Here is a 113819-nt window from a genome sequence, read left to right on the forward strand (position 1 = left end):
CCTCAGGTCGACAGCGGTGTGCTCATGACGCTCAGCGACGCGGTCCACGCCCGTGAGGTACTGCGCTTCGACTACACCCCGGCCTTCCCGCCCGAAACCGTGGCACAGGACCCGGCGGGGCCCCCGCCCCGCCGGACGGAGCCGCACCACCTGGTCACCCGGGGCGGACGCTGGTACCTCGTCGCCTGGGACCTGGACCGCGAGGACTGGCGCACCTTCCGGGCGGACCGGATCACCCCACGCACCCCGACGGGCCCTCGCTTCACCCCACGCGAACTGCCCGGAGGCGAGGTGTCCCGCTTCGTCGCCGCCAGGTTCCGGGGCTCCGACGGCTCGGGGGAGTGGCCCTGCCGCGGTGAGGTGATCCTCGATCTGCCCGCCGCCGAGGTGTCCCGCTACGCCCGGGACGGAGTCGTCGAGGAACTCGGCCCGGACCGTTGCCGGCTCACCCTGGGCGCGTGGTCATGGCCGGGTCTCGCCGCCACCGTCGGCCTCTTCGACGCCGGCATCGAGGTCGTCGGCCCGCCCGAACTCAAGGCGGCCTTCGCCCACTTGGGCCGCCGATACACAACCGCCGCCGCGACTGCCGCCCCCGCGACCCCCGCACCGCACGGCGGACCCACCACCCCCCGAAATCCGATGGACAACCCTCCGGTATTCGGTGAACGTTGACAGCATGGAGCAGCGGGACATCTGGGACGCCGACGCCGCACAACGCTACGACACGCCCGGGACCGGCATGTTCGCGCCCGAGATCCTGGGACCGGCCGTGGACCGGCTCGCCCGGCTCGCCGGGGGCGGAGCGGCGCTCGAGTTCGCCATCGGGACCGGCAGGGTGGCGGTGCCCCTCGCCGAGCGAGGTGTTCCCGTCACCGGCATCGAACTGTCGAGCCCGATGCTGGAGCGACTGCGCACCAAGGTGGACGAGGCGACGGTACCGGTGGTCATCGGTGACATGGCGACCACCGTCGCGCCGGGGGAGTACCACCTCGTCTACCTCGTCTACAACACGATCGCCAACCTGCTCACCCAGGCCGATCAGGTCGAGTGCTTCCGCAACGCGGCCCGGCACCTCGTCCCCGGCGGCCGGTTCGTGATCGAACTCTGGGTACCGGAGCTGCGCAGGCTCCCACCGGGCCAGGCGGCCACGGTCATGCGGTCCGAACCCGGCTACATCCTCCTGGACACCTACGACGTGCTGCACCAGCAGGTGGTGTCGCACCACTTCCGGTTCGACGGGACCCGGACGGCGCGGCTGGACCGCACCCCGCACCGCTACATCTGGCCGGCCGAACTCGACCTCATGGCTCAGCTGGCCGGCTTCGACCTGGAGACCAGGCACGCGGACTGGACCGGCGCCCCCTTCACGGCCGAGTCGCGCTCCCACGTCTCGGTCTACCGCATGCGGCCCGTGCCCGTGTACCCGGCCGAGCCCCCGACCGCGCCCGGGAGATAGTCCCGCGCGGCGACATCACGGTGGAACGGCCGGAGCCGCCGCCGAACGGCGGCCTCGTCCGCCTGCGGTCCCCCGTTCGCAGAGATACGGCGGGAAGCGGCCGGGACGACCACGAGGGCCAGGACGTGCTGGACCGGCGATACGTGGCCGTCATGGCCAAGCCGTTCGTCTCCGACCGCCATGGCGATCGCCCTCAACGCCGTGCGCGCCCACGGTGGTTACGGCTGCTCGACCCAGTTCGGCGTCGAACGCCACTTCCGCGACGCCCCCTGGAATTCGCCGATCATGGGGGAGGGAGCCAACGAGATCCGGCGCAATGTGATCGCCGGCCGGCCCGTCGAGCGCGGCGGTTTCGACGCCTGGGAGTGCGAGCGGCCGGACCGGCGCCGGTCCGGCCGCGGAGGAGCCGGCCCGGCGACTGGTCCGGTCGGTGTCAGACCCCGACGCCGAAGTCGGCGGCGATTCCGGCGAGCCCGGAGGCGTACCCCTGGCCGACGGCGCGGAACTTCCACTCGGCGCCGTTGCGGTAGAGCTCGCCGAAGACCATGGCGGTCTCGGTGGAGGCGTCCTCGGAGAGGTCGTAGCGGGCGATCTCCTGGTTGTTCGCCTGGTTGACGACCCGGATGAAGGCGTTGCGGACCTGGCCGAAGCTCTGGCCGCGGTTCTCCGCGTCATGGATCGAGACCGGGAAGACGATCTTGTCGACGTCGGCGGGCACACCGGCGAGGTTCACCTTGACGGACTCGTCGTCGCCCTCGCCCTCACCGGTGAGGTTGTCCCCGGTGTGCTCCACCGAACCGTCCGGGCTCTTCAGGTTGTTGTAGAAGACGAAGTGCTGGTCGGACGGCACCCTGCCGGAGGTGTTGAGCAGCAGGGCGGAGGCGTCGAGGTCGTAGTCGGTGCCGGTGGTGGTGCGTACGTCCCAGCCGAGGCCGATCACGACCGCGGTCAGGCCCGGGGCCTCCTTGCTGAGAGAGACGTTGCCGCCCTTGGAAAGGGAAACTCCCACTTCGTACTCCTTCTCGGTCGTTCTCGGTGGTTGTTGAACGTTTGCGATGCTCAGGACGTTCCAGGCCGGGTGCTCAGTTGCGTGAGTTGCCGAAGAGGACGCGGTAGGCGATGAGCAGGACGAGCGCGCCCACGATCGCCGAGCCCCAGGTGGCGGCGTCGAAGAACTCCCGCTGCACCGGCCGGTCCAGGAACTGCGACGACAGCCAGCCGCCCAGGAAGGCCCCCGCGACGCCGATGACCGTCGTACCGATGAGCCCGCCCGGGTCGCGCCCGGGCAGGATGGCCTTGGCCACCGCCCCTGCGAGCAGTCCCAGCACCAGCCATGCGATGACGCCCATGACGCCCCTCCCAGTCGTGTCGCCGTGCCGCGCCCGCTGTGCCGACGGTGCGGCGCAGCGGGCGTCCGTGCAGGGCAAGCCTAACCTCTACAATTCTGTAGAAGCTGAGGGGTGGGGGTGCCGTACGACGAGAAGTCCCGGAAGGCACCCGCCGGTGCCCATGGCCACGGCGGACGAGGTGGGGCGGGCCGAGTGCAGGCCGAGTGCAGGGCGTGCCCGGCCCGCTCCTGCGCGGTCAGCCTTCGTCCTCCGCCTCTTCCTCTTCGCCTTCGAAGAAGTCCCCGACCTCGTCGACGACTTCGGCCGCGACCATACCGCCGACGACCCCCACGGCCAGTCCGGCCGCGCCCGCCGCGACGACCGTCCCCATGCCGGGGCCGGAGCGCTGCCCGTCATGGTGGTGCTCGTCGTACCCGTGATGACCGGTGTACCCGTGATCGCCGTGCGTGCCGTACGAGGCCCGGTGCTCCACGAGCCGGCCCAGCCACTCGTCGACGATCGCGTTCCAGTCCTGGTGCTCGACACCGTCGTGGGAGACCGTGAACCGGTTCACCGCGTCGTGGCCGGAGGAGAGGAGCCCGCCGCGCTTGTCCGCCTCCAGCACGACCTCCATGCCGCCGGGACCGGCGAGGAACGTCACCTCGATCTCGGTGATCCGGTGGGCGTACCGCGCCCCCGGGGTCAGCTCGATCTCCTGGTAGAAGGGCAGCTGCTGGCCGGTTCCGCCGATACGGCCGTACTCGAGATCGGCGGACCGGAAGGCGAACCCGAGCCCGCCGAACGCCTCGAGGATCGCTTCCTGCGCCGGCAGCGGCCCGACGTTCAGCCGGTCCAGGTCGCCCTTGTCCTTGGCGCCCGCCACGGCGAGCTCGGTCCGCACGCCCAGGACGATGCCCAGACCCTGACCGTGGAGCTCGGTGACGGGGGTCTCCCAGGGCAGCACCACGGTGAACGGAACGCTCAGCGGTTCGCCGGCGCCGAGCCGGAAGCCGCCGCCCACGGTGAACCGTTCGAAGGCGATGACGCCCTCGCTCTCCCCCTCCTCGTACTCGGCCTCGATTCGGGCCACCAGCTCCAGCGTGATGTGCTCGATGTCGAAGTCGGCGTCACCGCCCTTGAGGTGGACCTGTCCGGTCAGTGCGGCTCCGGGCCGGGCCGCACCGGGGTCGAGGACCGTGTCGACCGTGGGGCCGCCCACGCCGAGCGAGCCGAGCAGTCGTTTGAACACCATCGCGGCGTCCACTCCTTCACGTGCGAGTGTTCCGTAAGAGCAGTGCCGCACATCCCCGCGGACGCACGGCACAGGCCTTCTACAGGCATGTAGAAGCATAGATCGGCGATGTCAGGGCAAGCGTGCACTCGGTGTCGACCCGGCGGGAATGGCCGAAAGTGGGCGCCCGCGCCGTCGGCGGGCACGGGACCTCCCGCACCGCCACCGCACACGATCGCGAGGGTCACCCGTCCACGGGTTCGGGTTTACCCGGACGTCGGCCGCGGCTACGGTTTCACAGATCGTTGCTCTCGTGTCACTTACGCAACTTCCGTAAGAGGTGTTCTGCTCTGTCTGGGTTCCCGAAGGAAGGAATCGTGAACGAAACGCTGCCTTCGCGCAGCCCCGGGGAGACGGACGGGCCGTCGCCGAGACCGAACCAGGAGAAGACCCGCACCGGTACCGCACCGGACGACGACAGGGCCGGTGGGGAGACCCGGTCGGCGAAGCCGCGGGACGCGCTCTTCGACAACGCCAAGTACCTGGCCATCGTGCTGGTGGCGGTCGGCCACGCGTGGGAACCACTGCGCAGCGAGAGCCGCACCGTCACGGCCCTCTACACACTGGTCTACGCCTTCCACATGCCGGCGTTCATCATCATCTCCGGCTACTTCTCGCGCAGCTTCGACTGGAGCCCGGGGAAGATCAAGCGCCTGATCACCGGCGTCGCCGTGCCGTACGTCGTCTTCGAGGTGGCGTACACCCTCTTCACCCGGTGGAGCGACAGTGAACCGGACCGCCCGATCAGCCTGCTGGACCCCCTGTACCTGACGTGGTTCCTGGCCGCTCTGTTCATCTGGCGGCTGACCACCCCGATCTGGCGGGCCCTGCGGTGGCCGTTGCCCATCGCGCTGGCCATCGCGGCACTGGCCACCCTCGCCCCGTCCATCGGCAAGGACCTCGACCTCCACCGCACCCTGCAGTTCCTGCCGTACTTCGTGCTCGGTCTCTCACTGAAGAAGAAGCACTTCGAGAGGGTGCGCCGTCGGGAGGTGCGCATCCTGGCCGTGCCGGTGTTCGCGGGCGCGCTGATCGTGGCCCACTGGGCCGTGACACGGATGAACTACGCCTGGTTCTTCCACAAGTCCAGTGCCGAGGATCTCGCGGCGCCCGCCTGGTACGGGCCGGTCATGACACTGGCGGTCTTCGGCTGTTCGACGGTCCTCGTCGCCGCCTTCGTGGCCCTCGTCCCGCGCCGCCGTACGTGGTTCACCGCGCTGGGCGCCGGCACGCTGTACGGGTACCTGCTGCACGGCTTCTTCATCCAGGCCGCCGGCCACTGGAACTGGTCCCACAACGACTGGTTCCACACCCCGCTCGGCAAGATCGCCGTCACCGTGATCGCGGCGGTGGTCGTGACCGCCCTGTGCACCGCACCGGTGCGGCGGATCTTCCGCGCCGCGTTCGAGCCGAGGATGGACTGGGCCTTCCGACGGCAGGCGCAGGCACCGGCGCAGGCACAGGCGCCTGCGTCGGTAGCGGCGTCGAAATAGGCGCGGGTACCGACACCTGCCCCGCATGAGTCCCGCCAACGCCCGAGGGGCGTACGAACCCCGCTTTCGCGGGTTCGTACGCCCCTCCCGGGTACTCCGCTGATGACCGCGGGATCGAACTGGGCCGTCAGAAGACGACGACCGGCTTGATCGTCGGCCCGTCGGCCCGTCGGCCCGTCGGCCCGTCGGCCCGTCGGCCCGTCGGCCCGTCGGCCCGTCGGCCCGTCGGCCTGTCGGCCGAGTCGGCGAAGGCCTCGTTGATCGCTCCGACCTCATAGGTCTTCACGAGCTCGTCGAGAGGCCGTAGACCCCGATGACCGTGGGAACGCAGAAGGCGGAGCAGGGCGGACAGCCTGGCCCGTCCGCCCTGCTCCGCCCACCTGTTGTGTCCGACTGCCCGCCCTGCCTGCCCGCCCGGTCGGGTCCGCCCGGCGCACCGCCGTCAGAGTGCGGGATGTGAGCTGATGTCCGTTTCGGGGTTGGGTCTGGGTGAGGAGCCCTGGTCGGCGGGGCGAGTGGACGGTCAGGGACGGGGCTGAGCGAACAGGCCGGGCTCGGGTTCGGTGAGAATGCCCCGTGTGACCAGGCGTTTCAGCTTGGACCGGATGCCTTCGGTGTTCTTCGGGACGATGGGCAGGTCGAGGGCCTGGCAGAGGTCGCGGGCTCGCAGCGGCTTTCCGGTGTCGGCGAAGGCGGTGAGGATCTGCTGGTAGGCCGGGTGGTCCGGGACGTCGGGTCGGGCCGGTTCGTCGGCGGGGGCCGGTGCGGGGATGTCGAGGAGGGTCTTGCGGGTGATGCGCAAGTTCTCGCTCTCCGCGTCGAGTTCGCCCAGCCGGGCGGTGAGGTCCTCAATGCGGGAGCGAATCTCTCCAGCCTGCTCGCCGAGTTCGGCCTCACGGGCCTCGACGTACTCCAGGACGGCCCTGATCTGCGGGTTGTCGCTCACGCTGTCCTCCGGGAGGCGAGGGTGGATCCGGTGAGGCGGCGGGCCATGACGGAGGTCATCGCCCAGAACACCCGGGAGCGGGAGCTGGCGGGCCGGTGCTCGTAGTCGCGCACGAGACGGCGGTAGAACATCAAGATCCCGTTGGTCTGCTCGATGATCCACCGCTTGGCCTGCGGGACGAAGCCGGTGTCGGCCGGGTTGCGCTCGACTATCTCCACGTCGATGCCGTACCGCTTGCCGTGATCGACCACGGTCTTCTTGAACCCCTGGTCGACCAGGGCTTTTTCGACCCTGTCGGTCTGTGCGGCCACGCCGTCCAGCAAGGCGGTGCCCGCGGCGTTGTCGTGCGCGGACGCCGGCAGCACGACGGCCTCGACGACCAGGCCCAAAGTGTCCACGGCCAGGCATCTCTTCCTGCCCGGCACCCGTTTCGCGGCATCCCTGCCGGTCGTGGTGGCCGGCACCCCGACGGAGACGTGGATGCTCTGGGTGTCCATGACGATCAGGCTCGGGTCGGCTAATCGCTTCTTCTTCTCCCGCAGATGCCACCGCAGCAGGTCGTGCACGGTCTGGTCGGTGCCGTCGTCGCGCCAGAGGTAGAAGTAGTACTTCACCGCGCCGGGCGGAGGCATGTCGTGGGGCAGGAACTCCCACTGGCAGCCGGTGCGGTTCTGGTACAGGATCGCGTTCACGATCTCCCGCATCGCGTATTTGCCCTGGTGACCGCTGACCGAGGGGTGCTGGGCCTTCCATGCCGTGATCACCGGCTCGGCCAACGCCCACTGCTCGTCGGTGAGATCACTCGGATACGGCTTGCGCATGTCCATGCCGCAACCCAAGCGAACCTCGAACGTCCGACCGGCAGCGATGCCCCAACGTCACACCATCGAGCGATGACAAGCCGGACGGAAGGTCACATCCCGCACTCTCATACCGCCTGCCGGGACCTCGGCTGCGAGCCGGTGACGCGTGTGCGGCGGGCACGGGCGCGCAGCACGGTCTTGAGCACCTCGCCGGTCCACAGGATCGTCGAGCCGACGGCAGCGCACACCAGCCACTGACCGGGGGTGAGGTCGATGGTGGTGAAGAAGCCGTGCAGCGCGTCGGTCTCGACGATGACGACGAGCAGGGCGATCACGGCCGCCGTGGCGACGAACGCGGAGGTGTTCTGCAGCGTTTCACGGCTGAACACGCTGCGGGTGTCGTGCCGCACGTTGAGCAGGTTGAAGACCTGGAAGAACACGAAGGTGACGAAGGCCATCGTGCCCGCGACGGTCGCCTCTCCCAGTTCCGCCTCCGGGCCCGGAGCCCAGACCAGCACCGCCAGCGTGCCTGCCGCCATCACCGCGCTCGCCAGCAGGATCCGGGTGAGACGCTGCCTGCTGAGGATGTGTTCGCCGGCGGCACGCGGCGGGCGCTTCATCGCGTCCGGGTCGACCGGGTCGACGCCCAGGGACATGGCCGGCGGGCCGTCCATGACCAGGTTGACGAACAGGATCTGCAGAGCGGTGAACGGCGCCCCGCCGGCCAGACCGGTCAGTGAGGCGATGAGGAAGGTGGCCACGAAACCCAGGGCGGTGGAGACCTGGAACCGGGTGAACTTCACGATGTTGCCGTAGATGCCACGGCCTTCACGGACCGCGGACACGATGGTGGCGAAGTTGTCGTCGGTCAGCACCATCGTGCCGGCCTCCTTGGTGACCTCCGTCCCGGTGACACCCATCGCCACCCCGATGTCGGCCTTGCGCAGCGCGGGGGCGTCGTTGACACCGTCACCGGTCATCGCGACGACATCCCCGCGGTCCTGCAGCGCCCGGACGATACGGATCTTGTGCTCGGGGGACACGCGGGCGACGACGCCCACCTCGTCCAGCCGGTCGGCCAGGGCGGTGTCGTCGTCGATACGGTCCAGCTCGGTGCCCGTCACGGCGGCTCCGGGGATACCGAGCTCACGGGCGATGGCGCCGGCGGTCACCGCGTGGTCACCGGTGATCATGCGGACCCGGATTCCGGCGTCGATGCACTCGGCGATCGCCGTGCGCGCCTCCGGACGGGGCGGATCGACGATGCCCACCATGGCCGTCAGCACGATCCGGTCGAGGAGATCCTTGGGGTCCTCGGGAACTTCGAAGCCGTCGGCGGGGAAGTCCTCCGTGCCCAGCGCCATCACCCGCATGCCCTGCTCGGCCAGCGAGGCGTTGCCCTCCTCGAAGCGACGGCGGGCCGCGTCGTCGAACGGCACGGTTCCCTCATCGCCGGCGAGGCGGTCCGCGCGGTCCGCGAGGACGTCGGGGGCGCCCTTGACGAAGCACCGGATCACCGCGCGCCCGGAGTCGTCCGTCCAGTCGTGGAAGGTGGCCATGAACTTGTAGTCGGAGTCGAAGGGGATCTCCAGCCGCCGCGGCCGTTCCTGCCGCAGCCCGGTCACATCGATGCCGCCCTTCTCGGCCAGGACGACCAGGGCGCCCTCGGTCGGGTCACCCACGACCTCACCGTCGCGGATCACGGCATCGGTGCACAGGGCCGCAGCGGTCAGCGCGTGGTCCAGGATCTGCGGCAGAGGCTGTCCGTCGGTGGTGCGGATCCGCCCCTCGGAGGAGTAGCCCTCGCCGGAGAGCGTGAGCCGGCGGCCGGCCAGCAGCATCTCCCGCGCCGTCATCTGGTTCAGCGTCAGCGTGCCGGTCTTGTCCGTGCAGATCTGGGTGGTGCTGCCGAGAGTCTCGACCGACGCCAGCTTCTTGACGATCGCCCCCTTCTTGGCCATCCGGCCCGTGCCCATCGCGAGGGTGAACGCGACCACCGCGGGCAGACCCTCGGGGATGGCCGCCACCGCCAGTGACACGGCACTGATGAACAGGTCGTCGAAGTCCTGCCCGCGCACCAGGCCCAGGACGAACACCAGGGCGATGACCAGCCCGGCGATCAGGGCGAGAGTACGGCTGAGCGTGTCGATCTGACGCTGCAGCGGCGTCGGCCCGGGCTTGGCCGAGTGCAGCATGTCGGCGATGCGGCCGGTCTCGGTGCTCATACCGGTGGCGGTGACCGTGACCTCGCCACGGCCGCGCGTGACGGCGGTGTTCATGAACACCGCCGTCACCCGGTCGGCCAGCGGGGCGTCCACCGCGACCTCGGCATCCGCGTCCTTGGAGACGGCCTGTGCCTCACCGGTCAGGACGGACTCCTGCACCTCCAGGGAAGCCGACGTCAGCAGCCGTCCGTCCGCGGGCACCCGGTCGCCCGGTGCCAGGGTGACCACGTCCCCGGGGACCAGTTCACTGGCGGCCAGTTCCCTCAGGCGGCCGTCGCGGCGGACCGTGGCATGAGTGACCGTCATCTCCCGCAGGGCGTCCAGTGCCGCCTCGGCGCGGGACTCCTGCACAAACCCGATCGTCGCGTTGAGCAGCACCACCACCGCGATCGCGATCGGGGTCTCCCACTCCTGGGACACCACCAGGCTGACCACTGCGGCCACCAACAGAATGATGATCAGCAGATCCTGGAACTGCCGGAGGAAGGCCCGCCACCGGGGCTCACGCGGAGCCTCGTCCAACTGGTTCGGCCCGTGCTCCGCCAGCCGCCGGGCGGCTTCGTCCGACGAAAGCCCCGCACCGGGGTCGACGTCGAGCCGGCCCGTCGCGTCAGCTGCGGGCAGCGCATGCCAGGGCGGTGGTGCGGCGGAATCATCGGAAGGCAACATTGCTCCATTCTGCACGCGGTGACGTGACCGGGCATGCGCGTGCAGGAGGAATCCGGAGGCCGGCCCGAGGACAGGGAAGTTGCCCGGCCCGGCCCCCGACCGGCCCGTCCGGTGTGTTCGTTCCCCGTACCGGACGACGAAGCGGAGCCGGTCGCCGAAGCCACCGCCACGCTGCGCCGCCCGCGCCACTCGGCAGCCTCACCCACTCCACGGACCGGGAGAACACCCCGGCCATGCCCTGGATCAGAGGCGTGTGCGGGAATCGGGCCGGTTCCAGGGCCGGAGTTCGTCCGGGCCGAGAGTGACCCACACCCGTACGACGTGACGGCCGGAGACGTCGAGGCCGATGACGGTGGCGACCTCCCCGCAGTGGCGCACCACGAGGCCGATCCGTCCGTCGACGGCGTGGGCGTGCACGACGGTTCGCGGACGCGGAGCCGGCAGGGCCGGCAGACTGCGAACGACCCGCCGGTCGCCGTGCACCGGATCACCCGGAGCACGGACCTCGCCGCCGTCGAGGAACACCGTGGCACCGGACGTCAGCAACGACGTCAGAAGTGGGTGGTGCCGGGCAGCCCGAGGCATTCGCGCGCAAGCCGCGCGGGGTCCTCGACCACGCCGGCTGACGTCCCGTCGGCCCGGCTCAGGGGGTGCCCAGGTACGTAGTGGCCTCGACCTCGTTGAGGTGGATGAGGATGTCGTGCGCCTCACCGAGGGCGATCTTGTACTCCACGGGGTCGGGCCATCCGGCGCCGATGCTGTAGGTGACGCGCGGCTGATCCAGCCAGTCGCGCACGGAACGGGGCGCGGTGCGTATGTCGAGGATGTAGTCGCGTGGGCGGGCCCGGTCCAGGGTGTGTTCGTTGGATCCCGGCCGCGCGGCACCGACGCGGTAGGTTCGCATCATGTTGTCGTCGGTACCGAACGCTTTGAAGGCGCCCTTGTAGAAACTGAAACCGATGCTGACGTATCGCTTGCCGAACGCGTCGCGGAGGAAAGCCCCTTGCGTCTTGGGGTACCGCACGTCGAACGAGTCGTACGACACATGCGTGTTGTGCGCCGACACCAGGATCCGGTCGCCGGTGTGCCGGCGCCACCAGGCCACGTTCTCGGCCATCACCCCGTCACGGAATTTCATCATCTTTGCGATCTGGGCGTCGTCGGTGATGTCGAAGGCGTAGCCCTCGGCCATCTGATGGATGGCCCTGGCGTGCTGCACGGCCCACAGGTGGTCCTGTTCGTCGGCACCACGGCCCGGAGGCTGCTTCCGCAGCAGTTCGAGGACCTTGCCGCTCCGCTCCGCCCGCTCCTTGCGCTCGGACAGCGGCAGTTCGAGGTACTCCTGGCTGTAGGTGCCGGCGTCGGTGGTCGGCGGCAGTCCGCGGTAGAGCCCGGCGACGCGTTCCCGCAGCCGCGGGTGACGGCGGGTCACATGGTCGGTCACCCGCTCGTACAGCTCCGGCCCGGCGTAGCCCATGTCGTTGCCGGTGAAATACACGGGGTCGTGCGGGTGCCGGCGGTTGTGGTCGCGCATCCACTCGATGAGATCGAGGTAGTCCTGGTTGTGCCAGGCGCGGTACGAACCCCGGAACTCCTCACGCGCGATGTCTTCCAGGCTGCCCTCGCCGTTCACCACATAGTCGTTGATCCGCACACCACTGCTCCAGGGCAGCTCGAGAGAGATGGCCCGGAAGCCCTTCTCCTCGACCAGGTAACGGAAAAGCCGGTGTTTCATGCGGAAGAAGTCCCGCGACCCATGGGTGGCCTCGCCCAGACCCACCACGTCGGCCCCCTCGACCATGCGGCCCAGCGCGTCGAGGTCCCGCAGGCCGCCTTCGGGCTCGACGCTGCGGAGCGTGTGCGCGCTGCGCTCGATGGCCTGGACCACCGTCTCTCCGCGCTGCCCGGGCCCGGTGGCCTGCGGCACCGAAACCGAAGCCCCTGTCTTTGTCACCTCCTCCCCGACGGCCGGGGTGGCCACGGCGACGGCACCGAGGGAGAGAAGGACCGAGGGAATGATTACTGCGCGGCGTCGTGTCATGCCCCTAGATTTCCGTGCGCGCAGTGGGCCTCACCAGCCCACATGCTGCCCACCTCAAAGTAGCGCAGGCACCACCACCGGGCACCCCGGCCGGCCCGGCGATCCGCCGCGCCCCGAACCCCGCACCGTCGTACGAGCGCTCCGGCACAGGGCTGAAGGTCTCCCTCCACCCGGCGCGGTCCGTCCGCAGCGCCCCGCCCGCCGGGCGCCCGCTTCCTTCGCACCGGCGGCCCCACGGGATCGACGGCTGCTCGCCCGAGAAACCCGCCTGCGCAGCGGCTGTCACCGCACGCCGTGCGGAGAGCGGTGTGCGTGCGGAAGGCGGGAGGGTGGGTCACGATGTTCTCGGACGCGTGACATCGTCACCACGCCCAGCGTGCGAAGAGAGGTGGGACACGGTGGCCCGGGACGACGGCCGGTGGCGCCCGGAGTTTCCGCGCCCCGGCGAGGAGAAGCACCTGGACCGCGTCACTGAGCAGAGGGACCACCTGGTCAGAGCGCAGCAGCGCATGCGGGGCCTGCTGAGCGCGGTTCTCTCCATCAGCCGGGAACTCGAGCTGCCCGTGGTGCTGCGGCGGATCGTGAGTACCGCGATGGAACTCGTCGACGCCCGCTACGGGGCTCTCGGCGTGCTGAACGACGACGGTACGGCCCTGGAGGAGTTCATCCCCCTGGGCCTGAGCGCCGAGGAGTACGAGGACCTGGCCGGATCCGAATTCCCGCACGGCCGGGGCCTGCTGGGACATCTGATCCACCATCCCGAGCCGCTGCGCGTGAAGGACCTGCCGCGCCACCCGGAATCCGTCGGCTTTCCCCCGGGGCACCCGCCGATGCGTACCCTGCTCGGGGTGGCGATCAGTGTGCGCGGCCGGATCTACGGCAACCTCTATCTGTGCGACCGGCGTGACGGCAAGCCGTTCGACGGCCAGGACGAGGACGTGGTGACGGCGCTGGCCGGTGCGGCGGGCATCGCCATCGAGAACGCTCGCCTCTTCGACCGGACCCGTGCTTCCGCGGAGTACTTCCAACGGATGCTGCTGCCGACACTGCCCGACCTCGCGCCCTTCGCCGCGGCCGCCGTCTACCGGCCCGCCACCGCCCCCGGCCACCGCCTGGGAGGCGACTGGTACGACGCACTGCGGCTCTCGGACGGCAGCTGCGCGGCCATCATCGGGGACGTGCTCGGCCACGACCTGGCTGCCGCCGCGGCCATGGCGCAGATCCGCAACATGCTGCGCGCCCTGCTCTACGACCGTCGCACCCCGCCCAGTCTGGTCCTGAACCACCTCGACCACATCCTGCACGCCATCACCGAAGTCCCGGTCACCACCGCCTGCCTCGCCCGCGTCGAAGCAGAGGGGAACGGCTGGCGCCTGCACTGGTCGACCGCCGGTCATCTCCCGCCCCTGGTCATCACTGCCGACGGGCGCACCCGCTACCTGGATGCCGAACCCGGCCTGCCCCTCGGTGTGGACGACGCGCTGCCGCGCCCCGACCACATCCACCGGCTGTCGGCCGGCGACACGGTCCTGATGTTCACCGACGGCCTGGTCGAACACCCTCAGCGGTCCCTGGACGAAGGCCTGGCCGCGCTCGCCGCCATCGCCTCGGCCCACAGCGGGCTGCCGCTCGACGCGCTCTGCCGGGTCCTGGCCGACCGGCACCCGAGCGACGGACACGACGACCTCGCTGTCCTCGCGCTGCGCCCGCCGCCCACGCGTTGACGCCGCGCAGGACATCGAGCAGGCGCAGGGGAGCGGCGGTCTCCGCAGGGGCGCACGCCAGGCCCGTACGGCCCAGATCTCCAGGGGACGGGGTGGGATGCCGACCGCCTCGGTGTACGGGAGGCGGGCCGGCGGTGGACTCCGTGACGGCGTGGCTCGGCGGCCGAACCCGGCCCGCCTGGCGGAGGTGGCGGCGCGGGAGGCGGCCCAGGCGACGGAACGGCCGGTGAAGGTCCAGGTCAGGGAGGCGTTCTTGGTGGAGCTGGTGTATGACTTCCCGCCGAGGTGACGGGAGGAGGACCGGGTGCTCCAGGCGCCGGACTTCTTGGCGGATCTCTCCTGGAGGATGACCGGGGTGCCGGTGACCGAGGCGGTGGCGGTGTTGCCGGCCCGGTCGTAGGCCTTCAGCGACCATGTGGCAGCCGCTCTCCTCCCGGAGAGGCGACTCCGAAAGAGCTCAGTCTCCGCGCCAGGCTTGTGGGGGCGATGTCCGGGCATACGGGCTTCACCCTTTGGAGAGGAGCCTGTTCATGCTTGGCGCAGTGGCTGCGGTGCTGTTCTTCCTCGCGTTTTTGATCAACGCGGCGGACATCGGTACCAACGATGTGTTCTCTTCGGTGAATGTGATGTTGCTGGGGCTGACCGCCCTGGCTCTGCATGTGGCGGGAATCGGTGCCGGCTGGACTTCCAGGAGCCGGCGCTGACCCGGATCCCACGCCCGCTGCCCCGGTGACGGGGTGCTCGGGGCCGAGCCGTCCCCCTGAGCACCCCGTCACCGGGGCAGCTGTTCTTCTTCACACCAAGCTCAACCATCCTTGGAGGAGGATTGGTTACGCCCCTCCGCCTGATGCCGCAGACCAGTGGTGAATCGTCCGTCGGATGGTCTTGCGCAGCCGACCGCGCCGCGCGAACCTGCCGCACCTCAGGGCTGTCCCGTAATCCCTGGCGGGCGCGCGACGCCGGCTACGGCACCTCGCCGCGTTGTCGGAACGTCCACATACATCCAGTATGCGGACGCCCCTCCGTCTTGCGACGCACCGCATCCGACGCCGCGCGCTGGTCCACCACGGATCACGGGACAGCCCTTCGGCTCGACCTGGCGCGGCTCGATACCCGGACCGGGCGTGGTGCGCACGTCCTTGGTCATCACCGGCCCGTCCACCTGGCAGGACCCAGTCGCGGGCGTAACAGCGGCAACCTGTTCCCATAGCCGGCGCAGCGCTTTCTCCGCCGCCGGTTCCACGCGCTCCGCGAGGAGCTCATGCGGGGCTACGGCGCCTATCGTGCCGTGCCGAAGTTCTGGGTCCAGTAGTCATCGGGCTGCGCGAGACCGACACCGATCTCCTTGAACGCGCAGTTGAGTATGTTCTCCTTGTGGCCGGGGCTGGCCATCCAGCCGGCCATCACCTGCTCGGGAGTGGAGTAGCCGTAGGCGACGTTCTCGCCGTAGGTGCTCCAGCTGTAGCCGGCACGTGTGATGCGGTCGTCGGGCGAGGATCCGTCCGAGCCGGTGTGCGACATGTTGCCGCTCGCCGCCATGTCCTCGCTGTGCTTCTGCGCGGCCTCGGTCAGAGTGGTGTTCACCTCCACCGGGGAGCAACCAGCCTTGCCGCGCTCGGCGTTGACGATTTCCACGACCCTGGCGACGGCTCCGGAAGCCTCGGGGGCGCCCGTCGCGGCGGGACTCGAGGCACTGGGGGTGGGCTCGGGGCCGGCCGTAGTGGGCTTCGGCGCCGCGGTGGTGGGTTCTGGAGCGGCCGTGGTGGGCTTCGGGGCCGTGGTGGCGGGCTTGGAGGCGGATGCCGGGGCGGCCGTCTTCTTCGGCTTGTGCGACGGCTTGTGCGACGGCTTGGCGTTGCTGTGCTTCGGCGTCCCGGTCTTCGAAGGGCCGGCCGTGGCGGTCGGTGTGCTCGACGGTGCCGCTGCGGGCTCGTTGTACGGACGGTTGTTCCGCTGGTGGTGCCGGTCGGTGTCGTCCCACCTGTCCGCGACCGCGGTCGCGGCGGCGGCGTCCTGGTGCTGCCGTTGTCCGTTGCCGGGCCAGTCGGCACAGGCCATGGCGACCGAGGGTATGCCTATGGCGCTCATGGCGACCGCCGTGACGACCGTCCGCCGGTACCGCTTCTGATGACGATGCTTTCCCATGTGACCTCACCCCTGCTGTCCGGAGGCTCGTCATTCTTGGGACGGCCCGGCACCGGGCGCAAAGGGCCTTCGCACTACTGCGCTTCGTAGGTCTGCGGGGCCCTTGCGGCGATCGGGAGAGCGTGCCGACCTGCTGGCGGCGGACCTCCGGGACGCCTGCCGCTTCGTCAGAACCCCTCGCCCGGCGGAGGAACCGCGGCGCTCGGTTCCCCAGCCGATCACCCCCCGCCTCGGCCCGCCTCACGGTCATGGCAAGACCGACAAATCCTTTATGTCGCCGGAGCGGGTTCTACTAAGCGGGCCGGATAGATCGGGACGTGGCGTGACAGATGTCACGGAATCATGCATTCCGGAATGGGGTCGGAGGCCGAGGGGCGCGCTCGCGGGCCGCAGGGCGGAGTCGCCGGTCCTCACCGGGCGCGATCCATGGACACCTGTAGGTCGGGGAACTGATCACGCGGGCAGTGCCCGGCGCCCTCGGTCGTCTCGAGGCGACCGAGGCCGGAGGGCAGGGCGTCGACGATCGCCGAACCCTCGGCGTACGGGTCGGCCCGGTCGGGGGTGAACGTACCCACCACGACCAGGACGGATCACCGCGCAGGAGCAGCCGCACGACGACTGCATCGCGGTTGGCCACTGCACCGGCCGCGCTGCGTGCCGAGCAGCCGCGGGGTGCTGAAGCTCGCCCTCGGGGCGGTATCCGTCGAACGGCCGCGCACGCCGGTCATGGCTGAGGTGGGCTCCTGTCCCCGTCCGCTAGGCGCCGCGGGCCGGACGGCGGCGTCTGGGCTTCCCGTGGCAGCGACGCCCTGGGCGCAGTGCCGCCATCGCCGGATCGGGCCGGTGGCGAGTCAGGCGGAGGCGTCCGCCCCCGGGGCGTCGTCATGCGCCGAACGGGCTGTGCTTCCGCGGGGGCGGGCTGCCGTGACGGCCTCACGGATCCACCACACGGCGATGTGAAGGGCCAGGGCACCGATCAGACCTGCACCCGCGCCTTTGGCCGCGTCGGACAGTATTCCTTCGATCACGACGTTCAGGGGCAGCCCGGTTGTCGCCGCCTCCGGGCCGGTGAGCCGCCACCAGACATGGGTGACGGCACCGGCGGCCGTGAGCAGAGCCATCGCGAGGAGGGTGCGGTGCCGCGTCGCGTTCCCGGGTCCGGTGCGGCCCTTGCCGCCGAGGAGGCGGGCTCGTCCGCGCCACACGTACACCGCGACGGCGGCCAGGCCGCCGATCGTGCTCGCGTGCTGCAGCGTCCGCTCCCAGGTGAGGCTGCCCACCGCAGTGGAGGTGAGCCAGGGCGTATGGGCGACCATGAAGCCGGCGTGGTGGGTGAAGGAGTCCCAGACCAGGTGCGTGGCGATGCCGATCAGGACGGACAGGGCGATCCATCCGGCTCGCCGTACCGGCGTGCCGGCCGTCCGGGGTCGCGACGGGACGGCGGCCGGCGGCAGCAGGGTCGCCAACGGGCGACGGCCGGCTCGTGCCAGGCCCCACAGCGTGAGGGCGTACGGCAGGGTGACGGTGGCAGCGCCGAGGGCGGTGTGCGTGGTCGTGGCGTTGACGAAGGGCTCGTACCAGGACTGCGCGTTGACGGGCAGCCCCGTGGTGGCGACGAAGTAGGGCATGTCCGGTGCGACGGCCCCGGCGACCAGTGCGGCCCGGCTGAAGGGCCGCCGCATCAACGGCAGTACGGCCGCGGGGTGGGACAGGGTGAAGGGCATGGTTGTCCTCTCGCACGGACCCGATAGTCCGTCGAACGGAATGCTACGTCAAACGGACTGTCGGGCGGTGAGGGACGCCGCTGCCCGGCCGGACGCTCGGCGGAGGGCACGAGGCCGTTCAGAGGAGGGCGCGTCCGGTCCGCCCCGGACGACCGGCCAGACGAGCGATCACCGCGATGGCCGGCACCATGACCGCCAGGAACACGACAGCAGTCGCCTCACCCCACGCTGTCGTGTAGGCATGGGCGAGCAGTGGCGGGGACGCCATGGCCATCGCTCCCAGCTCACGGCCGCCCCGTGATCCGCTGTGCCAGGCCAGTACGACACCGGCCGCGGCGAGGACCAGCAGAGGCCAGCACCCGTAATCGGTGCTGACCCACGGCACCGCGTGCGCGTCGATGGCGGCCCGTGGTACGACCACGAGCGCGATCACGGCACCGGCCGGACCCGCCTGCCCCGCCGACGTTTTCTCCAGGCGCCGGTCCGGCGGGCATGCGAGTACCACGGCCGCCGTCAGGACCATCGCGGCCGGGGTGACGACCGGGTCACCGAACGCCGGCCCGCTGACCACCGCGGCCACCGCGAAGGAGAGCAGCCCGGCCACCGTGCAGGGCACCCCCGTACGCCACCGGCCGGCCAGCGCCGACGCCGCACCCGCGAACACGATCAGCGACGAGACGAGCAGCACACCCCACGTCCCCTGCAGGTCGGTGCGGAGCTGCACCCACAACGGGGTGGGTGAGGCGACCAGCCCGGCGTACCAGCGCAGAAGGTACAGGCCGCAAGCGGCGGCGGAGGCGGCCAGGGCGAAGGGATACGCCTGCGCGAGAACCCGCGCGACACGAGTGGCCGACCCCAGCCCCATACGCATCCGCACCGCGTGCGCCGCCAGGCCCGCACCTTCTCGCAGTCGCGAACTCAGCGGCTCGCCCGCGGTCATTTCGCGATAGGTCGCAGCGAGCTCCCCGCCATGGGCCCGCCGGTAGGCGGCGGGATACAGCCGCAGCACACGCTCGATCATGTGGCAGCCGCTGACGGCCGTGTGACGGACAGGCGGCGGGCGGCCTCCCGCGCCGTCACGGCCAGCCGCTCGGCCTCCGCCGCCAGCCGCTCCCGCCCCGACGACGACAAGGTGAAGATCCGCCGGGCCCGGCCGTCGACGACCTCCTCGCGCTCGACGTCGATGAGGCCCTCGGCCAGCAGGCGGTCCAGGGCCCCGTAAAGAGCACCCGTACGCAGCACGACACGGCCACCGGTCATCGCCTTGACCTCCTGCGAGATGGCATATCCGTGCCGGGGCGCGTCCGCGAGGGCTGTCAGCACCAGCAACGTGGGCTCCTGCATCGCACGCTCACTCATCCCACGATGATAGTCACTCCGCCGGACTGTCTCGACGCGGTCGACCACGCCACCGCCACCCGGCACGCCGGCGTCCCGGCCGAGGCGTTCGACGGATGATGTGCCCGCCATGGCCGATCCCGCCGTTCCTCGGGATGCTCGTGGTCGTGCCGGCCCTGGTGGTCGGGGCCGCCGTGTTTTCCATCGTCCACGCGGTTTCCGGGGCGCTGCTCACCGACCTGTTCCCGGCAGGGCAGCGCCGCACAGGCGTGGTGCTGCCCTGCAACCCCGCCGACGCACTCACTGCCTTCCCGCAGTTCCGGGTGAGGCACATCCCGCCCGGAACGGCAGGTGACTGTTCGTATGACGTTTACTCACAAGCTCATGGCCTGCCCGCGGCCGGGCCGAAGAGGCCCTCCGGGTCGGTCGTACGCGGCACGGGTGCGCTCGAGCCGCTCCTCGTGCGAACCGAAGACCGCGCCGCGCAGCTCGCTCGCGTCCTCGCCGAGCCCGGCGAAGTTGACGTACACCCCGCCGCTCGAGAACGGCTTCATCGCGTCCCACGCCGAGCGCGCCCATCCGATCGCGATCTCGTCCAGCGCCGGGTCCCGCCGGCCCGCGTCGATGCTCACGTTGTAGCGCGCGGACCGGTGCGCGAACGCGCTGTCGTCGGGGCCGACACGCGCCACGGCGCCGCCCAGGGTGCGCACGACGATCAGGCTCTCCGGAGTCGGCCTCCGGGAGTACCACTCCATCAGGGTCCCGATGGCTTCGTCGCTCAGTTCGTCCATGAAGTGCGACTTCATGAAGCAGCGTTCACCGTCGGGGAACCGCCAGGTAGTCGCGCTCTGCAGCGCGACATAGGGAACGGTTCCGCTCAGGTCCATGAGCGGCGGGCCCAGTTCGCGTTGCGGCGCCGGCGCGGCGGTGGCGCGGCGGTGGCAGCGTTATGCAGGTCTTCGCCGGCGAGTGCACACCGTAGAGGCCCCGAAGGACAGCGGTGGGCCACGGAGCGGGACGAGGCCGGACCCAACTCGTGATCGTCAGCCCCTGTCCTGCTCCGGCCAGGGGCGGCAGAATCGGGAACAGGACCGACCGGTGGGCAGTCACCCACACGGGGCGCTCTCCTTCGGACCTCGCCCGGGCAGGAACCGCGGGAGAGGGCCCTGGGACGAACAGGAGCTCTCGTGACGTACGACGTCGAAACCATTCGCGCGCAGTTCCCCGCGCTGGCCGCCGGGACAGCCCACTTCGACGGCCCTGGTGGCACCCAGACCCCCCGGCCCGTCATCGAGGCCGTCTCGGACGCGCTGAGCAGCCCGCTGTCGAACCGGGGACACGGGACGATCGGGGAGCGCAACGCCGAGAGCATCGTCACCGGGTGCCGGCAGGCGCTGGCCGACCTCCTGGGAGCGGACCCGGCCGGGATCGTGTTCGGGCGCAGCGCCACCCAGCTCGCCTACGACTTCTCGCGCACCCTTGCCAAGACGTGGTCGCCGGGGGACGAGGTGGTCGTGACCCGGTTGGATCACGACTCGAACATCCGTCCCTGGGTCCAGGCCGCAGCCCGGGCCGGAGCCACCGTACGCTGGGCCGACTTCGATCCGGCCACCGGGGAACTGACCGCCGACGACATCCGGGCGGTGCTCTCGGAACGCACCCGGCTGGTCGCTGTGACCGCCGCCTCCAACCTGATCGGCACGCGTCCCCGGATCGCCGAGATCTCCCGCCCGGTGCACGAGGCGGGCGCGCTGATGTACGTCGACGGGGTGCACCACACCGCCCATTCCCTGGTCGACGTCGAGCAGTTGGGCGCGGATTTCTTCACCTGCTCCCCGTACAAGTTCCTCGGTCCGCACCACGGAGTGCTCGCCGCGCGGCCCGAGTTGCTGGAGACACTGCGTCCCGACAAGCTGCTGCCCTCCACCGACGCCGTCCCAGAGCGCTTCGAACTCGGCACGCTGCCCTACGAGTTCCTCGCGGGCACGCGTGCCGCCGTCGACTTCCTCGCCGGACTCGACGCAAGCGCATCGGGTACCCGGCGTCAGCGACTGGCCACGGCGTTCGCGGCGCTCGAGGGACACGAGGAAAACCTGCGGGCCCGGATCGACAAGGGACTGAGCACCCTCGACGGCGTCACGGTCCATTCCAACGCCGCCGACCGCACGCCCACCCTGTTGCTGACCGTCGACGGTCGCAGCACGGCGGACGCCAGTCGTTTCCTCGCGGAACGCGGCGTCCACGCGCCGTCCGGGGCCTTCTACGCGATCGAGGCCTCCCGCAGGCTCGGCCTCTCGGACACCGGAGGGCTTCGTGTGGGCCTAGCCCCCTACAACAACACGGAAGATGTGGAGCGGCTGTTGACCGGCCTGTCCGATTTCCTGGCCGGGCGTTCCTGACGCCCGGTTCCCGGATCCTGCATGCCCGGACGGCCGAACTGCGGCTCACGGGCCGCACATGACGTGGACCGAACGGAGGACCGGCCCGGCGTCCGGTACGGGCGACGGGCCGTCGAGAGCCACCAGCGGCATCGCGGTGCTGCGGGAGACGCACTCATGGCTTTGTGCGGGACGCCTGGAGCAGGCCGTCCGGTGCGCCGCCGAAGGAACCGCGGGGCGCGTCCCACGAAGTCATCGGTACGTTCAGGACACCGAACCACGTGCGAACGAGGCCGTATCAGTGGTCGCGGTACACCTCCGCGACCGGATGGACAGGCCAACGGGCTCCTGCATGGTCGGCGGTGAGACGTCGAGGACTCCGCCAGGGCTCGCCCCCGCCTCCGGTGACAAAGAAGACGCGGATCTCCCCGAAAGGGCTCGTGCCGGTCATGGAGAGCGTCGGCCCCACCGTCGCCCGCAGCGTCCGCATCTCCCGCGGCTCTCTCCTGGAGTCGGGTCGGGCCCCATGGAGGGGCAGCCGCCCTGACGTGGATCGTCCGGCACGTTCTGCCTCGGACCGTTCCCATGCCCCCGTCGGGGCGACGCCTCACTCTTTTTGGGACAGCCAGGTGAGATTCCAGAGCCGGGCGGAGGACGGGAAGGAGGCTGTCGATGGGTTCGGTGGCGCCTCCGCGTCATCGGGCGGGAGCCGGACCTGCTTCTTTCCGACCCGGGCAGAACGGCCGTGAAGACAGTCCCGGCCGCTGCCCGGCCGGCCCGGCGCACGGAGCGCGTGCCGCTGCGGCCCGGTCCGGGCCCGGCCGTGGATCGTCACCCGTCGGCGAACCGGTCCACCGCCGCGGCCGCCAGCGCACCGATCGCGGGCCGCAGGGCGCTCCCGATGTGCGGGGCGAAGAACGGGGAATGATTCGGGGCCGGCGTGGCCTCGGGACCGCCCGCCACCGCCCGGTGCCACTCCCGCGCGCCCACCACCCCCAGCATCCAGTAGACCAAGGGGACTCCGTGCAGGCCGTGGACGGGGGTGCCGGCGTCCCCGAACAGCGGGAAGTCCTCGGTGGCCATCGAGCCGGGCCAGTCCAGCACCCGTCCGGCGCCCAGGAGCGCGGCGTGGGCCCGCCGTACGCAGGCGGTGAGCTGTGGGTCGCACAGCAGGGCCGCCGAACGGGAGGCGACCGTCACCTCCGGCTCGCGCGGCGCCCCCGCGGCGGCGCTCTCCGCGAGGACGACGCGGCGCACCGCGGACAGCGCCCGCTCCAGGCACGCCTCGTTCGCCGCACGCAGCGCGATCCCCAGCCGGGCCTCGTCGGGGATGACGTTGGCGGCGGTCCCGGCCCGCAGGGTGCCCACCGTCAGGGTCACCTGGTCGGCGGGCGCGGTCTCGCGGGCCACGACACCCTGGAGCCGGGTCACCACCGAGGCCGCTGCCACCACCGGGTCCACCGCCAGGTGCGGGGTGGCGACGTGGCCGCCCCGTCCGTGGAGCAGGACGTCGAGCACCGCGCCGGCCGCCGCCATCGGCACCCGCTCCGGCGCGTGCGCGACCGTACCCGCGGGCAGCGGTGCGGCGTGCTGGGCCAGCACGACATCGGGCCGGCCGAACCGGTCGTACAGCCCGTCACCCAGCATGGCCCCGGCCCCGCTCAGCGTCTCCTCGGCGGGCTGCCCCACCACCACCAGGGTGCCCCGCCACCGGTCGGCCAGGCCGGCCAGCAGAGCGGCCGCGCCAGTGGCCGCGGCCATGTGCAGATCGTGGCCGCAGGCGTGCATGGCGCCGTTACGGCCGGCGTACGGCAGTCCGGTCCGCTCCTCGACCGGGAGCGCGTCGAGTTCGGCCCGCAGCCACACCCGGGGACCGTCCCCGTTGCGCAGGACGCCGACCACGCCGTGGCCGCCCACCCGCCGGGTCACCGCGCAGCCGGCCGCCTCCAGCGACCGGGCGAAACGGTCGGCGGTCCGCTCCTCCCGCCCGGATGTCTCCGGATGCGCGTGCAGGTCCAGGTACAGGTCGAGGGCGGGCCGGAGCACCTCCCCGGCGCGGGCGAGGAGACCTTCCGGGGCCGGGGAGTCGGATGACGGGGGAGGGGGAGAGAGACGGGACGGCGGGTTCATCGGCCAACTCCGCGAGGACGGCCGGGTCCCCGCCGCGCCGCGGCGGGGACCCGGAAGAGGACGGACGGATTCAGGGGAAGGGATGCGGGGCCCGCACGACGTCCGCGTCGGTCAGGTCACGGTCCCGGTGTCCGCCGCGGCGCAGCGCCGTCCGCAGCCGGGGCATGAGCAGGGCCCGCTGCCGGTTCCAGCCGAAGTCGATCGGCAGCAGCCCCGGCACCACCGTGGCGACCGTGCGCAGCCCCGCCCGCTCCTGCTCCGGCGAGGTCTGGTCGACGACGATCACGTCGTGGCCCGCCGCGACCAGTTCGTCCCGCACCACCGCGACGTCGTCCCGCAGGTCGCCGGTGCGGGGCCGGCCGTGGCGCTCCCAGTCCCCGTACACCTCGTCGAAGGGAAGGGCCGGGGACGGTTCCAGATAGGTCCGCGCGTACGCGGACATCCGGGGCAGCCCGTACAACTGGGGGTGGTCCTTCAGATGGCGCACCAGGAAGAAGTCGTCCGCCATCGCCTCCAGCTCGTTCCGGCGTTCGGCGGTCTGCCGGGACAGGTGCGGGATGTAGCTCAGCACCTCCGACAGGGCCCCCTCGACCGCGGACCTCGGGTCCAGGGAGGCCGCCGCGGCGAAGGACAGGGTGCCCGGTCCGCGGTCCCGGCGGACGCCGACCACGGTGACGGCCGGAATCGCCAGGTCGATCCGGTTGTCGAAGACATGGACGTCGTAGCCCTGCAGGGCGGCCCGCTCGGCCATCGCGACGGCCGTGGGACTGCCCACCGTGGCCAGGTCGACACGGGGCAGCCGGGCCGCGCCGTACCAGCCGTTCAGGAAGGAGTCCCGCTCGACGAGTTCGAGCAGACCGCCCAGGACGGCCTCCTCCAGACAGCCGCCGATGGCGCAGCCGTTGGAGCACTCGAAGACGAAGTTGTCCCCGGCCAGCGGCGCGCTGTAGTAGACCAGCCGCGACGGCACCAGCACCGGACGGTCGTCCCGCAGCGACCAGCCCCACTCCCAGGGGATGGCCCGGCCCGGGTCGAAGGGGTCGGTCAGCGGGTCGTCCCGGTAGGTCTGAGGGCTGTACAGCCCGCACACCTCGGGGTCGACCGCGTCGGCCCGCAACTCCTCGTAGGAGCCGACGACCGGCGCGCGGCCCCCGCGCCGGTGGGTGCCCGCGTACCGTTCCAGGCCCTCCAGGAACGCCAGGCGGCGGCTGGTGGCGAAGGAGTTCTCCTGCCCGCTCCAGGTGACGTCGTGCAGTCCCGCGTAGCCCCGGACGAAGGCACTGCCGGCCACCGGGGCGGTGGTCGACGAGGTGACGTCGGTCCAGGTGCCGGCCCCCAGGGCGCCGCAGACCGGGTTGGCCAGGGCGTCGGTGGGCAGCGGGTAGGAGAAGGCCGAGCGCAGCCGGTAGGTGTCCGGGTCCGGCTTGGGGCGCGGGGCGAGGGTGAGCGGCTCGGCGCCGGCCGTCGCCGGGACGTGGTGGCCGCAGTCCGGGCAGAGCGGGTCGGCGAGCAGCGGGTACGTCCGGATCGTCAGGTTCGCCAGGTCCAGCCGGGTCACCTGCGGCAGGGCGCGGTCCGCCGGATGCTCCGCCGGAGGCGCCGGAAGCGGCCCGCGCAGCAGTGCCTCGCACAGCGCGGTCACGGTGTCCCGGACATGGCCGGTGAGCACCGGCCAGGCCCCGGCCGGGCGGGGCCCGTCGGGACCGGCGGTCTCCAGGGCGTTGCGTTCGCTGCGGCTGCGCAGCCGCTGCCAGCGCAGGGCCAGGCAGCGGCCGCAGGCGGGAGCGGTCCCGTCGCCGCCCCACGGGCCGAACAGCACCGCCGAGGCGGTGACGTGGACCAGCGCGGTGGGCCGGTCCGTGGCCCAGAGATCCCGCTTCCGGGCCTGGGGGCCGCCCGCGCCGACGGCGCCCACCGGGACCACCCGGGGGGCGCCGTCGGCGCCGAAGTGGTCGTCCAGGGCTGCCTGCAGGGCATCGCGGGCCCGTGCCATCGGGTGCGCGAGCGGCAGGGTCGCGGTGCTCATGAGGACTTCGTCCAGCGGAAGGTGCGGGCCGCGACGGCACCGAAGACCACGGCGAACGCGACGAGCCCGAGAGCGCCCCAGCCGATGTCCGCCAGATCGCCGCGGCCGGTCAGCGCCACCGACACCCCGTCGTTGAGATAGCGCAGCGGCAGGACCATCGATACCTTCTGCAGCCAGTCCGGCATGGCGTCCAGCGGGAAGAACGAACCGGACAGGAACGCCATGGGCAGCATCAGGAAGTTGGCGATGCCGGCCACCGACTCCGGAGTGTCGGCGACGCTGCCGATGATCACGCCGAGCAGCAGGAACGTGGTGATGCCGAGGATCAGGACGGGGATCAGCAGCGGCCACCGGGAGTCGGGCACCAGGTCGAAGCCCGGAAGCATCGCCACCCCGACGAACAGCACCGACTGCACCAGGCCCACGCCCAGGGCGAGCACGTACCGGGAACCGATGACGGCGGTCAGCGGGGCGGGGGACAGCCGGATCATGCGCAGGATGTCGTCCGAGCGCCACTGCATCAGCGTGAACCCGATGCTGAAGACCGCGGCGTTGGCGACACCCCAGGAGAGCACCCCGGCGGCCGTGTAGGACAGGTAGGAGAAACCGCTCTCCTCGACGCTGCGACCGCGGAAGACGAGACCGAAGACGACGAGGAAGATCAGTGGGAAGGCGAAGGTGAAGAAGACGGTCGTCTTGTCCCGGACCTGGGCGCGGTAGCCCGCCGCGGTCAGCGCGGAGTAGGCGCTCATGACTGCTCCTGGTTGTTCGATGCGAGGGGGGACTTCGGCCGGGCGGTGAGCTCGAGGTAGACGTCCTCGAGGCTGGGAGTGCGGGTCTGCACGCCGTCCAGGCCGGTGAGGGGGTCGAGGGCGGCGAGGACCCGGCCGGTGGCGCGGGTCTGCAGGACGAGGTGCCCGCCCTGTACGGAGACGCCCTCCACGCCCGGCAGCCCGGCGGCCTGCTCCTCGTCGATCCGGCCGAGCGGGACCAGCAGCCGGCTGGTGGCGCCGAAGTTCCCGATCAGGCTCTGCGGTTCGTCGGTGACGACGAGCCGGCCGTCCACCAGGATGCCCACCCGGTCGCAGAGCGCTTCCGCCTCGTCCATGTGGTGGGTGGTGTACACGATGGTCCGGCCCGCCGCCTTCAGTCCCCGCAGCACCTCCCACAGATCGCGGCGGCCCTCCGTGTCCAGCGCTGCGGTCGGCTCGTCGAGGAAGATCAGTTCGGGGCCGTGAACCAGCGCGGAGGCGATGGCGAGCCGCTGCCGCTGGCCCCCGGAGAGGTCGTCGACCCGGACGTCGTGCTGATCGCCCAGGCCCACGGCCTCCAGGGTGCGGTCGACGGCCGCGCGGTCCGTGCCGAACAGGGCCGCGACGGTGCGCAGGTGCTCGTGCACGGTCTGCCGTACGAAGAAGGCCGAGGACTGGGTCTGCACGCCCATGCGCGGCAGCAGGCCGGTGTTGCGCGGCCAGGTCGGCTCGCCGAACACCGTGACCGAGCCGGAGTCGGCCCGGCGCAGCCCTTCCATGATCTCCACCAGGGTGGACTTGCCCGCCCCGTTGGGGCCCAGCAGCCCGAAGAACTCACCGCGCCGGATGTCCAGAGAGACCCCGTCGACCGCCCGCCGGCTGCCGTAGTTCTTGGTCACGTCGTCGACCACGACGGCCGGTCGGGCTCCGTGATCCGTGGTGGGGGAGGGGGAGCTCATACGGGTACCTCATTCATGAGTCGCGTGTTCTTTCGGGCTCGGAGCGTCATCGGAGGAACAGCCACACGACGGCGGCGCAGGTGCCGGCCGCCGCGACGAGCACCAGGGCGGCCGCGGTGACGGCGTAGGAGGCGTACAGGCGGCGGGCGCGCGGCGGGTAGGCGGCGACGGCGTCCCGCCCGCGGCGGCGCAGGGTCAGGTACGCGCCGGTCTCCGGGGCGAGGTTGGCGGCGCCCAGCAGGTGGCCGAGCATGCGGTAGCCGTCCAGCGGGGGCAGCGGGACCAGATTGCTCAGTGCCTGCACGATGCCGACGAAGAGCATCCCGGTCAGCACCGGGCGGGCGGGGTCGGCCGGGCCCAGGAGCGCCCACCACAGGGCGAAGGGCAGCAGGAGCGTCAGGTTGACGTAGGCGCCCGCGGCGGCGACCACCAGTTTCGCCCGCAGGCCGGGCAGGAACAGGTAGTTGTCGACCGCGCAGTACATCATCATGGCCGGGAACCGCCAGCGCAGCCCGATCTCGGACACCACGCCGCCGTAGTGCCGGGCGGCGACGCCGTGGGCGAGTTCGTGCAGGCAGATGCTGAACCAGAGGAAGACCGCGAACGGGACGAGCGCCAGGGGGCTGGTGAGCAGCTTCCACGTCCCGTCGAGGAACGCCCCCGCGTCCCACAGGACGGCGACGGTCATCACCACGACGGCCGCGGCCGGCGGCAGTTGCGCCCAGGGGCGCAGCACCGGCCGCAGCAGCCGGTGCAGGCGCCCCGTCGTCGCGTGGGCGTCGGCGACGGTCCGCCGGGTGCCCGCCCAGAACGTGCCGGTACGGGCCGGGCCGGCCTCCGGTGGCGCGGGCTCCGGGGAACCGTCGAGCAGCCCCCGGGTGCCCAGCAGACCCAGGAGTCGCGTCCACTGCTCCTCCGGCAGTCTGCGCCGGAAGCGCTGCGCGTACGCGGCCACCACGTCGTCGACGTTCCGGGTCCCGTCGAGCAGACCGATGACGAAGTGCTCGCGCGGGCCCACCTCGAACGCGGCGCCGCTGACCGGGTGCTTGATCAGGTGGACGGTGCGCGGGCCGCGCAGCAGCGCGGGACTGATCAGCACACCCTGCCGCAGAGCGGGCCGGTAGGCCCGGGCGGCGGCGGCCCGGTCCGCGGCCGGGCCCTCGCCGGAGGCCCGGCCGGCGGCAGCGCCGGCATGGTCGGTGGTGCTCATGAGGCCGCCTGCCGTCCCTCGGCCGGTTCGCGCAGCACCCGGCCCAGGGCGAAGGCCAGGTACGCCTCGTCCCGGATGGTCACGTGCAGCCGGTTGTTCGTCATGTGCATGTACGGCGAGAGAAGACGGGGCAGCACCGCCGGGGCATGCGTGACCGTCACCAGCGGGGCCGCGCCGGGGTCCTCGGCGCGCTCCTGGCCGGTGTCCTCGCGGGCCGGGCCGTCCCAGGCAGGGAAGGCGAGTTCGCCGCGCGCGGTGAGCTCCACCACCCGCTCGCGCAGTTCCAGACAGTGCTCGGCCCAGCGGCGCAGGAACGCCGGCAGCCGGGACAGGTCACCGCTCGCCAGCGTCTGCCGCACCTGGGCGAAACGTGCACCGAGGGCGGGTGCCTCCCGTTCGTAGGTGCGCTCGTACTCGCTGGACCCGATGAAACCGGTGCCGGGGAACAGCCGGTGCCAGAAGTCGTAGTAGGAGTCGAGGTAGTCCGCGAGCCGCTCCTCCTCGGGCAGGAAGCAGCCGGCCATCACCATCATCAGCTGCGCCGAGGTGCCCAGCAGCACCGTCCGCAGGTGCAGGTTCATGCTCCGGTACGCCTCCAGCACGAGGTCGCTGGAGTGCCGGAAGTGCCACTCGGCGAGCTCCACGCCGGCCGGGCCGCCGTACTTGGCGTACTCGGGGGCGTAAGCCTCGTAGGAGAACGAGTTGTTCGGTCTGAGGTTCATCCGGCCGTCCGGGCCCATGTACGCGGCGCGGTCCTCACCGGGGAACTCGATGTCGAACAGGGAGTTGTAGAAGTCCTTCAGGAAGCCCGAGTCGACCTCGTACAGGGCGGGGCGGGTCTTCAGGAAGCCGCTGATCGCCTCCTCGGCGCGGCGGCGCACCTCGGCCTCGGTCTCCGGACCGCTCGGCCGCAGCCGCAGCCGCACATGCGGGCCCTCCAGCCAGTAGGTGATGAAGAAGTAGCCCGACAGCAGCCCCTCCTCGGTGAGCCGGTCCACCAGCGGACGGACGCACTTCACCAGCAACGGCTGGGGATTGGCGGCGTAGAAGACGTGCAGCGCCAGCCACGGCGAGGGGGCGGCGCCCGGAGCGGGCCGGAAGGCCGCGGGTTCGGTCAGTTCGGACATGACGGTGCGACCTCCTGGTCGGACTGCGGCAGCCGGCGGGTGGTGAAGGTCTCCACGGCGAGTTCGGCGACGTGCCGGCCGCGCCGGGAAGTGAGATGGAGGCCGTCCTCGGCGGGAAGCATCTCCCGGAAGGCCACCCGGGTACCGGGCTTCCGCTCCACCAGGGCGTCGAACGTGGCCAGGCACAGCGGGCTGTCGAAGTCGACGTGGACGGGCTTGGCCCCGATGGGGCCCTGGCCGGGGTGAGAGACCGTGGCGAAGCAGCGGTCCGGCAGGCCGTGGGCGCGCTGCCAGCGCCGGTACTCCAGGTAGTGCTCCTCCTCGCCCGAGCCCTGGGCGCGGACCGGCAGGACCTCGGCGTCCGCGGTCCAGGTGCGCCGGCCGACCACCACGTCCCCGTGCGTGACCCGGGGCCTGCGGGTGACCCCGCCGACCGACCCGCCCTCGGGCACCCCCGACCAGACGTCGAAGGGCGCCATGGTGCTGGGGGAGAGGAGCAGCAGGCTGCGCGGGATCTCCGGAAGCGCGATCGGCACGAGGTAGCCGAGGTACACCGGCACGACCTCGCGGCCGAGGCGGCGGGAGCGGAGCACCAGACGGCCGGCCGCCTCGTCGTGGACGACGTAGAGGTCGTCCAGGTGGATGCGGTCCTCCTCGGGCACGGTGCTGGTCTCGCCGGGGCACACTATCTGATAGCCGGTCAGCCGTCCGTGCAGGTTGAGGTTGCTGGTGACCGGACCGCCGGTGACCTCCGCCAGCACGGCGCCGTCCGGGCAACGCGCCGCCATCTCCGCGCGCAGCGCGTCGCAGAATCCGGGGGCGGCCGGGTCGCCGTCCGGGGCGGTGCCGTCGTAGAGATGGGTGAACCGGCTGAAGGGGAAGGCCAGTCCGCCGTACGACTTGTTGAGCACCACCAGGGGCCGGCCGCCCTCGGGCCGGGACAGCTGCAGGTGGTGGCTCTGCGGGGTGAAGTGGCCGGTGATCCCGTCGAGTTCGCCCGCGGTCTCGGACAGCAGCGCGGCGGGCAGCTCGATCTCCTCGGCGTCGCGTTCCGCGTCGTCCCGCCACAGGGAGCACATCCCCGCGTGGAAGTGGCGGCGGGCCCGGTCGAGCGACTTCATCTCGCCCTGCCCGAGCCAGTTCTCCTCGGGCACATAGGCACCCTGGTCGTCGAACGAGACCCGCTTGGAGGTGAAGGAGATGTACTGGTCGAAGAAGTCCTCGTGGAAGTCGTGGACCAGGCCGAGCAGATCGTCGCACCGGCCGCCGCGCCCGTAACGGGCGATGAAGAAGCCCATGAGAGTGATGCGCTGCGGCAGCGTCAGGTCGAACAGCGGCAGGACGCCCTCGACGGCGCGCAGGGCCCGGCCGGTGTCCCCGCCGAGCACGGCGGACGCGCACTCCGACACGTCACCGGTGTCCACGTCCTCGTACACCAGGGTCTGCGGGAGCGCCGGTTCGGCCGCCCCCAGTTCCCGCTGGGCGTCGAGGAGCCCCGTCCGCAGGGCGCCCAACAGGGCACGGCGTTCGTCGACACCGGCCCCGGGGTAGCGGGCGAGGCAGTCGGCCGGGCCGTCCAGCAGGCCGGCCAGCCGGTCGGCCCAGGCGGCGCCCAGCGAGCGCAGGGCCTCCTGGTAGGAGCGCAGCGGATCGCGGTCGTGCACGTCCGCGCGGAGCACCGGCACCTGCACCATGCCGAGGTCCAGCAGGGCCGACGCGTACCGCTCGCACGCCTCGCGTCCCGCGTCGTGCTCGCTCTCCAGCCAGGCCACCAGGTCCCGGTGGCGCACCGGGTCCGGGCGTCCGCCGAGCCACTCCAGCAGCCGCTCCAGGGTTCCGCTGCTGCGCAGGAAGAACAGCCGGTCGCGGACCGCGTCGAACGTGACCGCGGCGCTGTCGTCGCCCGCGGCCAGCACATGGCGCACATAGCGGATGCGGTCGGCGTCGCGTCCCCATCCCGGCGAGAGGACCACCGGCAGGTCCTGGCGGCGTCCCGGGTCGGACCTGATCAGTTCGGTGAGCCGGGCCAGGGCCACCACGTTGAGCCGTACGTGGCTCACCCAGTCCTCGCCGGTGTACAGCGCCGCCCCGTCGTCCGCGGGGCCGTCGGTGAAGGTGCCCAGGCCGATGCCGGTGAAGGTGCTGAACGGGCTGGTCTTGCAGGCCGTGCGGTACAGGTAGGTCAGCGCGGACCGCTCGATCTTGCGCAGGCGGTTGCCCGGCCGCGGGCTCGTGTCGCGCAGGTAGGTGTCCAGCCGCCCGTCGAGGGCGGGTGAGGCGAGGAGCAGACCGAGGCGCAGCCGGTCGTCGGCCAGCACCTCGCGCAACGCGCGGCGGTTCTCCCGCAGTTCACCGGCGAGCAGGTCGGCGCCGCCGGCCCGGAGCACCTCCAGGCGGGCACGGTCGCGCAGCCACTCCTCGGTGAGCCGGCCGGTCTCCGGGTCCCGTTCCGCCACCAGGCGGACGGCGGCCGTGGGGTCGGCCGGCAGCCGGTTGTTGAAGATCTGCCGCCGCAGGTTGATCAGACTGCGGCGGGCGGCCGCATCACCCGGGTCCTCCTCGGGGCCGGTGGTCGACTTGACCAGGGTGTGCAGCAGATCGCTCAGCGCCGCACCGGCGGCAGTCAGGCGTTCCTCCTCGTCCAGCACGCTGTCGGCCCAGCGGCGGGTGCCGGGGCAACGCAGGCCGTGCACGGCCTCGACGGGAAGACCGGCGGCGCGCAGTACGAAGCGCCGGCCGAGTTCCCAGTGGGCGTCGGTGGCGGGCTCCGGGAGGGTGTCCGGGGAACCGGAATCTATCGGGATCATGAACATTCCTTCGCGGCCGTCAGGCGATCTCGTGGCGGAAGTCGGCGGACCCGGGCCGTTCGTGACCGAGGGCCATGATGAGCAGGGGGGCCTCGTCCCCGTCCGCCAGGCCGAGCCGCTCGACGAAGGAGACGTTGTCGAAACCGAGCGCCACACCGGCGCCCAGGCTCAGGGCGGACGCCGCCAGGTAGAAGCTCTGCGCGACGGCGCCGGCGGTGCCGACGGCCAGCCGGTAGCCGCGGTCGCCGACGGCGTCCAGCACGGCGGTGGTCCGCACGGTGGGCACGAGCACCACCCCGGCCTGCTCCAGGTTGTAGTTGGCCAGAAAGTAGTTCTCCTGCAGGAAGGAGCCCTGCGGGCCGGCGGCCACCGGCCGCAGGTCGCCGCGTTCGGCGTCGTAGACGTACGCTCCCTGCTCCACCCCCTCGACGTGGTTGACGAAGGCGTACATCCGGGCGAGGCGGACCTCACCGGCCGGGTCGGTGTCGCCCGCCAGCCGGGTCCCGGAGCAGGCCGCCAGCACCGCCGACAGATGCTCCCCGGACACCCGGCGCCGGGCGTCGAACCGGCCGAAGCTGGAGCGCCGGTCGCGCAGGGTCCGGCGCAGACCGGTGCCGGGGAAGGCCGGAGCGGGCAGCTCCACCCGGTCGCCGCCGGCGTCGGCGGGCAGGGCCGCGGCGGCCGCCAGCGCCCCGGGAGCGGGCCGGTCGGCGGCGCCGGCCAGGGTCGCGGAGTGCATCTCGCGCAGCGCGGTGAAGTCCAGCAGGGTGCGGGAGCGTTCGACGTCCCGGTGGTGGACGGAGGGCCGGTGGGCCGGGTCGGTGCGCGGGGCGTCGTCGAGGGCCGGGGCCCGTGAGGACGCCGGCGCGTCCCAGTGCAGCGGCACGACCGCGAACACGGTCTCCTCCTCGCCCTTCACCCCGAGCAGTTCGTTGAGCCGGGACTCGTCGAACCACATCACGGGGGCGAGGCGCAGTCCCCGGGCGGCGGCCCAGATCCGCCAGGTGTGCACCAGGGTGCCGACGTCGGTGGAGACCACGTGGAAGGAGAAGCTGTTGTACTTGAAGGAGTTCTGCCAGTACTTGACGCCGAGGATCAGGTACTGGTCGGTGTCGAGGGCCTCGGCGGGCGCGTCCGGGCCCAGTGCCCGGCGGACCCGGTCGGTGACGTCGCCGGCCAGCAGCCGCTGCAGGGCGTGCCGGTGGATGTCGTAGTAGTGCAGGCCCGGGGTGAGGGGACCGGAGGCACCGGACGCCCAGTGGATGCTCACCGGGTACAGGCCCCCGCCGCCCGCGGTGCCGCGCGACCAGTTGGCGTGCGTGTAGAACGGCAGACCGGGCAGGTCGGTGTTGGCCTGGATGCCCAGACGGCGCCCGGTCAGCCCGTAGGAGTCCTGGAGCATCGCCGACAGCAGCGGCAGACTGAAGCCGCGGGCGGCGTCGCCGTCCCGCACCGGGACCGTGCCGGGCAGCAGCCCCGGTGCGATCGGGACCTCGGCGAGGTCCTCGGTGGCGGGCAGGGCGAACGCCTCGGCGTGCGGATAGTACTTGCCCTTGCGCGGGCCGTCGTCCCAGTTCACGACGTGGTCGGTGGGCTCCATCGGGACGCGCCCGCGGTGCAGGACGGCGTGCGCGTATTCATGGGCGTACCCCACGGGATCCCCCTTTCCTCGGTTCTTCCTCGGTTCGTCGGCGTTCACGGTTCACGCGCCGGGGCGGTCGGTCGCTCATGGGAACGGATGCGGGCCGGGGTTGAGACCGGCCTCGGTCAGGTCGTCCGCACGCAGCCCCGCCTCACGCAGTGCGGTGCGCATGCGCGGCATGTGCCGGGCCCGCTGCCTGCTCCAGCCGAAGTCGAGCGGCAGCAGCCCCGGCACCAGCACCTTCACGGTGTACAGCCCGAGGGCGTGCTGCTCGGGCGTGGTCTGGTCGACGACGACGACGTCGAACCCGGCGGACGTCACGGACTCCACGGCGGCGAGCAGGTCGTCCCGCACATCCGGGCCGGAGCCGTCGGCGCGGCTCCAGGCCAGGTCGGCCACGCTCATGGGCCGCGCGGGAGCGGACTGCCGCAGCAGGAAGTCGGCGTGGCGGCCCATCTCCGGCACCGCGTACACCAGCGGGTGGTCGTGCAGGCTGGTGATCTTCTCGTGGTCGGCGGCCATGGCGAGGTACCCGTCCGCGTTGCGCTCGAAGCGGTGCAGCAACTGCACCGAGTCGGTGGCGATCTCGCACAGAGCGGCGGCGAGCGCGGCCTCCGGGTCGAGGGAGGCCCCGGCCCCGAAGCACATCCGGGCGGGCCCCCCGTCGAACCGCTCGGCGACCCCGGTGACCACGGGTACCGGGAAGGTGATCCGGGTGTCGAAGAAGCGGGCCCGGTACCCGTACATGGCCATGCGGTCGACCATGAAGCGGGTGCGTGGGTCGGCGCTGGTCGACGGATCGATCTCGCGCAGCGGCTGCATCCCGTGCCAGGCGAGCAGGAAGGCGTCCCGTTCCAGGACCTCCATCAGTCCACTGAGCACGGCCTCCTCCAGACTGCCCCCGGAGGCACAGCCGTTGGAGCTCTCCTGCACGAAGCGGTGCTCGATGCCCGGCTTGTGGTAGAAGGCCAGGATCTCCGGCACGGGGCGCGGCCGCCCGTCCCGCAGCGACCAGCCCCACACCCAGGGGATGGCCCGGTCCGGTGTGAACGGAGGCACCCAGGGGTTCGCCCGGTGGAAGCCGTCCGTGTACAGGCCGGTCTCGCGTGGGTCGACGGCGCCCGGCCCGAGGTCGTCCAGGGCGGCGGTCAGGGTGACGGCGCGGCCCCGGGCACGCATCCCGGCGAAGCGTTCCAGGCCCTCCAGCACGCCGATGCGGGTGCTGTCGTGGTACGTGTCGGCGTGCCCGCCCCAGAACGTCTCCCGCAGGTAGTCGCCGGAGCGGCTGGAGAAGCAGCCCACCGTGGCCGAGGTGGTCGGCGAGGTGACGTCGCACACCACCGACGGGCCGATCGCTCCCCAGTGCGGGTTGGCGAACGCGTCCACCCGCAGGCCGTAGTCGTCCAGCGGGCGGACCCGGCCGACGCCCGGCCGGTACTTCGGCGCGGGTCGCAGGCTCAGGGCCGCCGACTCGGCCGTCACCGGCTCGGGGGTGCCGCAGCGGGGGCAGTCCGGCTCCGGCACCAGCGGGTGGTGACGAACCGTCAGGTCCTCCAGGTCCATCAGCCACACGTCGGGGAACGGCGCGTCCCGGTCCGGGCCGGCCGCGGCGAGCCGGGCGATCAGCGTGGCGACCGCCTGCGCGGCGAACGGCACCAGATAGGGCCAGGTGCCCGCCTCCCGGGTGCCGCCGCGCAGTTCCAGGCCCTCCCGCAGACCGACCGAGCGCACGCCCTGCCAGCGGCGCCGCAGGCACACGGCGCAGCCAGCCCGCCCCTCGACGGGCCAGGGACCGATCACCGCCTGCCGGCCGTACAGATGCACGGGCAGGACGGTGTCCGGGGCATCCCCGAGGTCGGTGAAGGCGTCCCGCACCCCGAGCGCTCCGACACCGATGCCGGGGACCGGGCGTCCGGGTACGGCGGGCAGGTCGTACAGGGCCCGGCGGAGGTCCTCGGCGAAGCGGCGGCACGCGTCCCGGCGCGGCTGGGCGGCGGCCTCGGTCAGGTCAACGGTCATCGCCGGCCGCCCCGGTGAGCAGAACGCGGACGGTGTGGATCCCGGCGGCCGGCAGGTCGGCCGCGTGCGTGGGCACGACGAGGGCGTCCCGGCCGGCCGAGGCCAGCCGCTCCAGGACGTCCGCCCATGTCACCGGAGGCCGGTCGGCGGCCGGCTCCTCCTCGGCCACGCCGGCGGTGACCGGGATCAGGGCCGCGTCCAGATCGGCCAGCAGCGGATCTCCCAGGTCGGGCGTGCCCAGCACCCCCTCGGCGGTGAGCTGCACCGTACCGATCAGGTCGCGGAGGGCGTCACCGGCCGCCGCCGCCCGGTCCAGGGCGGCGCCGACGGCCCACCGCACCGGCTCGCCCGGCTCCGCGGGACGGGTACGGGCCAGCACCACGGACACCCCGGTGCGGTCCGCCTCCCCGAGGTCGAGGAGTTCGGTCTCCAGGCCCAGATGCCCGGCGGAACGCAGCAGGAAGGTTCCCTCGGGGTCGCCGGCGAGCAGCGCGGGGGAGAGCGCCGTGGTCCGTCCGGTGCCGCGCACGGCCCGCTGCAGCGCGTCGTGCGCGAGCGCCGACAGCAGTCCGGCCGCCGCGGCGGCGGGCAGCCCGTCGCCCGCACCGGCCCCGGCGCGCGACGGCTCGAACCGGCGGTCCTGGTTGTCCGGCCCGAACGGCCGCACGGCACCGGCCGGCACCAGGATCCGCTCCTTGGTCAGCAGGGAGATGGCCGGGGTCCAGGTGGCGACCGGATCGCCCCCGGCGCCGGTCGCCGTGGAGAGCGTCTGAGGCCGCACCCGCGCGGCCTCCGAGTTGTCCGCGAGGTACGCGCCGCCCGGCGCGGGGAAGGCGGGCACCACGTGCTCCGCGTAGACCTCGGCGGCGGCGTCGAGAGCCCGCAGGCGGGCGCCCGCGGTGTGCTGGACGTCGAACGCGACTACGGTCCGGGTCCCGGCCGCGCCCAGTCCGACCTGCACCGCGCCGACCTTCAGCGGGGTCTGGGTGACCGGCTCGTCCGCGTACCGGGTGAAGACCCCGACGGACGGCCGGATCGCGAGCGACCGGCGGTCCAGCTCGGCCAGCGGCCCCTCGGTCGCGCCGGCGTCCGGGGCGGCGGCGACGACCGGCTCGAAGACGGGCCGCGAGGGGGCCGCGGTCAGGTCGACGGGCTCGGGCGGGACGGGCCGGGCCCGGCAGTACGGGCAGTGCGGGTGGGGGAGCAGCCGCTCCGCGAGGACGTCGAAGGAGGCCATGTCCTGAAGCAGCACCTGGCCCCGGGTCTCGGCCGGCAGGGCCTCGGTGACCAGCCGGAACACCTCGTAGCCGAGCAGGTTGCCGAGCATCGCCGCGAGCGGTCCGCGCGGCCCGGGAGCCGGAGCGGTTCCCAGGGCCAGTTGGCTCCACAGGCCGGCCGCGACCGCCGGGTCCCCGGTCGCGCCGAGCCGCAGCGCCGCGCAGGCGAGACAGCCGTCGGTGCCGGGGGCACTGACCGGCCCGACCACCGCCCGGCCGCCGAACGTCCAGGCGGGCAGCAGCGTGCGGCCGTCGGGCACACCCTGGCCGAGCAGGGCGACCGCGGTCCGGAACGCGTCGCGCCCTGCGGCGGCGACCACCACGTCGTACCCCTCGTACGCGTCCCAGCCGGCCGGGCCGGCCGCGGGCAGCACCGTCACCCCGGCCGGGGCCCCCAGCGCGGTGAGTTCGGCCGCCTCCTCCCGGAGCCGACCGAACTCCGCGGCGGTGGCGGGGCCTTCGGCCAGGGCGGCCTCCACGGCGACGTGCGCGCAGCCGTTGCGTATCAGGGACAACGCGCACCAGCGCGCGACCGGGCCGTCACCGAGCACCGCGACACGGGTGCCGCGGAACGCGGCGAACCTGTCCCCGGCATCGTCGGCGTAGTGGTCGAGGTAGGCGATCTGCTGCGCGAAGTGTGCGGTGACCGCCGCGTCCGGGGACGTGCCGGGTCGGTGTCCGGTATCCGGCACGGACCGGGCGAAGCGGCGGGCGTAGAGCGCCTTGACCAGGCCGCCGACCATCGCCTTCTGGGGATCCGGGAAACCCGCGCAGATCTCCGCCACGGTCCGGCTCCCGTCCAGGTGCGGGACGAGGAGTGTGGCGAACCGGTAGGCGGACGGGGAGCTGAGCTGGAAGCCACCGTCGGCGTTGTGGAAGATCACGCCGTCGGGCGTCTCGGTGAACAGCACGTCGCGGCGCACCCTGGGCCGGGTGTCCGCGGTCTCCTCGTAGGGCGTCGTGGGCATGCGGGGGTCGCACCTCCGGGTCGGGGCCTGTCGGCCGCGGTGGATCTGAAGGAGTGGGTGGAAGCGGGGCGTCGGGGCACGGACCGGCCGGGCCGGACGCGTCCCGTCGTGGTGGCGCCGGGCCGTCAGGTGGCTCCGGACGGCAGCGCGAGCCGGGCCGGGGCGACAACGGCCTGAGGGAGGTCGCCCGTCCGGGCCGTCCGGTGCAGCGCGTGCACCCGGAACAGGCTGTTCATGCGCAGAGTTCCAGGCTGTTCCTCGTCGAGGAGCCCGGTGTCGAGGAGCCGCTCGAGCAGTTCCTCGGCGTGGGTCTCGGGCATGCGGAGCGCGGTGGCCGCGTCCGGTGCGGTGAACTGCCCGCTGAGCCGGGCCAGCCGCAGGTGGGCGTCGGCCAGTGGCCCGGGCAACCGGTCCAGGGCTCCGTCGAGTGTCAGGGGCACCGACATCCGGGGGTCGTCGGGCAGCGCCAGCCGGGCCGGCAGGTCCCGGCGCAGCCACGCGGCGTAGTCGGCCAGGCGCAGCTTGGGCCGGGTCAGCAGCCGGGCGGCGGCGATCCGCAGTGCGAGCGGGACGTGCCCGCACAGGTCCGTGAGGGCACGTGCGTGAGCGGCCTCCGCCGCGACCCGCTCCCGCCCCAGGACGGTGGTGAGCAGGGCCATCGACTCCTGCGGTGTCAGCGCGCCCAGTTGCAGTACCGCCGGGCCGTGCGTGGCGACCAGGGCGGCCAGCCGCATGCGGCTCGTGACGACGAGGGCGCCGCAGCCGGGTACGTCGAGCAGGTCCCGTACCTGGTCCGGGTGCACGACGTCGTCGAGCACCACCAGGCACGACCCGCGGGGGATGCCGGCGGGGAGCACGGCACGCAGTTCGGCCGCCGCCTCGACGGCGGGCCGCGGGGTACCGTCGGGCCGGGCCAGCGGCAGCAGTACGCCGCCCGCCGGGTAGCGGTCGGCCACCAGTCGCGCGGTGTGCAGGGCCAGCGCGGTCTTGCCCATCCCGGGCCCTCCGGAGATGACCGCTATCACCGGGGTGGAGTCGGTCCGCCCGTCGCGCCGGCCACCGTCGTTCAGGTGGTCCACGAGGCCGGCGGTCTCGCGGGAGCGTCCGGTGAAGCCGGGGACACGGGGCAGCCGGGGGCGCGGCGAGGGGTCCGGTCCCGGGCGGCCGCCGCCGTACGGGGCCGCTCCGGCCGCGGCGCCGTGCCCGTCGCGCTCCGCGAGTGCCGCGCCGGGGAATTCCTCGCCGCGCAGAATGGCCAGTTCCAGGTTCTGCAGTGCCGCGCCCGGGTCGACGCCGAGTTCGTCCCGAAGGTGGGCCCTGATCCTCCGGTACTCGGCGAGCGCCTCGTTCTGCCGTCCCGCCCCGTAGAGCGCCCGCATCAACTGGGCGGAGAGTCCTTCGTGCTGGGGATGGGTCCGGGTGGCCTCCCACAGGTCCACCAGGACCTCGCGACACCGTCCGTGGGCCAGTTGTATCTCGCAGACGCGTTCCAGGACGCGCAGGTGTTCCTCGACCAGTCGGGGCACCTCGTCGCGGTGCAGGAGGTCGGAGGGGACGTTGGCCAGAAGCGGTCCTTGCCACAGGCCGAGTGCCGTGCGCAGCAAGGGGAGTTCGGACTCTCCGGCGCCGACTGCCTCCGACACCAGGCGGCGGAAGTGCAGCAGGTCCAGGGTGTCGCCGTCGGCCGGAAGGCGGTAGCCCCCGGCGACCGCGACCACCGACTGCTCCTCGATGTCGTACTTGGCGAAGAGACGGCGCAGCCGCAGGACACAGCTCTGCAGGGCCGCCTTCGCCGTCGCAGGCTGCCTCTCCCCCCAGACGGCCTGGCGCAGCCGCTCCGTGGGGACCACCTCGCCGGGCCGGACCAGCAGCGCCGCCAGCAGCGACGTCGGTTTGGCCGGTGGCAGGACGACCACCTCACGTCCGTCGGTGATGCTGAGCGGGCCGAGCAACTGAAAACGCACTTGGTCCCCCCGTTGACCCTCGCACTTCTGCGGATCCGGACCGCTGCCCCCTCCGGGGTGGCGGTGCCGTGCCGTCGAAGCAGGCCCTGTCTGAGTGGTGACTCATTCGGGACGCCTGCTTTTTCGCCGGCACGGGCGGTACGGCGCAGATTGTGAAGTCGTAGTGCACGTATGCCTTCGGTCTTGCGGCAGTGGTGAGTGTCTACTGGCGTAGAACGTGGGTCAAGGGGGTGGTTGCGAAGTGCCTGAGAGGCAAGTTTTCGCCACTGACCTACCGTCAAGTACCTGTTCGCAGAGCATATTTACTGGTAAATGGCTTGCTGTTGGGTGACGGGCCGTGGACTTACCGGCGGTACGGTCAGGGAAACGAACGTGCTCGATCCACCGGATTTGCCGAACCTTTTCACGGTGTTCGCTTTCGCCCCGGCCGGTTCTCCGGCCCACGGCCGGTTCTCCGGCCCACGGCCGGTTCTCCGGCCCACGGCCGGAACATGTCTCGTCGGGCGCCGTCATGACGGGTCCCGGGCATGCCGAACGACGGGTCCCGGGCATGCCGAGCGCCCGGTCGGCGCCCTCCTCCGTGAAGGAGGCGCGCGCCGACCGGGCGTTGCCGCGCCGGACGCCGGGTCAGGCGGAGCAGGAGGTGGTGCTGCAGGTGGAGCTGGAGGTCGAGGTGGAGCTGGTGCTGGTGCAGCCGGCCAGCACGACCTCGCTGGCGTCCGAGTAGTCGGAGATCTCGAAGGTCTCGGCCTCGAGCTCGAGGATCTCGTCGGCGAGGGTGCTCAGGTCCTTGTTCATGGTGTCTCCCCAGGAGTCGGGGCGGACCACCGTGTCCGGTGGTGGCCGCAGGCGGTTACCGGACCAGTTCAGCGGCCCCCGCTCACCGTTCGGCACGTCTTCCGCTGTCATTCCGCTGGCACGCCGCGCCGGAGCCGGCCGCGTGAGCGGTGCCGGAGTCACCGTGATGTCGCCGACGCCGCGCATCGGGCCGGGTCACAGCCGTTGCCCGCCCGGTCGCAGACCGTGTCACCGGAGCCGCCACCGCCAGTGAGCCGCTGGAGCGACGTGAGAGGGCTCTCAGGCGTCCGCTCGAAGGGGGCCCCACGCGCTCACACCGTCAAGGCGCGAAGACAGAACCGACTCGGGCTCGGCTTCAACTACCCACCGCGTTCAATCTATTGACACGTGCATTACATGGGCTTTACGTTCCGGCCATCTGAGAGCGCTCTCAGTCCCCCCTCCTGTGAAGACTTGAGGTGCCCCATGCCATCCCCCCGCGCCCGTACCAGACCGGCAGTGGTACTGCTCCTGGCCTCAGCCCTCGCCGTCGTCGGCCTGGGCCCGGCCGCCGTGCCGGCGGCCGCCGCCACCGTCCCCGTAGGCTCCGGCAGCTACTCTGATACCCGGCCCCCCGGCACGTCGGGCCCCACCACCAACACCGGAACGCCGGTCACGCCCAAGCTGACCGCCGCCGCCCGGAACCGGCCCGTGCCCACCAACGACTGGTGGTCCTCCCTCGCCTTCCAGCGCTACGGCGACAACCCGTACTCGACCCCCATGTACGGACACCCCCTCACCTACCAGGCCACGGCCGGCGGGCTCGACGTCGGCTACCCGACGTCCCCCGCGATCGTCGGTGACGGCCGCCAGTACGAGTACGCCCACAAGCGCGACCTCACCATCGGACTGACCGGCCTCAACTCACCCGACACCAAGGCCGACGACTGGTCCGACTGGACGGTCACCCCCCACTGGTCCGACGGCGCCCGCACCCTGCGCACCACCATCGGCCACGGCTCCCCGTTCGTATACGCCAAGGGCTCCGGCGGCAACGCCCAGATCACCACCGCCGGCGCGCCCACCGTCTTCGCCGACCAGGGCAACGTCCTCGGCATCACCGTCGCCGGGCACCACTACGCCCTCTTCGCGCCGACCGGCAGCGACTGGAACATCGCCGGCTCCACCGTCACCGCGGGTCTCGGCTCCAAGGACTACTTCTCCGTCGCCGTGCTGCCGTCCACCGGCGCGCTGGCGACCTTCACGAAGTACGCCTACAGCTTCGTCACCGACTCCAAGGCCACCTGGAACTACACCGGTGGCACCGTCAAGGCCACCTACACCCTCACCACCGAGGCGAAGGAGGGCACCGAGCGCGGCACGCTCCAGGCGCTCTACCGCCACCAGTGGCTGAACACCACGGACCCCCTCACCTCCTACACCTACGTCTCACCACGCGGCACCATGAAGGTCCGCGAGTCGGCCTCCTTCACCACGAGCCAGAAGGCAGCGGCTGTGCTGCCCGGGCTGCCCAAGTCGAACGGTGTGGACACCGCCAGGCTGCGCGGTTATCTGAACGAGGTCGTGAACGCCGCCGACCCCTTCTCCGGAGCCTCCGACACCTACTGGACCGGCAAGGCCCTCGGACGCCTCGCCCAGCTCGTGCCGGTGGCCGACCAGATCGGTGAGACCGGCATCCGCGACAGGCTTCTCGGCCTGATGAAGGGCAAGCTCCAGGACTGGTTCACGGCGGGAGGCGCGAACGAGTTCAGCTACGACAAGGACTGGAAGACGCTCACCGGCTACCCCGCCTCCTACGGCAGCGACACCGAGCTCAACGACCACCACTTCCACTACAGTTACTACGTCTACGCGGCGGCGATCGTCGCCCAGTACGACCAGGGATGGGCCGCCGAATCCGCCTGGGGCGGCATGGTCAAGACCCTCGTACGGGACACCGCCAACCCCAGCCGCACCGACACCGCCTTCCCCTTCCTGCGCGGCTTCGACGTCTACGCGGGCCACAGCTGGGCCTCCGGCCATCAGGGTTTCGCCGCCGGAAACAACCAGGAGTCCTCCTCCGAGTCCACCAACCTCAGCGCGGCCCTCGTCCTGTGGGGCTCCGCCACCGGTGACACCTCGCTGCGTGACCTCGGCACCTTTCTGCTGACCACCGAGTCGGAGTCGATCGCCCAGTACTGGTTCGACGCCGACGAGCAGGTCTTCCCGTCCTCCTTCGGTCACGACACGGCCGGCATGGTGTGGGGCAGTGGCGCCGCCTACGCCACCTGGTGGACCGCCAACCCCGAGGAGATCCACGGCATCAACGTCCTGCCCGTGACCGGCGGATCGCTCCACCTCGGCGGTGAGAAGGCCGCGATCCGGCGCAACATCGCGGAGATGGAACGGGAGAACGGCGGTCCGGCCGTCGAATGGCGCGACCTCCTCTGGGAGTTCCAGTCCTTCGCCGACCCGGCGGTGGCCAAGGCGAAGTGGGACGCGGGCCACGCCGGCTACACCCCTGAGGAAGGGGAGTCGAAGGCGCACACCTACCACTGGATCAACACCCTCGACACCCTCGGAGCCCCGGACGCCACCGTGACCGGTGACATCCCCACCTCCGCCGTCTTCACCAAGGGAACCACCCGGACCTACGCGGCCCACAACCACGGAGCGACGGCCCGCACCGTCACCTTCTCCGACGGCAAGACCCTCTCCGTACCGGCCCGTTCCACCGCAAGCGGCACCGGGACCGGTTCAGGGGATCCCGACCCCGACCCGCCGACCGGCAACACCTTCCAACTGCGCAGCGGTGGCGCCCTGACCACGGCGACCGGCGGCACGGCGGGCAGCGACACCATCGCCTCCGGTGGCGGCGCCAACCACGACGGCACCCCGTACCAGCCCCTCGTCTACGAGGTCCGCGGTGTCAACGGCACGCTCGCCCCGGGCGCACAGACCGCCTTCCGGCTCCAGGTGGACGCGGGCAGCACGGTCGGGCTCGGCCAGCAGGCCCGGATCAGCTACGACTTCACCGGCAACGGCAGCTTCGACCGGACCGAGACGTACCACTACTTCGCGACCGACCCGGTCACCGGCTGGGAGGAGTACACGCAGACACGCGGTCTCAAGGCCTCAACCGGCGCGCTGGGCAATCTGAACGGCGGCACCGTACGCCTCGAGGTGTGGAGCGCCATCGGCAACGGCACCTCCAAGCTCCAGACGGGCACGGACAAGTCCGTGCTGGTGATCCCTTACAGCTGAACCGGCGGAAAGCCGGCGGCGGGCATCGGCGTCAGGCCGATGCCCGCCGCACCGGCGTGACCGGGGTGATCACGGACGCCGAGGCGGTACCGCCCGACTCCGGAGCGGCCCCCGAAATTCCGGGAAGGGTTCAAGCGGGACGTGGTGGAGCCGGCGAGGTCATCGAAGGGGCCGGTTCCTCACGGACATCCCTCACGGAGATCCCTCACAGGCATCGCTTACCGGGTGGTTATGCCCCTGACGCCCGGCCCGAGTCCGAGTCCGCGCCGTCGGCTGCGTGACGCGGTGGCGGCCGGGAGGCCGGCGCCGCCTGCGCGGTCTGCGGAGTGGGCCAGGCAACCGCGGTTCCGGCCGGTCCTCGGCTGCACCCGGCATCAGCGTGCTGCCCCCGGAGGGGTCCATGCGCTCGGACCGCTGAAGCCACAGCAACTCAAGCCGCCCCCCGTCCTGTTCAGCGAGACTGTCCGGACCAGCGAAACCACCACTGCGTAACGGCGAGACCCCGGTTGAGCAGAACTCACGCGTTTCCCGCATATGGCGGGGATCACGTCGGGGGGAAAACCCGCGGCCCGGCTCGGGCGTCTACCGGGTGTGAGATCAGTCAGAGCAGCGCTGCACGAGGTGGACGAGGAACGTCTCGTCCGGCTGGCGGCGAAAGGCGACCGTGCCGCGTTCGAGGAGTTGTACCGGCGTACGGCGCCGTGGATGGCGGTGCGGCTGCGCCGCCGGTGCGCGGACGAGCAGATCGTCGCGGAGGTCATGCAGGAGACCTATCTGGCGGTGTGGCGCGCGGCGGGTGCGTTCGCCGGGGCCGCGGTCGGGGGGACGGCCACCGGTTGGCTGTGGACGATCGCGGCGCGCCGCCTGGTCGACGCGTTCCGGCGCAGGGCCCACCACGCGGAGCCGCCGCCGGCCGCCGCTGCGCCCGAAGCGGCGCCCGCCGCCGAGGAGGAGGCGCTCGCGGCGACCGTCGGCGGTGATGTCGGGGACGCGCTGCGGTGCCTCGCGCCGGAGCTGAGACAGGTACTGCAGGCCATGGTGCTCGACGGGCTGTCCGTCCGGGAGACCGCGGTCCTGCTCGGGCTGCCCGAGGGCACGGTCAAGACCCGTGCCCGCCGGGCCCGGATCGCGATGCGGAGGGCGCTGGCGTGAGTGTGGAACACGCGTCGACGCGGATCATCGAAGGTTACGCGCGCGGTGGCACGGACCTCGCCGCCGACGAGGTGTGGGCCGTGGAGGCCCATCTGGAGGCGTGCCGGGTGTGCCGTGACCGGCTGTCCGCCGCTGTCGGTGCCCAGGTGCCCGCCGTGGCGGCGCTGGTCGACACCGTGTGGTCCGGCCTCGAACCCCAACTGGCGGTCACCGCCACGATGCCGCGCGGACGGCGCCGGCCGGCGCGGCTGTCGAGGTGGATGACGCCCACGATGGTGCCGTGGCTGGCCATGGTCGTGGGCGTGACGCTGCTGGCCCTGCTGCTCGACCTGGCCGGCACCGGTTCCGGCGAGGTGTCGCTGGTGCTGCTGTTCGCACCGGTCCTGCCCGTGCTCGGCGTCGCGGCGTCCTGGTCACGCGGTCTGGACCCGGCGTACGAACTGACGGCCTCGGTACCCAGGGCCGGGCTCCAACTGGTACTGCGGCGCACCGCGTCCGTGCTCGGCGTGGTCGTCCCCGCGCTGCTGGTGGGCGGATGGGCGACGGGGGTGATGGTGGCTCAGTGGCTGCTGCCCTGCCTGGCCGTCACGGCGACGACGCTGGCGCTCGGCGGTGTCGTCGGGGTGACCCGCGCCGCCGTCGTGCTGGCCGCCGTGTGGGCCGCCGTGATCGTGGCGCCGACCCTGGCCACCAGCCGTACGGCCTTCGCCCTGCAGACGGGCGGTCTGCCCCTGTGGGGGCTGCTTCTCGCGCTCGGCATCGGTGTCGTGATCGCCCGCAGAGGAGCGTACTCCGTGCTGGGAGCCCATCGATGACCATCGGAAAGGAACACCATATGACGTCCGCCGTGAGCGCGGCCGACATCGCACCGACAGCCTACGCCTGGGAGATCCAGGCCACCGGGCTGAAGGTCAGGGTCGGCAGGAAACGAATGGCCGTCGACGGCCTCGACCTGTCGCTGGGCACCGGCGTACACGGACTCCTCGGCCCCAATGGGGCGGGCAAGACCACTCTCATCCGGACACTGGCCACCGTGCTGCGCCCCACCGAGGGCACCCTGGAGATCCTCGGCGAGTCCGCGGGCGGCATGGGCGAGCACCGTGCGCTGCGCCGCCGGATCGGTTACCTGCCGCAGGAGTTCGGCTACTACAAACGTTTCACGGTGCGCGAGTTCGTCGAGTACATGGCGTGGCTGAAGGAGGTGCCGAAGGCGGAGATCCCCGAGGCGGTGCAGCGCGCCGTGGAGCGGGTGGGTCTGGCGGACCGCGCCGCCCGAGAGGATGAAGGCACTCTCGGGCGGCATGGTGCGCAGGGCCGGCATCGCCCAGGCCATCGTCAACGACCCGACGATCCTGCTCCTTGACGAGCCGACGGCCGGCCTGGACCCGGCGCAGCGGCTGCGCTTTCGCGAGCTGCTGCAGGAGCTGGGTACGGACACCTGCGTGCTCGTCTCGACCCATCTGGTGGAGGACGTCGCCGCCGCCTGCACCGACGTGGTGCTCTTCGCCGAGGGGCGACTGGTCTTCCAGGGCACCCCGGACGAGCTGGCCGCGGCGGGCGGCCCCGAGCACGTGGGCGACAGCCCTCTGGAGCGCGGCTACTCGGCGCTGCTGCAGGGCCCCGACCGGGAAAGGGGCGCCTGGTGAACATTCGTGTCCTGCGCATCGAGCTGAAGCGCTCCGTGGCCCCGTGGGCCGGTGCCGTGGTCCTCACGAGCGCGCTGGCGTTCCTGTACCTGGTGGACGCCTCGTGGTGGAGGGGCACCACGGCGTGGACGGCTCAGTGGACGTCCCTGGCGATGTGGACCCGCAGCCTGCTGTTCTACCTGTGGCCGCTGGCCGTGGGGCTCGGAGCGCTGCAGGGCCTGCGCGACCACCGCTCGAAGATGCCCGAGCTGCTGAGGAGCACGCCGCGGCCCGCCCGGCACCGCGCGGCCATGCTGGCGGGCACGACGGCGATCACCCTGGCCTCGGCCTTCGCGCTCCTCGTCCTCGTGGGCGCCGTCCAGGTGCTCGCCAACACCGAGTACACGCACCTCGGGTGGCTGCCGATCTCGCTGGTGGGGGCACTCTTCCTCGTCGCGGGTGCGGTGCTGGGCATGGGAGCAGGGCGGGCCCTGCCGTCCGTGCTCACCCCGCCCGCGCTGGCCATGGGCGCCTTCGTGTTCACGGCCCTCATGCACATGTCGTTGGGCCGGACGGAGACGGGGGTTGCGAGCACGGAGCCGAACCGGGTCTCCCTGCTGTCACCGGCGGTGGAGGAGGTGCGCGATGTGCTCGTCACGCTCTCCTCCTCCGTGCACGTCGGGCAGACGATCTGGCTGCTCGGCCTGGCCGCGACCGGCTTCGCGCTGCTGGTCGCCGCGACCCCGCGCTCCCGGCTGATCGCCCTGACGCCCACCCTGGCGGGTGCCGCGCTCGCCCTGCTCGTCCTCCCCTCCGACCCGCGACGGATGTACGTCGTGGACGAGGCCGCCGCGGAGCCGGTGTGCGACGGCCCGGTGTGCGTGGCCAAGGCGCACCGGACACGACTCGCCGACCTCGCGGGTCCCGGTAAGGAGGCACTGCGCCTGCTGCACGGCGCGCTGGGCGGCCGGGCGCCGGCCTCGGTCCGGGAGAACACCGCCGTACTGCCGGACGGCGCCGTGCCGCAGTGGTCCGGCGAGACCGTGCTCTTCGACTTCGACGACGGCGTCATCGCCGCCGCGGAGGGCGAGGAGCTGACCCGGGCCCTGATCGCCAAAGCCATGGTGCCGGGGTGCACTCCCGTCGGCTGGAGCAGCTGGGGGAACGAGGATTTCGCGCAGACCGTCGCGGTGGGCTGGGTCCTCGGGGACCTCAGGCCGCTTCCCGGCACAGAGTCGGCGAGTCTGCGCAGCGAGGTCGAGGCCGAGACCCGCCCGGTGTGGAAGGAGCTGGAGGCGCTGCCGCGGGCCGAACAGCTCTCGCGGATCAACGCGATGCGCGCCGCCGCGCTCTCCTGCGAGGGCGACGCCTTCGACGCACTGTCCGGCGGTGCGTCCCGGTGAGATGGCTGACGCTGTACGCGCGCTCGCGTCAGGTACCCGCGTCGCTCGCCGCGGTGGTGATCAGCGCGGTGACGGTGTGGGCACTCGCCCGGGACGGGAGCGAGGCGCCCGGTGATCCACGGCTGCCCGTGCTCGTCCTCGCCGCAGGGGCGATGGCGGCCTCGACCGGGCTCAGCGGGCAGGACCTCGAGCTGGACCGGACGGCCGCGATCCGCTGGGTGCCCCGCAGAGCGGCGCACGTGCTGCTCGCCGGCGCGGTCGTCTGCACGGTGCTGCTGACCGTGCAGACGAGGGGCGAGGACATGGCCACCCTCATGTTCGTCGTCCGGGACAGCGCGGGCCTGATGGGACTGGCCGCCCTGGGCGCGGCGTTCTCGGGAGGCCGGTACGCATGGACGCTGCCGTTCGCCTGGCTCTCGTTCTCGTTCTTCGCCCCGCCCCCGACGAGTGCGCCGACGCAGGTGGCGACCTGGATGCTGTTGCCACCCGGCACGGCAGCGGGGACCTGGACGGCTCTGGTCCTCCTCATCGCAGGCACCGCGGCCTACGCCGTCGCGGGACCGAGACGGTAACCGGACCGGACCACGGCCGTGTTCGTGCGCGGCCCCGCCCTTCGTGAGCGCCGCGGCCCCCGCCGCGGTGCTCACGAAGGCGCCGGCAGGTCGCGGCGGGCCACCAGCCGGCAAGCGCTGGACAGACCCGGCCAATGGGGCAGCGGCCGCACCACCGGCCTGCGGTGGGCCAGCCGCACTCCGCACTCGGGTGCGGCGGCAGAACGGGCGGTACACGATCGTCGTACGGCTCCTGGCGGCCGTGCCCTCTCCACAGCGGCGGCTCGTGACCGGGTGGCCAGGGCGGACGAGCGGTGTCGGGTCCCGCAGAGGAGGGGCCACGCAGGTACGAGCGGACCATGTCGGGGCCCGTGTGACCGTCACGACCTATCCTCGCACACCAGTTCGAGTTACCATGAAGTCCAGGCCAGGCCGGACATATGTGGAAATCCACACTTCGCCGACCGGAGCCCCCGGAGATCTCCCCATGTCCGCATCGAGCTTCGCAGGCGGACTCCGTCTGCGAAGCTCGATGCGCCCGGAGGGTCCGCCCCGCAATCCGCGAGGCGGACTCGCCACCCGACCGGCGTCAACACGACCCAACGCACAAGCTTGGCTCGCTCATGAAGACTTTGACCCTCAGGGAGGGCACCGCGCGGGTGCTCGGCGTGGACCCGGGGCTGACCCGGTGCGGCCTCGGGGTGGTCGACGACGCCCCCGGACGGCCGCTCACGGTGACGGCCGCCGGCATCCTCTGCGCCCCGGCGGACGCGGACATCGGCCACCGCCTCCTCCTCATCGAGCGCGGCATCGAGCGGTGGCTGGACGAGTACCGACCCGGAGCCGTCGCCGTGGAGCGGGTGTCCAGCCGGTACAACGTGCGCACCGTGATGGGCACCGCGCAGGCGAGCGCGGTCGCGATCCTGTGCGCGGCCCGGCGCGGCCTGCCCGTCGCCTGGCACACCTCCAGCGAGGTGAAGGTCGCCGTCACCGGCAGCGCAGGCGCCGGCAAAGCCCAGGTCGGCGCCATGGTCACCCGGCTGCTGCGGCTCGACGCCCCACCGGAGCCGGCCGACACCGCCGACGCCCTGGCGCTCGCCATCTGCCATATCTGGCGCACCCAGGCGCTGAATCGCCCGCAGCAGGCGCACGCCACCGCCTGCCCCGCTCCCGCACTCGCACGACTTCGGAAGAGCACGATCCGATGATCGCCTTCGTCAGCGGCACGGTCGCCGCGCTCGCCCCCGACGCCGCGGTCGTCGAGGTCGGCGGCGTCGGCATGGCCGTCCAGTGCACGCCCGACACCCTGGCCGGGCTCCGCATCGGCCGACAGGCCAGGCTCGCCGTCTCCCTGGTCGTGCGCGAGAACTCGCTCACCCTTTACGGCTTCGCGGACGACGGCGAGCGGCAGGTCTTCGAGCTGTTGCAGACCGCCAGCGGCGTCGGGCCGCGTCTGGCCCAGGCCATGCTCGCCGTGCAGACCCCGGAGGCGCTGCGGCGCGCGGTCGCCCAGGGCGACGAGAAGGCGCTCACCGCCGTCCCCGGCATCGGCAAGAAGGGCGCCCAGAAGCTGCTCCTGGAGCTCGCCGGCCGACTGGGCGAGCCGGCCGGTGCCGCTGGGGCCGGCCACCCGGCCGGCGCCGCCGCTCCCGCGCCCTGGAGCGAACAACTTCACGCGGCGCTCGTCGGCCTCGGGTACTCCGTGCACGAGGCCGAGGAGGCGATCGCGGCCGTCACCCCCGCCGCCGAGGCCGCCGCGGCCGACGGCGCCGCCCCGAAGGTGTCGCATTTGCTGCGTGCCGCCCTGCGCACGCTGAATCGCGCCCGCTGAGAGGAGTGGACCGCATGACCCGGGACGAAGCCGAAACCGCCGCCCTCATCGAGCGGTTGGTGGTATCTGTCACCGACGGGGAGGAACAGGCCGTCGAGGCCGCCCTGCGCCCCAAGGACCTGGACGAGTTCATCGGCCAGGAGAGGGTCCGCGAGCAGCTCGACCTCGTGCTGCGGGCCGCCCGCGCGCGCGGTGCCACCGCCGACCACGTGCTGCTCTCCGGAGCCCCCGGCCTCGGCAAGACCACCCTCTCCATGATCATCGCGGCCGAGATGGACGCCCCCATCCGCATCACCTCGGGGCCGGCCATCCAGCACGCGGGCGACCTGACCGCGGTTCTGTCCTCCCTCCAGGAGGGTGAGGTCCTCTTCCTCGACGAGATCCACCGCATGTCCCGGCCCGCCGAGGAGATGCTCTACATGGCGATGGAGGACTTCCGCGTCGACGTCATCGTCGGCAAGGGTCCCGGCGCCACCGCCATCCCCCTCGAGCTGCCCCCGTTCACCCTGGTCGGCGCCACCGTGCGGGCCGGCCTGCTGCCGCCGCCGTTGCGCGACCGCTTCGGCTTCACCGGCCACATGGAGTTCTACGAGCCCACCGAGCTGGAGCGCGTTATCCACCGCTCCGCCCGGCTGCTGGAGGTGGTGACAACGCCTGACGGTGCCGCGGAGATCGCCGGCCGCTCGCGCGGCACGCCCCGCATCGCCAACCGCCTGCTGCGCCGCGTCCGCGACTACGCCCAGGTCAGGGCCGACGGGTGGATCACCAGGGAGATCGCCGAGGCGGCCCTGGCGGTCTACGAGGTCGACGCCCGCGGCCTGGACCGGCTCGACCGGGCGGTGCTCGGCGCGCTGCTCAAGCTCTTCGGCGGCGGACCGGTCGGTCTGTCCACGCTCGCGGTCGCGGTGGGGGAGGAGCGGGAGACCGTGGAGGAGGTCGCCGAGCCCTTCCTCGTACGGGAGGGGCTCCTCGCCCGCACCCCGCGCGGCCGGATCGCCACACCGGCGGCATGGGAGCACCTCGGCCTCGTCCCGCCGCAGCAAGGTGGTCCCGCCGACGGGCGGGAAGGCCGGCGCTGACAGATGATCACCGCGCTGCGCAACCAGTGCGGTGACCACGTCGTCGAGAACAAGGAGTAACCACCACCTGCCTTCAGGGAGGTCGGTGGCGTCGAGCCGCAGCGCGACATGCGCGTATCGCACCTGTCGCCCGCCGGCTCCCGCCCGTACGCCCGGGGCGAGGTCCCGTTCGGCCCGGGCGTCAGCATTTTCGTCGGTCCCGACGACCGGGGCAGGACCGACCTCGTCGAGGCGGTCGGCCGTCTCGCGGCCCTTGGCGGCCACCGGCTCTCCTCCGACGTCCCGCCGGTCGCCGCGGACGCGACCGGGACCACACTGTGTGCGTGGCTGAGCCTGTCGACCTTCGCCGGGCTGCTCGCCCACGCGCTCTTCGGTTTCGCCCGGGTCGATCCGGTGGCCGGATTCGTCATCACCGCACTGGTCGCCCTCGCCGTCGGCAAGGGCAGGTAAGTCTGGGAGAGCGAGCTGGTCTGCGACGGCGATGCAGACGAGGAGACCGTCATGGGCGCGGAGCACCGCCAGAAACCCACGGGCACCGGAGGCCGGCCCTGGCGACGGGGCCCCGGCCGGATCTCCCGGTGCGTCCTAACGGGGCGTGGAACCGGTCGGCGAGCGCGGCCGGGTCCTGCCGGATGCACGCCGGGTCGAACCGGCCGCGCCACTGACGCGGTGCACTCAACCCAGGCCCCGATAGGGGCATATCGGGCATCAGTAATTTTTCTGAGCAAAGCGTTGATTTACCCCTCCGTTGGTGTCTAGCCTGAGATTCCAGGCGGTTTCGAACTGATATTCGAACTGAGGCTTCGGCCGTGTGGGTGCACCTCTTGCGGGTGAGGACCGTGTCCTGTCCCTCCCCAGGCCCACCCCGAACCGCCGTCGGATGTACCAGAGGAGAACGGCGTGAACAGCTTCACCTTCACCCCCGCCACCAAGGAGCGGGCCAAGGCCCGCATCGCACTCACCGGGCCCACCGGTTCGGGCAAGACCTACACCGCGCTCGTCCTCGGCACCGGGATCGGCGACCGGATCGCCCTGATCGACACCGAGCACGGCAGCGCTTCCAAATACGCCGACGAGTTCGCCTTCGACACCCTCCCGCTCACGACGTTCGAGCCCCCCGCGCTCGTCGAGGCGCTCGCGGTAGCCGCCCACGAGGGCTACGACGTCGTGATCGTCGACTCGCTCTCGCACTTCTGGTCCGGCGCGGGCGGAATGCTGGAGCAGGTCGACAACGCCGCGAAGCGCGTCGCGGGAGGCAACACCTTCGCCGGCTGGAGGGAGGCCCGCCCTCTGGAGCGGGCGATGGTCGACGCCCTGCTCGCCTACCCCGGCCACCTCATCGCCACCATGCGTACCAAGACCGAGTACGTCGTGGAGGCGGACGAGCGCGGGCGCAAGGTGCCGCGCAAGGTCGGGCTCAAGCCCGAGCAGCGGGAGGGCATCGAGTACGAGTTCGACATCGTCGGCGACCTCGACCACGAGAACACCCTGGTGATCTCCAAGTCCCGGGCGAAGCCGCTCTCCGGGCGCGTCATCCGCAAGCCGGACGAGACGTTCGCCGAGGCCGTCCTGGAGTGGCTCAACGCCGGTAAGCCCACCCCGAGCGCGTCCGACTACCTCACGACCGCCACCGCCCCGCACGCCACCTACGAGGAGCTCCGCGGTCTCTACGAGGAGGTGCGCCGGCACAACCTGCTCGCCGCCGCCGTCCTGGATCCCGCCGGGGGTTCGACCACGCTGGGCGAGCTCATCGTGCGCCGCGGCACCGAGGCGAAGAAAGAGACCGGAAAAGGGACCGAGCAGAAGGGTGAGGCCGCGTGAACCTCCGGGAGCACGCCACCCGGGTCGTCGTACTCAGGGTGCTGCGCGACGCGGTGGAGGCCGAGTACCGGGCCGAGCGCCGCGCGGTCCTCGACGGGCTGCGCGCGGCTCGCGCCGAACTCGCCCTCAAGTCGATGCGGGTGACCATGCCGGACGACACCCCGATCGCCACCCTCACGCTCATCGACCCCCAGCCGGCGGTCGTGGTCGCCGACGAGGACGCCTTCACCGCCTGGGCGGCCGCGAACCACCCCGGCGAGGTGGAGACCCTGGTCCGGGTGCGCCCCGCCTGGCAGCGGGATCTCCTCGCCCGGCTCGCCTGCTTCGGCCCGGCCGCCGACCCGCACACCGGCGAGGTGATCCCGGGACTGACGGTGGCGCCGGCCCCCGAACCGCGTTCGTTCAGCCTGCGGCCCGTGCCCGGCGGAGCGGAACGGGTCGCCCGGGCCTGGCGCACCGGCGAGATCGACCTGCGCCGGCTGCTCGCCCTCGGCGGGGGCGAGACGTGATGACCACCGCCACAGCGCGCTTCGACAGGGAATCGCCCGCCACCCTGTGGTTCCTGATCTCACAAGCGGGTCACCTCGGCTGCGGCCGCTGGAGTCTCGGGGACGACGGGCGACTGCGCTGCGCCTGCGGGACCGTCCTGTACCTGTACCAGCAGCCGGCGGACGGGGCGGGAAGCGGGGCGCCGGAGTCACCCGGGACGTGCTCCCGCGGAAGGGAGGAACGGATGACGCCGGCCGAGACCGCGGGGCTCGCCGCGCTGGTCGCGGCGATGTGCCCGTCGATGCATCTGGAGGAGACCACGACGGACGCCTGGCACCTCCTGCTCGCCGACTTGGACGTCGCCGATACGCGGGAGGCCGTGATCCGGCTGGGCCGCGTGCAGTCCCGCATCGACGCCGCCGGCATCCGCGCCGAGGTGCGCGCGATCCGGGAGGAGCGGCTCGCCCGCGATCCGCTGCCACTCCCGGACACCGACCCGGACGATCCGCACCGCTATCGCGCGGAACTCCTCGCGATCGTGACCGCGATCGCCTCGGGGCAGCGCGTCAAGCGGACCCCCGCGGTCCCGGCCCAGCCACCTCCCGCCCTCGCCGGCCGCTCGAGGGACGCCCTCCGCGCCCACGCCCTCCGCGTTCCCTGCCCCTGGTGCCGGGCTGCCGCCGGACGTGCCTGCACCGTCCCCCGGCTCGGCATCCCGCTGAAGAACGCTCCGGCCCACACCTCGAGACTCATCGCGGCGGGGCCCGCCGAAGGAGAAGAAGAAGGGGAGCCGGGCAGTGAGCCCGAAGACGCCCCGAAGCGGCAGCGTTGTCGTCGGACAACCGACTTCCCCCGTCCCCACGTGCGTTAGGAGTACCTCTCATGGTCGGCGAGACCGTCGTCACCGTCGTCGGCAACCTGACCGACGACCCCGAGATCCGCAACACCCCGTCCGGCGAGGCGGTCACCCACTTCACCGTCGCCTCCACGCCCCGCACCTTCGACCGGCAGAGCAACGAGTGGAGGGACGCCGACACACTGTTCCTGCGCTGCTCGGTCTGGCGGAAGACGGCGGAACACGTCGCCCAGTCCCTGACGCGCGGCACCCGTGTCATCGTCCAAGGGCGGCTGCACCAGCGGACGTACGAGACCAGGGAAGGCGAGAAGCGGACCGTCATCGAGCTGGAGGCCTTGGAGATAGGCCCCTCCCTGCGCTACGCCGACGCGACGGTCAGCAAGGTCTCGCGCGTGGGCGTGCCCGGCGACTCCCTCTTCGACACCGCCCCGTCCGCGTCGAACGACACGCCGGGGGCCCCCGACGGGGACAAAAGCGCCCCCCACGACCACAACAGTTCCACGTTCCCCTTCTGACCTGGTCGAAGATTGCTGGGTGATCGCCATGAATGTCCTTCCGCTGAGCGGCCAGGCACAGCTCGAGAGCTGGACCCCGGCAGCGGCCATCGGCCTGACCTGCCCCGACTGCCACCCCGAATGCCGGGACACCGCCCCTGGGGTCCGGTCGGACAACGGCAACGAGACGGCCCGTCGCGGGGTCCACGACGACAGCGCGGACGAGCCGTTCACCGGCCTGGACTCCTCAAGCGCATCGGCAACGGCGTGACAGCGCTGCGGCAATTCGCGCGGCGACCGCGGCCGACGGCCGGTGTACCGGCCTTTTGAACCGACAGCGTGCCGCCGTCCACAACCCCCACGGGACGACGAGGTGAGCACATGAAGTTCGTGCATACATCGGAACATGGTGGCCACCGCCACGGACCGCACGGGGCGGACGTCATTGCCATCGCCCGCCCCACACCCACGCCGCCCCTCGGCCGGCCACCGCCAAGAGCCGGCGTCCGCACACCCGAAGATCACGGACAGAGGCCCGGCGCCGATCTCCGACCACAAGAAAAATGATCGGCCGGTAGCTCCGTGCGTCAGCCGACGTCGGTTGCAGGCGTAAAGCCTGGCCTGCACAGGTCTTCAAGGTCGGAGCCCCCGTCACCCCACACCAGAGTGCGGGACTCCCAGTCCAGCTCTACATGGTCCAGCCCTTGGTGACGGAGCATCCAGTCGTAGTTCTTCAGTGCGATCTCGGCCTCTTCGGTCATGGTGCGAGGCTACGTAGTGACCAGGACCGGAAGCCGTATCCCTGACCCAGGACACACCGAGATCCGATGACGTCGAGCGCCTGCGTGAACGTTCGATCGTGAGCTTCCCGTTCGGGCGATCCGGAACGATCAAGACCTCGATCTCCGGGTCATGCCCTCTTCTCGTGGTGCAGCCGATCAGTCATCCGTCGCGTCGGTGGTAATGGGGGCGAGAGAGAGTGATGTCGGGGCGCTTGTCGAGTTCGCCGCAGATCCGGGAGACCTCGCTCCTGGAGATCCAGGTGTCCGCGCCGAGGGCCTCGACCGGGTTGTCAACCGCTCAGGTGGATACGCCGTGCACGTAGGCGTCCACGATGACGGCATACAGAGCCTGGTCGATGCGGCACCGCCGCTCCAGCAGGCCGGGGGAGGAGCTGCCGGTACGCAGTGTGAGGACAGCCAGGTCGAGGTCACAGGCCTGGATGGTCGGCGTCCTGCCGTGGTGCCCGTTGGGGTGGGCGACGCGGACCTCGGTGTGCTTGTTCCCCTCCGCGCCGATCCGGGCCGCGACCCCGGACTCGATCGGCTTCTGCGGCATCCGTTCGGCCACACTCCTCACGAGTTCGAGTCCGTCCGCCGAACGGAGCGACTTCAGCAGGCGGAGCAAGCCGGACCGGGGCAGGGCCACCGTGCCCCTCCTGCGTTGAACTACCCGCTCACCACGGAGAGTCGCATGGCGGCCTCCTCATACCCACAGAGCAGAAGCCTCTCGCGGGTGTGCGTTCCGGGGAGCAAATCCGCGCACACCTCGACCTTGACCGGCTGCACCCCCACAGCGGGATGCCATCGGTGCAGAGGCAGAGGCAGAGGCAGAGGCAGAGGCAGAGGTAGAGCGGACGGTGGGCCCGCCGGTGTCGCAGTGATGGAGGAAGCGGTCGAGGGCCGCGACGGTGAGGATTTCGTCGTCGGAGGCCCGTCTCCCGGCGCTGTCGCCTCCTGACTGTGGAGGGAGTGCCCGACAGCCGGCGCGGGTGGCCGCCTTTCGGAGGCGAACGCCGTACGAGGCGAACTGCTGGACTGTTTTCGACGGCGGCACGGCGCAGTTTTCCTGTCCGTGCTCACCGGCGTGGTGCATCCGCCCAGCGAGCGGATCGCAGGAACAGACTCGCGCCTGTTCGTGAACCGGTGCGAGGTGTGAGCACCGACGCGAACGCCCTCGGCTTCTCCCCGGAGGCCGTCGACGGCCCCTCGTCCGCGGGTTCACCCGCGGACCAGGCGCCTCAGGGCCCACCGGGCGGGGACGGCGTATGCCGCGAGGGCGACGGCCGGTCCCTCGGCCCGCAGTGTCGTGGCCGAGCCGGCCGCCCGGGGGAACACCTCATGACGCAGTCGCATGTGTACCGGTCCGAGCCGGACCCGCCAGGTCCACTGCCGTCGTTCCTCGTCGACGCACTCCACGACGAACCTCGCGGTGGCACCGAACAGCGAGACCACCTCGCCCCGCATGCCTGGTGCGATCCGCTCACCGGCCACGCGCACCGCCCTGATCTGCGGCGACCACGCCGGCCAGCAGGCGGGTGAGACGTAACGCGACCAGACGTCCTCGGCGGGGGCCGGTCCCGCGGCCCGCAAGGTCATGACGGCCATCGGGTCGGCACCCGGTCAGCCGACCTGGCCGTGGACGAACTCGTTGAGGGCCTTGCCCGGCCGCAGGCCCGCCCCGCCGTCCTCCTGGTGGAAACTGCCGAAACCGGTGAGGGTGACGGTCTTCCCCGCCCTGAGCGCCTCGGCGATCGCACCCGCCCGGTCGATGGTGCCGAACAGGGCATCGACGACCCGGCCGACCTGTTCCAAGGACAGATCACCACCGTCCGCCGCCTTGTGTGTGACCGCCTCGACCAGCCCGGACCTGTCCATACGACGCACCCGCTCCTCGACGATGAAATCCCGCGAAGCGGCAACCCGTCCGACCGGTCGGCCGCCGCTGTCCGACACCACCATCGTGACACCGTCACAGCGGCCCCGCACGCAGCGGCGCTCGACCGTACGCTGCCCGTGTGCACAGTGTGGAACTGCTGCCCGACCCCGCGACCGAGCGGGCCGTCCGAGACGTATGGCGCCGCCTCGAGGACGCGGGCCTGCCCAGCCTCGCCACCCACCACCACCCGACCAACCGCCCCCACCTGACCCTCGCCACGGCCGACCACCTTCCACCCCGGACACACGCCCACCTGGAACACTCCTTCGCGAAGACCCTTCCCCTCCCGCTGCGGCTCGACGGACCCCTACGGTTCTCCGGCCGGACGAGGGTGCTGGCCTGGGCGGTCCGACCCGACGAAGCGCTGTTGCGCCTGCACGAAACGGTGTGGCGGACGCTGCGCGACGCGCCGGGGAGCGGAAGCATGAACCCTCTCCTCGACCCTGTGCACTGGGTCCCGCACATCACCCTCAGCCGCGGTCGCGGCACCGTTCGGGCCGAGCCGCCCGACGAGCTGTTCCCCAGCACGTCCGACGCACTGCCCGGCATTCTGACAGGGTGCTGGACCTCCGCCCGGCACTACGACTCGGGCCCCCGCACCATCGAACGCCTGGGTCCCTGATGCCCCCGCGCCCGACGGCCCCGGGCTGCATACGCCGACGGCCCAGGCCGCATCCGCGAACACCACCGCGCAGACGCTCACCGGTCGCCCGCCACGAGCCGGCAGACCGCACAGGAGGCCCGAGCCACCGACGGCGGCATGACCGCCGTCCGTCTCCGACCCCGGAGCCCGCCGCGAGTCCATGTCGCCGCTTCCGCCCGGGGCCCGCCGCCCGGCCCGAGCCCGACGGCAGCCGGGCCGTCCTTCTGGGCGTGGTCGAACGTGGGCCGGGCGCCGCGGTGAAGCCGGACCGGGGCGGAGCCGGGCGTGCGGCGAGGACCGGGCAGGCCCGGACCAGGGTCGGGGCCGCGCGAAACGGGTTCGAAGCCGCTGTGCCGACCCCCGGGAGTGATCGGCGAGGCGGCGTCCCGGACGTGATCACCCCGGTGCTCCGGCATGCCGTCGGGTCGGTCAGAACGCGTACCTGATCCGCAGCCACGGGGCGTGGGCCGCGATCAGTTCCCGCAGGCGGGTGAGGGCGTCGCGCTTGACCTCGCGGGCGTAGCGGACGTTGCGGGCATTGTTCGACGAACTTGGTCGCGAACGACGCCTTCGCGGTGGGCAGTCGGCGGAACGCGGCGATGAGGTCGGCCGTGTTGTCGCACACCAGGGCGTCGACGGAACAGTCGCCGTTCTCGCCGATGTCGTACATCCAGGCCTGGAAGGCGCACTGGTCGGGCTCCCGCTTGGGCCCCTGCGCCTGTACGTGGCGCCGGACGTGGGTGACGATCGCCTCGATGTTGGTGAACAGGGTGATCGGGTTGGCGTAGCCCTTCCGGCGGGGCACGTAGCAGTAGGCGCAGGCCATCGCGCAGCCGTTGGAGGCGCCGGGGGCGATCCAGTCGGCCGATGTCAGGGCGTCAGCTCACCCCATTCCACTGAACAGCCGGGGCTGGCGACAGCCCGGGCGAACGGGTCGGAGGGGAGATCGTGATTCTCACGGCTCGCCTCGGAGTCAGGAACTACTGTCGCGAGCATGGCCGAACACGATGTCCTCAGTTCCACCCGTGAGGCTTACGACGCTGTTGCTCCCACGTATGCGCAGTTGTTCCGCGACACACTGCGTGACAGCCCCCTGGACCGCGCGATCTTGGGTGTCTTCGCCGAGGCGGTAAGCGCGAGTGGGGACGGTCAGGTAGCGGACCTGGGATGTGGGCCCGGCCATGTCACCGCCCACCTTGACGAGTTGGGGCTGGCGGCGTTTGGTGTCGACGTCTCTCCCGCGATGATCGAGCTGGCCCGACAGGCCTATCCGGGCCTGCGGTTCGACGTGGGCTCGATGGCCGCGTTGAACATCGCTGACGGCTTGCTGGGCGGCGCGCTCTCACGTTGGTCCATCATTCACACTCCGCCGCAGGAACTCCCCGCCATCCTGGCGGAGTTGCACCGCGTGCTGGCACCTGGCGGTCACCTTCTGATCGGCTTTTCGGCAAGCGATGATCCGTCTCATCCGACGCAGGTCTTCGATCACACAGTCGCCCCGGCCTATCGGTGGTGGCCTGATCACCTCGCCGCGATGCTGCGCAGATCCGGGTTGACCGAGGTGGCCCGGATGGTTCGCGAGCCTCAGCCCACCGACCGACGGCAGTTCCAGGAGATTCAACTGCTCGCCCGTAAAGACTGACAAGCGCGTGCATGGCCGGCGGTGACATGTCGCGACCATGACCGTCGGTCATGGTTCGTGAGGTGGGGAACCGGGCATGTGCAACGATCACCCGAAGCCGGCGGGACACAGGGATGACGTCCGATGTGATCGCCGAACTCATCGCTGAGATCGGCCTGTTGGCGCTTGAGCGACACCGGGGCTGGGCACATCCCGGATCTTGTGTGGGTATCCCCGGCTTCAGCCGGGGAGGGAAACGCATTCTCGGGCCGGAGGCGCGCAGCGCCGGAGTCCGCTGCGTCTCTGCGGTGACGGTCAGGCAGGCCGCTTCTGGCCCTCGATGTACTGACGGACGATGCTGATCGGTGCACCGCCGCACGACCCGGCGAAGCAGGACCGGGACCAGGAGAGGGAGCCCAGCCCGATGTGGTTGATCCGTCCGGTGTATTCGGCCCGCAGGTACCGGGAGCTGACGCCCTTGAGGCTGTTGATCAGCTTCGACAGGGTGGTCTTCGGCGGGTAGTGCACCAGCAGGTGGACGTGATCACGTTCGCCGTTGAACTCCCGCAGCTCTGTCTCGAAGCCGGCGCACACCTCCCGCATGATCTCCTCGCACCGCTTGAGCATGGCGTCACCGAAGACGTCCTTGCGGTATTTGGTGACAAACACCAAGTGTGCGTGCAGGTGGCAGGAGACGTGGCGTCCGGTGCGTACATGAGGGTCTGTTTCCCGGCGCGGTGACATACGCCAAGGGTAGTGTGATCACGCGAGCCGACCTGGAAAGGGGGCGGGCCGGTTGATCCGTGCGTACAAGTTCCTCCTGCGGCCCACCGCGGGCCAGGGCGCCGCGCTCGGCGAGATGCTGCGGGATCACTGCTCCCTCTACAACGGGGCCCTGCAGGAACGCCGTGACGCCTACCGGCACCCGCCGAAGACCAGCGTCAAGTACGGCGACCAGTCGGCGCAGCTCAAGGAGATCCGGGCGTTCGACCCCGGGCGGCAGGGCCGCTGGTCCTTCAGCTCGCAGCAGGCCACCTTGCGCCGTCTGGACAAGGCGTTCGCCGCGTTCTTCCGTCGGGTCAGGTCCGGTGACACGCCCGGCTATCCGCGTTTTCGTGGGGTGAACCGGTTCGACACCGTGGACTTCCCCAAGGACGGGGACGGCTGCCGCTGGGACTCCACCCCGCACGACCCGGTCACCCGGGTCCGCCTGCAGGGCGTCGGCCACGTCAGGGTCAACCAGCACCGGCCGGTGGCCGGCAAGGCCAAGACGGTGTCGGTCAAGCGTGAGGGCAAGCGCTGGTACGTGATCCTGACCGCCGAGCAGGCACCGCCCGAGCCGCTGCCCGCGATCGGCAGCGTGGCCGGCATCGACATGGGGATTGCGAACTTTCTCGCCGACTCCAACGGCGGCTTTGTGGACAACCCGCGCCACGGACGCAAGGCCGCCACCAGGCTCGAAGCCGCACAACAAGCCCTCGCCAGATTCCCGCGTGTGCGCCGGGACAAGCGCACCGCCAACCACCAGCGGGCCGTGAACAAGGTGGCCGGCCTGCACCGCAAGGTGCGCCGTCAGCGGCTCGACCACGCACACAAGACCGCCTTGGACCTGGTCCGCGAACACGATCTCATCGCGCACGAGGACCTCAGGATCCGCAACATGGTCAGGGCCCCCGCGCCCAGGCCGGACCCCGGCCGGCCGGGCGGCTTTCTGCCCAACGGGGCCGCCGCGAAGGCCGGACTCAACCACTCGATCTCGGATGCCGGCTGGGGGGTGTTCCTGACGATCCTGCACGCCAAGGCTGAAAGCGCCGGACGTGAAGTGATCGCCGTGGACCCCCGCAACACCTCCCGGACCTGCCCCCAGTGCGGGCACGTCTCAGCGGAGAACCGGCCCACCCAGGAGAAGTTTCACTGCGTCTCGTGCGGCCACCACGCGCACGCGGACACGGTGGGCGCACTCAACGTTCTACGGGCCGGGCTGGTCCGTCGCGACGCCAACCCGGCATAGCGAGAAGCCTCCACCTTCAGGACTCCGTTGGGAAATCCGCATAGCGGCGATAACGAGTCGTCCGGGCTGCGATGCTCGGTCTGTTCGTCGATCGAGGGTGGGGCTGGATGTCGTTGGAGTCGTGGGCGGATCGCGGGGTGCCGGAGCTGACCGCGCGGGTGGTGCGGGCTTCGTTCCCGAAGGGGACGTTGGCGGTCCGCATCCGTGAGGCGCTTGGTCCGCTGTTCGAGGACGAGTCCTTTGCGAAGGCGTTTCCCTCGCGGGGGCGGCCGGCGGTCTCGCCCGGGGCGCTGGCGTTGGTGTCGGTGCTGCAGTACGCCGAGAAGCTCACCGACCGGCAGGCCGCTGACCAGGTCCGGGCCCGGATGGACTGGAAGTTCCTCCTTGGCCTGGAGCTGGACGACCCGGGGTTCGATTTCTCGGTGCTCAGCGGCTTCCGCGCCCGGCTGGCGGAGCACGGTATGGAGGAGAAGGTCCTGGACCTGGTCCTGGAACGGATCTCCGCGCTCGGGCTCCTGCGCGCGGGCGGACGGCAGCGGACCGACTCCACGCATGTGCTGGCCACGGTACGGACGCTGAACCGGATGGAGTTTGTCGGCGAGACCCTGCGCGCGGCCCTGGAGGCCCTGGCGGCAGCAGCGCCACAGTGGCTGTCCTCGCTGGTCAACGCCGATTGGGTCAAGCGCTACGGTGCGCGGGTCGACTCCTACCGCTTCCCCAAGGGTGACAACGTCCGCCAGGAGTGGGCCGAGCAGGTCGGCCGGGACGGCTTCACCGTCCTGGGGGCGGTCTTCGCACCCGACGTGCCGGGCTGGCTGCGGGAGGTCCCGGCCGTCCAGGTCCTGCGCCGGGCCTGGGTGGAGCAGTACCACCGCGACGGCGAGGGGGTGCGCCGGCGGGAGGGCAAGGATCTCCCGCCGGGCAGAGAACGCCTGTCCTCGCCCTACGACACCGACGCCCGCTACGGGACCAAGTGCGGCTCGGGCTGGTGCGGCTACAGGACCCACCTGAGCGAGACCTGCGATCCGGGCACCCCGCATCTGATCACCCACGTGGCCACCACCGACGCGACGGTCACGGACACCGAAATGACCGAGGCTGTCCACCAGGGCCTGGCCGCACGGGAGTTACTGCCAGGCGAGCACGCGGTGGACGCCGGCTACGTCACCGCCGCCCACATCGTCACCGCCCGCGACGAGCACGGGATCGACCTGCTCGGCCCCGTCGGAGCGGACACGGTCCATGAGCGCCACGAGGGCGAGCACATCCCCCAGAGCGCCTTCGCCGTCGACTGGGACGCGAGGAAGGTCACCTGCCCGCAGGGAGCGGTCAGCATCAGCTGGTCCGACCAGCGCAAAGCCAGCGGTACCCCGATCACCCGGGTGCACTTCGCGCTCCAGGACTGCAATCCATGCCCGGCCCGAGCCCAGTGCACCAAGGCCGCGAACGGCAAATACGGCCGCAGCCTGACACTTCTGCCCCGCAAGCAGCAGCAGATCCTGGAACAGCGACGCATCGATCAGCAGACCGAGGAATGGAAGGTCCGCTACGACGTCCGGGCAGGCGTCGAGGGCACCATCTCGCAAGCGGTACGAAGCACCGGTATCCGCCGCACCCGCTACACCGGGCTGCCCAAGACCCACCTCGGTAACGTACTTGCCGCCACCGCGATCAACCTCATCCGCCTCGACACCTGGCTCAACGGCACACCCCTCGGCCAGACCCGCACCTCACACCTGGCCGCACTCGACCTGGCAGCCTGGCCCCAGCCGCTATGCGGATTTCCCAACGGAGTCCTGAAGGTGGTGGAGGAGTCACAACCTCATGCTTGAAGACGTCAGATGCCACGGGTATTCACTGTGAGGAGGCGACGGTGCTCAGCAGAGGCACGCATGTGCTCGCAGGCGCCTTGATCGTGACCTGCATGGTGCTCATCGGCCCCAGTGCACCGAGCGGTGCCCCCTTCGCCGGGTCACTGCCCGTCGAAGCAGTCAAGGATGTCGTACCGAACCGGGTCATGACGTGGAACATCTGCAACCCCTGTGAGGGAAACAACGTTGACCGGGCGGCGGAGATCGCCACGTATGCGCCCCAGGTCGTCGGTCTGCAAGAAGCGTGCGTGCGTGACGTCGAGAGGATCCGGGACCATCTGGAGAACCTCTACGGGTTGGTTTACCACATCGAGTACGGAACGGTTCTCCGGAACTGGGGCCGTTGCGGCGGAGTGCCGTGGAGTCCGGGGGCCTTCGGCCAGGCGGTTCTCTCGGCAGCACCGATGACGGACCCCGTCAACGTGGAATACCCCGACGGCGGATCCGAAGACCGTGGGTACATGGCAGTCACCACCACTGTGGGCGGCCGGCCCGTCCGGGTCTTCAACACGCACCTTGCGCAACGACGTCAAGAGGAAGTCCGAGCGGACCAGACCGGCGTCCTCGCCGCAGACGTCGCCCGCCACGACCGCGCGATCGTTCTCGGCGACTTCAACGCCGTACCGAACGCCCCCGAACTCACCGGGATATGGGCCCTGGCCGCGGATACGGACCCCCAGTGCCGTTCCTCACCCGCCGGTGAGTGCAAGCCGACCACCGACTGGCACAGCAAGTTCGACTACATCTTCCTGCGAGGCATCGTCCCGCTCGAGCACCGTGTGCATCCGACCCCGCACTCGGACCACCACCTGCTGCACACCGACCTGGACACAACTTCAGGTGGGGATCCCGGCCGGCTCGGCCGGTGATCCCGAGAGCCGACGGTCCACTCCGCCTGGCCCGGACCTTCGTGGCTCGCCCAGCGCCATCACCGCCCGGCCGGAGGCTCCCGCAAAAGATCCGGGGCCGTGCCGGACGCCCGGTTGCCCAGCATGCCGGGACCGCACATCGTTATCACCGAGCTGCGCAAGAACGTGACCGACGGTGGCGACGGCGCCCGCCTCGCCCTTCGCACGGCACCGGCTCCGCTCATACGCCCGGGGCCGTGCAGGCGACGGGGCGCCGAGCGCATGGGCGAGCGGCGCAGGTACTGCTCTGCCGTGTCGCTTCCGCTGGGAGCAGGAGGCGGCCTCGGCCCTCCGTCGCTTCCTGGCGGTCGGCGATGGGCTCGCGAACCGTAACCGTGGCTCCGCACACGTCGCAGAACTCTGCCGAAGGCCGAACTCCCGGTACCCAGGCCCTTCAACCCACCCAATGGGGTCCGCCTTCAAGTAGATCTTGCCCAGAGCAGGAATGATGCGAGTGGGACAACCGCTTCGTAGGGGGTGGTGGTTCTTTCGTGCAGGGGGGCGACGACGGACGCGAGCAGCCGGTCGGCCCGGGGGCGGGGGTGGGAGCGTGGCCGAGCGGGCAGAATCGTCCGTGTGGAAGCGCACCAACCACCGGAGAAGACCCCCGACGGACACTTCGTCGTCATCAAGGGACGGAAATGGCGGGCGACCGATCCGTCCGTCCCCGAAGAGATCGCCGCCCGTCTCCGACGTCACCTCATGTCCGCCCGCCGCGAGGTGCGCTCCGCGACGACCGCGGGTGACCCGAAGGCCGAGCGGACGGCGCGCGCACGCGTGAACCGGGCAAAGGTCGCGTTGGGGGAACGCGGCACCCCGTGGTGGGACCAACCCGGGGACGAGCGCCGCCGACGTTGGGAACGAGGGCTTGCCCACCTCGACGCGGACGCGCAGAACTGAGGCCTTCGTACGACAGAGGCCGACGCGGAGGACACCACTCACCGACCTTCAAAGCGTGGTGCCGGAGGGCCGGCGGCCCATGATCCCTGCGGTATGCCGAGTGCATGGGGTACGCGCAGGGCGGCGGGCCGGCATGCGGCCGACGACAAGAAGAAAACGCGAAACGTCCACGTTCTGGCGCGTCCTGCACCGGGTGCGCTGAGCGGCGTTCTGGCGGGTTTCTCCGTACGCGCCGTCGCAGAGTCGCTCCCGGCCCGAGTACGCCCGCGACCCGGCCCGGACCAGGTGATCGGAAGTATGGCGATCGACCGCGTACCCGCCGCCGTGAAGCCGGTGGCGCCCGGTGTCTCTCTCACGGGATGCCGGGCGGTGGAATGTGTCGCTAGATGGAGGGAGGGCTTCGTACCGTCCGAACGACGAACAAATGTGCAGGGAAAGGTGGGGACACGGCATGCAGAAGCGCAATCTGCGGGACCTCCAGGTATCGGCCATCGGCCTGGGGTGTATGGGCATGTCCGCCTTCTACGGATCCGCCGATCGGGAGGAGGGGATCGCGACCGTCCGGCGTGCCCTCGACCTCGGGGTGAACTTCCTCGACACCGCACAGATGTATGGGCCGCTCACCAACGAGTCGCTCGTCGGTGAGGCGATCAGAGGGCGTCGCGACGAGTACGTGATCGCGACGAAGTTCAACTACCGGATGGACAACGCCGTGCCCGGCGACATCAGCACGGTCGGCCCGCAGGATGGCTCGGCCGAGCACGTCCGGAGTTCGGTCCACGGTTCCCTGAAGCGTCTGGGGACCGACCGCATCGACTTGTACTACCAGCACCGGGTCGATCCGAACGTACCCGTCGAGGAGACGGCCGGCGCGCTGGGCGAGCTGGTCGCCGAGGGAAAGGTGCGGTACATCGGCCTGAGTGAGGCGAGTGCGGAGACCATCCGGCGTGCCCACGCCGTGCACCCGATAACTGCGGTGCAGAGCGAGTACTCGCTCTGGTCACGGGATGTGGAGGCCGAGGTGCTGCCCGCCTGCAGGGAGCTGGGCATCGGCTTCGTGCCGTACTCGCCACTCGGCCGCGGTTTTCTCGCCGGGCGGTTCACCTCGCCGGACGAGCTGGACGCGAACGACTGGCGCCGCGAGAACCCGCGTTTTCAGGACGCCAATCTGGAGGCGAACCTCCGGCTGGCGGCAAAGGTGAAGGAGATCGCCGCCGAGAAGGAGGTGACCCCGGCCCAGTTGGCCATCGCCTGGGTGCTGGCCCGGGGCGAGGCCCTGGTGCCGATTCCGGGCACCAAGCGCCGCACCTATCTGGAACAGAACGCCGCCGCGGTCGACATCGCGCTGACCGAGGACGACCTGGCCCGCATCGATGCCGAGCTGCCCGAGGCTGCGGGTGAGCGGTACGACGAGGCAGGGATGCGAGCCGTCAATCGCTAGGGGCTGTTCCAGGTTCGGATCACTGGTTTCCGGATTCGCCGGTGTGCGGGAGGCCGGGCCTGGTGGTTGTCGGGGGCGGCGCGTGGTGATCTCTCGGATGCCGAGTGGGAGTCGGCCGAGCCGTTCTTGCCGGTGGGTGAGCGCGGTCCGATCCCTGACCCGCGGCGGCAGCTCAACGGCGCGATGCGGCGGTTCAGACCCAAAGGCCCGTGGCGTGACGTGCCGGAGGAAGCGTCAGGTGCTGAAGCCGCCGTCGGCCGTGATGGTGGCTCCGGTGATGAAAGCGGCGCCGGGACTGGCCAGGTACGTGACGAGACCGGCGATCTCGGACGCGGTTCCGTAGCGGCCCAGGGGAGTGGCCGGGAGCATCGTGGCGGCCGCCGGGCCGCCGGGCCATCGGCCGGATTGAGGTCGGTGTCGACGGCGCCGGGTCGGATGATGTTGACGGTGGTTACCCGTGGAGCCAGTTCCCGGGCGAGTGAGCGGGTGAGGCCCGCCAGAGCTGCCTTGGTCGTGACGTATCCGATCATGCCGCCCAAGAGGGCGCGGTCGGCGAAGACGCTACCGGTGGTGATGACACGTCCTCCTGGGAGCATGTGTTTGGCCGCTTCCTGGATGGCTGCGAACGTGCCACGGACGTTCACCTGGTACATCCGGGGTGAAGCCCCAAGCCAGTGAGCATGATCTTGCGGCGTACGTTCTGCGCGGTGGGCGGTCGGCGAGAGGCATTTGCGTGGCTGGCCACATAAGAGTGGCACGCGTTAAGTGGCCAGCCAAGTATTGCCTTGAGGGCCGCTGCCGCCATCTGGGTGCAGGCGCACGAAGTCCCCCTGGGTGGCCCTTGTGGCCGGCACCGCTGATCATGAGAGCCGGGGTGGCGGGCTTTCTCGCCTCGCGAGCCGCCGAGACGCGTGAGCCGGTCGTGCGGGGAGGGTGTCGGTGACGCCCGTCTCGGAGGAGCGGTGGCGTCCTGGCTCGGACTCGCTCCGCCGGTGTCGAGGCGGTCCCACGGTCCGGACCCTCTCTGCCAAAACAGGTCGGGTCGGGCGTACTGCGTGATTCTTTGAGTCGAGGGCGGAGAAGGAGTAGTGCCCGGGTGGCCAGGGGGCATGGAACCGTGCGGTTGCCGTGCCCCTGTGCGGGCAGAACACCTGCGCTTCTCGGCCTTGGTGCTGAGGCCGTTACCGCCGCCGTCGCCGGTTTGCGGGCGGGTGTGGTGGGAGGCTCCCCTGGAGTGTGGGCACGGGGCCGGCTGCCCAAGGACCGTCAGTCGTTTCATCGGAGTCGAGCAGGTCCTCGCCGTAAAGATCGTGCAGCCAGTTGGATTGGTAAATGGTGTCGAGATAGCGCTCGCCGAGATCCGGGGCGATGGCCACCGCGGTGAGTTCACGCGTGTCATGGTCGTGCAGCCAACGCATCGCGCCGCTGACGACCGTGCCGGTGGAGCCGCCGAAGAGGAATCCGCGTTTGGCCAGGCGATGGCACGCGCGGATGGTGTCCGTCTCCTCGACGCGTATCACCTCGTCCACGTAGGACTCGTCGAGTAGCGGTGGAGGCATGCTCATGCCGAGCCCGGGTATCATGCGGCGGCCAGGCGTACCACCGAAGGTCACCGAACCGACGCTGTCCACCGCGACGATCCGTACAGGCCGGTGCCATTGGCGGAAGTAGCGTGCGCAGCCCATCAGAGTTCCGGTGGTGCCGGCGCCGACGAACAGTACGTCCAGGTGCGGGAAGTGCTGGGCGATCTCCGGCGCCGTCTTGCGGTAGTGCGCCTTCCAGTTGTTCGGATTGGTGTACTGACTGAGCCACACGTACCGGTCATCGGAATCGCACAGCGCACGGACGTAGTCGATCCGCGCGCCCAGGAAGCCGCTTTTCGCGTCCAAGCCGGCGATGGTGTGCACCCGGCTGCCCAGTGCCTCCATCAGGAGTCTGGTCGACAGGTTGCAGCGGGAGTCCGTCACGCACAGAAACCGGTAGCCCTTGCTCGCCGCGATCATGCTCAGCGCTACGCCGAGGTTGCCGGACGAGGACTCGACCAGGATCGAATCCGGCTTGAGGTCTCCGTCTCGCTCGGCGGTCTCCACCATCTCGGTTGCGGCCTTCAGCTTGATCGAGCCGGCGAAGTTGAAGCCCTCACACTTCAGGAACAGGGAGTGCCCGAAGATGGGCTCGAGGTCGACATAGAGCTGGGACTCGTTGAAGGCGTAGGGAACGGATATGACGGGCACGACGGCCTCCTCCTCATCTGCGGCAGGGCACTCTCGGACGGTTATCCGTAGCGGCGCAGTTCGTGGAAGAAGTCGTCGACGACGTGCAGTTTTCCTGAGCGGGCCGTTTCGTCGTAGACGTACTTGCCGACCGCGAGGTCGAGCACCCCGAGGCCGAAGGGTGAAAACACCACAGGTCGGCCCGTCGGCACTGTCACCCGCCCGGCCATCACGTCGTCCAACGTGCCCTGCAGGAAGTCCCGGTTGCCCGTGAGCTGCTCGGCCAGATGCGGCGAGGTGTCAGCCTTCAGACAGTGCTCGACGTCGTCCACGATGTTGGTCGAGGCGAGAACGATCTCCGGCGCGAGGTCGCGCAGGGACACGTGCAGAACCACGGGATTGTGCGAGAACCACGTAGGGTCGCTGACGTGCGGCTCACTGGCGACGGTGGCGAAGACCACCAGGTCGCTGCCACGGATCAGCTCCTCGGCGCTGTGGTGCACCACGATCCGGCCGGTGGTGCCCGACTGCTCGAGGTAGCGGCGGAACCCTGCCGCGCTGTCGGCGGACAGGTCGTGTACGCCTGTCTCGTCGAACGACCAGCCGTTGCCGGCCAGGAACGTGTGGATGTAGCGGGCGATCAGGCCCGTCCCGAAGAACCCGACGCGCGTGGGCCGTGGCCGGTCCCGGCTGAGCCGATCCGCGGCCAACACCGCGGACGCGGCCGTCCTGGTGGCGCTGATGATGGAACTCTCCAGACAGGCGAACGGGTAACCGGTCTCCTGGTCGTTGAGGATCAGCACGGCGGACGCCCTCGGGATGCCGGCTTGAACGTTCTCCGGGAAACTGGAGATCCACTTTACGCCGTCCACCCGTACGTGCCCGCCGATCGAGGCCGGCAGCGCGATGATCCGGGAGGTCGGGCGGTCGGGGAAACGCAGGAAGTACGACGGTGGGTTCACCGAGTCACCGGCGCCGTGCAGCCGGTAGATGGACTCGGCCAACTCGACGATCTGCTTCTCGCGCCCCTCCAACACCTGCTGGACCTGGGCACCGGAGATCACCGCGAAGGGTCGCACGGTGTGCGGTTCACTTGTTGCGGACGCCGTCACGGTGGTGGGGACGCTGGTCATCGGGCGGTCACCTCGAAGGTCGGCGAGCAGTCGGACAGTCGCACCGGGTCGGCCATCGCGACGAGCACGTCGCGCGGTCCCTCGAAGGGCTCCCGGCTGTGCGCGGTGCGTAGGTTGTCGACGATCATCAGATCGCCGGGCTGCCACGGCTCGCGTGCGGTGTTGGCCTCGTAGATCTTGTTGAGCAGTTGCACCACGTCCTCGCCGATCGGGTCGCCGCTTCCGAAACGGGTGTTGAACGGCAGTCCGTCGGCGCCGTAGACCTCGACGAGGTACTCACGGACCTCGGGGGCCAGTGTCCACTCGTTGAGGAACGCGACCTGATTGAACCAGCAGCGCAGCCCGTTGACCGGATGACGTATCACGGCGTTGCGGCGCTGCCTGGTGCGCAGGGCCCCGTCGGGTTGCCATGCGAACTCGATCGCGTTGGCTCGGCAATAATTCTCGACAGCGCCCCGCTCATCGGTGCCGAACGCCTCGATGAGGGACGACCCGATCTCGTCGTTGTAGCTTCGGGTGAGCAGCCAACCCTCCCGCTCGAACCGCTCGGTCAACGCGGCGGGCAGTTCCTCGAGCACGGTCGCCGCGTCGGCCACTCCGGTCGCCCCGCCCTGGTGGGGCGCAGTGAGGCAGACGAACAGCATCAGGCCGGGGACCTCGAGCGCGTAGCTCTGTTCATGATGCATGCACATCGGCTGGCTCGGCGGCCACTGCGCCGAGGAGTACACACCGTCGGCATAGATCCGCCGGGGTGCGAAGGCCTCCCTCTCGGCCATCAGCCTGGTGCTCAGCTGCTCGAAGACGGCACTGGCCCCGGCCACATCGCGCAGCCCGAGGCCGCGGATCAGGACGCAGCCATGCTCGGCGACGACGGCGCGCAGCGCCTCTCGGTGCTCGGCTGTCCAGCGCGTCGCGTCGCTGGTGATCTCGGCCCGCACTATCGGAGGTCGGCCAGATCGGATTTCGACCTCGTCGAGCAGCGGCGCCGGGTATATGGAGGACATCCTGTTTTCCTTTCAGTGTGCAGCTGTGTGTGCCGCTCAGGAAGCAGGCGGTGGTTCGGCGGTGCGCAGCACGGCCTGCGCTGTCTCGGACGGACGGCTGCGCAGGAAGTAGTGGCCACCCTCGGCGAGTTCCTGCAGGTCGACGTGGACCGAAAGGAACTCCCAGTCGCGGTGGCGTCGAGGGTGATCAGCTGTGATCGGATCGTCGGTGGCGACGACCACGGTGACCGGCACGGACAACTTCACCGCCGGGGGAGTGTCCAGGAGATCTGCGAAATAGCGGTGTGCGGACACGCAGTCGTGCCGGTAGGCCGCACCGATGTGCTCGGCGCGCTGCGCATCCAGCTCATGGAGCTCGGCGTAGCCGCTGTCCGCACTCAGCTTCGCGGCGATCTCGGCGTCGCTCAACCCGGTCAGCTCAGTGACGGCGTCGCGCCGGTCAGCGGCGTTGCCGAGCAACTGCGCGCCGATGAAGACCCGTTGGACTCCCACCCCGCGATCTTCCAGCTGCCTGGCCGTCTCCACGGCGAAAGCCGCTCCCGACGAGTGCCCCCACAACAGGACTCCACGCAGGCCACATTCGGTGATCTCGGCGACGACCTGAGCAACCACATCTGCCATCGACGCGAAAAGCTCGCTCTCGGCGGCCACGTCATGGCCGGGCAGCTCAACGGCGTAGACCGCGATCCCACTGCCCTGCAGCGCCTTGGCCATCGGCTGGTAGTTCACCGCGTTGCCGCCGGCGTAGGGGAAGCACACCAGGGCACCGGTCGGCGCACCGGCCGGTTCGCACAGCGACTGAAGCAGCCCGGAACGCCGATCGGCCCTGCCGTCGACCAGCGCGGCCAGATCGGCGAGGACCGGATGCCGGGTCACGTCCTTGAGCGACACCGCGCGGTCCATGGCGATCACCAGTTGTACAGCTGACAGCGATGTGCCGCCTCGGTCGAAGAAATGGGCCCGTCCATCGATCTGATCCCGCGGGATGCCGAGCACCTCGGCCCAAGCGGCCGCCAGCCGCTGCTCGGTCGGCGTCCCCGGCACGTGGGTGCCCTTTTCGTCGTCTTCGACGACGTCCGGTTCCTCCACGAGTGCTGCCAGTGCCCTCTTGTCGGTCTTGCCGTTGGCGGTCAGCGGCAGCCTCTCCCGCCAGTGGAAGGCCGACGGCACCATGTACTCCGGCAGCGACTCACCCAGCCGGTTCCGCAGGTCCTCGACGGGAAGCGACGTCGGACCGGAGCAGAAGGCCACAAGGTGCTTGCTCCGGTCGGGCCGCTCGACGACCACCACCGCCCCGTCTCGGACGCCGGGGACCTGCAGCAGGGTGTTCTCGATCTCGCCGATCTCGATCCTGAAGCCACGGATCTTGACCTGGGTGTCGCGACGTCCGAGGAACTCCAGCTTGCCCTCGGGCAGCCAACGGCCGCGGTCGCCACTGCGGTAGAGCCGGGCTCCCTCGCGGTGCGGATCGGGCATGAAGGCCTGCTTGGTGCGGTCGGGGTCGTTGACGTATCCACGGCCGACGCAGACACCGGAGAAGACGATCTCGCCGGGGGCGCCGAGCGGCACCGGCGACAGGTGCTCGTCGACGACGTAGACGTGCACATTGCTGACGGGGGGACCGAGTGGGACCCGTTCGCGGTCCGGTACCCGGTCCAGGACCTCGTGGTTGGTGTCGTCGCAGGTCTCGGTCAAGCCGTAGGCGTTGACCAGCTTGATGCCGGGCTCGGCCGCGAACCAGCGCTGCGTGAGCTCCTTCTTCAACGCCTCACCGGTGACAGACACGCACCGCAGGCCGGGCAGCTCGCGCGGGTGCTGCTCCAGATACGTCAGGACGACTTCGAGGTACGACGGCACGACCTGGAGCACGGCGGCCCGACCGCGGGCGATCCTGTCGACGAACCGCTGGACGTCCAGGACCACCTCCTGCTCGACCAGCAGGGTCTGCCCGCCCACCAGGAGGGCGGACAACAGTTGCCACAGCGAAATGTCGAAGCACTGCGGGGCGGTCTGGGCGACGACCTGTCCCTCGCCGACGTCGAGTTCCAGGTCCTCGATCTTGGCGTAGAGGTGGTTGAGCATGCCCGCGTGTTCGCACATCGCGCCCTTGGGCTCTCCGGTAGAGCCGGAGGTGAAGTAGATGTAGGCGAGTTGGTCCGGTGTGACGGTGATGCCCAGGTCGTCGTCGCGACCGCCCTCGTCGTAGGCCGTGCCGATGAAGAGCTTCCGGACTCCTGGTAGCGAGTCCAGGGCCTGGTCGAGCGATTCGGTGCTTCCGGGTTCGGTGAGCACGAGCCCGCACTCGGCGCGGGAGAGCATGGCCGCGATGCGATCGGCCGGGAAGCGCGGCTCAGCGGGCAGGTACACGCCTCCGGCCTTGAAGACCGCGAGGACGGCGGCCATCCAGTCCAGGTTTCTCTCGGTCACCACCGCGACGACACCTTCGCGTCGCAGCCCTCGCGCCAACAGGGCTCGTGCCAGCTGATTGGCACGAGCGTTGAGCTCCTGGTAGGTCCACTCCCGGTCGCCGTGCACGGCCGCGACGGAATTCGGGTGCAGCCTCACCCGCTGTTCGAACAGTTCGTGCATCCGGGCGTCCGGCAGGGTACGGCGCGGTCCGGACAGTCCTTCGAGCTGGAACCGGAGTTCCTCGTCGGAAAGCAGACTCTGCCGTGCGTGCTCGGTATCCGGATCCGCTGCGATGAGCGCGAGCGCGGTGAGGTGGTACCCGGTGATCCTGGCGGCGTAGTCCGCGTCGAGTACGTCGGTCCGGTACCGCAATCGCAGCGTGGGCCGGCCGTTGGGCTCCGAGAGCGCCATCCACAGCACGGTGTCTCCGGCGAGATCGTCGGTGACGCCCGTCGCGCAGGGACCGAAGGCCGGATTCGGATCGAGGACGGTCTCGACCGATGGTTCGGTGAGGTCCAACTCGTGCCTGAGTTCGTCGACCGGAAAGTCCTTGTGCGACAGCAGTTCCGACGCGACGCGATGGGTGTCGACCAGGAGCGCCCGCCATGATGTCGGTGCGGTCGTCAGCCGGCAGGGCAACGGTCGGCCGCCCTCCTCTGCGACGTAGCCGGTCGTGACCTCGTGCTCGCCTGACAGCGCGGCGAGTACCTTGGCGTGCGCGGCCAGCATCACGGAGTCGAGAGGCATCGTGAGATCCTTCGCCAACCGGCGCAAGGCGTTCATGACGTCGTCCGAGATCGTGGCCTCGTGCTCGGCAACGCCCGTCATCGGACGGAGTGTCCACCGAGGGATCGTGGTGGATCCGCCGGTGACGAGCACACTGCGCCAGAATTCCTGGTCCGCCACTCGCGTTGCCATCGATCAGTCCCTCTCCACTCGCCGTGGCCACCCTGTCTGTCGCCGCCGACCAGACCGGCTCCTCTGTCGTCGTTGGTGTCGGCAGACCGGGCTGTCCGGCCGGTCTGCCGGCCTGACCAAGGTGGTCCTGTGCTACCCCTGCCGCGCCGGTGCCGGCGGCTGACCGGGGGCATCGCTCATCTCTGTGGCTGGGTTGCCACCCCACCGCGCGTTCTGCGGGACTTCCTCGCCCTTCATGAGAAAGGAGTCGGGTGCAAGTACTGAGCCGTCACCCATCGTCACTCCGTAGTGGACGTGGGAGCCGACACCGAGGGTGCATCCGTCTCCTATCGTGCTGCGGTCGGACTTGAAGGTGCCGTCCTCCTGAGAGTGGCATTGGATCTTGCTCCCCGCATTGAGAGTGCAGTCGTTCCCGATGGTGGTGAGCATCCGCTCCGTCAGATAGCAGCCATCGTCAAAGATCCTGCTGCCCAGCCGAACACCCAGGAGCCGCCAGATCACGTTCTTGAAGGGGGTGCCGTTGAAGATGTTGAGGTATTCGTCAGGAACCTTCCACAGACGCTCGTGCCACCAGAAATACGGGTCGTAGATGGAGCACACCTGCGGTCGCAGCCCGCGGAAAGCCACGATGGCACGCTCCACCAGTACGAAATAGAGGGGGGCGAATGCCAGAGTGACCACCAGGAATGCCGCGATCGCCACATATCCGAAGGATCCGTACAGTTCGACATCTGCGAGGGCGAGTACCGTGACGACGAAGAGGAAAAACCACCGTACGAGTAGGAAGAGGACCATCGACCGGATATTGAAGCGGTTCTTGGCAGCGAGGTTGCGGTGCAACTCGGCCCCGGCCCGCATGTGGTCGAACCGCAGGTCGCGCTCCACCGACCGGGGAATCTCGAAGCACGGCGAGCCGAGCAGACCCACTCCCTCGCGTACCTCGCCATCGAGTGGAACCATCACCTTCGTTGCGAGGAGACAGTTGTCGCCCGTCTTCGCTCCAGACGGATACGCGATGTTGTTCCCGAGGAAATTGTGCCGCCCGATCGACGCATGGGACACCCGGAAAGACGTGCTCGAAAAGTCGGCATTGACGATCGAAAGGCCGTCAGCGATCATTGTGCTGCTGCCGACAGAGCACAGATACGGGGTCTCGTGCTGTACTTCCGTGCCGAAGTTGGATCCGGTTTGCTCCACCTGGGACAGGTCGTACCCAAGGCCACGCAGATAGTGGACGATGTAGGAGCTGTCGCCGAAGAGCCAGGTGAAGAACTTCACGTTGGTGATGCGTGCGATCGCCCGGTGCATTGAGTAATGAAAGCCGTACAGTGGATATACCTTGCCCGGCTTGACGAACAAATTCAACAGGCGCGGCACGGTGAACAGAACGAAGATGCCCACAACGACGAAGCTGAAGAATAGAATGCAGGAAACGATCAGCGCGTCGACATAGAGCTCAGACGACACGAGCCCTGCCCCGCCCTGTTCCAGCCGGCCGTTGAGCGACGGGACTTCTGTCAACAGTATGTACAGGCCCCCGACGGCCAACGGCACGGAGAGAAAGAACAGCTGACCCACTGTGGCGAGGCCGAAGCCGACCCGCCGCAAAGTGCCGCACCTGGCCGGCGGGATCCGCACATAGTCGAGCTCAGTGCGCTGAGCCGGAGATCCGTGCCACCGCTGGTCGCCGGGGACCGCCTGGTGGCTGTGCAGTGATGACGCATGACCGAGCTGCGCTCCGTCGCCCATCGACGTGGCAATGTCGAGCACGGTCTTCTCACCGATGAAAACGTTCCGGCCAAGAGTGACCGGGCCCGTCTGAATACGGCCGGCGTGCGCCCGGTAGCAAAGGAAGAACGACTCCTTGCGGATCACTGTACCGGCGCCGATCGTGAGCAGGTCGGTGCAGACCGGAACGTTGCGCGAGAGGATCGTGACATCTGTGCCGATGCGTGCGCCGAGTGCCCGTAGATAGAGCACATAAAGGGGATTGCCGACGAAGAGGACCATTGGGTTGGCGTGGAGTAGCACCTTGACGGTCCAGAAGCGCAGATAAGTCAGACCCCAGACCGGGAACGCGCGCTCTTTCCACCGGCCGATAAGGATCCATTTGGCCACGATCGGGAAAGTGCACATGCCGAGGAATCCGGCACCGCCGAAGATGACCGATCGCAGGTAGATGTCCGTCACATTCGAGCCGGCGGATATCCAAGCATAACCATGTGCGGCGAGAATTGCAGCGAGGAAAGAATATCCTAGGAAAAGCAGGAACTGTAGCGTTCCGCAGAGGATGTACTGCAGCGTACCGATTGGAGTCACGGCCTCCGAGGATGCTGGGTCCGGCGGGCTGACGGGGGCGGCTGTGACAGCGATACCGGTTCCGGCATCGGTGAGCGCCGCCGCCAGGCTGCGGATCGTCCGGTAGCGGTAGATGTCCTTTATCGACACTGACGGCAGATCCGCCCGCTTCCTGACGCGTGCACAGAATTGCGCCATCACCAATGAATTAGCGCCGAGGTCATCGAAGAAATTACTGTCGACCGGCACCTGCTCGATGTGCAGGACGCCGGCGAGTATCTCGGCGAGATCCCTTTCCGCGTCTGTCGACAGGCTGTTTTCTTTCGATGGGCTGTGCGTCCTGTGCTTGGTTGCTCCAGATTCATCCGGCAAGGTCGTCAGGGACTCCGCAGACTTCTTCAGCATGCAAGCTCCTTGAGTACTCACGGAACCATCACGTTCTGGCCTCTGTTGTCCACCGGCGGGGCCCATCGACTCGATCGCGGTGGCGCGACACGAGGAGTCGTCGATGCCGGAGGGCTCGGTTGCCACGGCCTCGATGCCGGGTATGCAGAGCAGGTTCGTGTTACTGAGACAGAACTTGTGGTGTCGTTTCTCTACTCGGCCCGGATTGACCGAATGGGTTCCCGAGATGCCGTTCGTCATTCTGTGGGTCTCGAGGCGATGACCGAGATCGCCCGGATTGAGAAGCGACGCCCCAAACATGCGGCGGTAAGTGGTGAGGACCCCCATCGGATTCGGGCCCTGGTCTTGTGCAACGTTGAGGTGGGGGCGGGGAACGCCCGACTCCTCGAACGGCTGTGGCATTCCGGAGGGGGCGTGACGGAAATTTCGATCCCCTCCGGCCCCGGACGGCCGGCAAATGCGCGGGAAACGCACGGCGAGGTGCTTCTCGACTACCGCCTGCGCATCAACGGGGAGGCAGGCTGTGGCGGAATGACTCTGCCGCGGGCCGTAATGCGGACCTAACTGCGGCAGTGCCGGTTGGACGTCTGGCGGTACGCAACGTCGTACCCGGACCTGTATCCGTCGCGGTAGCCGCGTCGGTAGTCACGGTTGCCCTGACGGGTCCGGTCGTCGTAGTTGTCGCGGTAGTCGCAGTGGCGACCGTCCCTGCGCCCATCGCGGAGCCCGTCGCGGAGCCCGTCGCGGACGCCGCGCCGGTAGTCGGCGATTGAGGTGGGCGCCAGAGCCTGGCCGGCCTCCGGTGCCACTGCGGTCGCGGCCTGGGGAACGGCAGCGGAGGCTTGCGAGACCGTGGTTAACGGGAGCGCAAAGGCGGTTGCGAAGACGAGCGGACTCACGAGTGAGACCGCGATCCTCTGTGCACGCATGACGATCTCCTTCCGGTAGTGAGGCCTTGGGGAAATTTGACTGCACTACCGAGGCGATGGGAGAAATCGGGTGTTCGCTGCAGACGGCGCTGCGCGAAGGGGAAGGTGGCCGTGTACCGGTAGTCACCTCGTGTTTACTGTGCCCTCTGCGCAAGAGCGGGGTTTGCTCATGACGCGGCCTTCATTCCTTGGTACCTCACTTTCGCTTGCCTGTCCTGTTTTCGACAACATGTTTGGGTGTGGGTGAGTGGCGGGATGGCGGCTGATGGGCGTCAGCGGAATCGCGACATGTATGTCCTGGTAGTGGGGGTGGGGCGGGGTAGGGTCTGCCGTTCTCACGGTCGGCTCGAAGCTTCTGGTACGGGTTCAACACCCCAAGTCGGTGGTGATGAGCAGTTCGTGACGGGCAGGGCGGCGATCTCCTCGTCGCCGACCTGAATGCCGGTGGGGTACTGGTCGGTGTCGAGTCCGGCGCGCACGGTCAGGCCGGACTTGGTGGTGGTCGCGGCGATGCTCTGGACGATGACTTCGTGGCTGGTCAGGGGCCTTCCACGCCAGTTCATGGCGATGTGGGAGAGCAGTCTGTGCTCGATCCGGTTCCACTTCGAAGTGCTGGGAGGCAGGTGGCAGACGGTGATCGTCAGGTCGGACTCGGCGGCGAACCGGGCGAGCGCAATCTTCCAGGTGCGGGTGCGGTAGCCGTTGGAACCGCCGGCGTCGGAGGTGATCAGCAGCCGGCCGGCCGTGGGACAGGTGTCTCGTCCTGCTTTGTTCCACCAGCGGCGGATGGATTCGGCGGCGAACGCGGCGGTGTCGTGGTCGGTGCCCACATTGCCCAGCCGGTGTTCGCGGCGACGTCGTAGATGCCGTAGGGCACCGCTCTGCCCAGTTCGAGGTCGGGGAAGTCGTGGGTGTCGACCCGCACCGGCTCGCCTCTGGGCTGCCATTCACGGCCGCTGTTTTGAAGGGGCCGACCAGTTCCTTCTTCTTTGTTTCCACGCTGATCACCGGCTGCCCACCGTCCTGGTGATGGCGGGCCTGCTCGTTGAGACAGCGGAACTGGGTGTTCCGGTCGGGGTGCTGTTTGCCCTCCAGGGGCTTGGCGTTGCTCTGCAGGCTGAGTGCGTTGTGGCAAACCGGATCTTGTTCGAGCGGCAGCGGGTGATCATCTGGACGGAGGTTCGGGTGCGGTCGCGGGCATGAGAGAACGGGCCCCTTGGTAGTGACGCGGTTACGACACCAGCACGACCAAGGAAGCCCGTTGCCTGATCAGTTGAGCAGTATCTCTGTGCATGCGTCCACCGCGGTCACCCCTGGGTGTGACTGCTACGTGCACCGGTTCGGTTCGCTCGCTCCGGGACGGCGGGCAGGCTGCTATCCGAGTGACATGACGGATGCGGAGTGGGCCGAGGTCCGCGCCGCGATGCCGGTGCCGGCCTGGCTCCTGAAGCGGGGCGGGCGCCCCGAGGCGTACTGCCACCGGACAATGCTCGACGCGGTGCGCTACCTGGTCGACAACGGAGTGAAGTGGACGGCTCTGCCGGTCGATTTCCCTTGCTGGCGGGCGGTCTACGACTTCTTCCGCCGCTGGCGGGCCTACGACTATGCGCGTGAACTCTACGAACGCCTGCGACGTTCGGCGAGGGAGCGCGCCGGCCGCAACGCCGAGCCCAGCGCGGGAGTCATCGACAGTCAGTCGGTGGACGCCTCCGAGACCGTCGGCGAGGACAGTCGCGGATACGACGGCGGCAAGTCACGTGACGGCCGCAAGCGTCACATCCTGACCGACACCGAGGGCCTGCTCCTGGAAGTGACCGTGACCACGGCCGATGTGCACGACTCCAAGGCCGCCCCCGCACTGCTGGAGACGTTCATGCAGCAGCCGGGCGGCTGCTGAAACTGGTGTGGGTCGACAGTGCCTACCAGGGTCCGGCGCTGGCGAAGGCGTTCGCCCGTCACGGAGTCCGGACCGAGGTCGTGCGCCGCTCCGACGGACAACGCGGATTTGTCGTACTGGCCCGCAGGTGGGTCGTGGAGCGGACGCTGAGCTGGCTCTCCCGCTCACGCCGCCTCAACCGCGACCACGAACGCCGCCCCGACCACCACGCCCAGATGGTGTGGTGGGCCGCCGTGATCAGACTGTCCCGGCGCCTGGCCGCAGACGCTCCGCGCTGGCCGGAGAAGCGTCCCGGCCGACTGCTCCGGGCTCAGGCATGAACCGTCCGTCCTTCGCCCGCACCAGCCAGCCCCGCTTCTCCAGCACATAGGCACGGTGACGGATCTTCTCCACCTCGTTCTTGATCTCCGCCTCCCGGCCCACCGCCCGCGTCAGCTCCACCCCGTTCACCGGCCCCGAAGCGGCCACCACCGCGGCGAACACCTCCCGATACAGGCCGCTGAGCACCTCCTCACCCATGCCCGACCGCCACACCGGCGGCCGCCCGCCATGCCCCGAGCCCGGGCCGCCCGATCCCACGGCGGCAGCCATCTCACCACCGGACGGCACCGGAACCGGCGTATTCACCGGGCTCTCCCCGGCCAGCACCGACACAAGCTCCTCACGCCCCACCCGGGCCCGCTCGACCCGCTCCCGCGCGGCATCCACCTCCGCCTGAGCCTGCTCCAGGACCTCCGTCCAGGACTCCAGATCCTGCCTCGCCCGCGCCTCACGCTGTTCCATCAACCCCAGCACCGACGGCATCGCACCCTCCTCGATCCATAACAAGCCGTCCGCTGCCTGCCCCTACCCCAAGGCGATCATGCCCCGCACACGAAGAAGCCCCTGCTCATCGAACAGGGACTCCCTTTGCCACAACGCACTGAAGCCCTCCTCTCGCAGCCGATCCTGTGGCCTTGGCGGGTCAGCTGCTCGGCGAGCTTGCGGGTGGATTTGGTGGTCCAGCACAGCGGTGACATGGGGCCCCCACGGACGTCGGGCTCGATCAGGGCGAGGAGCGCTGCCCGAAGTGCCGGGTTGAGGTCGACGACGCGTTTGCGGCCGCCGCCGCTCTGCGGACACATCCCAACGGAGTCTCACCGGAGTCGTGTTCCCGCACCCCGAGCGACACAGTGGCCTCACGGACACCAGTGGCACGGGCCACCATCCTGATTCCGCCGTGGCCGAGCGACCGAGCCTCTGCCCCTATCAGCAGACGACGCTGCCGCTCGTCAGCCACGACATGGCAAAGCACAGGCCGTTGCGTGTGGGCATCCTGTATCGAAACCGGAGGTGTGCAACCGGCTCCATGGCGGGTGTCCGTTGCGGACCGGTCCGTACGGGGCAGCCGATCCGGGCTGCCGACAGTGGCTCAGACACCCAGCACGCCCCAACTCCCGTACGGTGTTGAGAGGGGATCGCCTGGTACAGATCCAGCGCGCGTCGGCGGGTCAGGCCGGTTCGGTAGTCGCCGGGCAGTACGGTGAGAGTGGTGACGGCACGGTGACACACCTGCTCAGTGAGGCTTTTCCGCCTTCGTTCGAGAGGACACGGATCCTTGCGTAGGGCGCGATTGGCTTTCTGTTGGCCCGTCATCGCGGGATCCGGCTTGTGCGGGTCGGCGGCGACTACGCGGGTCGCCTCGTCGACTGGGCCAGGACGCGCTCCACCTCACCCTGGAAGTCGTCGAACGCAGCGACGACACGTGCGGCTTCGCCGTGCTGCCCCAACAAACCCGTCACTGACGACACCTGGCACCCTCTACCAAGGACACGACACGTCATCACTCCCGCCGAAGTACCAGCCTCATGCCTGACCAGCGGAAATGCAGCGCTCCCGTTCGGAAGGACAACGGCTTCCGAACGGTGTGTTCGTCATGTGGGGAGGGGCTGGGTGGGGTGATGTGGTGGCAGGCGGGCTGCCGTGGCAGGAGCTGCAGAACTGACAACACGGCAACGGCGCGCCTCGTACCAGCGCCGGCGCGTCCTTCCCGACGGTCAGCGGCCCGGCCCGGCCCGGGGTCCGGCCGTACCGCGGTGTCGATACCGGCACGTGTTGCCTCCAACTGGGCCGCGAACGCGATGCCGAGGAAGAGAGCGACGGCGGTGAGGTTGGCCCACAGCAGCAGGGCGACGAAGGCGGTGAGCGGCCCGTACAGGGCGCCGAACGCGCCGCTCCCCGGCCTCCACGGTGGGCATGGTCGGCGTTGGGTGGACATTTCTGTGGGTGGTGACCATGTTCGGCGGCCGGGTCACCGACGTGAGCGCCGGTGAGGTGTCGATCAACTCCGGTGTCAGCCTGTCCGGTGCGGAGTTCCTCCGCGATGTGGCCGAGCCTGCCGGGGCCGCTCTGCCGGTCCTCGCCGTCGGTCTCGCCCTGTCCCAGCACCTAGTACTCCAGCCGTAGATCGTGATCTCGATGGTGAGTGGCGCCTCTCCGCCTACCCGAGTTCACCGAGACGGAGGGCGTCCCTTATCTCGCTGAGCTTCGCGGAGGACAGGACGCCCGCCCGCTCGATCAGGTCGTCCTGGGACACGGTGGTCAGCCACGTGCAGGGGGTAAAGCCCGGGCGCGGGAACGCGAACCGCAGCACGCCTTCAAAGGGCAGTCCTTCCATGGCACCTACTTGCACTTCGACGCCCAGACCGCTGATGTCGACGCCCGCAGGAGTGACGACCTGCATCGCCCGGATCCTGGACGCGTCGTCTGCCGCCAGCAGTACGACCAGCCGCCGCTCGTCGAACTCCACCCACCAGACTTCGCCACGTTGCACATGTCCTCCTGACTCAGGACGGCAGGCGGAACTGCGCGACCCTGACGCGTTGTGGAGACGGGTGCGGCCACCGTTGATCATCGTGAGTTGTGTGGACTGACGAAGAGACGGTGGCCGCAGGTCACAGCATAGAACCCACCCGTTGGCGGGACGCGTTCGAGGGCCTGATGGGCCGGATCGCGGGGCGCTTCGCCCGGGTCGAACCCCGGCGCAGGGCGGCGCGGTTGGTGCTCGGTCTATTGGCCGATCTGCCGCGCAAGAACTGCTGGACCATCGCCGAGTGGGCTGGCGAGACCACTCCGGACGGCATGCAGCACTTGTTGGGCAGGGCCAAGTGGGATGCCGATCAGGTCCGCGACGACGTGTGCGGCTACGTGGTGGAGCACCTGCACGACGACCGGGCGGTGCTGGTCGTCGACGAGACCGGCGATGTGAAGAAGGGCACTGGCACGGTCGGCGTCCAGCGCCAATACACCGGTACTGCCGGCCGGATCGAGAACTCCCAAGTCGCCGTCTACCTGGTTTACGCAGGTCAGCGCGGCCACGCCGCAGTGGACCGGGAACTCTACGTTCCGCGCTCCTGGACCTCCGACCCCGACCGCTGCCGCGCCGCGGGCCTTGCCGAGGACACCACCTTCGCCACCAAGCCGGAGCTGGCCACTCGTATGGTCGCCCGGTTCCTGGACGCCGGCCACCAGGCCGCATGGGTTGCCGGCGACGAGGTCTACGGCGGCAACCCGAAGCTGCGAACCGCACTGGAGGAACGCGGCACCGGCTACGTCCTCGCGGTGGCCTGCTCGCACGAAGTCACCACCGGTGCGGGGAAGTTCCGTGCGGACATCTTGGCCAAGAAGGTGCCCAAGCGGGCCTGGCAGAAGCTCTCCGCAGGGGCCGGGGCCAAGGGTCACCGCGTCTACAACTGGGCAGTCATCGACCTCCCCGACCCCCGCCCCGGGAGTCGTCAGCTACTGATCCGCCGTAACCGCAGCACCGGCGAACTCGCCTACTACCGCTGCTACTCGCCCGCGTCCGTGCCGCTGACCGTGCTGGTCAGAGTCGCCGGATCAAGATGGCGGGTGGAGGAGTTCTTCCAGTCGGGCAAGGGCCTGGCCGCACTCGACGAGCACCAGGTCCGCCGCTATACCTCCTGGTCCCGCTGGGTCACCCTCGCCATGCTCGCGCACGCTTTCCTCGCCGTCGTACGCGCAGACGAGCACACCCGCCCCGCACCCGATGCCCTCATTCCGCTCACCTGCAACGAGATCCAGCGCCTGTTCATCACCCTCGTCGTCCGACCCGTCCACGACACAGCCCACCGGCTCGGTTGGTCGAACTGGCGACGCCGCCACCAGGCCCGATCCCAAGCCAGCCACTACCGACGACAAGCCACTCAGGAATGAAGATCACGAACTACGGCTGGAGTACTAGGCGTAGTCGAGCGGGTCCAGGTCGATCACGTCGTTGCTGTCGCCGAGCACCTGGCTGACCAGCCAGGTGCTCCGGATCGGTGCGCGCGACTTCGCACGCTTCCAGATGGGCCTCGGCCACCGCGGCGGCGGCCTGCCTCACCACACCGTCGGAGTCGTCGATCTCCCTGTACGTCTCCTCCAGCACCCGGATCGCCTCCTCGGCCAGACCGAGCGCCTGCACCTCCTGACCGTCGGCGGTCAGGGCGCGCAGCGCGGCCGCCGCCTCTGCCACCTGCTGCGCATACCCGGAGGCAGAGGCGTACTCGATGTACCCGTACCGGGCGAAAGGCCGCGGATCGATCAGTGTCAGGATCCGGTCGCGGACCGTACCGATGTCGGAACGCGCGGTGGCGGCCCGCAGCTCCAGGCGTCGGCGCAGCCGGCGGTCCTCGGCGATCTGCTCCCGCACCAGCGCCAGGAGTTCGTCCTGGGACAGTGCCGTGAGCCACGCTTCCAGACCGGAGGCTCGTGCCCGTGCGGCGACCTGCTGATGCGGGATCGTCTTCGCCCGCCGCGGCATGGTCAGCCCCACCGCCACACAGTGCTTGCAGAAGTTGCCCTCCTGCCCGTAGGGACAGTCGCACCATCCCAAGAGCCCGTCGTCCCTACCAAGGGTGAGCTCCACCTCGTAGACATCCGTACCGTGCACCACGGCGGTGACCGAGCCCTCCCCTACCTCCAGACCGCGCACCGCGTCCAGATACCCCAGCCCCCGCTCGAAGGACCGAGTCCCCGCCAGCACCCGCAGATCGTCTTCGCCGAACCCCACGACTTTTCGTGCCACACCGGTATTCAACCGCGGATCGGCAGCTCTCTGAGGCCCCACGGTCCCGGCTGTCCACAGGCGGGCGGCCTGCGCGGTGCCCGGCATGACAAGCTGTGCTTCCACTGCCCGATTTCAGGAGGTCACCATGACTGCAGAGTTTCCATCGCAAGAAGGTCCGGAGACGGCTGACACCGAGAGCCGTGCCCTGGTGCCTGACGATGACGGCCAGTACGACCTGAAGAGCAAGTTCCGGGAGGCCCTGGCGCGCAAGCGAGACAAGCAGGCGCAGGCCGCGGCCCTCGCTGCGAACACCGACGCGTCGAAGGTCCGCGGCGCGCACGGCCCGGCTGCGAGCCAGCGGTCGTTTCGACGAAAGAGCGGCGGCTGAGTTCAAACCGCCGTTGGACGGGACTCGGAGAGGCACCGCCCGGCCGCCTTGCCGATGATGGTGAGCCGGGTCCCGCCGGGTCCCGCCGGGTGACAGAGGCGACCGTCTCCTTCGGTTCCTCTGGCAAAAGCCATGAAGGCCAGGAACTCCCGCGCCTGGGACGACCGCGCCGACCAGCGGTGCCCGACCACCTTGGTGCTGGGCACCGGCCGGTAGTCACTGCGTCGCCAGGCCTGCAGCAGGTCGTCCAGGACCGGATAGAGCTTCTCCTCGGGCGGGTCCCAGGGCTTGAGGAGGTAGTGGTCCAGGTCGACGACGTTGATCGCGTCGATCGCCGCGTCGGTGTCCGCGTACGCGGTCAGCAGGACCCGCCGTGCGCCCGGGTACACGTCCAGGGCCTGTTCGAGGAACTCGATGCCGTTCATCCGCGGCATGCGGTAGTCGGCCAGGATGACGGCGACGAGGTCGCCGCGCAGTTTCAGCTCGCGCAGCGCGTCCAGCGCGGACTCGCCGGACTCCGCGCGCACGATCCGGTACGAGGCGCCGTAGCGCCGCCGTAGATCCCGGGCGACGGCGCGGGAGACCCCCGGGTCGTCGTCCACGGTCATGAGGACGGTCCGCGTCGGCTCCACGGCCTGTGCCATGTGTCTGTCACCCCGTGTGGTCGGACAGGCGGCCCGGTGCGCCCTTGCGGCACCGCGCCGGCTCCCGCCCATCGTATGTTCGATCGCCCCGATTCGCCCGAATGTGCGGAAGAGTGGGGCAGGCTCGGCCCCCGGGTTTACCCTCAACGATCACCTGACCGCCCACGGCCCGCTCGCCGGTGGCATGCTGTACGCCTTCGCGGCGGGTACCGCTCAGGCGCTGGCCGCCGTCCATGGCGCCGGCGTGGTCCACCGGGACGTGAAGCCGCAGAACGTCATCCTCACCCCAGGTGGGCCGCGTGTGCTCGACTTCGGTATCGCGCACACGGTCGACGGCACGAGTGTGACCCGCACCGAGGTCATGACCGGAACGCCCGGCTGGATCAGTCCCGAGTACTATCGAACCGGCAGCGCCGGACCGGAGAGCGACATGTTCGGCTGGGGCGCGCTTGTCGCGTACGCCGCCACGGGGCGGCTGCCCTTCGGCTCGGGTACGCCGGACGTAGTCGCCTTTTGGAGTTGCCCCGGTCTGACAGACACCGATGGGCTTGCGAGCTATGCGGCTGCGCAGAGCACTCTATGTGGTGTCTTCGCGGCGTGACGACGTTCGTACTCGGCCGGGCTGAGCTGGCCGTTCGCCGAATGGCGGCGCCGGGGGTCATAGAAGCCTTCGATGTAGGCGAAGAGGGCCTGCTCGGCGCGGCGTCGTACTCGGCAACGATCCGCAGTTTGTACTCCGGGCTGAAGGAACGGCGCTTCGGCCGGGGAGCCGGGTCGGATCCGGCGGGCTTGATGCTGGTCATGAGGGGGTGGTTCTCCTGTCGTGCCCTCTCAGGCTAACCAGCCGAAGCGGAACGTCTCACCCAAGGCTGACAGAGTCCCCCATATCCCCTGCGGGGACGCCTCACAGGCGTGAAAATGGGCCGTGGTGGCCGCCCGTCGACGTCGCTCCCTCTTTGGGACAGTGAGCCCGGGACAGAGTCTGGCGCCGGGGCCGGCCGGAGGGGTCGCGCACTGTCGCCTTCGAGCACGCCGTTCAGATTCTCGTTTCCCCTCACGGCCCTGCGGGTGGCTGCCGCCCGGCGGGTCCGTGTGAGGGAGGGGACGTGGATGGACGAGTCCGAGGTGGTCGACCAGACAGCGGAACTGGTGGAGCGAGTCGCCGCGATCGATGTGGCCAAGGCATCCGGGATGCTGTGCCTGCGTCTGCCGCACGAAAGGATCGAGGGACGCCGCACCCAGCGGGTGCGGAACGTGGGGGCGACCACGAACGCCATTCTGGAACTGGGCGATCACCTGCTCTGCCAGGGTGTCACCCGGGTGGTCATGGAGGCGACGGGCAGCTACTGGAAGCCGTGGTTCTACCTCCTCGAAGCCCGCGGCCTGGAGTGCCGGCTGGTCAACGCCCGCGACGTCAAGAACGTCCCGGGCCGCCCCAAGACCGACAAACTCGACGCGGTGTGGCTGTGCAAGCTCGCCGAACGGGGTATGCTCCGGCCTTCCTTCGTGCCGCCCAAACCCATCCGGGAACTGCGCGACCTGACCCGGCTCCGCTCGGTCTTCATCGGCGAACGCAGCCGTAACAGGCAGCGCATCGAGAAGGTGCTGGAGGACGCGCAGATCAAACTCTCGTCGGTGGCCACCAACCTCTTCGGCGTCTCGGGACGCGCCGTGCTGGAGGCGCTGATCGGTGGGGAGCGAAGCCCCCGGGCACTGGCCGGTCTGGCCCGTGGCCGGCTGGTCTCCAAGCACGATGCGCTGGTGGAGGCGCTGACCGGCCAGTTCGACGATCACCGTGCCTACCTGTGCCGGCTGCTGCTGGACACCATCGACCGGATCACCGTCCAGGTGGACGAGCTGTCGCAGCGGATCACCGCCCAGCTCGCCGGGATCCGTCTGCCGGAGGCGGACGGGGGCACAGGCCGGCCGCGCGGCGCCCCGGGCGGGACCGGCGAGGTGGACCTGTTGTCGCTGGTCGAGCGTCTGGACGAGATCCCCGGGATCGGCCGGACCGCTGCCGAGGTGATCGTTGCCGAACTCGGCCCGGACATGAGGGTCTTGCCGACCTCCGGTCACCTGGTGTCGTGGGCCAAGCTCGCACCTCGCACGATCCAGTCCGGCGGCAAGAACACCTCGGGGCCCACCGGGCACGGCAACCCGTGGCTCAAGGGGATGATCGGGGAAGCGGCGATGGCCGCGGCCCGGACCGACACCTTCCTCGGAGCCCGCTACCGCAGACTCGTCAAACACCGGGGACACAAGAAGGCCATCGTCGCGGTGGCCCGGTCGATGCTGGTGATCGTCTGGCACATCATCAACGATCCCGCCGCCCGCTTCGAAGACCTCGGGCCCGACCACCACCAATGCCTGGTCAACCCCGTCCGCAAGACCCAGGCCCTCGTCCGCCAGCTCCAGGCCCTCGGCCACCAGGTCACCCTCACCCCCGTGGAAACTGCGGGCTGAGCACCACAACCACCAAGTCCGTCTGCCCGGCTGACGCCGAACGGACGCTGCCGCCTGCCCGGCTGATCTGGGATTTTCCGTTCAGAGGGCGTCGTAGAGCAGCGGCGCCTCCGGCGGTGGTGGGAGGCTGCGGCAGCCGACCGGCTGAGCCCGCTTCCCCTGCGGGACCGGGCGGCCTCGCTGGCGGAGAGCAGCCGGGCCGTCATCGAGGCCCATCACGCGAGCCCGTCCGATCCCAACCCGACGACGAAGGAGCCGTGATGGGACGCCGACCGCGTGACGAGGAAGCAGACCGGGCCGCGATCCGGGCTGCCGCCGACCGGCTCCTGGCCGGCACGCCGCTGCACTCGCAGGCCGGAAAGCTGACCGCGTCGGAGTTGATCACCGAGAGTGAGCTGCGGCGGGATGTCGTGTACCGGCACACCGATCTCATCCAGGAGTTTCAAGCCCGAGCCAAGGCCCAGGACTCCATCCCGACTGCGATGCAGGAACTCGCCGATGAGAACCGGCAGCTCAGGTCCGAGGCTGACGATTTGACGGTCGAGCTCCGTCGGGAGCAGGCGAAGAACAAAACCATGTGCATGATCATTGCTGAGCTCTCCTGCGACCTGGAACAGGCCAAGGCTGAACTCGCCGGAGTGTCCGGGGTGACGGTGCTGCCCAGCCGGCGCTGACAGGGCCATCGTGGGAAAGGACCACGGTGGGCGAAACCATACGGTTCGAGGGTCCGGGACCTCCGTGCGCATTCGGCGTGAGATCGTCCACGGCTCTACTGCTGCGGGCCGGGACGGAGGGTGCGCGGGTGGTGACGATATGCTCACGCGGTGGGCCGGAATCCCCGTCGCGTCGTCGTCTGGGCTGCCGGAAGATCGGAGAAGGAGCCGGTCCGCTCGAGCGTGGGGCCAGGGGGGTGATGGGATGCGGCAGGCCGGTGTACTCGATGTCGGGTGCCACAGTGCTCTGCTGACGGTGGTGCGCCGGCGCCCGGGGACGGTGCTGGAGCCGGTGTTCTCCCGCAAGGTGCGGTTGAGGCTGCACGAGACCCTCGACCGCAAGGGACGGCTGGACAAGGCCGGCATGAAGAACGTCGAGCGGGCAGTGGCCGAGGCCGTCGCCGCCGACCCGCGTCCGCACGGACCGGAAGTGTTCGCGTTCGCGACCTCCGTCATCCGGGACGCGCCCAACCGCGACGAGATCATCGAGCGGGTGGCACGCACCACTGGCACCCGCCTGCGCGTGCTGACCGGCGTTGAGGAGGCGCGGCTGGCCTACGTGGCCGCCCGCCAGTGGGCAGGCCCGACGGCCGGGCAGCTGCTGGTCCTGGACATCGGCGGCGGCACCGTAGAGATCGCCTCCGGCACCGGAGACCAGCCCCGCGCCCTCCACTCGCTGCCACTAGGTGCTCGCAGGATCACCCGAGACTGGCTTCCCGGCGGCACCGCGCCATCCCAACGCCGCCTGGCCGAGATCCGGCAGCACCTTCATCGGTCCCTGGAAGCCGTGCCCGGTCTGCCGCAGGCCGAACCGGATGGGCGGGTGCTGGCCTGTTCCAAGACCTTCGAACAGCTCGCCCGGCTCGCCGCCGCCCAGGGCAAGACACCGCGAGCCGGACGGCGGCTGGCGCTACCCCAACTGCGCACGTCAGTCTCTCTGCTGGCCGCCGCGGGCCCGTCCCGCCGTGCCAAGCTGCCGGGCATCTCCCGGCACCGCGCCGAACAGTCCCTGGCCGGAGCCCTGATCGCACAGGCCCTCATGGAAGCCTGCGGGGCCAAGAGCGTCGAGATCTGCCCGTGGTCCACCCGGGAAGGGCTATTGCTCGAACACCTCGGCCCGCCCCACATCACAGCCGACCGTTCCCGCCTGGTCGGCTGAGCCCAAGGGACGTCGAAAGTGTCGACATCCGCACCATGATGGTGGCCACCGTGAATGGGCATGAGTCAAAGGGGATCCAGTTCCTCGCTCGCGATCCCCCGACGATATGAGCGCGGCTCAGATCCACCGGTGTTGACGATGCCTCCGATGAGGGCGGCGACGGCGGAGACGAGTGCGAGCAGTGTGGACAGGTGCGGGTATCCTGTGCCGCTCGAAAAGTCGTTGCCGCAGGTCACGCGGCGTATCTGTACTCGCTGATGAGGCCGCCGAGGATGCGGGTGCGCAGCAGTTTGCGGGCGCCGGTGTCTATCGCGGTGGGCTGTTTCTGGGCATCGGGTGGTAGCCGGTTGCGTGCCTGGTGGGGCCGATGCTCGTGGTGGTGCCTCTGGTAGGCCGCAAGCACCTGCCGGGGCGTTGTCACGTTGGTGAGTGCGTGGGTGTCTGACGGTGTGTCGGGTGTGGTGGGGCCGGGTTCCGGCTCCGTGTTCACGCTGCGGCAGGCGGGCCGGCGACGCCGGTGACCTGGTCCCAGATAGCGCACCGGATGGTCATCTCGGTGCGGTATTCGGGGGCGGTCATCCGGTGCCGGCGTGGCCGGAAGTGGGGTGAGATGCCGCTGAACGCAGATCAGGAACCGTTGTGCTCCGCCGATGCTGCGGAAGCCTTTCATGGCGCGTTCGTGCTGCCTCGTCGGCTGGTGGGAGTTCTCGGCCCGGTTGTTCAGGCCTTTGTGGGCACGGTGTTCGACGGAGGGCATCACCTCGCGGTGGGCGGCGCGTAGGAGCGGAGTTTGTCCGTGACGATCACCCGTGGCACCGTGCGGGTCGTCTTCAGCAGGCGGCGGAAGAAGCGCCGGGCCGCGACCTCGTCCCTTCGGCCCTGGACCAGGAGGTCGAGCACGGTGCCGTCGGCGTCGACGGCCCGCCACAGGTAGTGCGGCTCTGCGTTGATCTTGATGAAGAGCTCGTCCAGGTGCCACGTGTCCCCGGGCCGGGGCCGTCGGCGGCGCAATCCGTTCGCGTAGGTCCGGCCGAACTTGGCGGACCAGCGGCTGATGGTCTCGTGGGAGACGAGGACGCCGCGCTGGATCATCAGTTCCTCGACCTCGCGGAACGACAGCGGGAAGCGGTGGTACAGCCACACGCAGTGCGCGATGATCTCGACCGGGTACCGGTGCCCCTGGTACGACGACGGCGGCGCGCTGTCCACGGACGGCTCCTCCCGGCATGACCAACCAGAAGATCATCCCACCCGGTCGGCCAACATGACAGTGCCGCGCGGGCGTCCCCGGCAGGCTCTGATCGAAGCGAGCGGCCGGGCTCAACTGATCGTTGCCGGGGCGACTTCGCCGGACTGCTGCTGGGCTCGATCAGCCAGGCCGTTTTCCACCACGTGCACTGCCCGGTCACCATGGTGCGTTCTGGCCTGTGAAGCGCGCTGACCGTGCCACACGCCCTGCTTCCCAGGCACCGAAATTGCCCTGATCAGCATGGTCGCCGTCTGCTCGTGCCTCCCGAAGAAGGAGTGTCCCCGCCGGTGAGGAAGCCGCAGGCGGAGGCCATGGCCGGGAGGTGGAGCACCGCAGACCGTCCCTGTCGTGTGCCGCCGGGAGAGCCAGTCGATATTGTGCGCGGTGACGATCCCGCAGAGGCGTCCGCCGTCCCCGCAAACCGTCTGTGTCAGGCAGCGAACAGGCAGGCGGCTTTCCGATGCAGGCCGAACGGCCTCGGCGGCCTGGGCCTGTGGTCGACAAACCGGTGGCTCGCGGCTCGGAGGGCGACTGATCGGCAGCACGGGTGGCGGTCACGCCGCGCCGCGCTTCCCCGGCGGGTCTCGCGGCAGCGGACAGGCGCGCATCGTGGCCGCGACCTGGGCATCCGGCTCTGCTGCGGCGCAGTGCCATCTCGACCTACGCGGGACACGCCGACCGGGCTCCTTCGACGGCGGCGGCCGCATCCGCCCCATACCCTCGGCGCTGTGACGCTGACAGACGGAACGTACCGGCTCGGGCCATCGACCGGCCGCCTCCTGATCAGGACCGGCCGCGCCGGGCTGGGCCGCAGGGCGGGGCACGACCTCACGATCGAGGCCACCCGGTGGTCCGGGGAAGCCGTGATGTCCGTCGGTCACCCCGACAGGTCGTCGGTGGCTGTGGCGGTCGAGACGGGCTCACTGGAGGTCCGGGAGGGAACGGGCGGGCTGAAAGCGCTCACCGAGGCCGACCGGGCCGAGATCAAACGGACTCTCGGGGGCAAAGCTCTGCTGCACACCGCAGAGCACCCCACGATCACCTTCCGTTCCACCGGCATCACGGGCACGCCGCAGTCCTTCGAGATCACCGGGGAGCTCACCATCAGGGGCCGGACCCACCCGGTGACGGTGCACGGGAAAAGCAATGGCGACGGGCTGTTGCGCGGCTGGGCGACCGTCACGCAATCCACCTGGGGAATCAAGCCCTACACCGCGTTCCTGGGTGCGTTGCGGCTGGCCGACGAGGTCCGGGTGGAGTTCGAGGTGGCCAGGCCCGAACCGGTGGACGGGGCTGGATGACCACCCGGCTCAAGGCTTCGGGCGCGGCGACCGCGCGGCCGCCTACTGTGGAGGAATGAGCGAGTTCGGAGGAATGAGCGGGATCGTCGTCGTGTACGAGCTCGACAAGCCGATGGCCCCGCGCATTTCCCCGGGGATACCGGCTTGTGCGGAACGTCCTGTCCGCAGGGTGCACGCAGCGCCCTCCGCCCCGGGGGCACCCGCCACCACGGGACCGCGGACCCTCTGCGGCAAGGACACCTTCGCCATGGAGAAGGCCGGCTGGAAGCCCTCCGAGCGCCCCGGGGCGCCCTGGTACCCCGCGGGGTACGCATCCGTGGTCTGCCCCGACTGCGATGCCGTGATCGAGACCTGACCGGTATACCGCCAGCCCGATGTCGCGGCTCTGCGGGGAGTATTCCGCCAGGGTCCCCCACCCCCGTCCACACGCTCGTGCGAAAGCGGTCCCGACCCACCGTTGACACGCCACCGCGAGCACGAGCTGCAGCACCCAGCTCGCCGCGCGGCGGCCGCTCCGAGCATAGGCTGCCGTTTTTAACGGTCTGGCAGCGCCCGCCTTTTGCTATCCTCACCGCCCTTGTTCCACGCACTCCTTGAAATGCTCCAGATCGCTCCGGACGAGCCGCTCGATCGCGTTCGCCTGGGCGAATCCCTTCGGCCCGCCGAGGGCCTCCCTGATCGCGCCCGGGTCGTACTCGAGCCTGGCCTGGACCCGGGTGCGGTTCTCATCGATCGGCTTCAGCGAGACGGAACCCATCAGCTCGGGGGCGCCCGTGGTGTGCCACTCCATCACGCCTTCCCCCCTGCGGTCCGAGACCTCGGCCTCCAACTCCCGGACCCGGCCGTCGGCCTCGACCTCCAAACGCGCCCGACCCCCCGCCTCCGTACGGACCTCGCGCACTCCTTCCACGAAGCGCGGATAGTCCTCCACCCGGTGGAGGCTGTCCCAGACCGTGTCGATCGGAACTCCGACGTCGATGTGTTCTTCGAGAGTGCTCATGGCCTACCTCCATGTTCGGCCCACGACATGGCCATCTGCATCCAGTGTGCGCCCGGTAATAGATCATCGACCGAAATACGAGACGGACTGACCACCATGTGACTCACTCGATGGCCTGGCCTGGCCTGGCCTGGTCCGGTCGGCTTCCGGATCCCTCCCGGGCCGAGGCCGCCCGCGATGCCGCACCCCGGGGCTGGACTCGCCCGGCGACACCCTGCGGATCTCGGGCTCGGAACCCCGGAAGGACCGGAAGCTGCGGGCCGACCGGTCCCGGCGCATGCTGGTGCCATGGACGTGCGCCCACCTGTGGTCGTGCATCCGCCGGAGTCGGACAGCGGTCGGCGGCTGACTATCCACGGCGCGCGCGTGGGCATCGCGTACAGCCTGTTCGACGTGCTGGACTTCCTGCACTGTACGGGCCTGCCCGCCCAGGATCGGGCGGTCGACGACCCCGAGCTGATCGAGTGGCGCGTCGGCGGACCATATGTCTGGAACAGCACGGCGTAGCCACCGTCGCTCCGTCTTTCCCCGACATCGCGTATCGTCCCGTGCCCACTCCGCAGCCCGCTCGTTCATGCACCGCCGGTCCCGGCGCACCTTGCACACAGGAACCGGTCACCTCCCATCGGCCCGGGGCGGCGGGATCCGGCGCTCGAGCCTGGCCGTCCCCCACTCGTCTCCGACGCGTACGACCGCCAGCGTGATGTTCTCGGGCCCGCCCGCCGCGATGGCGGCCTTCCATGGCTCAAAAGCCGCCCGGCCGTCGTCGTACTCCCTCATCACCTCGTCGAGCACGTCGGTCGTCAGCAGGTCGGTCAGGCCGTCTGTGAAAATGAGGCAGCGGTCACCGGACGCCACCGGGGTGGCCGTCACGTGAGGACGGATGGGACGGTAGACGGGGGTGCCGCCCAAGCACAGGGTCACGAGGGACGTGGTGCGCTCCCCGGGATCGAGCGGGGGGCTGTCGTCGACGCTCATCTGGCGCAGCCCGCCGCGGGAGGTCGCGAAGACCCGGCTGTTACCCACGTTGAACACCAGCAGCGAGCCGGGCTGGACGACGACGCCGGCGACCGTCGTCCCCATGGCTGACAGCTCGCTTCCGTCGCCGCCGGCGGCCTCGCACACGGCGCGGTTGCAGGCGTTCAAGGCGTCACGGACAGCATCCTGGCTGCTCAGGACGGGACCGATCGATGCGATCCGGCGGACGGCCATGGCGCTGGCCACGTCGCCGCCCGGATGTCCGCCGAGCCCGTCGGTGACGGCGACGACGAGGGGCATCCCGAGCGGGAAGACCAGGGTCTGCGGATTCTCGGTCACGGTGGCGCACCAAGGTCCACGGTCCGACGACGAGGCTGTCCTCGTTCCCCTCGCGGAGCAGCCCGGAGTGGCTCAGCACACTCACAGCGACATACGGCATGGAGCCCGCCGCCTTCCCGCACCGGGCACACCGACGCAGGCCAGGCTCCCGCTCCAAGTCTAGGAGCCGCCCGGTGCGACGGCTCCGGCTCCCATGCCGCCAAAAGCGCCGAAGCCGGCGCGGTCGCCAACTCCCATGACGTCAGCGGATCGTGGGCAATTTCCGTGCGCGAGAGGCCGGTGCCTTCCAGACCTACGTCGTGATTCCTCGGCTCGGCCCGGGGACGGTGTTCGCACCGCTTACGGTTCCGGACGACTCGACAGGAGAGCCGGCTGCCGAAGCTCGCACCGCCAGGCCGCACACTGATCCAGGCGAGCCTCGGCCGGGTGTGGCTTCTGGAGTGGGGCTAGGGTGCGTTTCGAAAGTGCTGGTCACGGCCACTCGTTGATCGCTGCGACCAGTATGGTCGTTTCGTAGCGGATGGCGAGTTTGTCATATCTCGTGGCGACCGCACGGTGGTGCTTGAGGCGATTGATTCCGCACTCCACCGCGTGGCGCTCCTTGTAGTCGGCCTTGTCGAACTTCGGTGGCCGGCCACCGTGGGAACCGCGCTTCTTGCGGTTGGCGATCTGGTCGCGTTTCTCCGGGATCGTGCGGCTGATACCGCGCTTGCGCAGGTAGGCGCGGTTCGCGCGGGAGCCGTACGCCTTGTCGGCACGAACCTTGTCCGGCCGGGTGCGCGGGCGGCCCGGCCCGAGCCGGGGCACCCGGATACGGCCCAGGACCACCTGGAACTGCGGGGAGTCACCGCGCTGCCCGGCCGTTATGACCAGCGACATAGGTTTCTGGGCCTGCTCGACCGCCAGGTGCAGCTTGGTGGTCAGCCCGCCCGGGAACGTCCGAGCCCGTGATCATCGGGCTCGGTGAAGACACCACCTGGCGGCTCGACCTGCAGATCCCCTTTTTTGCGGGCACCAGCCGCATGCTGGTGGGCGCGGGCGATGGTCGAGTCCACCGAGACGTCCCAGGTGATCAGCCCCTCGGCGTCGGCCCGGGCCTGCAGTTGCTCGAAGACGCGGTGCCAGGTGCCGTCCCGCTGTCAACGCCGGAACAGGCCATAGACGGTCTCCCACGGGCCATACCGCTCGGGTACGTCCCGCCAGGGAGCGCCGACGCGGGTGCGCCAGCGTATGCCGTCTATCAGCTGCCGCTTGGTGTGCACCGGTGGCCGTCCAGGCTTCTTGCCCACCGGGAGCAAGGGTTCCAGCTTCGCCCACTGTGCATTCGTCAGGTCATGCCGCCCCACGAAGTGGATCTTGACACATCAAGATCCACTTTTGAAACGCACCCTAGAACACCGACAGTCCCGTGAGTGTTGTGAAGCGGTCCAGGGCCGCCACTCCCGCCACCGAGTTGCCCCGCTCGTCCAGGCCGGGCCCCCATACGCAGAGCGTGCAGCGGCCGGGGACGACGGCGATGATGCCACCGCCGACACCGCTCTTGCCGGGCAGGCCCACGCGGTAGGCGAAGTCGCCCGCGGCATCGTACGTTCCGCAGGTGAGCATGATCGCGTTGACCTGTTTGGCCTGACTCTGGGTCAGCAGACGGGTGCCGTCGGCGCGGATGCCGTGCCGGGCGAGGAAGCCGGTGGCCAGGGCGAGGTCGGCGCAGGATGCCTCGATGGAGCACTGGCGGAAGTACTGGTCGAGGAGGACCGGGACCGGGTTCCCGATGTTCCCGTACGACGCCATGAAGTGGCCGAGCGCGGCGTTGCGGTCGCCATGGGCGGACTCGGAGGCGGCGACGCCTTTGTTGATGGCGAGCTCCGCGTTGTCGCTCTCCGCGCGCAGGAACTCCAGGAGGGTGCCCGCCGCGTCGCCGCTCTGGGTGTGGAGGCGGTCGGTGACGACGAGTGCGCCGGCGTTGATGAACGGATTGCGCGGGATGCCGTTCTCGTACTCCAGCTGCACCAGCGAGTTGAAGGGGTTGCCGGAGGGCTCGCGGCCGACGTGCTCCCACAGCGTGTCGCCCTCGCGGGCCAGGTCAAGGGCGAGGGTGAAGACCTTGGAGATGGACTGCGTGGAGAACGGCTGCCGCCAGTCCCCGACTCCGTAGACCGTGCCGTCCAGCTCCGCGACGGCCATGCCGAACCGGTGCGGGTCGCATGCCGCGAGCGCCGGGATGTAGTCGGCGGGCCGGCCACGTCCGGGCATGCTCTCGATCTCGGCGGCGATGCGGTGCAGAAGTGGCTGGAAGGTGTGTGACGAGGTCATGGTCACCATTGTGTCGTCGGGTCCTCCGGGGCGCGCATGGGGTGGAGCTGAGCTGGGTGGGTGCGGGTGGTTCGTGGCTGGTCGCAGTGTACGAACCGGCCTCGGGCTTTTGAGGGGCGCGGGGAACCGCGCGCTCAGCCCATGACGACCGGCACTGTGCGAACCGGCCGGAGTCACCCCGTTCTCTTGGATGCACGGGGAACTGCGAGACAAGCCCCCACCGGCCCGCGCCCGCCCGTGCTCAGCCGGTCTGGGACCCCGCCAAAAACCTCCGGACGGAGCAACGCGGCCAGCGTGTCGGCCGGCAGCAAGCCCTTTTCCAGGACGAGTTCGGCGACGCCGCGCCCCGTGGCGAGGGCTTCCTTGGCGATGTCGGTGGCTGCCGAGTAGCCGATGTGGGGGTTGAGTGTGGTGACGAGGCCGATGGAGTTCTCGACGGTCGCGCGCAGCATGTCCGTGTCGGCCGTGATCCCGGCGACGCACCGCTCGGCGAGCGTCAGGCAGGCGGCGCGCAGGTGCGTGATGCTCTCGGAGGGGGAGCACAGGATGATCGGCTCGAAGGCGTTCAGCTGGAGCTGGCCGGCCTCCGCCGCCATGGTGATCGTGACGTCGTTGCCGATCGCCTCGAAGACGACCTGGTTGACGACCTCGGGGATCACTGGGTTCACCTTGCCCGGCATGATGCTCGAACCAGCCTGCACCGGCGGCAGGTTGATCTCGTTCAGGCCCGCGCGCGGCCCGGAGGACAGGAGGCGCGGGTCATTGCAGCTCTTGGAGAGCCTCACCGAGATGCGCTTCAGCACGCCGGACATCTGGACGAAAGCCCCGCAGTCCTGGGTGGCTTCGACGAGGTGCGGCTGTGACCAGCGGGAGGCTTGTGATGTCCGCGAGGTGGCGGCGCACGGCCTCGGCGTATCCGGTGGGTGCGTTGAGCCCGGTACCGATCGCCGTCGCGCCCAGGTTGATCTCGTGGATCAGCTCGACGGCCTCGGCGAGCCGGCTGCGGTCCTCGTCCAGCATCACCGCGTACGCCGAGAACTCCTGCCCGAGCGTCATCGGCACGGCTTCCTGCAGTTGCGTACGCCCCATCTTCAGCACGTCGCAGAACTCCAGCGCCTTGGCCGCGAAGGCGTCCTGCAGCACGGACATCGCCTTGAGCAGGCCGCGTACGGCGAAGACCGTGGCGACCTTGACGGCGGTCGGGTAGACGTCGTTGGTCGACTGGCCGAGGTTGACGTCCTCGTTCGGGTGCAGGAACTCGTACGCACCCTTCGAGTGGCCGAGCAGCTCCAACGCCCGGTTCGCGACGACCTCGTTGGCGTTCATGTTCGTCGAGGTCCCGGCCCCGCCCTGGATGACATCGACGACGAACTGGTCGTGCAGCTTCCCTGCACGGATTTCGCGGCAGGCCTCGACGATGGCCGCCGCCTTGCGAGGCTCCAGCAGGCCGAGTTCCTCGTTGGCGCGGGCGGCGGCTTCCTTGACGGCGGCGAGCGCGTCGATCAGGTGCGGGTACGCGGAGATCGGCGTTCCCGTGATGGGGAAGTTCTCCTTGGCGCGCAGCCCTCTCTGTCAGCCTTGGGTGAGACGTCCCGCTTCGGCGGGTTAGCCTGAGAGGGCACGACAGGAGAACCACCCCCTCATGACCAGCAGCAAGTCCGCCGGATCCGACCCGGCTCCCCGGCCGAAGCGCCGCACTTTCAGCCCGGAGTACAAGCTGCGGATCGTGGCCGAGTACGACGCCGCCCCGCAGAACGAGAAGGGCGCGGTCCTGCGCCGCGAGCGGCTGTACCACTCGCATGTGAAGGAGTGGCGGGCAGCGCGGGATGCCGGGGCTCTGGAGAAGCTGGTCGACCAGCGTACCGGCCCGGCGAGGCCGAAGAAGTCTGCTGCCGAGGCGGAGAACGAGAAACTGCGCCGCCAGGTGGAGCGTCTGGAGAAGGAACTGGCGCGGAACAAGGCCGCGCTGGAGGTTATGGGAAAAGCTTCCGCGCTCTTGGCTTGATTCTGTCGGGGATCTTGGAGTTTCCCGGTGCGCCACCATGATCAGCGGGCATGCTCGGGGCTGTTTCGAAGATCGATCCAGTTGTTGAGGTGTCTGTTGTCACTCCGTCTCCGTTCCGGTGAGCAAGTCCCGTCTCTGACCGCGCAGATCGCGCGGGCGAGCAATCCGGGCGGTACGACGGCGATGTGGGTGAGAGACCGCCTTGATGGGCTGTGGCACGACGAGGACTTCGCGGGCTGGTACCCGCGTGACGGCCGTCCCGGTCTATCGCCCGCCCAGCTCGCCACCGTCTGCGTCCTGCAGTTCCTGCTGAACTTGTCGGACCGGCAGGCGGCGGAAGCGGTCCGCTGCCGCATCGACTTCAAATACGCCCTGGCCATGGAGCTGGACGATCCCGGCTTCCACCACAGTGTGCTGGCCGACTTCCGCGAGCGCCTCACCCAGAACGACCGCGCCGACCGTCTTCTCGACCTCGCGCTCGCGCGCCTGAAGGAAGCCGGACTCGTACGCGAGCGCACAACGCAGCGCACCGACTCCACCCACGTCCTGGCCGCGGTGCGTGACCTGACCCGGCTGGAACTGGTCACCGAGGCGGTCCGTGCCGTGCTGGAGGAAGTGGCCCGCACCGCATCACACCTGCTGACCGGCCTGGTCGACGAGGACTGGGGACTGCGCTACGGCCGCCCGGTCCGGCTGGGCAAGAACCCCACCCGGCCCAAGACCAGGATCCTCGCCGCCGGCAATGATGCCTGCCGGCTGCTGGAACTCATCCATCAGCACGGACCGGACCGGTTCGGCCCACAGGCCGAGGCGCTGCGACGGATCGTCGTGCAGAACTACTACCGCGACGCGGCAGGGCGCCTGCGCTGGCGCACCGCCGACGACGGTGGCCTGCCGCCCTCTGCCTCGGCGATCGTCTCGCCCTACGACACCACGGCGCGATATGTCCGCCACGGACACATCATCCGCTGGAAGGGGTTCGCCGCGCACGTCACCGAAACGTGCGCCTCCGACAGCGCCAACGTGATCACGGACGTGGCCACCACGTCGGCCGCCACGAACGACGGCCAGGCCCTGCCCGGCATCCACACGCGCCTGGCGCATCGCGGGCTGCTGCCCGCCGAGTACCTAGTCGACGGCGGCTACACCTCCCTGGTCCACCTGGAACAGGCCGCCCGGGAACACCAGGTCACCGTCACTGGGCCGCTGCCGGGCAACCCCACCCGTCAGCACCGCAAGAACGAAGGCTTCGACCGGGACGACTTCCACATCGACTTCGACCGCCGACAGGTCACCTGCCCCCGAGGCCAGGTCAGCCAGGGCTGGCACGGCCCCTACCCGACGTCCTCGCCCACCGCGGCACCTCTGATCGTGGCACGGTTCACCAAGAGCCAGTGCCGGCCCTGTCCGGACCGCCCCCGGTGCACCAGCTCCCGCGAGAGCGCCCGGAACGTCGGCTTTCCCCCGCGAGAACTCCGCGACCTGCAAGTCCGCGTCCGCGCGGAGCAGCAGACACCCGAGTGGAAAGCCCGCTACGCAGTCCGTTCCGGAGTAGAGGGCACCATCAACGAGTTCGCCCACGGACACGGCATGCGCCGCTGCCGCTACCGAGGACAGCCGAAAGCCCACCTGCAGCACGTACTTACAGCCATTGCCGTGAACATCGAACGACTCAGCAGCCAGTCAGCGGCCGAGGAAGCATCGTCACCGAGACCACCGACCGCTTTCATGACCTTCCTGGACCATAACGGCCTGCCCCGGCCGAAGTCCTGGCGAACCCTCGGAACCTGAGCCCGACCCACCAAGATCCCCGACAGAGTCAAGCTTGGAAATGATCTCCGAGGGCGCGGACTGAACGCTGCCGTCACCCCGGTGGCCGATGACGCGTTCACCGGCGTCGAGGGCGTGCTGGGTGTGACTGCGGCGTGCCGGCTGACCGGCCGCTCGCGGGCCACCCACTACCGCCGGCTGCGTCCGGCGCCACCACGCCGGCCCCGCAAGCCGCAGGTCCAGCCCTCGGCCCTGACGGCCGAAGAACGGGCCGCGGTACTGGAGTTGATGAACAGCGACGAGTACGCCGAACTGGCGCCCGCGCAGATCTGGGCCCGCGAGCTGGATGCCGGGCGCTACCACTGCTCGGTCTCCACGATGTACCGGATCCTGCGCGAGAAGGGCCAGTCCGGCGAGCGCCGAAGACAGGCCACCCACCCCGCCCAGGCGGTGCCCGAACTGGTGGCCACCGCCCCGTCGCAGGTGTTCACCTGGGACATCACCAAGGCGGCCGGACCGGTCAAGGGCATCTGGTATCACGCCTACGTCATCATCGACATCTTCAGCCGCTACATCGTCGGCCACACCGTCGAGGCCGCTGAATCGGCCGAACGGGCCGAGGAGTTGATCCGCGAGACCATCGTCCGCAACGGGATCGTGCCCGAGACCGTGCACGCCGACCGCGGCACCTCGATGACGAGCAAGAAGGTCTCCCAGCTGCTGATCGACCTCGGGGTGACAAGGTCGCACTCGCGGCCGAAGGTCTCCAACGACAACCCCTACAGCGAGGCCCAGTTCAAGACCACGAAGTACATGTCGGACTATCCCGAACGGTTCGACTCGCTGGCCCACGCCCGCGAATGGTTCGACGCCTTCATCGCGTACTACAACCACGAGCACCGGCACTCGGGCATCGGCTGGCACACACCCGCCTCCGTCCACTTCGGGACCGCCGAGGAGGTCCGCGACCAGCGCGCGGTCACCCTCGCCGAGGCATACGCCCGCCACCCCGAACGCTTCGGCCGCCGCCCCCGACCACCCGAGATACCCCAGACGGCCTGGATCAACGACCCGTCCAAGCGCCGCGAACCCGCACCACAAACCTCATAGCATCACGACCGTCTCACTGGACTTGAAATCTTCCGGTCTCACTTTCAGGAGCCCGATCGTGACCCGCCGCCATCTCATGCCGCTCGCCGCCGCGTTCCTTGCGATGTCGCTGGCCGGCTGTAACCCGCAACTCATTGAAGACGACGCGAAGCCCGGTACCCCGGACTCCAGCGCGCTTCCCGCACCGTCCGGGGCGGCCGGCGGGCCTGCCGAAGGCGGCCTGTCGCTCGCGGACGCCATCGCGAGGATCCCGGACGGGGTCGAGAAGCGGGAGGGCTACGAGCGCGACAGCTTCAAGCACTGGGTCGACGAGGACGGCGACGGCTGCCCCACCCGGGCCGAGGTCCTCCTCGAGGAGGCCACCACGAAGCCGGAGCAGGGGGAGCGGTGCGCGCTGAGTGGCGGGGTGTGGATGTCGTACTACGACGAGGTCGAGGTCACCGACCCGGGGAAGCTGGACATCGACCACATGGTGCCGCTCGCCGAAGCGTGGGACAGCGGCGCCTACGACTGGACACCCGAGCGCCGCGCCTTCCGGCTGGAGGTGGGCGAGCCGCTGTCCACCAGCTTCGGTCTGGATCTGTAGCGCGGTGTCTTCGAAGAGCCCGCTCAGGCTCCGGGGCTTTGGGATTGAGCCTTGGCCCCGGACACATCGGCACTCGACCATCCTCGGCCGCGCAGCAGCCTGCCTCAGCCCTGCACGGGCTGTTGTCGTTGGGGGGGGCGGGTCGGATGTCTTCGTGGTGGTGAGCGGTGTTGGCGAGCCAGCGGTACTCGGGTGTTGGCCCTACGGTGGTGGCATGACAGTGATCAACGGGTGGCGGCGGGCAGTGGGCGCCCCGGTCGGGACGCTGGACGTGCTGGGGCCGGTTGTGCTGTTCGTGCTGTCGGTCGTGGCCGCCTCCGTCATCCCGTACGAGCACCGGATTTTGGTCCGCCCGTCTGCCGTGGTGCTGGCGGCGGTCTGCTGTTTCGCGTTGCTGTGGCGTCATCGCCACCCGTTCGGCGTCCTGGTCATCGCCCTCGCCTGCGGGGTGGTCTTCCAGGTGCTCGGGGTTCGGGAGAGTCCGCTGGTGACGAGTCCGGTCATCGTGTCCGTCTACACCGTGGCCGTCCGGACCGACCGGCGCACTACATGGATGGTGGCATCGGCCTCGGCCGCCCTGCTGGTCGGGGCGGCCGTGGTGTTCGACTCCGGCTCATGGCTCATCCGGGACAACGTGGCGATGCTGGCCTGGACGGCCTTGCCCGCCGCCGTAGGGGACGGGGTGCGCTCACGCCGCGCGTATGTGGCGGCCGTGGAGGAAAGGGCGGAGTACGCGGAGCGGACCCGTGAGCAGGAGGCGCGGCAGCAGGTGGCGGCCGAGCGGATCCGGATCGCGCGCGAGTTGCACGATGTGGTCGCGCACCACATCGCCTTGATCAACGCGCAGGCCGGTGTTGCTGTTCACCTGGTGGAGCGGCGGCCGGAGCAGTTGGTCACCGCTCTGGAGGGCATCCGGGACACCAGTCGGTCCGCGCTGGAGGAACTCCGGGTGACCGTGGGACTCCTGCGTCAGTCCGATGATCCGGAGGCGCCGCGGGATCCGATGCCGGGCCTGGCGCAGGTACCGGAGCTGCTGGCGTCCTTCGAGCGTGTCGGCCTGTCCGTCAGGCACATGCGGCACGGCATGGCCGAGCCGCTGGCGCCGGCGGTGGACCTGGCCGCGTACCGCATCGTGCAGGAGGCCCTGACGAATGTGCGCAAGCACGCCGGGGCCGATCAAGCCCGCCTCTACCTGCACTACCGGCCCCAATGGCTGACGATCACGGTCGAGGACGACGGGCGCGCCCGACCGCACGAGCCCCCTCCCGGTACCGGCCACGGGCTGATCGGGATGCGCGAGCGTGCGGCCAGCGTCGGGGGAAAGCTGGAGGCCGCGGCGCGCCCCGACGGGGGCTTCACCGTGACCGCCGAACTGCCGCTGCGGCCGGGCGCGGCAATCGTGGCACCGATCGGGCGGGACGCCGAGGAGAGATGGGCATGACGATCCGCGTACTGCTCGCCGATGACCAGGCCCTGCTGCGGGGCACCTTCAGGATGCTGTTCGATTCCGCCGACGACATGGAGACCGTGGGCGAGGCGTCCAACGGCCGTGAGGCGGTGGAGCTGGCGAGGACGCAGCAACCGGATGTGATCCTGATGGACATCCGCATGCCGGAGATGGACGGCCTCGTCGCCACGCGGCTGATCGGCGAGGCCGAGGACCTCTCGGTGGTGAAGGTCCTGATCCTGACCACCTTCGAGGACGACGAATACGTCGCGGAGGCCCTGCGGGCAGGTGCGAGCGGCTTTCTAGGCAAGGGCGCCCGGCCCGAGGAGCTGCTCGACGCCGTCCGCACGGTCGCCGCAGGGGACGCGCTGCTGTCCCCCTCGGCGACCCGAGGGCTGATCAGGCGGTTCCTGGCGCAGCCGGAACCGTGCACGGCAGCCGTGCACGAGCGGCTGGAATGCCTGACGCGACGGGAACGCGATGTCCTGGGGCTTGTCGCGCTGGGGCTGTCGAACGACGAGATCGCCGAGCGTCTGTTCGTCAGCCCGCTGACGGCCAAGACCCACGTCAACCGGGCCATGACCAAGCTGGCCGCCCGCGACCGGGCCCAGTTGGTGGTCATCGCCTACCAGTGCGGCGTGGTCAGTCCGGCGACGACGGCGACTCGTCCCTCAGTGACCGGGTGAATGCCGGCGTGGCCGCGGAGCGCGTTGTGGCCCTGTCGTAGGCCGGCCTGCCGGATACCGCGGCCGTGGTACCCGGGAATTGCTGCACGGGGACGACGCGCAGGGGGCCGTTCCTGGGCGATGGTGGGGTCATGAAACGGAGCTGTGTACCGGTGCACCAGCCGCACACCGGCCCCGTTGACGGCGCGATTCTCACCCCTGCACGGAAGGGACCCGCCATGCTTACTCTCTCCCAGGATTGCCGCACCATCGGCGACCTGCTAGAAGGACACGCACTCAACGTCCTGGACCCCGGCGAGGCGAGCGCGGTCCGCGCACACCTGGCGACCTGCCCTGACTGCCGGGACGAGCATCACTGCCTCGCGGCCGTGGCCGCGCACCTGTCCTCCCTTCGCAAGGCCCTGGCGTACGACCCCGGTCGGCGGCAGCCGTCGTACCTGCCCGGGTCGGCCGGGTGGCGCCATGGCTCGCGGCACCGACGCCGCCGGCACAGTGCGGCCCGAGGGGCCCTGACCACCTCGCTCACGCTGTCCCAATGGGTGAGTCGGCTTGCCTACGTCAGGTGAGCGACCGGGCAGCGTGCTGATCCGCCCGGGCGGCACACCGGAAGTGCGCGCCGAGCGCGCCGGTGAGGGGGCTCACCGCGAACCGCCGCGGACGCCGCTGACGGTCCCTGGTTGTGTACACGACCAGGAGGAATCATGCGCGTGCCCGCTGCCAGGCATCCCTCACCGGGCACCGCCGCCTCACCGGGCACCGCCGCCTCTCCGGGGCTGCTGCGACGGTCCGTGGTCGCCCTGCCTCACGGGTGGCCGAGGATGCGCTGCGAGCGGCCGGTGACCCAGCCGGAGCAGTCGGCAGCACCGCCGGCGATCGTGGACGAGGCCGTGGCAGCCCAGCCCGTCACCGGCCCCGGCCGGCCGAATGCGGCCGGCCGGGGCCGGTGACGGGCGCGGTGACGCAGACCGGCGGGTAACAGATTTTTGTCTACCACAAGCTCAACGTGCGCCTGAGCCGACTGTCCATCGACGACTACTTCGACGATCTCAGAAAGCGGGCGTTCCGGCTCCTCCCCTACCACCAGTGGATCCTGTACCAGGCGGTGAACTTCGCCTGCGCCATCAACCCGGACCCCCGCGTGGATGCGGCCCGACTGCGGATGCGCGGTCGGGGCGAATCTGCCGAGGGCTTGCGGCGGCGCTGTCACGTGGTGGGGTGCGTGGGTCTCTGCCGGCGCGTCGGGGTGTGGCGGGGGTCGGGTTTCGGGCCGGTGCTCAGGCATGGGCGGGCTGGCTGACGGCGCCGGTGGCCTGGCCCCAGAGGGCGAAGCGGGTGGCGTGTTTCGGTGCGGTGGTCGGTGGCGGCGTGGCCGGAAGCGGGGTGAGATGCCGCTGAACGCAGATCAGGAACCGCTGCGCCCCGCCGACGCTGTGGAAGCCCTTCATCGCGCGTTCGCGCTGCCTCGTTGGCTGGTGGGAGTTCTCGGCCCGGTTGTTCAGACCCTTGTGGGCACGGTGCTCGACGGAGGGCATCACCTCGCGGTGGGCCGCGCCGTAGGAGTGCAGCCCGTCGATGACGACCACCCGCGGCACCGAGCAGGTCTTCTTGAGAAGTCTGCGGAAGAACCGCCTGGCCGCAGCGGTGTCCCGCCGGTTCTGTACCAGGATGTCCAGGACGGTGCCGGCGGCGTCGACGGTCCGCCACAGGTACTTCTGTTCTCCGTTGATCTTGGTGAAGGTCTCGTCCAAGTGCCATGTGTCCCCGGGCCGGCGGCGCAGGCCGTTGGCATAGCCCTGTCCGAACTTGGCGCACCAGCGGCGGATGCTCTCATGGGAGACGAGCACGCCGCGCCCGGGCATCAGCTCCTCGACCTCGCGGAAGCTGAGCGGGAAGCGGAAGTACAGCCACACGCAGTGCGCGATGATCTCCACCGGGTACCGGTGCCCCTGGTACGACGGCGACACGCTCCCCACGGACGATGCCCCCACCATGATTAAATCGAGGATCCTCCCACGCCGTTCGCCAACGCATGGTCGGCTGAGGGCAGGTGGACGGACCGTGGTCGAGCCGGTAGGCCCGGAGAACTGCACGGGCAGCGGTCGTGGCGCGAGGGCAGCCGGGCGACGACCCAGGCCGCGATGTGTCGGCTTCGTGTCAGTGCCGGTGGCGGCAGTCACCGTCGGCCGCTGCCGGCCATCTTCTCGCTGGTCACCGTGAGGGCGCGTGAGGGTCCGCCGCTGACACGGGCATCGGATTTCACTGTCATGAGGCGATGATCCCCAGGTGGTCTGCTGACATGAAGCCGAGAGATCGCATTCGGTGTCAGCCGGCCCTGTGGTTTTCGTCCGCCCGATCACGACTTCCTACCGGTCCTGGGTCCCGCGGCCTGTTGCGGAGGCGATGCCCAGCCAGGTGTGCCGGTTGCCCGCCCAGCACCAGCCCACCTTGGGGGCGTTGCGGCGCTCGCGGCCGTCCCGTCCGGTGCCGTTGCTGATCCAGATCGCCGGCGTGCGGGCGTCCAACGTGCCATGGGCTTTGCGTAGCCGGGAGCCGATGGTCATGAAGCAGTGGTTGCGCTCCAGGACAGCGGGCTGCTGTAGCACCCAGTGAATGCCCTCGGTGAGCAGCAACGGGGTGCGGGCCTCTGCGGTGAGGGCGGGCAGTGCCTCGTTCGGGCTCCAGTTGGCCATCCGGTCGCCGCGGTTGAGGCCGGTGAGGAGGTAGAGCGGGGCGTCGGGCAGCGTGACCGTGTCGAGCGGAGCGAAGAGATCGACGTCGGACATGTCGGTGACGACGAAGCCCGGCTTGCCGTCGCGGCGGAGCAGCGGCGCGAGGGCGGAGGCGGGGGCCTGGTGTGGGTGAACGGCGAGCAGGGCGCCGTCGCCGCCCGCGGAGGCTTCGGCGGGCCCGGCGAAGGTGCGAAGCTCGGTGGTGGACAGCCCGATGATTTCGTGCACCCCCCATTCGATCAGTCGCTCGGCCTGCGCGCTCAGAGCCGGAAGTGCGGGGAGAACGGTGGAGGTGGCGTGCGTGGTTTCGGGCACGGTGCTCCCAGGGGTGGCGACGTGGACGGGTCCAGAGACAACGAGGTGGCCCGCCAGGATGTTCCCGCTGCGACGGCCTTCAGTGTCGCGAGCTCGGGCGCTTCTTCGAGTGGCACACGGTGGACCTATAGTCGGCCTCATGAGTCGTTGGAGGGAGTTGACCGGGGGGACGTCCGGAGAGGACTACGCCGCACGGTTCGCGGCCCTGGCCCGTAGCGGGAAGGACGTGCACGGTGAGGCACGCTTCTGCGCGGCTCTCGTGCCTGCCGGGGCGCGGGTGCTGGACGCCGGGTGCGGTACCGGACGGGTCATGATCCGGCTTGCGGAGTTCGGGTACGACTGCGTCGGGGTGGACGTTGACGCGTCGATGCTGGCAGTGGCGCGGCAGCAGGCGCCGGGACTGCCCTGGTTCCAGGTCGATCTGGCCCGGTTCGAGCCGGACCTGCTCGGCATCACGGCGGACTTCGATCTCGTGGTCGCCGCAGGCAATATTTTCCCGTTGCTCGCCGCCGGCACCGAGGCCACGGTGATCCAGCGCCTGGCCGCGGCCCTGCGTCCGGGCGGTCTGATGGTCGCCGGCTTCGGCCTGGACGAAGCCCACCTGCCCGTGCCGCCCAGCATCACGCTGTCAGAGTACGACGACCGCTGCGCCGCAGCCGGCCTCACCCTCGTCGACCGCTTCGCCACCTGGGACGCCGCCCCTTACGACAGCGGCGGCTATGCGGTCAGCGTCCACCGCCGGTGAAGACGTGAGAGGTCGGCCTGCGGCCCGTGCGCCCCGACATCGTCGCGTATCACCCACGTGCCGTCGTCGTCATCGGGCGGTCCCATGACTGGGGCGAAACGAAGCTGCACGCTCTGCACGGGCTCAACAGCAGGATGCACGGCATCACCGGCATGACCTATGACCGGCTCATTTCCCCATGTCACGCACTGCTGAGCCATGTAACGACCGTCAACGAGACCCCCGAAGCCGCAGCCTGTGCCGCTCGAAAAGTCGTCGTCGCAGGTGGCAGCGGTGACGGTTCGTCGGCTGGGCGTATGCCCAGATGATCGTGTCCCTGTTGTACAAGGTGACCAGGAAGTTGCTCTCCCCGTCATCGTTGCTGCTCCGCGGGGATGCGGCGAAAGTCGCTGAGCTTCTCGTCCTGCGCCACGAGAACGCGGTGCTGCGCCAGGAGCTGGCCGGCCCGGTCCGCTACGAGCAAGTCGATCGGTTCTGGTTCGCTGCCCTCTGGTCCGGGTCTAATGCCTCGGTGTCGCTGGAGCGAGGTCCTCCCGGCCACTGCGGGCACCCTGCTCGGCCGGCATTGCCGATTCGTCGCCGTGAAGTGGGACTACAGCGCGCGGGCGCATTGGCCGGCCGCCGACCGCCACGGCGTTCAAGAACCTCGTACTGCGACTTGCCGACGAGAATCCGCGATGGGGCCACAGGCGGATCCGAGGAGAGTTGGCGCGGCTCGGGCACCGGATCGCCGCCTCGACGGTGGGGGAGACTCTCCACGCCGCGGGCTTCGACCCCGCGCCGCGTCGCTTTGGCTCGGCCCGGGCGGTGAGTTCCTCACCGCCCGGGCCGAGGGCATCATCGCGGCGGACTTCTTCCACTTCGACACCGCGCTCGGCAGGCGGCTCTATGCGCCGGCCTACCTCGAGCACGGCACCCGGCGCCTGCACATCACCGGCGTCACCGCTCATCCGACGGGGGAGTGGACGGTGCAGCAGGCGAGGAATCTCGCCGCCGACCTCGGGATACGCAGGGAGTCTCTGCGGTTTCTGCTGCGCGATCGAGACGGCAAGTACGACAAGGCGTTCGACAGGGTCTTCGAGGCAGAGGAACTGGACGTGATCAAGAGTGCACTGCGGGCACCTCGGATGAACGCCTACGGCGAGCGCGTCATCGGCAGCCGCTGCCGCGAGGTACTCGACCACATCCCGGTCAGGGGAGAGGCGCATGCCCGGCAGGTGCTTGCGGCTTACCAGAGGCACCACCACGAGCATCGGCCCCCCAGGCGCGCAACCGGCTACCACCCGATGCCCAGAAACAGCCCACCGCGATAGACAGCGGCGCCCACGAACTGCTGCGCACCCGCATTCTCGGCGGCCTCGTCAGCGAGTACAGATACGTCGCCTGACCTGCGGCGACGACTTTTCGAGCAGCACACGGTGCAGCGCGAGGCCACCTTCCGTTGCAGGGCCGGGCCGATAGCCCGGCCCTGTGCACAGACGGCGTAGGCGGAGGGAGTGTGCTTCCTTCGATTCCGCCGTCGTGTCGGTCGTGCGTGCACAGTGCGGCCGCCGGCTGCAGGATTGGGGACTGGAAGACATCGGCTTCGTCATGGAGCTGACCTCAGCGAGCTGATCACGCACACCATCGGCTACGGTACCCCGTCCGTACGCGTACGGCTGGTGCACGACCGGTCCTTGACCTGCGAAGTGTCCGATGGCAGGAGCACCTCAGCGCATCTGCGGTGGGCGGCGACGGACCAGGGAGAACGCGGGCTCTTCCTGGTCGCCCGGTTGGCCGAGCACGGGGTACCCGCTGCACCCGCCGGGGCAAGGTCATCCGGGCCGAGCAGTCCCCGAAGGGCAGCCGGTCCCAGGACACCGGAGGTGACATGGAGCAGATTCTCCTGAGCCGGCGGGACGACGAGCCGCAGTGACGCCGGTCCGGGGGATGCGTCCGGCGGCGGCCCGCACGCCGACGACCACAGCCGTTACTTGATCAGGGCGTTGGCTGCGATGATCATCAGGCCGATCAGCATGTCGCCGGTTCCGGCCCGGAGCGAAGCCCCCCACCCACGGCCCGCGCGGCGCGCGGTCCACGCTCCCCAGCCGGCGAGGACCAGGGTGTTGAACACCAGTGCGGTGTTCACCGCCTCGGCCTCCGTCCACCAGGAGGGCACCGCGGTCAGCAGCAGCACGACGGTGGGAACAGCCGCTGCGACGACGGGCCACTCGGAGAGCATGGCGCGCAGCCCGACCCTGGCACCGCTGTGGTCCGCCGACATGCGATGCGCGAGAACGTGGGCATAGCCGTGGGCGGCCGCAGAGGCGAGGGCGGTGAGCAGGACCCAGACCGCGTCCGATCCGGGGTTGGTCTTCTCGCCGGGGGAGTCGAGGGCGGCCGCCAGCGCACTGGCCAGGACGAGCCCGTAGACGCCGCTGAGCAGTCGTGGTTCCGGCGGGCGCCGACCCGCTGCCTGCGCAACGGCCGGCTGGGGGAAACGGTGGACGCGGTGGTGCATCGCTACAGCCTTAGGTGAGAGGTTTGGAACAGGGCAGTACGGCACCACATCGAAAGATCGGCGACCAGCCGCATACGTGAGCCGTGGTTCTGGCTCAACTTCTGTGAGGCGCAGAAGCAACGTCTTCTCCTGAAGCCTGCTCCATTCGCCTGACCTGCAGGACACCGGGCATGTTTTGGTTTGGATCCATAACGGGGGCGCTCGGCGGTTGCCCCGGTCACACCGTGCCGACCGCCGAAAACGGGAAACGCGGTCACCGGGGTTCGAAGCGACGAGGAGGAGGACATCATGAGCCGCGACGAGGGGGACGGCGGCAACAGCGCCTACGGCCGGAAGGCGTTCAAGCGGTCGAGGGCCCACTTCGCGGACCGGATCACTGCGGACGGCAGGGACGGGTGGCCGGTGGAGGCCGGGCGCTACCGGCTCGTCGTCAGCCGTGCCTGCCCGTGGGCGAGCCGGGCGCTGGTGTCCCGGCGGCTGCTCGGTCTGGAGGACGCGCTGTCCCTGGCCGTCGCCGACCCGGTCCAGGACGACCGCAGTTGGCGCTTCACCCTGGACCCGGGCGGCCGTGATCCGGTTCTCGGCATCCGGTATCTGAGCGAGGCGTACGACCGGCGGGAGACGGACTACCCGGGCGGGGTGAGTGTCCCCGCGATCGTGGAGGTGGCCGGCGGCCGACTGGTCACCAACGACTACCAGCAGATCACTCTCGACTTCGCCACCGAGTGGACGGCACTGCACCGCGCGGGCGCGCCCGACCTGTATCCCGAGAAGCGGCGCGCCGAGATCGACGCGGTGATGGCGGAGGTGTTCGACGATGTGAACAACGGGGTGTACCGGGCGGGCTTCGCCACCGGTCAACAGGAGTACGAGGTGGCGTGCGCGGGCGTGTTCCGGCGGCTCGAACTTCTGGCGCGGCGGCTGGCGGGGCAGCGGTACCTCGTCGGCGACACGATCACGGAGGCGGACATCCGGCTGTTCACCACGCTGGTGCGGTTCGATGCCGTCTACCACGGCCACTTCAAGTGCAACCGCTGGAAACTGACGGAGAACCGGGTGCTGTGGGCGTACGTCCGCGATCTCTACCAGACGCCCGGCTTCGGCGACACCGTCGACTTCGACCACATCAAACGGCACTACTACCAGGTGCACACCGGCATCAACCCGACCGGCATCGTGCCCCTGGGCCCCGATCTGTCCGGCTGGTCGGCCCCGCATCACCGCGAGGA

Annotated in this window: 98 protein-coding genes and 15 pseudogenes (2 of these 113 running past the window's edge); 54 read left to right on the forward strand and 59 right to left on the reverse strand. The window is 70.2% G+C overall.

The genetic code is table 11. The annotated features are described in order from the left end of the window. From V4Y04_RS36490 to V4Y04_RS36500, 3 genes and pseudogenes are all read left to right on the forward strand, one after another. Nucleotides 1-672: the 3' portion of a helix-turn-helix transcriptional regulator gene (locus V4Y04_RS36490; protein WP_332432550.1), read on the forward strand. The gene continues 405 nt to the left of window position 1, outside the view; only the last 672 of its 1077 coding nucleotides appear in the window; its start codon lies off the left edge, out of view; it ends in the stop codon at nt 670-672. 4 nt (nt 673-676) lie between these two features. Then, complete coding sequence (locus V4Y04_RS36495) at nt 677-1456, forward strand: class I SAM-dependent DNA methyltransferase (RefSeq protein WP_332432551.1); 780 nt, start codon at nt 677-679, stop codon at nt 1454-1456. Nucleotides 1457-1540: 84 nt separating this feature from the next. After that, a pseudogene (locus tag V4Y04_RS36500) lies at nt 1541-1774 on the forward strand (acyl-CoA dehydrogenase family protein); the annotation flags it as partial. Nucleotides 1775-1889: 115 nt separating this feature from the next. On the opposite strand, the gene V4Y04_RS36505 reads toward V4Y04_RS36500, so the two are convergent. The 3 genes from V4Y04_RS36505 to V4Y04_RS36515 all read right to left on the reverse strand — a co-directional run bounded on the left by V4Y04_RS36505 (nt 1890) and on the right by V4Y04_RS36515 (nt 4036). Then, nucleotides 1890-2465, reverse strand: a complete 576-nt coding sequence (locus V4Y04_RS36505; RefSeq protein WP_055596828.1) for a TerD family protein — start codon at nt 2463-2465, stop codon at nt 1890-1892. A gap of 73 nt (nt 2466-2538) precedes the next feature. After that, the gene (locus V4Y04_RS36510; RefSeq protein WP_332432552.1) at nt 2539-2805 is read right to left on the reverse strand and encodes a GlsB/YeaQ/YmgE family stress response membrane protein; all 267 of its coding nucleotides are present in this window, start codon (nt 2803-2805) and stop codon (nt 2539-2541) included. Between the two features lie 235 nt (nt 2806-3040). Next, a complete protein-coding gene (locus V4Y04_RS36515; RefSeq protein WP_332432553.1) occupies nt 3041-4036 on the reverse strand; it encodes a sporulation protein in 996 nt (331 codons plus the stop codon). A gap of 356 nt (nt 4037-4392) precedes the next feature. Here V4Y04_RS36515 and V4Y04_RS36520 point away from each other — a divergent pair, with 356 nt between their 5' ends. Further along, nucleotides 4393-5568 carry an acyltransferase family protein gene (locus V4Y04_RS36520; RefSeq protein ID WP_332432554.1) on the forward strand — a complete coding sequence of 392 codons (1176 nt, stop codon included), beginning with the start codon at nt 4393-4395 and terminating at the stop codon, nt 5566-5568. Between the two features lie 127 nt (nt 5569-5695). On the opposite strand, the gene V4Y04_RS36525 is transcribed toward V4Y04_RS36520, so the two are convergent. From V4Y04_RS36525 to V4Y04_RS36550, 6 genes are all read right to left on the reverse strand, one after another. Continuing rightward, entirely contained in the window at nt 5696-5854 is a 159-nt protein-coding gene (locus tag V4Y04_RS36525) for a hypothetical protein (RefSeq protein WP_332432555.1), read from the reverse strand. A 237-nt stretch (nt 5855-6091) separates the two neighbouring features. Then, on the reverse strand, nt 6092-6514 hold the full coding sequence (locus tag V4Y04_RS36530; RefSeq protein ID WP_332432557.1) for a hypothetical protein: 423 nt from the start codon (nt 6512-6514) through the stop codon (nt 6092-6094). Next, nucleotides 6511-7341, reverse strand: a complete 831-nt coding sequence (locus tag V4Y04_RS36535; protein WP_332431122.1) for an IS5 family transposase — start codon at nt 7339-7341, stop codon at nt 6511-6513. The genes V4Y04_RS36530 and V4Y04_RS36535 overlap by 4 nt, the downstream gene beginning before the upstream one ends. Before the next feature lie 101 nt (nt 7342-7442). After that, nucleotides 7443-10211 (reverse strand): cation-translocating P-type ATPase, encoded by a 2769-nt coding sequence (locus V4Y04_RS36540; protein ID WP_332432558.1) that lies wholly within the window; start codon nt 10209-10211, stop codon nt 7443-7445. Nucleotides 10212-10454: 243 nt separating this feature from the next. After that, nucleotides 10455-10757, reverse strand: coding sequence for a hypothetical protein (locus V4Y04_RS36545; RefSeq protein WP_332432559.1), 303 nt, complete (start codon nt 10755-10757; stop codon nt 10455-10457). Nucleotides 10758-10854: 97 nt separating this feature from the next. Then, on the reverse strand, nt 10855-12252 hold the full coding sequence (locus V4Y04_RS36550) for an erythromycin esterase family protein (RefSeq protein WP_332432561.1): 1398 nt from the start codon (nt 12250-12252) through the stop codon (nt 10855-10857). A 509-nt stretch (nt 12253-12761) separates the two neighbouring features. Here V4Y04_RS36550 and V4Y04_RS36555 point away from each other — a divergent pair. Next, nucleotides 12762-13976 (forward strand): PP2C family protein-serine/threonine phosphatase, encoded by a 1215-nt coding sequence (locus tag V4Y04_RS36555; RefSeq protein ID WP_332433141.1) that lies wholly within the window; start codon nt 12762-12764, stop codon nt 13974-13976. A gap of 177 nt (nt 13977-14153) precedes the next feature. Here V4Y04_RS36555 and V4Y04_RS36560 read toward each other — a convergent pair. Continuing rightward, nucleotides 14154-14384: pseudogene (locus V4Y04_RS36560) on the reverse strand (N-acetylmuramoyl-L-alanine amidase); the annotation flags it as partial. Nucleotides 14385-14506: 122 nt separating this feature from the next. On the opposite strand from V4Y04_RS36560, the gene V4Y04_RS36565 reads away from it, so the two are divergent. Then, on the forward strand, nt 14507-14680 hold the full coding sequence (locus tag V4Y04_RS36565) for a hypothetical protein (RefSeq protein ID WP_332432562.1): 174 nt from the start codon (nt 14507-14509) through the stop codon (nt 14678-14680). Between the two features lie 574 nt (nt 14681-15254). Here V4Y04_RS36565 and V4Y04_RS36570 read toward each other — a convergent pair. The 6 genes from V4Y04_RS36570 to V4Y04_RS36595 all read right to left on the reverse strand — a co-directional run bounded on the left by V4Y04_RS36570 (nt 15255) and on the right by V4Y04_RS36595 (nt 20070). Next, nucleotides 15255-16121: a CAP domain-containing protein gene (locus V4Y04_RS36570; protein ID WP_332432563.1), complete on the reverse strand. Its 867-nt coding sequence runs from the start codon at nt 16119-16121 to the stop codon at nt 15255-15257. A gap of 410 nt (nt 16122-16531) precedes the next feature. Continuing rightward, nucleotides 16532-16699 carry a hypothetical protein gene (locus V4Y04_RS36575; protein WP_443080150.1) on the reverse strand — a complete coding sequence of 56 codons (168 nt, stop codon included), beginning with the start codon at nt 16697-16699 and terminating at the stop codon, nt 16532-16534. 273 nt (nt 16700-16972) lie between these two features. After that, nucleotides 16973-17845 (reverse strand): DUF4184 family protein, encoded by an 873-nt coding sequence (locus tag V4Y04_RS36580; protein WP_332432564.1) that lies wholly within the window; start codon nt 17843-17845, stop codon nt 16973-16975. Between the two features lie 118 nt (nt 17846-17963). Continuing rightward, entirely contained in the window at nt 17964-18866 is a 903-nt protein-coding gene (locus V4Y04_RS36585; RefSeq protein ID WP_332432565.1) for a hypothetical protein, read from the reverse strand. Next, complete coding sequence (locus tag V4Y04_RS36590) at nt 18863-19204, reverse strand: PadR family transcriptional regulator (RefSeq protein WP_332432566.1); 342 nt, start codon at nt 19202-19204, stop codon at nt 18863-18865. The genes V4Y04_RS36585 and V4Y04_RS36590 overlap by 4 nt, the downstream gene beginning before the upstream one ends. Nucleotides 19205-19557: 353 nt before the next feature. After that, nucleotides 19558-20070, reverse strand: coding sequence for a hypothetical protein (locus V4Y04_RS36595; RefSeq protein ID WP_332432567.1), 513 nt, complete (start codon nt 20068-20070; stop codon nt 19558-19560). A gap of 300 nt (nt 20071-20370) precedes the next feature. Here V4Y04_RS36595 and V4Y04_RS36600 point away from each other — a divergent pair, with 300 nt between their 5' ends. Continuing rightward, entirely contained in the window at nt 20371-21582 is a 1212-nt protein-coding gene (locus V4Y04_RS36600) for a cysteine desulfurase-like protein (RefSeq protein WP_332432568.1), read from the forward strand. A gap of 810 nt (nt 21583-22392) precedes the next feature. Here V4Y04_RS36600 and V4Y04_RS36605 read toward each other — a convergent pair. The 12 genes from V4Y04_RS36605 to V4Y04_RS36660 form a co-directional block, all read right to left on the reverse strand. Continuing rightward, nucleotides 22393-23691: an amidohydrolase gene (locus V4Y04_RS36605; RefSeq protein WP_332432569.1), complete on the reverse strand. Its 1299-nt coding sequence runs from the start codon at nt 23689-23691 to the stop codon at nt 22393-22395. 70 nt (nt 23692-23761) lie between these two features. Beyond that, nucleotides 23762-25717 carry a TOMM precursor leader peptide-binding protein gene (locus V4Y04_RS36610; RefSeq protein WP_332432570.1) on the reverse strand — a complete coding sequence of 652 codons (1956 nt, stop codon included), beginning with the start codon at nt 25715-25717 and terminating at the stop codon, nt 23762-23764. Continuing rightward, complete coding sequence (locus V4Y04_RS36615) at nt 25714-26469, reverse strand: ABC transporter permease (RefSeq protein WP_332432571.1); 756 nt, start codon at nt 26467-26469, stop codon at nt 25714-25716. Before V4Y04_RS36615 ends, V4Y04_RS36610 begins: the two co-directional genes overlap by 4 nt. Next, nucleotides 26466-27428, reverse strand: coding sequence for an ABC transporter ATP-binding protein (locus V4Y04_RS36620; RefSeq protein ID WP_332432572.1), 963 nt, complete (start codon nt 27426-27428; stop codon nt 26466-26468). The genes V4Y04_RS36615 and V4Y04_RS36620 overlap by 4 nt, the downstream gene beginning before the upstream one ends. Before the next feature lie 46 nt (nt 27429-27474). Further along, the gene (locus V4Y04_RS36625; protein ID WP_332432573.1) at nt 27475-28638 is read right to left on the reverse strand and encodes a metalloprotease; all 1164 of its coding nucleotides are present in this window, start codon (nt 28636-28638) and stop codon (nt 27475-27477) included. Further along, a complete protein-coding gene (locus V4Y04_RS36630; RefSeq protein ID WP_332432574.1) occupies nt 28635-29765 on the reverse strand; it encodes a lantibiotic dehydratase C-terminal domain-containing protein in 1131 nt (376 codons plus the stop codon). Before V4Y04_RS36630 ends, V4Y04_RS36625 begins: the two co-directional genes overlap by 4 nt. Next, nucleotides 29753-32572 (reverse strand): lantibiotic dehydratase, encoded by a 2820-nt coding sequence (locus V4Y04_RS36635; protein ID WP_332432575.1) that lies wholly within the window; start codon nt 32570-32572, stop codon nt 29753-29755. The genes V4Y04_RS36630 and V4Y04_RS36635 overlap by 13 nt, the downstream gene beginning before the upstream one ends. Nucleotides 32573-32591: 19 nt before the next feature. Next, on the reverse strand, nt 32592-34226 hold the full coding sequence (locus tag V4Y04_RS36640) for a nitroreductase family protein (RefSeq protein ID WP_332432576.1): 1635 nt from the start codon (nt 34224-34226) through the stop codon (nt 32592-32594). 72 nt (nt 34227-34298) lie between these two features. After that, nucleotides 34299-36233, reverse strand: coding sequence for a TOMM precursor leader peptide-binding protein (locus tag V4Y04_RS36645; RefSeq protein ID WP_332432577.1), 1935 nt, complete (start codon nt 36231-36233; stop codon nt 34299-34301). Beyond that, nucleotides 36223-38478, reverse strand: coding sequence for a TOMM precursor leader peptide-binding protein (locus V4Y04_RS36650; RefSeq protein ID WP_332432578.1), 2256 nt, complete (start codon nt 38476-38478; stop codon nt 36223-36225). Before V4Y04_RS36650 ends, V4Y04_RS36645 begins: the two co-directional genes overlap by 11 nt. A 125-nt stretch (nt 38479-38603) precedes the next feature. After that, entirely contained in the window at nt 38604-40442 is a 1839-nt protein-coding gene (locus V4Y04_RS36655; protein ID WP_332432579.1) for a BTAD domain-containing putative transcriptional regulator, read from the reverse strand. Nucleotides 40443-41069: 627 nt separating this feature from the next. Beyond that, a complete protein-coding gene (locus tag V4Y04_RS36660) occupies nt 41070-41240 on the reverse strand; it encodes a thiazolylpeptide-type bacteriocin (RefSeq protein ID WP_031128743.1) in 171 nt (56 codons plus the stop codon). A gap of 465 nt (nt 41241-41705) precedes the next feature. Here V4Y04_RS36660 and V4Y04_RS36665 point away from each other — a divergent pair, with 465 nt between their 5' ends. The 15 genes and pseudogenes from V4Y04_RS36665 (at nt 41706) to V4Y04_RS36735 (ending at nt 56055) form a co-directional block, all read left to right on the forward strand. Next, nucleotides 41706-44483, forward strand: a complete 2778-nt coding sequence (locus V4Y04_RS36665; RefSeq protein ID WP_332432580.1) for a glycosyl hydrolase — start codon at nt 41706-41708, stop codon at nt 44481-44483. 621 nt (nt 44484-45104) lie between these two features. Next, a complete protein-coding gene (locus V4Y04_RS36670; RefSeq protein WP_443080225.1) occupies nt 45105-45635 on the forward strand; it encodes an RNA polymerase sigma factor in 531 nt (176 codons plus the stop codon). Beyond that, nucleotides 45632-46450 carry a zf-HC2 domain-containing protein gene (locus V4Y04_RS36675; RefSeq protein ID WP_332432583.1) on the forward strand — a complete coding sequence of 273 codons (819 nt, stop codon included), beginning with the start codon at nt 45632-45634 and terminating at the stop codon, nt 46448-46450. Before V4Y04_RS36670 ends, V4Y04_RS36675 begins: the two co-directional genes overlap by 4 nt. Further along, nucleotides 46447-47281: pseudogene (locus V4Y04_RS36680) on the forward strand (ABC transporter ATP-binding protein). Before V4Y04_RS36675 ends, V4Y04_RS36680 begins: the two are co-directional and overlap by 4 nt. Then, the gene (locus V4Y04_RS36685) at nt 47278-48663 is read left to right on the forward strand and encodes a hypothetical protein (RefSeq protein ID WP_332432584.1); all 1386 of its coding nucleotides are present in this window, start codon (nt 47278-47280) and stop codon (nt 48661-48663) included. The pseudogene V4Y04_RS36680 and the gene V4Y04_RS36685 overlap by 4 nt, the downstream one beginning before the upstream one ends. Then, nucleotides 48660-49235, forward strand: coding sequence for a hypothetical protein (locus tag V4Y04_RS36690; RefSeq protein ID WP_332432585.1), 576 nt, complete (start codon nt 48660-48662; stop codon nt 49233-49235). Before V4Y04_RS36685 ends, V4Y04_RS36690 begins: the two co-directional genes overlap by 4 nt. A gap of 602 nt (nt 49236-49837) precedes the next feature. Next, on the forward strand, nt 49838-50422 hold the full coding sequence (locus V4Y04_RS36695) for a crossover junction endodeoxyribonuclease RuvC (protein WP_332432586.1): 585 nt from the start codon (nt 49838-49840) through the stop codon (nt 50420-50422). Further along, complete coding sequence (ruvA, locus tag V4Y04_RS36700; protein ID WP_332432587.1) at nt 50419-51045, forward strand: Holliday junction branch migration protein RuvA; 627 nt, start codon at nt 50419-50421, stop codon at nt 51043-51045. The genes V4Y04_RS36695 and ruvA overlap by 4 nt, the downstream gene beginning before the upstream one ends. A 14-nt stretch (nt 51046-51059) precedes the next feature. Further along, nucleotides 51060-52124 (forward strand): Holliday junction branch migration DNA helicase RuvB, encoded by a 1065-nt coding sequence (gene ruvB / locus V4Y04_RS36705; protein ID WP_332432588.1) that lies wholly within the window; start codon nt 51060-51062, stop codon nt 52122-52124. Nucleotides 52125-52232: 108 nt separating this feature from the next. Further along, a pseudogene (locus tag V4Y04_RS36710) lies at nt 52233-52427 on the forward strand (DNA replication/repair protein RecF); the annotation flags it as partial. 597 nt (nt 52428-53024) lie between these two features. Continuing rightward, a complete protein-coding gene (locus tag V4Y04_RS36715) occupies nt 53025-53945 on the forward strand; it encodes an ATP-binding protein (protein WP_332432589.1) in 921 nt (306 codons plus the stop codon). Then, on the forward strand, nt 53942-54454 hold the full coding sequence (locus V4Y04_RS36720) for a hypothetical protein (protein WP_332432590.1): 513 nt from the start codon (nt 53942-53944) through the stop codon (nt 54452-54454). Before V4Y04_RS36715 ends, V4Y04_RS36720 begins: the two co-directional genes overlap by 4 nt. Further along, nucleotides 54454-55305, forward strand: a complete 852-nt coding sequence (locus tag V4Y04_RS36725) for a zinc finger domain-containing protein (RefSeq protein WP_332432591.1) — start codon at nt 54454-54456, stop codon at nt 55303-55305. Before V4Y04_RS36720 ends, V4Y04_RS36725 begins: the two co-directional genes overlap by 1 nt. An 11-nt stretch (nt 55306-55316) precedes the next feature. Then, a complete protein-coding gene (locus V4Y04_RS36730) occupies nt 55317-55805 on the forward strand; it encodes a single-stranded DNA-binding protein (protein WP_332432592.1) in 489 nt (162 codons plus the stop codon). Between the two features lie 19 nt (nt 55806-55824). After that, nucleotides 55825-56055, forward strand: a complete 231-nt coding sequence (locus V4Y04_RS36735) for a hypothetical protein (RefSeq protein WP_332432593.1) — start codon at nt 55825-55827, stop codon at nt 56053-56055. 316 nt (nt 56056-56371) lie between these two features. On the opposite strand, the gene V4Y04_RS36740 is transcribed toward V4Y04_RS36735, so the two are convergent. The 4 genes and pseudogenes from V4Y04_RS36740 to V4Y04_RS36755 form a co-directional block, all read right to left on the reverse strand. Beyond that, nucleotides 56372-56545: a hypothetical protein gene (locus V4Y04_RS36740; RefSeq protein WP_332432594.1), complete on the reverse strand. Its 174-nt coding sequence runs from the start codon at nt 56543-56545 to the stop codon at nt 56372-56374. Nucleotides 56546-56780: 235 nt separating this feature from the next. Continuing rightward, nucleotides 56781-57212: pseudogene (locus V4Y04_RS36745) on the reverse strand (transposase); the annotation flags it as partial. A gap of 572 nt (nt 57213-57784) precedes the next feature. Next, a complete protein-coding gene (locus tag V4Y04_RS36750) occupies nt 57785-58171 on the reverse strand; it encodes an SRPBCC family protein (protein ID WP_443080151.1) in 387 nt (128 codons plus the stop codon). A gap of 15 nt (nt 58172-58186) precedes the next feature. Then, nucleotides 58187-58441 carry an HU family DNA-binding protein gene (locus V4Y04_RS36755; protein WP_332432596.1) on the reverse strand — a complete coding sequence of 85 codons (255 nt, stop codon included), beginning with the start codon at nt 58439-58441 and terminating at the stop codon, nt 58187-58189. 140 nt (nt 58442-58581) lie between these two features. Here V4Y04_RS36755 and V4Y04_RS36760 point away from each other — a divergent pair, with 140 nt between their 5' ends. Beyond that, on the forward strand, nt 58582-59124 hold the full coding sequence (locus V4Y04_RS36760; RefSeq protein WP_332432597.1) for a 2'-5' RNA ligase family protein: 543 nt from the start codon (nt 58582-58584) through the stop codon (nt 59122-59124). 520 nt (nt 59125-59644) lie between these two features. Here V4Y04_RS36760 and V4Y04_RS36765 read toward each other — a convergent pair. Further along, nucleotides 59645-60013, reverse strand: a pseudogene (locus V4Y04_RS36765) (spore photoproduct lyase family protein); the annotation flags it as partial. A gap of 126 nt (nt 60014-60139) precedes the next feature. Here V4Y04_RS36765 and V4Y04_RS36770 point away from each other — a divergent pair. Beyond that, entirely contained in the window at nt 60140-60787 is a 648-nt protein-coding gene (locus tag V4Y04_RS36770) for a class I SAM-dependent methyltransferase (RefSeq protein WP_332432598.1), read from the forward strand. A 294-nt stretch (nt 60788-61081) separates the two neighbouring features. Here the strand turns inward: V4Y04_RS36770 and tnpA are convergent, their stop codons facing one another. Then, the gene (gene tnpA / locus V4Y04_RS36775) at nt 61082-61510 is read right to left on the reverse strand and encodes an IS200/IS605 family transposase (RefSeq protein WP_332432599.1); all 429 of its coding nucleotides are present in this window, start codon (nt 61508-61510) and stop codon (nt 61082-61084) included. Between the two features lie 52 nt (nt 61511-61562). Between tnpA and V4Y04_RS36780 the strand changes: the two genes are divergently transcribed. From V4Y04_RS36780 to V4Y04_RS36800, 5 genes are all read left to right on the forward strand, one after another. Beyond that, the gene (locus tag V4Y04_RS36780) at nt 61563-62777 is read left to right on the forward strand and encodes an RNA-guided endonuclease InsQ/TnpB family protein (protein WP_332432600.1); all 1215 of its coding nucleotides are present in this window, start codon (nt 61563-61565) and stop codon (nt 62775-62777) included. A 107-nt stretch (nt 62778-62884) separates the two neighbouring features. Further along, a complete protein-coding gene (locus V4Y04_RS36785; protein ID WP_332432601.1) occupies nt 62885-64609 on the forward strand; it encodes an IS1182 family transposase in 1725 nt (574 codons plus the stop codon). After that, nucleotides 64606-65517, forward strand: coding sequence for an endonuclease/exonuclease/phosphatase family protein (locus V4Y04_RS36790; RefSeq protein ID WP_332432602.1), 912 nt, complete (start codon nt 64606-64608; stop codon nt 65515-65517). Before V4Y04_RS36785 ends, V4Y04_RS36790 begins: the two co-directional genes overlap by 4 nt. Before the next feature lie 615 nt (nt 65518-66132). After that, nucleotides 66133-66456, forward strand: coding sequence for a hypothetical protein (locus tag V4Y04_RS36795; RefSeq protein ID WP_332432603.1), 324 nt, complete (start codon nt 66133-66135; stop codon nt 66454-66456). A gap of 451 nt (nt 66457-66907) precedes the next feature. Then, nucleotides 66908-67897 (forward strand): aldo/keto reductase, encoded by a 990-nt coding sequence (locus V4Y04_RS36800; RefSeq protein WP_332432604.1) that lies wholly within the window; start codon nt 66908-66910, stop codon nt 67895-67897. 234 nt (nt 67898-68131) lie between these two features. On the opposite strand, the gene V4Y04_RS36805 is transcribed toward V4Y04_RS36800, so the two are convergent. From V4Y04_RS36805 to V4Y04_RS36840, 9 genes and pseudogenes are all read right to left on the reverse strand, one after another. Beyond that, complete coding sequence (locus V4Y04_RS36805) at nt 68132-68266, reverse strand: SDR family oxidoreductase (RefSeq protein ID WP_332432605.1); 135 nt, start codon at nt 68264-68266, stop codon at nt 68132-68134. A 44-nt stretch (nt 68267-68310) separates the two neighbouring features. Next, nucleotides 68311-68550 (reverse strand): annotated as a pseudogene (locus V4Y04_RS37985) (SDR family oxidoreductase); the annotation flags it as partial. Between the two features lie 528 nt (nt 68551-69078). After that, nucleotides 69079-70131: a 2,3-diaminopropionate biosynthesis protein SbnA gene (gene sbnA, locus V4Y04_RS36810; protein ID WP_332432606.1), complete on the reverse strand. Its 1053-nt coding sequence runs from the start codon at nt 70129-70131 to the stop codon at nt 69079-69081. A 41-nt stretch (nt 70132-70172) separates the two neighbouring features. Beyond that, complete coding sequence (gene sbnB / locus V4Y04_RS36815; protein WP_332432607.1) at nt 70173-71243, reverse strand: 2,3-diaminopropionate biosynthesis protein SbnB; 1071 nt, start codon at nt 71241-71243, stop codon at nt 70173-70175. Beyond that, nucleotides 71240-72247 carry a TauD/TfdA family dioxygenase gene (locus tag V4Y04_RS36820; protein ID WP_332432608.1) on the reverse strand — a complete coding sequence of 336 codons (1008 nt, stop codon included), beginning with the start codon at nt 72245-72247 and terminating at the stop codon, nt 71240-71242. Before V4Y04_RS36820 ends, sbnB begins: the two co-directional genes overlap by 4 nt. A 36-nt stretch (nt 72248-72283) precedes the next feature. Then, nucleotides 72284-75574: a non-ribosomal peptide synthetase gene (locus V4Y04_RS36825; RefSeq protein WP_332432609.1), complete on the reverse strand. Its 3291-nt coding sequence runs from the start codon at nt 75572-75574 to the stop codon at nt 72284-72286. Between the two features lie 132 nt (nt 75575-75706). Then, entirely contained in the window at nt 75707-78277 is a 2571-nt protein-coding gene (locus V4Y04_RS36830; RefSeq protein WP_332432610.1) for a Pls/PosA family non-ribosomal peptide synthetase, read from the reverse strand. A 560-nt stretch (nt 78278-78837) separates the two neighbouring features. Beyond that, nucleotides 78838-79086 (reverse strand): hypothetical protein, encoded by a 249-nt coding sequence (locus V4Y04_RS36835; protein WP_332432611.1) that lies wholly within the window; start codon nt 79084-79086, stop codon nt 78838-78840. A 467-nt stretch (nt 79087-79553) separates the two neighbouring features. Further along, a pseudogene (locus V4Y04_RS36840) lies at nt 79554-80334 on the reverse strand (ISAzo13 family transposase); the annotation flags it as partial. A 259-nt stretch (nt 80335-80593) separates the two neighbouring features. Here V4Y04_RS36840 and V4Y04_RS36845 point away from each other — a divergent pair. Next, nucleotides 80594-81103, forward strand: coding sequence for an IS5 family transposase (locus tag V4Y04_RS36845; protein WP_332432109.1), 510 nt, complete (start codon nt 80594-80596; stop codon nt 81101-81103). A gap of 5 nt (nt 81104-81108) precedes the next feature. Continuing rightward, on the forward strand, nt 81109-81423 hold the full coding sequence (locus V4Y04_RS36850; protein ID WP_332432108.1) for a transposase: 315 nt from the start codon (nt 81109-81111) through the stop codon (nt 81421-81423). Here V4Y04_RS36850 and V4Y04_RS36855 read toward each other — a convergent pair. Together V4Y04_RS36855 and V4Y04_RS36860 are read right to left on the reverse strand one after the other, a co-directional pair. Beyond that, nucleotides 81341-81907, reverse strand: coding sequence for a hypothetical protein (locus tag V4Y04_RS36855; protein WP_332432107.1), 567 nt, complete (start codon nt 81905-81907; stop codon nt 81341-81343). The two genes, V4Y04_RS36850 and V4Y04_RS36855, sit on opposite strands and share 83 nt — an antisense overlap. 131 nt (nt 81908-82038) lie before the next feature. Continuing rightward, nucleotides 82039-82424 (reverse strand): annotated as a pseudogene (locus V4Y04_RS36860) (ISAzo13-like element transposase-related protein); the annotation flags it as partial. Nucleotides 82425-83368: 944 nt separating this feature from the next. On the opposite strand from V4Y04_RS36860, the gene V4Y04_RS36865 reads away from it, so the two are divergent. Then, nucleotides 83369-83548, forward strand: a complete 180-nt coding sequence (locus V4Y04_RS36865) for a hypothetical protein (protein WP_332432612.1) — start codon at nt 83369-83371, stop codon at nt 83546-83548. A 34-nt stretch (nt 83549-83582) separates the two neighbouring features. Here the strand turns inward: V4Y04_RS36865 and V4Y04_RS36870 are convergent, their stop codons facing one another. Continuing rightward, nucleotides 83583-83915 carry a type II toxin-antitoxin system PemK/MazF family toxin gene (locus tag V4Y04_RS36870; RefSeq protein ID WP_332432291.1) on the reverse strand — a complete coding sequence of 111 codons (333 nt, stop codon included), beginning with the start codon at nt 83913-83915 and terminating at the stop codon, nt 83583-83585. Nucleotides 83916-84082: 167 nt separating this feature from the next. On the opposite strand from V4Y04_RS36870, the gene V4Y04_RS36875 reads away from it, so the two are divergent. After that, nucleotides 84083-85315 carry an IS701 family transposase gene (locus V4Y04_RS36875; protein WP_332433111.1) on the forward strand — a complete coding sequence of 411 codons (1233 nt, stop codon included), beginning with the start codon at nt 84083-84085 and terminating at the stop codon, nt 85313-85315. A 10-nt stretch (nt 85316-85325) separates the two neighbouring features. On the opposite strand, the gene V4Y04_RS36880 is transcribed toward V4Y04_RS36875, so the two are convergent. After that, entirely contained in the window at nt 85326-86168 is an 843-nt protein-coding gene (locus tag V4Y04_RS36880; protein WP_332432613.1) for an SWIM zinc finger family protein, read from the reverse strand. Between the two features lie 127 nt (nt 86169-86295). Here V4Y04_RS36880 and V4Y04_RS36885 point away from each other — a divergent pair, with 127 nt between their 5' ends. Then, complete coding sequence (locus V4Y04_RS36885; protein ID WP_332432614.1) at nt 86296-86538, forward strand: DUF5302 domain-containing protein; 243 nt, start codon at nt 86296-86298, stop codon at nt 86536-86538. Between the two features lie 137 nt (nt 86539-86675). On the opposite strand, the pseudogene V4Y04_RS36890 reads toward V4Y04_RS36885, so the two are convergent. Further along, a pseudogene (locus V4Y04_RS36890) lies at nt 86676-87182 on the reverse strand (response regulator); the annotation flags it as partial. Between the two features lie 130 nt (nt 87183-87312). On the opposite strand from V4Y04_RS36890, the pseudogene V4Y04_RS36895 reads away from it, so the two are divergent. After that, nucleotides 87313-87732: pseudogene (locus tag V4Y04_RS36895) on the forward strand (protein kinase domain-containing protein); the annotation flags it as partial. A gap of 5 nt (nt 87733-87737) precedes the next feature. Here the strand turns inward: V4Y04_RS36895 and V4Y04_RS36900 are convergent. After that, nucleotides 87738-87890: pseudogene (locus V4Y04_RS36900) on the reverse strand (IS3 family transposase); the annotation flags it as partial. A 402-nt stretch (nt 87891-88292) separates the two neighbouring features. Here V4Y04_RS36900 and V4Y04_RS36905 point away from each other — a divergent pair. The 3 genes from V4Y04_RS36905 to V4Y04_RS36915 all read left to right on the forward strand — a co-directional run bounded on the left by V4Y04_RS36905 (nt 88293) and on the right by V4Y04_RS36915 (nt 91517). Further along, entirely contained in the window at nt 88293-89645 is a 1353-nt protein-coding gene (locus tag V4Y04_RS36905) for an IS110 family transposase (RefSeq protein WP_332432615.1), read from the forward strand. Nucleotides 89646-89905: 260 nt separating this feature from the next. Next, nucleotides 89906-90319 (forward strand): hypothetical protein, encoded by a 414-nt coding sequence (locus V4Y04_RS36910; protein WP_332432616.1) that lies wholly within the window; start codon nt 89906-89908, stop codon nt 90317-90319. 244 nt (nt 90320-90563) lie between these two features. Then, nucleotides 90564-91517 carry a Ppx/GppA phosphatase family protein gene (locus V4Y04_RS36915; RefSeq protein WP_332432617.1) on the forward strand — a complete coding sequence of 318 codons (954 nt, stop codon included), beginning with the start codon at nt 90564-90566 and terminating at the stop codon, nt 91515-91517. A gap of 232 nt (nt 91518-91749) precedes the next feature. Here the strand turns inward: V4Y04_RS36915 and V4Y04_RS36920 are convergent, their stop codons facing one another. Next, complete coding sequence (locus V4Y04_RS36920) at nt 91750-91938, reverse strand: hypothetical protein (RefSeq protein ID WP_332432618.1); 189 nt, start codon at nt 91936-91938, stop codon at nt 91750-91752. Between the two features lie 65 nt (nt 91939-92003). After that, a pseudogene (locus V4Y04_RS36925) lies at nt 92004-92726 on the reverse strand (IS6 family transposase). Nucleotides 92727-92885: 159 nt separating this feature from the next. Here V4Y04_RS36925 and V4Y04_RS37990 point away from each other — a divergent pair. The 3 genes from V4Y04_RS37990 to V4Y04_RS36940 all read left to right on the forward strand — a co-directional run bounded on the left by V4Y04_RS37990 (nt 92886) and on the right by V4Y04_RS36940 (nt 94422). Beyond that, nucleotides 92886-92948: a hypothetical protein gene (locus V4Y04_RS37990; RefSeq protein WP_443080226.1), complete on the forward strand. Its 63-nt coding sequence runs from the start codon at nt 92886-92888 to the stop codon at nt 92946-92948. A 546-nt stretch (nt 92949-93494) separates the two neighbouring features. Next, complete coding sequence (locus tag V4Y04_RS36935) at nt 93495-94067, forward strand: YceI family protein (RefSeq protein ID WP_332432619.1); 573 nt, start codon at nt 93495-93497, stop codon at nt 94065-94067. 55 nt (nt 94068-94122) lie between these two features. Beyond that, entirely contained in the window at nt 94123-94422 is a 300-nt protein-coding gene (locus V4Y04_RS36940; RefSeq protein WP_332432620.1) for a hypothetical protein, read from the forward strand. A gap of 213 nt (nt 94423-94635) precedes the next feature. On the opposite strand, the gene V4Y04_RS36945 is transcribed toward V4Y04_RS36940, so the two are convergent. Then, nucleotides 94636-95067 (reverse strand): SRPBCC family protein, encoded by a 432-nt coding sequence (locus V4Y04_RS36945; RefSeq protein ID WP_332432621.1) that lies wholly within the window; start codon nt 95065-95067, stop codon nt 94636-94638. Nucleotides 95068-95355: 288 nt separating this feature from the next. Here V4Y04_RS36945 and V4Y04_RS36950 point away from each other — a divergent pair, with 288 nt between their 5' ends. Beyond that, entirely contained in the window at nt 95356-95574 is a 219-nt protein-coding gene (locus V4Y04_RS36950; protein ID WP_332432622.1) for a hypothetical protein, read from the forward strand. A 108-nt stretch (nt 95575-95682) separates the two neighbouring features. On the opposite strand, the gene V4Y04_RS36955 is transcribed toward V4Y04_RS36950, so the two are convergent. The 4 genes and pseudogenes from V4Y04_RS36955 to V4Y04_RS36970 all read right to left on the reverse strand — a co-directional run. Continuing rightward, on the reverse strand, nt 95683-96384 hold the full coding sequence (locus tag V4Y04_RS36955; protein ID WP_332432623.1) for a PP2C family protein-serine/threonine phosphatase: 702 nt from the start codon (nt 96382-96384) through the stop codon (nt 95683-95685). Nucleotides 96385-96855: 471 nt separating this feature from the next. Then, nucleotides 96856-97730 (reverse strand): annotated as a pseudogene (locus V4Y04_RS36960) (IS5 family transposase). A gap of 43 nt (nt 97731-97773) precedes the next feature. Next, nucleotides 97774-98706 (reverse strand): glutaminase, encoded by a 933-nt coding sequence (locus V4Y04_RS36965; RefSeq protein WP_332432624.1) that lies wholly within the window; start codon nt 98704-98706, stop codon nt 97774-97776. Nucleotides 98707-98870: 164 nt separating this feature from the next. Beyond that, nucleotides 98871-100260 (reverse strand): annotated as a pseudogene (locus tag V4Y04_RS36970) (aspartate ammonia-lyase); the annotation flags it as partial. Between the two features lie 79 nt (nt 100261-100339). On the opposite strand from V4Y04_RS36970, the gene V4Y04_RS36975 reads away from it, so the two are divergent. The 8 genes from V4Y04_RS36975 (at nt 100340) to V4Y04_RS37010 (ending at nt 107248) form a co-directional block, all read left to right on the forward strand. Next, on the forward strand, nt 100340-100702 hold the full coding sequence (locus tag V4Y04_RS36975; RefSeq protein ID WP_332431745.1) for a hypothetical protein: 363 nt from the start codon (nt 100340-100342) through the stop codon (nt 100700-100702). A 183-nt stretch (nt 100703-100885) separates the two neighbouring features. Further along, complete coding sequence (locus tag V4Y04_RS36980) at nt 100886-102493, forward strand: IS1182 family transposase (protein ID WP_332433143.1); 1608 nt, start codon at nt 100886-100888, stop codon at nt 102491-102493. Nucleotides 102494-102574: 81 nt separating this feature from the next. Next, nucleotides 102575-103582: an IS3 family transposase gene (locus V4Y04_RS36985; RefSeq protein ID WP_332432625.1), complete on the forward strand. Its 1008-nt coding sequence runs from the start codon at nt 102575-102577 to the stop codon at nt 103580-103582. Between the two features lie 58 nt (nt 103583-103640). After that, on the forward strand, nt 103641-104168 hold the full coding sequence (locus V4Y04_RS36990; RefSeq protein WP_443080152.1) for a hypothetical protein: 528 nt from the start codon (nt 103641-103643) through the stop codon (nt 104166-104168). A 214-nt stretch (nt 104169-104382) separates the two neighbouring features. Next, a complete protein-coding gene (locus V4Y04_RS36995) occupies nt 104383-105609 on the forward strand; it encodes a sensor histidine kinase (protein WP_332432626.1) in 1227 nt (408 codons plus the stop codon). Next, entirely contained in the window at nt 105606-106301 is a 696-nt protein-coding gene (locus V4Y04_RS37000) for a response regulator transcription factor (RefSeq protein ID WP_332432627.1), read from the forward strand. Before V4Y04_RS36995 ends, V4Y04_RS37000 begins: the two co-directional genes overlap by 4 nt. A gap of 218 nt (nt 106302-106519) precedes the next feature. After that, complete coding sequence (locus tag V4Y04_RS37005) at nt 106520-106867, forward strand: zf-HC2 domain-containing protein (RefSeq protein ID WP_332432628.1); 348 nt, start codon at nt 106520-106522, stop codon at nt 106865-106867. A gap of 135 nt (nt 106868-107002) precedes the next feature. Continuing rightward, nucleotides 107003-107248, forward strand: coding sequence for a hypothetical protein (locus tag V4Y04_RS37010; RefSeq protein ID WP_332432629.1), 246 nt, complete (start codon nt 107003-107005; stop codon nt 107246-107248). Between the two features lie 327 nt (nt 107249-107575). Here V4Y04_RS37010 and V4Y04_RS37015 read toward each other — a convergent pair whose 3' ends face one another. Together V4Y04_RS37015 and V4Y04_RS37020 are read right to left on the reverse strand one after the other, a co-directional pair. After that, complete coding sequence (locus V4Y04_RS37015; RefSeq protein ID WP_443080153.1) at nt 107576-108292, reverse strand: IS6 family transposase; 717 nt, start codon at nt 108290-108292, stop codon at nt 107576-107578. Between the two features lie 372 nt (nt 108293-108664). Beyond that, on the reverse strand, nt 108665-109345 hold the full coding sequence (locus V4Y04_RS37020) for a DUF5701 family protein (protein ID WP_332432630.1): 681 nt from the start codon (nt 109343-109345) through the stop codon (nt 108665-108667). A gap of 139 nt (nt 109346-109484) precedes the next feature. Here V4Y04_RS37020 and V4Y04_RS37025 point away from each other — a divergent pair, with 139 nt between their 5' ends. The 3 genes from V4Y04_RS37025 to V4Y04_RS37035 all read left to right on the forward strand — a co-directional run bounded on the left by V4Y04_RS37025 (nt 109485) and on the right by V4Y04_RS37035 (nt 111403). Further along, nucleotides 109485-110090, forward strand: a complete 606-nt coding sequence (locus V4Y04_RS37025) for a class I SAM-dependent methyltransferase (protein ID WP_332432631.1) — start codon at nt 109485-109487, stop codon at nt 110088-110090. Nucleotides 110091-110116: 26 nt separating this feature from the next. Continuing rightward, on the forward strand, nt 110117-110398 hold the full coding sequence (locus V4Y04_RS37030; protein ID WP_332432632.1) for a hypothetical protein: 282 nt from the start codon (nt 110117-110119) through the stop codon (nt 110396-110398). 369 nt (nt 110399-110767) lie between these two features. Further along, nucleotides 110768-111403 (forward strand): integrase, encoded by a 636-nt coding sequence (locus tag V4Y04_RS37035; RefSeq protein WP_332432633.1) that lies wholly within the window; start codon nt 110768-110770, stop codon nt 111401-111403. 656 nt (nt 111404-112059) lie between these two features. Here the strand turns inward: V4Y04_RS37035 and V4Y04_RS37045 are convergent. Beyond that, the gene (locus tag V4Y04_RS37045; protein WP_332432634.1) at nt 112060-112590 is read right to left on the reverse strand and encodes a hypothetical protein; all 531 of its coding nucleotides are present in this window, start codon (nt 112588-112590) and stop codon (nt 112060-112062) included. A gap of 288 nt (nt 112591-112878) precedes the next feature. Here V4Y04_RS37045 and V4Y04_RS37050 point away from each other — a divergent pair, with 288 nt between their 5' ends. Further along, on the forward strand, nt 112879-113819 hold the 5' portion of the coding sequence (locus V4Y04_RS37050) for a glutathione S-transferase family protein (RefSeq protein WP_332432635.1). The gene runs 85 nt beyond the window's last position; the window shows 941 of its 1026 coding nt (coding positions 1-941); its start codon is at nt 112879-112881; its stop codon lies off the right edge, out of view.

Origin of the sequence: Streptomyces sp. P9-A2, from assembly GCF_036634175.1 — a bacterium.
In the GTDB taxonomy this organism is placed as follows: domain Bacteria; phylum Actinomycetota; class Actinomycetes; order Streptomycetales; family Streptomycetaceae; genus Streptomyces; species Streptomyces pratens.

What these genes read in the sequence shown, in the direction of transcription:
- V4Y04_RS36965 (WP_332432624.1), bottom strand. Translation starts at nt 98,706, where the DNA reads ATGGTGACCATGACCTCGTCACACACCTTCCAGCCACTTCTGCACCGC.
- V4Y04_RS36580 (WP_332432564.1), bottom strand. Translation starts at nt 17,845, where the DNA reads ATGCCCTTCACCCTGTCCCACCCCGCGGCCGTACTGCCGTTGATGCGG.
- V4Y04_RS36695 (WP_332432586.1), top strand. Translation starts at nt 49,838, where the DNA reads ATGAAGACTTTGACCCTCAGGGAGGGCACCGCGCGGGTGCTCGGCGTG.
- V4Y04_RS36830 (WP_332432610.1), bottom strand. Translation starts at nt 78,277, where the DNA reads ATGCTGAAGAAGTCTGCGGAGTCCCTGACGACCTTGCCGGATGAATCT.
- V4Y04_RS36590 (WP_332432566.1), bottom strand. Translation starts at nt 19,204, where the DNA reads ATGAGTGAGCGTGCGATGCAGGAGCCCACGTTGCTGGTGCTGACAGCC.
- V4Y04_RS37000 (WP_332432627.1), top strand. Translation starts at nt 105,606, where the DNA reads ATGACGATCCGCGTACTGCTCGCCGATGACCAGGCCCTGCTGCGGGGC.
- V4Y04_RS36770 (WP_332432598.1), top strand. Translation starts at nt 60,140, where the DNA reads ATGGCCGAACACGATGTCCTCAGTTCCACCCGTGAGGCTTACGACGCT.
- V4Y04_RS37015 (WP_443080153.1), bottom strand. Translation starts at nt 108,292, where the DNA reads ATGGTGGGGGCATCGTCCGTGGGGAGCGTGTCGCCGTCGTACCAGGGG.
- V4Y04_RS36645 (WP_332432577.1), bottom strand. Translation starts at nt 36,233, where the DNA reads ATGACCGTTGACCTGACCGAGGCCGCCGCCCAGCCGCGCCGGGACGCG.
- V4Y04_RS36495 (WP_332432551.1), top strand. Translation starts at nt 677, where the DNA reads ATGGAGCAGCGGGACATCTGGGACGCCGACGCCGCACAACGCTACGAC.
- V4Y04_RS36650 (WP_332432578.1), bottom strand. Translation starts at nt 38,478, where the DNA reads ATGCCCACGACGCCCTACGAGGAGACCGCGGACACCCGGCCCAGGGTG.
- V4Y04_RS36565 (WP_332432562.1), top strand. Translation starts at nt 14,507, where the DNA reads ATGCTTGGCGCAGTGGCTGCGGTGCTGTTCTTCCTCGCGTTTTTGATC.
- V4Y04_RS36910 (WP_332432616.1), top strand. Translation starts at nt 89,906, where the DNA reads ATGGGACGCCGACCGCGTGACGAGGAAGCAGACCGGGCCGCGATCCGG.
- V4Y04_RS36875 (WP_332433111.1), top strand. Translation starts at nt 84,083, where the DNA reads ATGGGCCGGATCGCGGGGCGCTTCGCCCGGGTCGAACCCCGGCGCAGG.
- tnpA (WP_332432599.1), bottom strand. Translation starts at nt 61,510, where the DNA reads ATGTCACCGCGCCGGGAAACAGACCCTCATGTACGCACCGGACGCCAC.
- V4Y04_RS36950 (WP_332432622.1), top strand. Translation starts at nt 95,356, where the DNA reads ATGGACGTGCGCCCACCTGTGGTCGTGCATCCGCCGGAGTCGGACAGC.
- V4Y04_RS36570 (WP_332432563.1), bottom strand. Translation starts at nt 16,121, where the DNA reads ATGGGAAAGCATCGTCATCAGAAGCGGTACCGGCGGACGGTCGTCACG.
- V4Y04_RS36725 (WP_332432591.1), top strand. Translation starts at nt 54,454, where the DNA reads ATGACCACCGCCACAGCGCGCTTCGACAGGGAATCGCCCGCCACCCTG.
- V4Y04_RS36730 (WP_332432592.1), top strand. Translation starts at nt 55,317, where the DNA reads ATGGTCGGCGAGACCGTCGTCACCGTCGTCGGCAACCTGACCGACGAC.
- V4Y04_RS36630 (WP_332432574.1), bottom strand. Translation starts at nt 29,765, where the DNA reads ATGTCCGAACTGACCGAACCCGCGGCCTTCCGGCCCGCTCCGGGCGCC.
- V4Y04_RS36625 (WP_332432573.1), bottom strand. Translation starts at nt 28,638, where the DNA reads ATGAGCACCACCGACCATGCCGGCGCTGCCGCCGGCCGGGCCTCCGGC.
- V4Y04_RS36785 (WP_332432601.1), top strand. Translation starts at nt 62,885, where the DNA reads ATGTCGTTGGAGTCGTGGGCGGATCGCGGGGTGCCGGAGCTGACCGCG.
- V4Y04_RS36980 (WP_332433143.1), top strand. Translation starts at nt 100,886, where the DNA reads ATGTGGGTGAGAGACCGCCTTGATGGGCTGTGGCACGACGAGGACTTC.
- V4Y04_RS36620 (WP_332432572.1), bottom strand. Translation starts at nt 27,428, where the DNA reads ATGAGCTCCCCCTCCCCCACCACGGATCACGGAGCCCGACCGGCCGTC.
- V4Y04_RS36995 (WP_332432626.1), top strand. Translation starts at nt 104,383, where the DNA reads ATGACAGTGATCAACGGGTGGCGGCGGGCAGTGGGCGCCCCGGTCGGG.
- V4Y04_RS36535 (WP_332431122.1), bottom strand. Translation starts at nt 7,341, where the DNA reads ATGGACATGCGCAAGCCGTATCCGAGTGATCTCACCGACGAGCAGTGG.
- V4Y04_RS36800 (WP_332432604.1), top strand. Translation starts at nt 66,908, where the DNA reads ATGCAGAAGCGCAATCTGCGGGACCTCCAGGTATCGGCCATCGGCCTG.
- V4Y04_RS36595 (WP_332432567.1), bottom strand. Translation starts at nt 20,070, where the DNA reads ATGGACCTGAGCGGAACCGTTCCCTATGTCGCGCTGCAGAGCGCGACT.
- V4Y04_RS37005 (WP_332432628.1), top strand. Translation starts at nt 106,520, where the DNA reads ATGCTTACTCTCTCCCAGGATTGCCGCACCATCGGCGACCTGCTAGAA.
- V4Y04_RS36515 (WP_332432553.1), bottom strand. Translation starts at nt 4,036, where the DNA reads ATGGTGTTCAAACGACTGCTCGGCTCGCTCGGCGTGGGCGGCCCCACG.
- V4Y04_RS37010 (WP_332432629.1), top strand. Translation starts at nt 107,003, where the DNA reads ATGCGCGTGCCCGCTGCCAGGCATCCCTCACCGGGCACCGCCGCCTCA.
- ruvA (WP_332432587.1), top strand. Translation starts at nt 50,419, where the DNA reads ATGATCGCCTTCGTCAGCGGCACGGTCGCCGCGCTCGCCCCCGACGCC.
- V4Y04_RS36610 (WP_332432570.1), bottom strand. Translation starts at nt 25,717, where the DNA reads ATGAGCACCGCGACCCTGCCGCTCGCGCACCCGATGGCACGGGCCCGC.
- ruvB (WP_332432588.1), top strand. Translation starts at nt 51,060, where the DNA reads ATGACCCGGGACGAAGCCGAAACCGCCGCCCTCATCGAGCGGTTGGTG.
- V4Y04_RS36550 (WP_332432561.1), bottom strand. Translation starts at nt 12,252, where the DNA reads ATGACACGACGCCGCGCAGTAATCATTCCCTCGGTCCTTCTCTCCCTC.
- V4Y04_RS36905 (WP_332432615.1), top strand. Translation starts at nt 88,293, where the DNA reads ATGGACGAGTCCGAGGTGGTCGACCAGACAGCGGAACTGGTGGAGCGA.
- V4Y04_RS36755 (WP_332432596.1), bottom strand. Translation starts at nt 58,441, where the DNA reads ATGGACAGGTCCGGGCTGGTCGAGGCGGTCACACACAAGGCGGCGGAC.
- V4Y04_RS37025 (WP_332432631.1), top strand. Translation starts at nt 109,485, where the DNA reads ATGAGTCGTTGGAGGGAGTTGACCGGGGGGACGTCCGGAGAGGACTAC.
- V4Y04_RS36555 (WP_332433141.1), top strand. Translation starts at nt 12,762, where the DNA reads ATGCGGGGCCTGCTGAGCGCGGTTCTCTCCATCAGCCGGGAACTCGAG.
- V4Y04_RS36915 (WP_332432617.1), top strand. Translation starts at nt 90,564, where the DNA reads ATGCGGCAGGCCGGTGTACTCGATGTCGGGTGCCACAGTGCTCTGCTG.
- V4Y04_RS36855 (WP_332432107.1), bottom strand. Translation starts at nt 81,907, where the DNA reads ATGCCGTCGGTGCTGGGGTTGATGGAACAGCGTGAGGCGCGGGCGAGG.
- V4Y04_RS36845 (WP_332432109.1), top strand. Translation starts at nt 80,594, where the DNA reads ATGACGGATGCGGAGTGGGCCGAGGTCCGCGCCGCGATGCCGGTGCCG.
- V4Y04_RS36660 (WP_031128743.1), bottom strand. Translation starts at nt 41,240, where the DNA reads ATGAACAAGGACCTGAGCACCCTCGCCGACGAGATCCTCGAGCTCGAG.
- V4Y04_RS36945 (WP_332432621.1), bottom strand. Translation starts at nt 95,067, where the DNA reads ATGAGCACTCTCGAAGAACACATCGACGTCGGAGTTCCGATCGACACG.
- V4Y04_RS36885 (WP_332432614.1), top strand. Translation starts at nt 86,296, where the DNA reads ATGACTGCAGAGTTTCCATCGCAAGAAGGTCCGGAGACGGCTGACACC.
- V4Y04_RS36825 (WP_332432609.1), bottom strand. Translation starts at nt 75,574, where the DNA reads ATGGCAACGCGAGTGGCGGACCAGGAATTCTGGCGCAGTGTGCTCGTC.
- V4Y04_RS36540 (WP_332432558.1), bottom strand. Translation starts at nt 10,211, where the DNA reads ATGTTGCCTTCCGATGATTCCGCCGCACCACCGCCCTGGCATGCGCTG.
- sbnB (WP_332432607.1), bottom strand. Translation starts at nt 71,243, where the DNA reads ATGACCAGCGTCCCCACCACCGTGACGGCGTCCGCAACAAGTGAACCG.
- V4Y04_RS36585 (WP_332432565.1), bottom strand. Translation starts at nt 18,866, where the DNA reads ATGATCGAGCGTGTGCTGCGGCTGTATCCCGCCGCCTACCGGCGGGCC.
- V4Y04_RS36510 (WP_332432552.1), bottom strand. Translation starts at nt 2,805, where the DNA reads ATGGGCGTCATCGCATGGCTGGTGCTGGGACTGCTCGCAGGGGCGGTG.
- V4Y04_RS36805 (WP_332432605.1), bottom strand. Translation starts at nt 68,266, where the DNA reads ATGCTCCCGGCCACTCCCCTGGGCCGCTACGGAACCGCGTCCGAGATC.
- V4Y04_RS36940 (WP_332432620.1), top strand. Translation starts at nt 94,123, where the DNA reads ATGAGCGAGTTCGGAGGAATGAGCGGGATCGTCGTCGTGTACGAGCTC.
- V4Y04_RS36635 (WP_332432575.1), bottom strand. Translation starts at nt 32,572, where the DNA reads ATGATCCCGATAGATTCCGGTTCCCCGGACACCCTCCCGGAGCCCGCC.
- V4Y04_RS36740 (WP_332432594.1), bottom strand. Translation starts at nt 56,545, where the DNA reads ATGACCGAAGAGGCCGAGATCGCACTGAAGAACTACGACTGGATGCTC.
- V4Y04_RS36750 (WP_443080151.1), bottom strand. Translation starts at nt 58,171, where the DNA reads ATGGCCGTCATGACCTTGCGGGCCGCGGGACCGGCCCCCGCCGAGGAC.
- V4Y04_RS36615 (WP_332432571.1), bottom strand. Translation starts at nt 26,469, where the DNA reads ATGAGCGCCTACTCCGCGCTGACCGCGGCGGGCTACCGCGCCCAGGTC.
- V4Y04_RS37035 (WP_332432633.1), top strand. Translation starts at nt 110,768, where the DNA reads ATGGGGCCACAGGCGGATCCGAGGAGAGTTGGCGCGGCTCGGGCACCG.
- V4Y04_RS36665 (WP_332432580.1), top strand. Translation starts at nt 41,706, where the DNA reads ATGCCATCCCCCCGCGCCCGTACCAGACCGGCAGTGGTACTGCTCCTG.
- V4Y04_RS37045 (WP_332432634.1), bottom strand. Translation starts at nt 112,590, where the DNA reads ATGCACCACCGCGTCCACCGTTTCCCCCAGCCGGCCGTTGCGCAGGCA.
- V4Y04_RS36975 (WP_332431745.1), top strand. Translation starts at nt 100,340, where the DNA reads ATGACCAGCAGCAAGTCCGCCGGATCCGACCCGGCTCCCCGGCCGAAG.
- V4Y04_RS36605 (WP_332432569.1), bottom strand. Translation starts at nt 23,691, where the DNA reads ATGAACCCGCCGTCCCGTCTCTCTCCCCCTCCCCCGTCATCCGACTCC.
- V4Y04_RS36820 (WP_332432608.1), bottom strand. Translation starts at nt 72,247, where the DNA reads ATGTCCTCCATATACCCGGCGCCGCTGCTCGACGAGGTCGAAATCCGA.